The 106,102-nt window shown below is 57.0% G+C and carries 106 protein-coding genes, 1 tRNA gene and 1 pseudogene; 65 read left to right on the forward strand and 43 right to left on the reverse strand.

Annotation, left to right across the window (positions count from 1 at the left end; genetic code table 11):
* Nucleotides 1-666, reverse strand: a 666-nt coding sequence (locus tag AC2FNC_RS08750) for a sulfotransferase domain-containing protein (protein WP_496715090.1), incomplete at its 3' end; no start/stop codon positions are given.
* A gap of 258 nt (nt 667-924) precedes the next feature.
* Here AC2FNC_RS08750 and ffh point away from each other — a divergent pair.
* The 11 genes from ffh to AC2FNC_RS08805 all read left to right on the forward strand — a co-directional run bounded on the left by ffh (nt 925) and on the right by AC2FNC_RS08805 (nt 7,785).
* Nucleotides 925-2,433, forward strand: coding sequence for a signal recognition particle protein (gene ffh / locus AC2FNC_RS08755; protein ID WP_496715091.1), 1,509 nt, complete (start codon nt 925-927; stop codon nt 2,431-2,433).
* Complete coding sequence (locus AC2FNC_RS08760; RefSeq protein ID WP_496715092.1) at nt 2,433-2,987, forward strand: GNAT family N-acetyltransferase; 555 nt, start codon at nt 2,433-2,435, stop codon at nt 2,985-2,987. The genes ffh and AC2FNC_RS08760 overlap by 1 nt, the downstream gene beginning before the upstream one ends.
* Nucleotides 2,984-3,526 carry a GNAT family N-acetyltransferase gene (locus AC2FNC_RS08765; RefSeq protein ID WP_496715093.1) on the forward strand — a complete coding sequence of 181 codons (543 nt, stop codon included), beginning with the start codon at nt 2,984-2,986 and terminating at the stop codon, nt 3,524-3,526. The genes AC2FNC_RS08760 and AC2FNC_RS08765 overlap by 4 nt, the downstream gene beginning before the upstream one ends.
* Nucleotides 3,523-3,819 carry a chorismate mutase gene (locus AC2FNC_RS08770; protein WP_209506121.1) on the forward strand — a complete coding sequence of 99 codons (297 nt, stop codon included), beginning with the start codon at nt 3,523-3,525 and terminating at the stop codon, nt 3,817-3,819. Before AC2FNC_RS08765 ends, AC2FNC_RS08770 begins: the two co-directional genes overlap by 4 nt.
* Before the next feature lie 95 nt (nt 3,820-3,914).
* Nucleotides 3,915-4,304: a 30S ribosomal protein S16 gene (rpsP, locus tag AC2FNC_RS08775; RefSeq protein WP_209506119.1), complete on the forward strand. Its 390-nt coding sequence runs from the start codon at nt 3,915-3,917 to the stop codon at nt 4,302-4,304.
* A gap of 12 nt (nt 4,305-4,316) precedes the next feature.
* Nucleotides 4,317-4,952 carry a 5,6-dimethylbenzimidazole synthase gene (bluB, locus tag AC2FNC_RS08780; RefSeq protein WP_480473929.1) on the forward strand — a complete coding sequence of 212 codons (636 nt, stop codon included), beginning with the start codon at nt 4,317-4,319 and terminating at the stop codon, nt 4,950-4,952.
* A gap of 6 nt (nt 4,953-4,958) precedes the next feature.
* On the forward strand, nt 4,959-5,108 hold the full coding sequence (locus AC2FNC_RS08785; RefSeq protein WP_209506115.1) for a hypothetical protein: 150 nt from the start codon (nt 4,959-4,961) through the stop codon (nt 5,106-5,108).
* Nucleotides 5,101-5,604: a ribosome maturation factor RimM gene (gene rimM, locus AC2FNC_RS08790; protein WP_496715097.1), complete on the forward strand. Its 504-nt coding sequence runs from the start codon at nt 5,101-5,103 to the stop codon at nt 5,602-5,604. The genes AC2FNC_RS08785 and rimM overlap by 8 nt, the downstream gene beginning before the upstream one ends.
* Nucleotides 5,604-6,419, forward strand: a complete 816-nt coding sequence (locus AC2FNC_RS08795) for a hypothetical protein (protein WP_480519413.1) — start codon at nt 5,604-5,606, stop codon at nt 6,417-6,419. Before rimM ends, AC2FNC_RS08795 begins: the two co-directional genes overlap by 1 nt.
* A complete protein-coding gene (trmD, locus tag AC2FNC_RS08800) occupies nt 6,416-7,225 on the forward strand; it encodes a tRNA (guanosine(37)-N1)-methyltransferase TrmD (protein ID WP_496715098.1) in 810 nt (269 codons plus the stop codon). The genes AC2FNC_RS08795 and trmD overlap by 4 nt, the downstream gene beginning before the upstream one ends.
* 134 nt (nt 7,226-7,359) lie before the next feature.
* Nucleotides 7,360-7,785, forward strand: a complete 426-nt coding sequence (locus AC2FNC_RS08805) for a hypothetical protein (protein WP_480473933.1) — start codon at nt 7,360-7,362, stop codon at nt 7,783-7,785.
* On the opposite strand, the gene AC2FNC_RS08810 is transcribed toward AC2FNC_RS08805, so the two are convergent.
* Nucleotides 7,782-8,582, reverse strand: coding sequence for a glycoside hydrolase family 25 protein (locus tag AC2FNC_RS08810; RefSeq protein WP_480473934.1), 801 nt, complete (start codon nt 8,580-8,582; stop codon nt 7,782-7,784). The genes AC2FNC_RS08805 and AC2FNC_RS08810 overlap by 4 nt on opposite strands.
* Nucleotides 8,583-8,961: 379 nt before the next feature.
* Between AC2FNC_RS08810 and rplS the strand changes: the two genes are divergently transcribed.
* Both rplS and rpmE read left to right on the forward strand, forming a co-directional pair.
* Entirely contained in the window at nt 8,962-9,345 is a 384-nt protein-coding gene (gene rplS / locus AC2FNC_RS08815; protein WP_480473935.1) for a 50S ribosomal protein L19, read from the forward strand.
* Nucleotides 9,346-9,356: 11 nt separating this feature from the next.
* Complete coding sequence (gene rpmE, locus AC2FNC_RS08820) at nt 9,357-9,578, forward strand: 50S ribosomal protein L31 (RefSeq protein ID WP_480473936.1); 222 nt, start codon at nt 9,357-9,359, stop codon at nt 9,576-9,578.
* Between the two features lie 54 nt (nt 9,579-9,632).
* On the opposite strand, the gene AC2FNC_RS08825 is transcribed toward rpmE, so the two are convergent.
* Nucleotides 9,633-11,243: an MFS transporter gene (locus AC2FNC_RS08825; RefSeq protein ID WP_496715099.1), complete on the reverse strand. Its 1,611-nt coding sequence runs from the start codon at nt 11,241-11,243 to the stop codon at nt 9,633-9,635.
* Between the two features lie 486 nt (nt 11,244-11,729).
* Here AC2FNC_RS08825 and AC2FNC_RS08830 point away from each other — a divergent pair, with 486 nt between their 5' ends.
* Nucleotides 11,730-12,539: a division plane positioning ATPase MipZ gene (locus AC2FNC_RS08830; RefSeq protein ID WP_480624162.1), complete on the forward strand. Its 810-nt coding sequence runs from the start codon at nt 11,730-11,732 to the stop codon at nt 12,537-12,539.
* A 70-nt stretch (nt 12,540-12,609) separates the two neighbouring features.
* Here AC2FNC_RS08830 and AC2FNC_RS08835 read toward each other — a convergent pair whose 3' ends face one another.
* From AC2FNC_RS08835 to AC2FNC_RS08845, 3 genes are all read right to left on the reverse strand, one after another.
* Complete coding sequence (locus AC2FNC_RS08835; protein WP_496715101.1) at nt 12,610-13,395, reverse strand: ATP-grasp domain-containing protein; 786 nt, start codon at nt 13,393-13,395, stop codon at nt 12,610-12,612.
* 239 nt (nt 13,396-13,634) lie between these two features.
* Nucleotides 13,635-14,906 carry an adenylate/guanylate cyclase domain-containing protein gene (locus AC2FNC_RS08840; protein WP_496715102.1) on the reverse strand — a complete coding sequence of 424 codons (1,272 nt, stop codon included), beginning with the start codon at nt 14,904-14,906 and terminating at the stop codon, nt 13,635-13,637.
* A gap of 39 nt (nt 14,907-14,945) precedes the next feature.
* On the reverse strand, nt 14,946-15,398 hold the full coding sequence (locus AC2FNC_RS08845) for a MarR family winged helix-turn-helix transcriptional regulator (RefSeq protein ID WP_480554755.1): 453 nt from the start codon (nt 15,396-15,398) through the stop codon (nt 14,946-14,948).
* Nucleotides 15,399-15,455: 57 nt separating this feature from the next.
* Between AC2FNC_RS08845 and hmgA the strand changes: the two genes are divergently transcribed.
* The 8 genes from hmgA to AC2FNC_RS08885 all read left to right on the forward strand — a co-directional run bounded on the left by hmgA (nt 15,456) and on the right by AC2FNC_RS08885 (nt 22,341).
* Nucleotides 15,456-16,811: a homogentisate 1,2-dioxygenase gene (gene hmgA / locus AC2FNC_RS08850; protein WP_267365046.1), complete on the forward strand. Its 1,356-nt coding sequence runs from the start codon at nt 15,456-15,458 to the stop codon at nt 16,809-16,811.
* Between the two features lie 36 nt (nt 16,812-16,847).
* Nucleotides 16,848-16,982, forward strand: a complete 135-nt coding sequence (locus AC2FNC_RS08855) for a hypothetical protein (protein WP_480473942.1) — start codon at nt 16,848-16,850, stop codon at nt 16,980-16,982.
* 44 nt (nt 16,983-17,026) lie between these two features.
* The gene (gene fahA / locus AC2FNC_RS08860; protein ID WP_496715104.1) at nt 17,027-18,283 is read left to right on the forward strand and encodes a fumarylacetoacetase; all 1,257 of its coding nucleotides are present in this window, start codon (nt 17,027-17,029) and stop codon (nt 18,281-18,283) included.
* Between the two features lie 87 nt (nt 18,284-18,370).
* On the forward strand, nt 18,371-19,321 hold the full coding sequence (locus AC2FNC_RS08865) for an MBL fold metallo-hydrolase (RefSeq protein WP_209598814.1): 951 nt from the start codon (nt 18,371-18,373) through the stop codon (nt 19,319-19,321).
* 134 nt (nt 19,322-19,455) lie between these two features.
* Nucleotides 19,456-21,066, forward strand: a complete 1,611-nt coding sequence (locus AC2FNC_RS08870; protein ID WP_496715106.1) for an FAD-dependent oxidoreductase — start codon at nt 19,456-19,458, stop codon at nt 21,064-21,066.
* A 5-nt stretch (nt 21,067-21,071) separates the two neighbouring features.
* Nucleotides 21,072-21,269, forward strand: a complete 198-nt coding sequence (locus tag AC2FNC_RS08875) for a DUF2783 domain-containing protein (protein ID WP_480519396.1) — start codon at nt 21,072-21,074, stop codon at nt 21,267-21,269.
* Between the two features lie 11 nt (nt 21,270-21,280).
* Entirely contained in the window at nt 21,281-21,919 is a 639-nt protein-coding gene (maiA, locus tag AC2FNC_RS08880; RefSeq protein WP_480519394.1) for a maleylacetoacetate isomerase, read from the forward strand.
* Between the two features lie 86 nt (nt 21,920-22,005).
* Nucleotides 22,006-22,341 carry a DOPA 4,5-dioxygenase family protein gene (locus tag AC2FNC_RS08885; protein WP_480519392.1) on the forward strand — a complete coding sequence of 112 codons (336 nt, stop codon included), beginning with the start codon at nt 22,006-22,008 and terminating at the stop codon, nt 22,339-22,341.
* Here the strand turns inward: AC2FNC_RS08885 and AC2FNC_RS08890 are convergent.
* Nucleotides 22,338-23,966 carry an acyl-CoA synthetase gene (locus tag AC2FNC_RS08890; protein WP_480546173.1) on the reverse strand — a complete coding sequence of 543 codons (1,629 nt, stop codon included), beginning with the start codon at nt 23,964-23,966 and terminating at the stop codon, nt 22,338-22,340. The two genes, AC2FNC_RS08885 and AC2FNC_RS08890, sit on opposite strands and share 4 nt — an antisense overlap.
* A 221-nt stretch (nt 23,967-24,187) precedes the next feature.
* Between AC2FNC_RS08890 and AC2FNC_RS08895 the strand changes: the two genes are divergently transcribed.
* Entirely contained in the window at nt 24,188-25,579 is a 1,392-nt protein-coding gene (locus AC2FNC_RS08895) for an aminotransferase family protein (RefSeq protein ID WP_209506068.1), read from the forward strand.
* 89 nt (nt 25,580-25,668) lie between these two features.
* Here AC2FNC_RS08895 and AC2FNC_RS08900 read toward each other — a convergent pair whose 3' ends face one another.
* From AC2FNC_RS08900 to AC2FNC_RS08920, 5 genes are all read right to left on the reverse strand, one after another.
* On the reverse strand, nt 25,669-26,478 hold the full coding sequence (locus AC2FNC_RS08900) for a hypothetical protein (RefSeq protein ID WP_496715108.1): 810 nt from the start codon (nt 26,476-26,478) through the stop codon (nt 25,669-25,671).
* A 68-nt stretch (nt 26,479-26,546) separates the two neighbouring features.
* The gene (rplT, locus tag AC2FNC_RS08905; RefSeq protein ID WP_039523695.1) at nt 26,547-26,912 is read right to left on the reverse strand and encodes a 50S ribosomal protein L20; all 366 of its coding nucleotides are present in this window, start codon (nt 26,910-26,912) and stop codon (nt 26,547-26,549) included.
* A gap of 15 nt (nt 26,913-26,927) precedes the next feature.
* Nucleotides 26,928-27,128, reverse strand: a complete 201-nt coding sequence (gene rpmI, locus AC2FNC_RS08910) for a 50S ribosomal protein L35 (protein WP_010443552.1) — start codon at nt 27,126-27,128, stop codon at nt 26,928-26,930.
* 183 nt (nt 27,129-27,311) lie between these two features.
* Nucleotides 27,312-28,862 carry an alanine/glycine:cation symporter family protein gene (locus tag AC2FNC_RS08915; protein ID WP_480519384.1) on the reverse strand — a complete coding sequence of 517 codons (1,551 nt, stop codon included), beginning with the start codon at nt 28,860-28,862 and terminating at the stop codon, nt 27,312-27,314.
* Between the two features lie 14 nt (nt 28,863-28,876).
* Nucleotides 28,877-29,314, reverse strand: coding sequence for a universal stress protein (locus AC2FNC_RS08920; protein WP_480473950.1), 438 nt, complete (start codon nt 29,312-29,314; stop codon nt 28,877-28,879).
* A gap of 208 nt (nt 29,315-29,522) precedes the next feature.
* Between AC2FNC_RS08920 and AC2FNC_RS08925 the strand changes: the two genes are divergently transcribed.
* The gene (locus tag AC2FNC_RS08925) at nt 29,523-29,957 is read left to right on the forward strand and encodes an Lrp/AsnC ligand binding domain-containing protein (protein ID WP_480624234.1); all 435 of its coding nucleotides are present in this window, start codon (nt 29,523-29,525) and stop codon (nt 29,955-29,957) included.
* A gap of 32 nt (nt 29,958-29,989) precedes the next feature.
* Here AC2FNC_RS08925 and pyk read toward each other — a convergent pair whose 3' ends face one another.
* On the reverse strand, nt 29,990-31,435 hold the full coding sequence (gene pyk, locus AC2FNC_RS08930; protein ID WP_480623530.1) for a pyruvate kinase: 1,446 nt from the start codon (nt 31,433-31,435) through the stop codon (nt 29,990-29,992).
* Between the two features lie 143 nt (nt 31,436-31,578).
* Between pyk and AC2FNC_RS08935 the strand changes: the two genes are divergently transcribed.
* From AC2FNC_RS08935 to AC2FNC_RS08945, 3 genes are all read left to right on the forward strand, one after another.
* Nucleotides 31,579-32,316 carry an N-formylglutamate amidohydrolase gene (locus AC2FNC_RS08935; protein WP_480554762.1) on the forward strand — a complete coding sequence of 246 codons (738 nt, stop codon included), beginning with the start codon at nt 31,579-31,581 and terminating at the stop codon, nt 32,314-32,316.
* 86 nt (nt 32,317-32,402) lie between these two features.
* Nucleotides 32,403-32,642: a DUF6868 family protein gene (locus AC2FNC_RS08940; protein ID WP_480554763.1), complete on the forward strand. Its 240-nt coding sequence runs from the start codon at nt 32,403-32,405 to the stop codon at nt 32,640-32,642.
* A gap of 88 nt (nt 32,643-32,730) precedes the next feature.
* Entirely contained in the window at nt 32,731-33,045 is a 315-nt protein-coding gene (locus AC2FNC_RS08945; RefSeq protein ID WP_267365127.1) for a DUF1244 domain-containing protein, read from the forward strand.
* Between the two features lie 43 nt (nt 33,046-33,088).
* Here AC2FNC_RS08945 and AC2FNC_RS08950 read toward each other — a convergent pair whose 3' ends face one another.
* The 3 genes from AC2FNC_RS08950 to dgcN form a co-directional block, all read right to left on the reverse strand.
* Nucleotides 33,089-33,949 (reverse strand): D-amino-acid transaminase, encoded by an 861-nt coding sequence (locus AC2FNC_RS08950; RefSeq protein ID WP_480559591.1) that lies wholly within the window; start codon nt 33,947-33,949, stop codon nt 33,089-33,091.
* Nucleotides 33,950-33,959: 10 nt separating this feature from the next.
* Entirely contained in the window at nt 33,960-34,925 is a 966-nt protein-coding gene (gene dgcA, locus AC2FNC_RS08955; protein ID WP_496715110.1) for an N-acetyl-D-Glu racemase DgcA, read from the reverse strand.
* A 74-nt stretch (nt 34,926-34,999) separates the two neighbouring features.
* Complete coding sequence (gene dgcN / locus AC2FNC_RS08960; RefSeq protein WP_496715111.1) at nt 35,000-36,001, reverse strand: N-acetyltransferase DgcN; 1,002 nt, start codon at nt 35,999-36,001, stop codon at nt 35,000-35,002.
* A 295-nt stretch (nt 36,002-36,296) separates the two neighbouring features.
* Between dgcN and AC2FNC_RS08965 the strand changes: the two genes are divergently transcribed.
* Entirely contained in the window at nt 36,297-37,259 is a 963-nt protein-coding gene (locus AC2FNC_RS08965) for an L-malyl-CoA/beta-methylmalyl-CoA lyase (RefSeq protein WP_496715112.1), read from the forward strand.
* Between the two features lie 54 nt (nt 37,260-37,313).
* Here AC2FNC_RS08965 and AC2FNC_RS08970 read toward each other — a convergent pair whose 3' ends face one another.
* On the reverse strand, nt 37,314-37,892 hold the full coding sequence (locus tag AC2FNC_RS08970; protein WP_480473959.1) for a PA14 domain-containing protein: 579 nt from the start codon (nt 37,890-37,892) through the stop codon (nt 37,314-37,316).
* A 119-nt stretch (nt 37,893-38,011) separates the two neighbouring features.
* Nucleotides 38,012-38,464: an Lrp/AsnC family transcriptional regulator gene (locus tag AC2FNC_RS08975; RefSeq protein ID WP_480473960.1), complete on the reverse strand. Its 453-nt coding sequence runs from the start codon at nt 38,462-38,464 to the stop codon at nt 38,012-38,014.
* 73 nt (nt 38,465-38,537) lie between these two features.
* On the opposite strand from AC2FNC_RS08975, the gene AC2FNC_RS08980 reads away from it, so the two are divergent.
* Entirely contained in the window at nt 38,538-39,134 is a 597-nt protein-coding gene (locus AC2FNC_RS08980; protein WP_480519374.1) for a LysE family translocator, read from the forward strand.
* Between the two features lie 185 nt (nt 39,135-39,319).
* Nucleotides 39,320-40,282: an acetyl-CoA carboxylase carboxyltransferase subunit alpha gene (locus AC2FNC_RS08985; RefSeq protein WP_480473962.1), complete on the forward strand. Its 963-nt coding sequence runs from the start codon at nt 39,320-39,322 to the stop codon at nt 40,280-40,282.
* 3 nt (nt 40,283-40,285) lie between these two features.
* Here AC2FNC_RS08985 and AC2FNC_RS08990 read toward each other — a convergent pair whose 3' ends face one another.
* The 3 genes from AC2FNC_RS08990 to AC2FNC_RS09000 all read right to left on the reverse strand — a co-directional run bounded on the left by AC2FNC_RS08990 (nt 40,286) and on the right by AC2FNC_RS09000 (nt 42,903).
* Nucleotides 40,286-41,416 (reverse strand): lytic murein transglycosylase, encoded by a 1,131-nt coding sequence (locus AC2FNC_RS08990; protein WP_480554774.1) that lies wholly within the window; start codon nt 41,414-41,416, stop codon nt 40,286-40,288.
* A gap of 113 nt (nt 41,417-41,529) precedes the next feature.
* A complete protein-coding gene (locus AC2FNC_RS08995) occupies nt 41,530-42,177 on the reverse strand; it encodes a GntR family transcriptional regulator (RefSeq protein WP_480473964.1) in 648 nt (215 codons plus the stop codon).
* 30 nt (nt 42,178-42,207) lie between these two features.
* Entirely contained in the window at nt 42,208-42,903 is a 696-nt protein-coding gene (locus tag AC2FNC_RS09000) for a M48 family metallopeptidase (protein WP_480554776.1), read from the reverse strand.
* A gap of 100 nt (nt 42,904-43,003) precedes the next feature.
* Here AC2FNC_RS09000 and AC2FNC_RS09005 point away from each other — a divergent pair, with 100 nt between their 5' ends.
* From AC2FNC_RS09005 to AC2FNC_RS09035, 7 genes are all read left to right on the forward strand, one after another.
* Nucleotides 43,004-43,330, forward strand: coding sequence for a TIGR02300 family protein (locus AC2FNC_RS09005; RefSeq protein WP_480473966.1), 327 nt, complete (start codon nt 43,004-43,006; stop codon nt 43,328-43,330).
* Nucleotides 43,331-43,474: 144 nt separating this feature from the next.
* A tRNA-Ala gene (locus AC2FNC_RS09010) sits at nt 43,475-43,550 on the forward strand.
* 797 nt (nt 43,551-44,347) lie between these two features.
* The gene (locus AC2FNC_RS09015) at nt 44,348-44,689 is read left to right on the forward strand and encodes a hypothetical protein (RefSeq protein WP_480473967.1); all 342 of its coding nucleotides are present in this window, start codon (nt 44,348-44,350) and stop codon (nt 44,687-44,689) included.
* Nucleotides 44,690-44,785: 96 nt separating this feature from the next.
* Nucleotides 44,786-45,217 (forward strand): c-type cytochrome, encoded by a 432-nt coding sequence (locus AC2FNC_RS09020; RefSeq protein WP_480473968.1) that lies wholly within the window; start codon nt 44,786-44,788, stop codon nt 45,215-45,217.
* 10 nt (nt 45,218-45,227) lie between these two features.
* Nucleotides 45,228-45,569 carry a copper resistance CopC family protein gene (locus AC2FNC_RS09025; protein ID WP_480494746.1) on the forward strand — a complete coding sequence of 114 codons (342 nt, stop codon included), beginning with the start codon at nt 45,228-45,230 and terminating at the stop codon, nt 45,567-45,569.
* A 2-nt stretch (nt 45,570-45,571) separates the two neighbouring features.
* Nucleotides 45,572-46,438, forward strand: a complete 867-nt coding sequence (locus AC2FNC_RS09030; protein ID WP_496715113.1) for a CopD family protein — start codon at nt 45,572-45,574, stop codon at nt 46,436-46,438.
* Nucleotides 46,439-46,449: 11 nt separating this feature from the next.
* On the forward strand, nt 46,450-46,884 hold the full coding sequence (locus AC2FNC_RS09035) for a c-type cytochrome (protein WP_480473972.1): 435 nt from the start codon (nt 46,450-46,452) through the stop codon (nt 46,882-46,884).
* 671 nt (nt 46,885-47,555) lie between these two features.
* Here the strand turns inward: AC2FNC_RS09035 and AC2FNC_RS09040 are convergent.
* Entirely contained in the window at nt 47,556-49,292 is a 1,737-nt protein-coding gene (locus AC2FNC_RS09040) for a caspase family protein (RefSeq protein WP_496715115.1), read from the reverse strand.
* Between the two features lie 290 nt (nt 49,293-49,582).
* Between AC2FNC_RS09040 and AC2FNC_RS09045 the strand changes: the two genes are divergently transcribed.
* Nucleotides 49,583-50,080: a hypothetical protein gene (locus tag AC2FNC_RS09045; protein ID WP_496715117.1), complete on the forward strand. Its 498-nt coding sequence runs from the start codon at nt 49,583-49,585 to the stop codon at nt 50,078-50,080.
* A 114-nt stretch (nt 50,081-50,194) separates the two neighbouring features.
* On the opposite strand, the gene AC2FNC_RS09050 is transcribed toward AC2FNC_RS09045, so the two are convergent.
* The 4 genes from AC2FNC_RS09050 to AC2FNC_RS09065 are packed head-to-tail and all read right to left on the reverse strand — an operon-like array spanning nt 50,195 to nt 54,537.
* Complete coding sequence (locus AC2FNC_RS09050) at nt 50,195-50,746, reverse strand: VOC family protein (RefSeq protein ID WP_209505961.1); 552 nt, start codon at nt 50,744-50,746, stop codon at nt 50,195-50,197.
* 41 nt (nt 50,747-50,787) lie between these two features.
* Nucleotides 50,788-52,320, reverse strand: a complete 1,533-nt coding sequence (locus AC2FNC_RS09055; protein ID WP_496715119.1) for a sensor histidine kinase — start codon at nt 52,318-52,320, stop codon at nt 50,788-50,790.
* The gene (locus tag AC2FNC_RS09060; RefSeq protein WP_496715120.1) at nt 52,305-52,997 is read right to left on the reverse strand and encodes a response regulator; all 693 of its coding nucleotides are present in this window, start codon (nt 52,995-52,997) and stop codon (nt 52,305-52,307) included. The genes AC2FNC_RS09055 and AC2FNC_RS09060 overlap by 16 nt, the downstream gene beginning before the upstream one ends.
* 13 nt (nt 52,998-53,010) lie before the next feature.
* Nucleotides 53,011-54,537: a DUF4153 domain-containing protein gene (locus AC2FNC_RS09065; RefSeq protein ID WP_496715121.1), complete on the reverse strand. Its 1,527-nt coding sequence runs from the start codon at nt 54,535-54,537 to the stop codon at nt 53,011-53,013.
* 280 nt (nt 54,538-54,817) lie between these two features.
* On the opposite strand from AC2FNC_RS09065, the gene AC2FNC_RS09070 reads away from it, so the two are divergent.
* Both AC2FNC_RS09070 and AC2FNC_RS09075 read left to right on the forward strand, forming a co-directional pair.
* Nucleotides 54,818-56,344, forward strand: a complete 1,527-nt coding sequence (locus tag AC2FNC_RS09070; RefSeq protein ID WP_496715122.1) for a malonate--CoA ligase — start codon at nt 54,818-54,820, stop codon at nt 56,342-56,344.
* 65 nt (nt 56,345-56,409) lie between these two features.
* Nucleotides 56,410-58,095: a tryptophan halogenase family protein gene (locus AC2FNC_RS09075; protein ID WP_496715123.1), complete on the forward strand. Its 1,686-nt coding sequence runs from the start codon at nt 56,410-56,412 to the stop codon at nt 58,093-58,095.
* Nucleotides 58,096-58,168: 73 nt separating this feature from the next.
* On the opposite strand, the gene AC2FNC_RS09080 is transcribed toward AC2FNC_RS09075, so the two are convergent.
* From AC2FNC_RS09080 to ugpB, 5 genes are all read right to left on the reverse strand, one after another.
* The gene (locus tag AC2FNC_RS09080; protein WP_480554787.1) at nt 58,169-59,104 is read right to left on the reverse strand and encodes a glycerophosphodiester phosphodiesterase family protein; all 936 of its coding nucleotides are present in this window, start codon (nt 59,102-59,104) and stop codon (nt 58,169-58,171) included.
* Entirely contained in the window at nt 59,104-60,159 is a 1,056-nt protein-coding gene (gene ugpC, locus AC2FNC_RS09085) for a sn-glycerol-3-phosphate ABC transporter ATP-binding protein UgpC (protein ID WP_480624180.1), read from the reverse strand. The genes AC2FNC_RS09080 and ugpC overlap by 1 nt, the downstream gene beginning before the upstream one ends.
* A 3-nt stretch (nt 60,160-60,162) precedes the next feature.
* Nucleotides 60,163-60,999: a sn-glycerol-3-phosphate ABC transporter permease UgpE gene (gene ugpE, locus AC2FNC_RS09090; RefSeq protein WP_267365578.1), complete on the reverse strand. Its 837-nt coding sequence runs from the start codon at nt 60,997-60,999 to the stop codon at nt 60,163-60,165.
* A 20-nt stretch (nt 61,000-61,019) separates the two neighbouring features.
* On the reverse strand, nt 61,020-61,901 hold the full coding sequence (gene ugpA, locus AC2FNC_RS09095) for a sn-glycerol-3-phosphate ABC transporter permease UgpA (RefSeq protein ID WP_209505975.1): 882 nt from the start codon (nt 61,899-61,901) through the stop codon (nt 61,020-61,022).
* A 63-nt stretch (nt 61,902-61,964) separates the two neighbouring features.
* Nucleotides 61,965-63,275, reverse strand: coding sequence for a sn-glycerol-3-phosphate ABC transporter substrate-binding protein UgpB (gene ugpB / locus AC2FNC_RS09100; RefSeq protein WP_496715124.1), 1,311 nt, complete (start codon nt 63,273-63,275; stop codon nt 61,965-61,967).
* A gap of 178 nt (nt 63,276-63,453) precedes the next feature.
* Between ugpB and AC2FNC_RS09105 the strand changes: the two genes are divergently transcribed.
* Complete coding sequence (locus AC2FNC_RS09105) at nt 63,454-64,359, forward strand: LysR substrate-binding domain-containing protein (RefSeq protein WP_480473983.1); 906 nt, start codon at nt 63,454-63,456, stop codon at nt 64,357-64,359.
* Between the two features lie 99 nt (nt 64,360-64,458).
* Here the strand turns inward: AC2FNC_RS09105 and AC2FNC_RS09110 are convergent, their stop codons facing one another.
* Nucleotides 64,459-66,699, reverse strand: a complete 2,241-nt coding sequence (locus AC2FNC_RS09110) for an adenylate/guanylate cyclase domain-containing protein (protein WP_480920981.1) — start codon at nt 66,697-66,699, stop codon at nt 64,459-64,461.
* Nucleotides 66,700-66,909: 210 nt separating this feature from the next.
* Here AC2FNC_RS09110 and AC2FNC_RS09115 point away from each other — a divergent pair, with 210 nt between their 5' ends.
* The 6 genes from AC2FNC_RS09115 (at nt 66,910) to AC2FNC_RS09140 (ending at nt 70,237) form a co-directional block, all read left to right on the forward strand.
* Nucleotides 66,910-67,281 (forward strand): YciI family protein, encoded by a 372-nt coding sequence (locus AC2FNC_RS09115; protein ID WP_480519345.1) that lies wholly within the window; start codon nt 66,910-66,912, stop codon nt 67,279-67,281.
* 3 nt (nt 67,282-67,284) lie between these two features.
* A complete protein-coding gene (locus AC2FNC_RS09120) occupies nt 67,285-68,520 on the forward strand; it encodes an RNA polymerase sigma factor (protein ID WP_480554794.1) in 1,236 nt (411 codons plus the stop codon).
* A gap of 68 nt (nt 68,521-68,588) precedes the next feature.
* Nucleotides 68,589-68,975, forward strand: a complete 387-nt coding sequence (locus tag AC2FNC_RS09125; RefSeq protein ID WP_480554796.1) for a VOC family protein — start codon at nt 68,589-68,591, stop codon at nt 68,973-68,975.
* Between the two features lie 24 nt (nt 68,976-68,999).
* A complete protein-coding gene (locus AC2FNC_RS09130; RefSeq protein ID WP_496715125.1) occupies nt 69,000-69,221 on the forward strand; it encodes an MAPEG family protein in 222 nt (73 codons plus the stop codon).
* Nucleotides 69,222-69,226: 5 nt separating this feature from the next.
* Nucleotides 69,227-69,565, forward strand: a complete 339-nt coding sequence (locus tag AC2FNC_RS09135) for a TfoX/Sxy family protein (protein WP_480623469.1) — start codon at nt 69,227-69,229, stop codon at nt 69,563-69,565.
* A 12-nt stretch (nt 69,566-69,577) separates the two neighbouring features.
* On the forward strand, nt 69,578-70,237 hold the full coding sequence (locus tag AC2FNC_RS09140; protein WP_480554799.1) for a DUF2461 domain-containing protein: 660 nt from the start codon (nt 69,578-69,580) through the stop codon (nt 70,235-70,237).
* A 150-nt stretch (nt 70,238-70,387) separates the two neighbouring features.
* On the opposite strand, the gene AC2FNC_RS09145 is transcribed toward AC2FNC_RS09140, so the two are convergent.
* The 6 genes from AC2FNC_RS09145 to AC2FNC_RS09170 all read right to left on the reverse strand — a co-directional run bounded on the left by AC2FNC_RS09145 (nt 70,388) and on the right by AC2FNC_RS09170 (nt 74,866).
* On the reverse strand, nt 70,388-71,734 hold the full coding sequence (locus AC2FNC_RS09145; protein WP_480519333.1) for an adenylate/guanylate cyclase domain-containing protein: 1,347 nt from the start codon (nt 71,732-71,734) through the stop codon (nt 70,388-70,390).
* Nucleotides 71,735-71,964: 230 nt separating this feature from the next.
* The gene (locus tag AC2FNC_RS09150) at nt 71,965-73,335 is read right to left on the reverse strand and encodes a N,N-dimethylformamidase beta subunit family domain-containing protein (RefSeq protein ID WP_496715127.1); all 1,371 of its coding nucleotides are present in this window, start codon (nt 73,333-73,335) and stop codon (nt 71,965-71,967) included.
* A gap of 6 nt (nt 73,336-73,341) precedes the next feature.
* A complete protein-coding gene (locus tag AC2FNC_RS09155) occupies nt 73,342-73,593 on the reverse strand; it encodes a hypothetical protein (protein WP_496715128.1) in 252 nt (83 codons plus the stop codon).
* Between the two features lie 4 nt (nt 73,594-73,597).
* Nucleotides 73,598-73,918 carry a hypothetical protein gene (locus AC2FNC_RS09160; RefSeq protein WP_496715129.1) on the reverse strand — a complete coding sequence of 107 codons (321 nt, stop codon included), beginning with the start codon at nt 73,916-73,918 and terminating at the stop codon, nt 73,598-73,600.
* A complete protein-coding gene (locus AC2FNC_RS09165) occupies nt 73,915-74,172 on the reverse strand; it encodes a hypothetical protein (RefSeq protein WP_496715130.1) in 258 nt (85 codons plus the stop codon). The genes AC2FNC_RS09160 and AC2FNC_RS09165 overlap by 4 nt, the downstream gene beginning before the upstream one ends.
* On the reverse strand, nt 74,147-74,866 hold the full coding sequence (locus AC2FNC_RS09170) for a CoA transferase (protein ID WP_496715131.1): 720 nt from the start codon (nt 74,864-74,866) through the stop codon (nt 74,147-74,149). The genes AC2FNC_RS09165 and AC2FNC_RS09170 overlap by 26 nt, the downstream gene beginning before the upstream one ends.
* Nucleotides 74,867-74,989: 123 nt before the next feature.
* On the opposite strand from AC2FNC_RS09170, the gene AC2FNC_RS09175 reads away from it, so the two are divergent.
* Nucleotides 74,990-75,706 carry a GlxA family transcriptional regulator gene (locus tag AC2FNC_RS09175; RefSeq protein ID WP_496715132.1) on the forward strand — a complete coding sequence of 239 codons (717 nt, stop codon included), beginning with the start codon at nt 74,990-74,992 and terminating at the stop codon, nt 75,704-75,706.
* Nucleotides 75,707-75,870: 164 nt separating this feature from the next.
* Here AC2FNC_RS09175 and AC2FNC_RS09180 read toward each other — a convergent pair whose 3' ends face one another.
* Genes AC2FNC_RS09180 through AC2FNC_RS09190 form a run of 3 tightly spaced genes read right to left on the reverse strand, consistent with a single transcriptional unit; the run spans nt 75,871 to nt 80,672 of the window.
* Nucleotides 75,871-76,986, reverse strand: coding sequence for an ABC transporter permease (locus AC2FNC_RS09180; protein WP_480473994.1), 1,116 nt, complete (start codon nt 76,984-76,986; stop codon nt 75,871-75,873).
* Nucleotides 76,987-79,680 (reverse strand): ribosome-associated ATPase/putative transporter RbbA, encoded by a 2,694-nt coding sequence (gene rbbA, locus AC2FNC_RS09185; RefSeq protein ID WP_480494776.1) that lies wholly within the window; start codon nt 79,678-79,680, stop codon nt 76,987-76,989.
* The gene (locus tag AC2FNC_RS09190) at nt 79,677-80,672 is read right to left on the reverse strand and encodes an HlyD family secretion protein (protein WP_496715134.1); all 996 of its coding nucleotides are present in this window, start codon (nt 80,670-80,672) and stop codon (nt 79,677-79,679) included. The genes rbbA and AC2FNC_RS09190 overlap by 4 nt, the downstream gene beginning before the upstream one ends.
* A gap of 441 nt (nt 80,673-81,113) precedes the next feature.
* On the opposite strand from AC2FNC_RS09190, the gene AC2FNC_RS09195 reads away from it, so the two are divergent.
* The 4 genes and pseudogenes from AC2FNC_RS09195 to AC2FNC_RS09210 form a co-directional block, all read left to right on the forward strand.
* Nucleotides 81,114-83,024, forward strand: a complete 1,911-nt coding sequence (locus tag AC2FNC_RS09195) for a CHASE2 domain-containing protein (RefSeq protein WP_480519321.1) — start codon at nt 81,114-81,116, stop codon at nt 83,022-83,024.
* The gene (locus AC2FNC_RS09200) at nt 83,021-83,701 is read left to right on the forward strand and encodes a DUF928 domain-containing protein (RefSeq protein WP_480494782.1); all 681 of its coding nucleotides are present in this window, start codon (nt 83,021-83,023) and stop codon (nt 83,699-83,701) included. Before AC2FNC_RS09195 ends, AC2FNC_RS09200 begins: the two co-directional genes overlap by 4 nt.
* Nucleotides 83,702-83,739: 38 nt before the next feature.
* Nucleotides 83,740-85,569 carry a caspase family protein gene (locus tag AC2FNC_RS09205; RefSeq protein WP_496715136.1) on the forward strand — a complete coding sequence of 610 codons (1,830 nt, stop codon included), beginning with the start codon at nt 83,740-83,742 and terminating at the stop codon, nt 85,567-85,569.
* 241 nt (nt 85,570-85,810) lie between these two features.
* Nucleotides 85,811-86,427: pseudogene (locus AC2FNC_RS09210) on the forward strand (transposase family protein); the annotation flags it as partial.
* Between the two features lie 866 nt (nt 86,428-87,293).
* Here the strand turns inward: AC2FNC_RS09210 and AC2FNC_RS09215 are convergent.
* Nucleotides 87,294-89,210: an adenylate/guanylate cyclase domain-containing protein gene (locus tag AC2FNC_RS09215; protein WP_480496567.1), complete on the reverse strand. Its 1,917-nt coding sequence runs from the start codon at nt 89,208-89,210 to the stop codon at nt 87,294-87,296.
* A gap of 437 nt (nt 89,211-89,647) precedes the next feature.
* Nucleotides 89,648-90,301, reverse strand: coding sequence for a GntR family transcriptional regulator (locus AC2FNC_RS09220; protein WP_170328650.1), 654 nt, complete (start codon nt 90,299-90,301; stop codon nt 89,648-89,650).
* Between AC2FNC_RS09220 and AC2FNC_RS09225 the strand changes: the two genes are divergently transcribed.
* From AC2FNC_RS09225 to AC2FNC_RS09285, 13 genes are all read left to right on the forward strand, one after another.
* Nucleotides 90,300-91,592 (forward strand): Gfo/Idh/MocA family protein, encoded by a 1,293-nt coding sequence (locus AC2FNC_RS09225; protein ID WP_496715137.1) that lies wholly within the window; start codon nt 90,300-90,302, stop codon nt 91,590-91,592. The genes AC2FNC_RS09220 and AC2FNC_RS09225 overlap by 2 nt on opposite strands.
* Nucleotides 91,593-91,692: 100 nt before the next feature.
* Nucleotides 91,693-92,703: a sialic acid TRAP transporter substrate-binding protein SiaP gene (locus tag AC2FNC_RS09230; RefSeq protein ID WP_480483577.1), complete on the forward strand. Its 1,011-nt coding sequence runs from the start codon at nt 91,693-91,695 to the stop codon at nt 92,701-92,703.
* A gap of 30 nt (nt 92,704-92,733) precedes the next feature.
* Complete coding sequence (locus AC2FNC_RS09235; RefSeq protein WP_480520424.1) at nt 92,734-93,309, forward strand: TRAP transporter small permease; 576 nt, start codon at nt 92,734-92,736, stop codon at nt 93,307-93,309.
* Nucleotides 93,306-94,601: a TRAP transporter large permease gene (locus tag AC2FNC_RS09240; protein WP_170753386.1), complete on the forward strand. Its 1,296-nt coding sequence runs from the start codon at nt 93,306-93,308 to the stop codon at nt 94,599-94,601. Before AC2FNC_RS09235 ends, AC2FNC_RS09240 begins: the two co-directional genes overlap by 4 nt.
* Nucleotides 94,601-96,487: a bifunctional sugar phosphate isomerase/epimerase/4-hydroxyphenylpyruvate dioxygenase family protein gene (locus AC2FNC_RS09245; RefSeq protein ID WP_480607549.1), complete on the forward strand. Its 1,887-nt coding sequence runs from the start codon at nt 94,601-94,603 to the stop codon at nt 96,485-96,487. The genes AC2FNC_RS09240 and AC2FNC_RS09245 overlap by 1 nt, the downstream gene beginning before the upstream one ends.
* Nucleotides 96,429-97,361, forward strand: a complete 933-nt coding sequence (locus AC2FNC_RS09250) for a shikimate dehydrogenase (RefSeq protein WP_496715138.1) — start codon at nt 96,429-96,431, stop codon at nt 97,359-97,361. The genes AC2FNC_RS09245 and AC2FNC_RS09250 overlap by 59 nt, the downstream gene beginning before the upstream one ends.
* Nucleotides 97,358-98,173, forward strand: coding sequence for a citryl-CoA lyase (locus AC2FNC_RS09255; RefSeq protein WP_480520418.1), 816 nt, complete (start codon nt 97,358-97,360; stop codon nt 98,171-98,173). The genes AC2FNC_RS09250 and AC2FNC_RS09255 overlap by 4 nt, the downstream gene beginning before the upstream one ends.
* On the forward strand, nt 98,163-99,350 hold the full coding sequence (locus AC2FNC_RS09260; protein ID WP_480520416.1) for a Gfo/Idh/MocA family protein: 1,188 nt from the start codon (nt 98,163-98,165) through the stop codon (nt 99,348-99,350). The genes AC2FNC_RS09255 and AC2FNC_RS09260 overlap by 11 nt, the downstream gene beginning before the upstream one ends.
* On the forward strand, nt 99,340-100,011 hold the full coding sequence (locus tag AC2FNC_RS09265; protein ID WP_480520414.1) for a hypothetical protein: 672 nt from the start codon (nt 99,340-99,342) through the stop codon (nt 100,009-100,011). Before AC2FNC_RS09260 ends, AC2FNC_RS09265 begins: the two co-directional genes overlap by 11 nt.
* Complete coding sequence (locus AC2FNC_RS09270) at nt 100,004-101,194, forward strand: Gfo/Idh/MocA family protein (protein WP_496715139.1); 1,191 nt, start codon at nt 100,004-100,006, stop codon at nt 101,192-101,194. The genes AC2FNC_RS09265 and AC2FNC_RS09270 overlap by 8 nt, the downstream gene beginning before the upstream one ends.
* A 153-nt stretch (nt 101,195-101,347) precedes the next feature.
* Nucleotides 101,348-102,262 carry a sugar phosphate isomerase/epimerase family protein gene (locus AC2FNC_RS09275; protein WP_480520410.1) on the forward strand — a complete coding sequence of 305 codons (915 nt, stop codon included), beginning with the start codon at nt 101,348-101,350 and terminating at the stop codon, nt 102,260-102,262.
* Nucleotides 102,243-103,652, forward strand: a complete 1,410-nt coding sequence (locus tag AC2FNC_RS09280; RefSeq protein ID WP_480554963.1) for an aldehyde dehydrogenase family protein — start codon at nt 102,243-102,245, stop codon at nt 103,650-103,652. The genes AC2FNC_RS09275 and AC2FNC_RS09280 overlap by 20 nt, the downstream gene beginning before the upstream one ends.
* Nucleotides 103,652-105,433 (forward strand): thiamine pyrophosphate-binding protein, encoded by a 1,782-nt coding sequence (locus AC2FNC_RS09285; RefSeq protein WP_480520406.1) that lies wholly within the window; start codon nt 103,652-103,654, stop codon nt 105,431-105,433. The genes AC2FNC_RS09280 and AC2FNC_RS09285 overlap by 1 nt, the downstream gene beginning before the upstream one ends.
* The last annotated feature ends 669 nt before the right edge of the window (nt 105,434-106,102 follow it).

Genomic DNA, 106,102 nt, shown 5'->3' on the forward strand with positions numbered 1-106,102 from the left:
CTCAGCGATTTCGTCGATCATTTCTGGCGCGATCTCGGTCCCCAAGATGTTTGCGATCCGCGCCACCTGTCCCGGCAAATCGCGGCTGAGTTCGGCGTAATGCAGGAAATGGATGTTTGGCAGATGCCGGAACGCGCAGAATGAACGGTAATGGTGGACGTATGAGGCCAGCGTCAGATCGTCGGTGCCCTTTGACGAGGCGGGCCGGTCGAGGAACATCGCGAAGGCTTCGGACAGATCATCGGGAAACAGGTAGTCCAGCCAGTCGTCTTTCATGTTTTCCACATGGCGGCGCAGCGAGAAATGCACGTCAACCGGATGACGATGCACCACCAGATAGGTCGCATCCGGGGAATAGGTGATCCCGTCCAAAGGTGTGTGGGTCTTGATGCACCGTCTGTGCGTCTGTGCGGCAAGTATTCTGTCCTGCTCCTCACGATCTCTGAACCCGCAATCCAGCCAGGGAGAGACCGCGTTGTTGTACACGGCTGGATCCGCGGTTTTGGTGATCAGCATTCGTACCAGCGTCTGCGTCCACGTGGTGCCGCATTTGGGAGGCGTGCAGACAAAGATGTCGTCGGGACGGATTACGAAGTCGGACCAGATATCGGTATTCGTGACTTCACCGACATAATCCTTGGTGCGCTGCGGCAATGGTTGACTCATGACCAAACTCCAAAACTGACCCCGACCTTTGGACGCTACACCAAGTGGCCAGATGCTCAAAGCGTTTGCCTTGACTCGCAGCGCCCAGAGGCGTAGATGACCGCCAAACATCCGGAAGCGTCTTGATCTTCCGGTCCCTTGAGTCGTTCAGGGATCGCCCCCCACCAGCGAGTTTCGCCCGTGGGGGCGTTTGTGCATTTAACCGACGCATCCTATCTAGGACGCGCCATCAGATAACCGGCTAAGGAGGCCGAAGGCATGTTTGAAAATCTATCCGAACGCCTTTCCGGCGTCTTTGACCGGCTGACCAAACAGGGTGCCCTGTCTGAAGAAGACGTCAAGACCGCCCTGCGCGAGGTCCGCGTTGCCCTGCTTGAGGCCGACGTCTCGCTGCCGGTGGCGCGTGAATTCGTCAAGAAGGTGCAGGACCAGGCGACCGGTCAGGCGGTGACCAAGTCGATCACCCCCGGTCAGCAGGTCGTCAAGATCGTGCATGACGCGCTGGTCGATACCCTGCGCGGCAAGGAAGACCCCGGAAAGCTGAAGATCGACAACCCGCCTGCCCCGATCCTGATGGTCGGTCTGCAGGGTTCGGGTAAGACCACCACCACCGGTAAACTGGCCAAGCGCCTGAAAGAGAAAGAGGGCAAGAAGGTCCTGATGGCCTCGCTCGACGTTTATCGCCCGGCGGCGATGGACCAGCTGGCGGTTCTGGGCGCGCAGGTCGGCGTTGACACGCTGCCGATTGTACCGGGCCAGAAACCCGTCGACATCGCCAAGCGCGCCAAGCAGCAAGCCACATTGGGCGGCTATGACGTCTACATGCTGGATACCGCCGGTCGCCTGCATATCGACGAAGTGCTGATGGACGAGGTCGAACAGGTCCGCAACGCGGTTGACCCGCGCGAGACCCTGCTGGTGGTTGACGGCCTGACCGGTCAGGTCGCCGTTGAGGTGGCCGAAGAATTCGACGCCAAGGTCGGTATCTCGGGCGTGGTCCTGACCCGGATGGACGGGGACGGGCGCGGTGGTGCGGCGCTGTCTATGCGCGCGGTGACTGGCAAGCCTATTCGCTTTGTCGGTCTGGGCGAGAAGATGGACGCGCTGGAGACCTTCGAGCCGGACCGGATCGCCGGTCGTATTCTGGGCATGGGCGACATCGTTGCCCTGGTCGAAAAGGCCCAGGAAACGATGGAGATGGAACAGACCGAGCGCATGATGAAGCGCATGGTCAAAGGTCAGTTCAACATGAACGACCTGAAGATGCAGCTGGAACAGATGATCCAGATGGGCGGCATGCAGGGCATGATGGGCATGATGCCGGGCATGGGCAAAATGGCCAAGCAGATGGATCAGGCGGGTCTGGACGACAAGATCCTGCGCCAGCAGATCGCCTTGATCCAGTCCATGACCAAACGCGAACGCGCCAACCCGCAGCTGCTACAAGCCAGCCGCAAGAAACGGATTGCAGCCGGTTCGGGGATGGAGGTCAGCGACCTCAACAAGCTGCTCAAGATGCACCGGCAGATGTCGGACATGATGAAAAAGATGGGCAAGATGGGCAAAGGCAAGATGCTGAAACAGGCCATGAAGGGCATGTTCGGCAAAGGTGGCCCCAGCCACGAAGACTTGGCTGCCGGCATGGACCCCAAGGCACTGGAACAGGCGGCCAAAGCGATGGGCGGCAAGATGCCCGGCGGTCTGCCTGGTCTGGGCGGCGGCATGGGGCTACCTCAGGGCCTGAGCGGGTTTGGCAAGAAGAAGTAATGAACGCCATCGCCCAACATATCCCCCGACTTGAAACCGAGCGCCTGATCCTGCGCGCGCCGTCCGAGGCTGATCTGGACGCCGATACCGCGTTTTTTGCCAGCGATGCGGCGAAGTTCGTCGGTGGACCACTGCGCCGGGATGAGGTTTGGCGACTGATCGCTTCGCTGCTGGGCCACTGGTCCCTGCGCGGTTACGGGTTCTGGAGTGCCGAGGAAAAAGCCTCGGGCACTTATGTCGGGCGGATCGGGCTTTGGTGCCCCGAAGGCTGGCCCGAACCCGAAATCGGCTGGACGCTGATGAACCATGCCACCGGCAAGGGTTACGCGACCGAGGCGGCACTGGCCGCGCGGTCTTATGCGTATGATGTTCTGGGGTGGGAGACGGCGATCTCGCTGATTGATCTGGACAATCATGCCAGCAAGGCCGTGGCGAAACGGCTGGGCGCGCAGTTCGAGTATCACTATGACCACCCCAAATTCGGCAGGTCCGAAATCTGGCGGCACCCCGCGCCTGCGGATCTGGTGAATGGCGGGATGGAGGCCTACGTATGACCGCGTTCACCATCCCCACCGTTGAAACCGAACGTCTGATCCTGCGCGCGCCGCATCTGGATGATCTGCCTGCGCTGACCGCATTCTTTGCGACCGAGCGCAGCCATTTGGTGGGCGGACCCCGGGACGCGCTGGAAAGCTGGGGCATGTTGGCCAGACGCCTTGGGCACTGGGCGTTGAAAGGATTTGGCCTCTGGCACCTGACCGATAAATCCAGCGGTCGGTTCGCTGGCGGCGTCGGCCTGATTGACGCCCCCGGCTGGGACGAGCCTGAACTGGGCTGGACCGTGATGGAAGATTTCGAAGGTAAAGGTTTTGCCTATGAGGCGGCGCTTGCCGCACGGTCCTATGCGGCGCGGCATCAGGGCCTGAACGGGGTGACTTCGTATATCGCCCACGAAAACGATCGCTCGCGCGCTTTGGCCGAACGGTTGGGCGCAACGCTGGAGCGTGACAATGCCGAACTGCTGGGCCAGCCCTGCCAGGTGTGGCGGCACCCCAAGATTGACGTTTCGACACCCGAAAGGACCGGCCAATGAACAACCCCGTGACACGCGCGGCTGCATTGCTGAAAGAGCATCGCGAAAGCATCGACCGGCTGGATGCGATCCTTGTCTATACGCTGGGCGAGCGGTTCAAACACACACAGGCCGTTGGCAAGCTCAAGGCCGAACACAACCTTCCCCCGTCCGATCCCTCGCGTGAGGCCACGCAGATCGCACGGCTTGAAGACCTGGCGAAAGAGGCCGATCTGGACCCCGATTTCGCCAAGGCTTTTCTGAATTTCATCATTCAGGAAGTCATCCGACACCACAGGAAACACCAAGGATGAACCAGAGGTTCAGCAACCATCAGAATTAACCGGAAAACACACCGGCCAATCAAATACACGCCTCCGGCGTGATGCCATTCAAAGGAGATACCACCATGGCAATGAAAATTCGTCTCGCCCGCGCAGGCTCGAAAAAACGTCCTTTTTACCGCATCGTGGCGGCTGACAGCCGGATGCCGCGCGACGGCCGTTTCATCGAGAAACTGGGCACCTACAACCCGCTGCTGCCGAAAGACAGCGAAGAGCGTGTGAAAATGGACATGGAACGCGTTCAGCACTGGCTGGATCAGGGCGCCCAGCCCACCGACCGTATCGCGCGTATGCTGGAAGCTGCCGGCACCCGTGACAAGGCCGAGCGCAACAACCCCAACAAGGGCACACCGGGCAAGAAAGCTCAGGAACGCGCGGAAGAGAAAGCTGCAAAGGCTGCGGAAGCTGCCGAAGCGGCTGCTGCACCGGCTGAAGAAGCGGCTGCAGAAGAATAAGCAGGCCGAAGCGTGCGGGATCAGACCTTTACTGACGCATTTCGCACGCAGTTCGATCTGTTGTTGCGGCTCCGGCGCGATGTGCGCCGGTTCCGCGGCGACGCGGTAGACGAGGCAGTGCTTGCGCGCTGCCTCGACGCGTTTCGGCTGGCCCCGTCGGTGGGGTTGAGCGAGCCGTGGCGCGTGATCCGCGTCGAAAGCGCAGCGGCCCGGGCTGCGGCGCTAAGGAATTTCCAAACCGCCAATGATGATGCCCTGGCGGGCTATTCCGGTGACAGGGCGCAGCTTTACAGCCGCCTGAAACTGTCGGGAATGCAGGAAGCGCCGGTGCAACTGGCCGTCTTCTGCGACGACAGCACTGACAAGGGATTGGGTCTTGGCGCGGGCTCGATGCCTGAGATGCGGCGCTATTCCGTGGTCTCTGCCATCACCCTGTTCTGGCTGGCCCTGCGGGCCGAGGGGCTGGGGCTGGGCTGGGTATCCATTCTGGACCCCGAACAGATGGCGCGCGATTTGGATGTACCGGACAACTGGCGTCTGATCGGGTATTTCTGTGTCGGATGGCCGGAACAGATATCTGACACCCCCGAACTTGAACAGGTTGGCTGGGAAAACCGGGCCGACAGCCTGAAGATCGAAACAAGGTAGCGCCATATGTTCGGATTGATACGCCTTCCCATTCTGCTGCTGATCGCCTTTATTGTGGGCGTGTTCTTTGAGCGCAACAATCAGCGCGAAGCCTGCGAAGGGCTTGGCGAATGGAGAAACGGGATCTGTTTGACGACGGGGGCTGCCAATGAGTGATCTGATCTGCGTCGGCAGCGTCTCTGGGTCTTATGGTGTACGCGGTGAAGTGCGCCTGAAAAGCTTCTGCGCCGTTCCCGAAGATATCGAGGCGTATTCGCCACTGACGGATGAAACCGGCAAGGAACGCTATCCGGTGGTTCTGACGCGTACGATCAAGAACGGTTTTGCCGCCCGTCTTGGCGGGGTTGAAACCAAAGAACAGGCGGATGCGCTGAACGGTTTGCGCCTGTTTGCGCGGCGCGATCAGTTGCCCTCGTTGCCCGACGACGAATTCTATCACACAGACCTGATCGGGCTTGAGGTCTATGACACCGGCGGCACCCTGCTGGGCAAGGTCAAATCCGTGCAGAACCACGGGGCCACGGACCTGCTGGAACTACACGGGCCGGGCCTGAAGGCGACGGTTCTGCTGCCGTTCACGATGCAGGTGGTGCCAACCGTCGATCTGGAACAGGGCCGCATCGTGGCCGACCCGCCCGAAGGCCTGATCTGATGCGACGTGTTCTGCTGCATCTGGGTTTTCACAAGACCGGCATGACGGCAGCACAGTCCTTTCTGCACGAAAACCGCGAGCTGATCTGGCCGCATTTCGCGCTGGTCCTTCCGTATAAGACCCGCAAGGCCGGGTTGAACGAAGCGGCCACGCGCCATTCGATCTATCGTCTGGATGACACGCTGGCAGGGTTTGGCGGTCAGCTGCACACGTTTTTCGACGGTCTGGATTTCGGAGCACGCCGGGGATTGATCCTGAGCGAAGAGAATTTTCTGGGCCTGCGCCCCAGCAGGAACAAAAGCGAAGGATACGGAGCCGCACCCGAACTGGCGGAAACGGTCGTCAGCGTGCTGCGCCGCCGTCTGGTGGGCGAAGAAACCGACATCACCGTCTACCTGTCGTTGCGCAATCGCGATGCGTGGTTGCGCAGCCTTTGGGCCCACGATCTTCACCTGTCGCGCATGGTTCAGGACCTGGACGGCTTTTGCGCCGATCTTGCGCATCTGCCATCGCTACAGGACACGGCGGACCGGATTATGGACCGGTTGCCAACTGTCACGGTACGGACCGCGTGGATGGAAGCGCTGAAAGGTCACCACCTTGGACTGGGCGCACCGTTTGCCGAATTTCTTGGCCTGCCACACGCGAAATCGGCGCGGCTAGTGAAGCCCGCGCATGAAAGCCCTCAGCTTTCCGACGACGTTCTGAGGGAACTGCTGGCCCTGAACCGATCATCGCTGGACGAAACGGCGTTGATCACTCAGAAAAAGGCCCTGATTCGAACCGCCCAATATGAACTGGCCCGCCAGAAATGACTGACAAACCCGGCAAATCCCATGGTCGCAAGGCGATCCGGCCCACGCTGAAACCGCGTGAGTTGATAACACCCACCCCGGACTTGCACGGCGTCTGGAAAGCCAAGATCATCACCCTGTTTCCAACCGCCTTTCCAGGCGTTCTGGGAGAAAGCCTGACCGGCAAGGCCCTGCAAGAGGGGTTGTGGCAGCTGGAAACCGTGGACTTGCGGCAGTTCGGTGTCGGCAGGCATCGCAACGTGGATGACACGCCTGCCGGGGGCGGCGCGGGTATGGTTTTGCGGCCCGATGTGTTGGGCGAAGCCATCGAGCACACCATGGCGGGCATTCAGGGCAACTGGCCACTGATTTACCTCAGCCCGCGCGGGCGGCGCATGGACCAGCGCATGATGCAGACCCTTGCGCGCTGCGATGGCATGACCCTGTTGTGTGGCCGGTTCGAAGGCGTGGATGAGCGCGTGCTGGAGCATTACGGTGTGCAGGAGGTCTCGTTGGGGGATTTCGTGATGACCGGCGGTGAGATTGCGGCGCAGGCCCTGATCGATGCCACGGTGCGCCTGATCCCCGGCGTTCTGGGCAATCAGGCCTCGACCGAAGAGGAAAGCTTTTCCTCGGGCCTGCTGGAACATCCGCAATACACCCGCCCGGCAGATTGGAAAGGCCGCCCGATACCCGAGGTTCTGATGTCGGGCCACCACGGCCGCATCGCCGAATGGCGTCACAAGATGGCTAAGGATATAACCCGCGAGCGGCGCCCGGATATCTGGGCCGACTATGCAAAATCCCGGTCGGATTCGTCTGAGTGACAGACCGAATTGTTGCAGACATGCCGCAGGTTCTGTGTTTGCCAGAATTCTATTTGCAGTTGATCATCTTCCAAAATATGCACGTTTGAAAGCCCTGCGTTTTCAGGGCCTTAAAACGAAAGACTAATTGCATTATGAAGAAGTTATTGCTTGGCGCTTTTCTGGTTGCCTCTGCCTGTACGACCAAACCACTGGGGATGTCCGTTCCAACGCAAGCCGGTCACAATCTGCATTCGGCGCGGGTAGCGGTCGATTCCTGTTCTCTGGAAGCTGACGAAGGCGGAAACAGCGCCGTCATCGGGGGATATGCAACGAATATCCTTTTATGGGGTATCCTCATCGGCCCAGCGATTACCGCCCCGATCCAGGACGAACTGCGCACGCAGGGCGAAATCGATCAGGTGGACCGCTGCCTGCAAGAGCGCGGTTTCGAACGCCGGGAACTGAGCGCAGGTGAATCGTTCTGGGTGCGCAACGCCTTTGGGGAAGAGCGTGAGCGCCGGTTGGACCATCTGGTTAGCGGCGGCACCATTGAAACCTACGGCGCACCAAAGACCTAACCCCCGGCCTTCCATCTGGCCCAGACGTCTGGCGTGCCATTGAAAGTGTTGATGTCCACTCGGCCCTGAACGCCCGGCACCAGACCAGTGCCGGTATATTGCCAGAATCGCCAGACCGCGCGGGGATAGACAGTGCGTGGGTGGCCTGCGACCGATCTCAGCCAGAACTCGGTCTTGGGCAGGCGCCCGATATCGGTGTCTTCATAGAAATCCACCGTGGTATAGACGATCGGGCGGCGGCCATAATGTCGTTCGAGAATGTCCAGAAAATGCTGCGCCTCGGCCCGGACGGTTCTGCCATCGGGGCGCAGCGTGCAGGTCTTGGAATGCGGCGTCCATTCCATATCCAGCACATGCGGCAGGTCTGCCCCTTTGGGCACGTTCTGGATGAACCAGCGGGCCTGTTCCCGGGCCGAGCGGCAGAAATAATAATAGTGATAGGCGCCCCAAGGCACACCGGCCGACTGCGCGCCGCGGCGGTGATCGTCGAACAGGGGATCTGCCACGTCACCGCCTTCAGTGGCTTTCAGAAACACAAAGCTGACACCTGATGCCCGGGCCGTGCGCCAGTCAATCGGCCCCTGCCAGCGTGACACGTCAAGGCCATGGATCGGGTATTGTCCGGGGTGGCTCCCTTCCCAGTCATGGGGATCCGCGTCGCCAAAATCGGGGTAGATCACAAGTGGTGCTGTCCTGTCCACGCCCGGAACGGGTTCGACGGCCTGAGGTTTCGGGCCGCCTCGACCGCAAGACATCAGCGCAACGGCCGTTATGGCCAGCATGAATGCCAATCGCATCATAGGGTCCTGTCTGAAATATCTGCTCATATTATTCGCCTCAGAATGCCTGATCTGGGCCGCTTGGCAACGCCTTAGTTTCAGGCTGGCGGATTCCTACCGGCCCGTTCGGCAAGACAGGGCGTTTTTCCCTTGATCCCTGCCTGCAATACCCTTAAACGACCGCAATCCGGTGCCGCGTTCTGCGACTCCGGTGTTTTGGTTTGCACCATGGCGTGACGTCCCGTTTTCTTCGGCAGGGATGCGCCGGGTCAGGCCAGACCAAAGGAACATTCGATCTGACCTCTGGCGGGCTGTACGCAGGACCCGGTGAAGACCAAGAGCTCTCAGGCCGTGCCCAACTTCGTGGACCAACCACGAGCAGATAGGAGAAACTGCGATGGACCTGATCGCACAGCTTGAGGCGGAACAGATTGCCGCCCTGGGGAAAGACATCCCTGATTTCAAAGCCGGTGACACTATCCGTGTCGGCTATAAGGTGACCGAAGGGTCGCGCACCCGTGTGCAGAACTACGAAGGCGTCTGCATCGCGCGCAACAACGGCAGCGGCATTGCCGGTTCGTTCACCGTTCGCAAGATTTCGTTTGGCGAAGGCGTGGAGCGTGTATTCCCGCTGTATTCGACCAATATCGACAGCATCACCGTTGTCCGCCGCGGCCGCGTTCGTCGCGCCAAACTGTACTATCTGCGCACCCGTCGCGGCAAATCCGCGCGTATCGCAGAGGTTTCCAACTACAAGCCCAAAGCTGGCGCCGAAGCGTAAGGAGCGGAAAGATGAAAAAAGACATCCATCCCGATTATCACGTCATCGACGTCAAGATGACCGATGGCACCATCGTTCAGATGAAATCCACCTGGGGCAGTGAAGGCGACCAGCTGGCACTGGAGATCGACCCTTCGGTACACCCTGCATGGACCGGTGGTTCGTCGCGCCTGTTGGACGCTGGCGGCCGCGTGTCGAAGTTCAAGAAGAAATACGAAGGTCTGGGTTTCTAAACCTTTGCCAAAGTCTTTCAAAGGAAGGTCGCCAACGGGCGGCCTTCTTTCGTTTCAGGCCCCTTTTTTCCCCGGTTTCTGATCCTTTGGTTTTGTAAGTTCAGCCGCGTCGTGCAATGGCGGAACCGGACCGCGCAACAGCAGCAGCGCGATCACCAGCCCGATACTGGCGGCGATCGCGGCCATGAGCATCGCCGCATCAAAGGCATTATCCCGCAGATCACGCAGCGCCCCGGCCAGCGCTGAACCAGTTGACGGGTCAAGCCCGGCAATCAGTTGTTCCACCTGTGTTGCCGTGCCATGTGTCAGGGCGCGCGCAAGGTCGTCGCGCTGCGTCGATCCGGCGGGCAGCGCGGTGATGACTTCTGACAGGCCCGAGCGGATGGTCAGAGCTTCGGCCAGACCGCCGACAACCGATCCCATCGTGGCCCCGAAATACAGGAATGCGTTGATCACCCCAGACCCCTGTCCGACATGTTCGTCAGGCAGCAACCGAAGCCCAAGACGGGGCAGCAACGAAAAACAGATGCCGATGCCAACCCCCACAATGATCAGTTTCCACCAGATTTCAGCATAGCTGTCGATATTCGAGGTTGTTGTCAAAAGCAGGAAGCCGCAGACCATCAACCCCATTGCAGCACTCACCGGCCATTGGAAACTGTATGGCGCAAGCAGGCGCGGCGCGGTGACAGAAATGACAAACATGCTCAGGCTCAGGGGCAGGATTGCCACGCCCGCCTCAACCGGTGAATAGCCGAACGCATCCGGGGACTGGACGAACACGTTAAAGTAGACAAAGAAACAGAACAACGCAAATCCCGCAAAGAACATCCCCGTTGCCGCCATAAGATAGCGCGGGTGCCGGAAGTACCGGAACTCGACCAGCGGATCGTCGCTGCGCCGCGAGGTGTAGACCAGACCGACAACTGCCAAAGCGGCGACACCCAAAGGAACGATGGTCAGGGCATTGTCCCATCCGTGTGCCTCACCGTTGCTGAGCGCGAAAGACAATGGGCCCAGCAGCAAGACAATGGCAATCGCCCCTGCGGTATCGAATTTTGCACCCTGAAGGCGCGTATCCGGGACATAGTTTTTCCTGCTGACCTGCAGGCCGATCACAAACGCAATGGCAAGCAGCACAAGGTCTGTGGCGAATACCCCGCGCCAGCTTAGAAAGTTGGCAAAGCTTCCTCCGACTATGGGCCCGACGCCTATCGCAAGGCCCACGATTGCGCCCCACACACCGGTCACACTGGCCCGTTGTTCCTCGGGCGTTGCGGCGGTCAGCAGGGACAATGAGGTGCCGAACAGGGCCGCAGCCCCTGCCCCCTGCGCGCCACGCCCGATCAGCAGCATCGCCGCGTTCTGTGAAAACAGCACCGAAGCCGAGCCACAGGCAAACACGATCATGCCAAAGAAAAAGACACCCATCTTGCCCGTGATATCCCCAAGCCGGCTTACAATCGTCACAAGGGCCGCACTGGCCACCGTATAGATCGCCATCACCCATTGCAGACCCGAGGGCGTCAGATCGAACTCGGCCTTCAGATATGGAAGGATGGTCGCAACAGCAGTTGTGTTGAAGCCAACGACCATCATGCAAATGGCCGTCATTGCAAGAACAACGCGTGAACCGCCTGAACTGTCCGCAGCAGTGTCCGGCATGCCTATGCCCCTTTCACCTGCTTTGAAGATGAACCGAAGAGGACCCGTGCAAAGCCTGCAAGGTTATTCGGTGTAAATCTGTTTGGTATTTAACCAAATTTTCCGCCCCCCGCATAGTTTTCACGATCCGGACCAAGCGGCGTCACCGCGAAAGGACCCTTTGGGAGCGCGATCTGTACATGTGTGAATCAGGCAAACGGCGCGATTGATTCCAGTGCGGATCGTTGCAGGCAGCGGTTGTTCAAGATGTTCGGGACTAGGCGCCGACACGGCGATATCGCTGCCAAGACCGTGATCGGATAGCCGATCAAGGCAGATCACCAGACTGGTGCCTTCCCGTAACCCGCGCACTGCGCTGTGTTTTCCAAAATAGAGTCCGATAATGCCCAAAAGCGCCGCTTGAGGTTCTTTTCATCGTAGGCGACACAACATATAGTGGGTGCCAACAACGTGTAGTCAAACACGGCAAGACTTGGGAATACAAGCATGGCACATATCATTGTGGTCGGTAACGAAAAAGGCGGCGCTGGAAAATCGACCGTGTCGATGCATGTGGCAACCGCACTGGCCCGACTGGGGCACAAGGTCAGCACGCTGGATCTGGACCTGCGGCAGCGCAGCCTTGGACGGTATTTCGAGAACCGGAACAACTTTCTGAAAAGCGCGGACCTGACGCTGCCCGGCCCACGCCATCACGACCTGCCCGAGATTGATGCCAGCACGTTGAAACCGGGCGAGAACATTTATGACCACCGCCTGTCTGCTGCCGTGTCGCAACTGGAAAGCGACAGCGACTTTATACTGATCGACTGCCCCGGCTCTCATACACGCCTGAGCCAGGTGGCGCATTCGCTGGCCGACACGCTGATCACCCCTTTGAACGACAGCTTCATCGATTTTGACCTGCTGGCGCGGATTGATTCAAAGGGTGAGAAAATCCTTGGCCCGTCCGTCTATTCCGAGATGGTCTGGAACGCCCGCCAATTGCGGGCGCAGGCCGGGCTGAAGCCCATCGACTGGGTCGTTGTGCGCAACCGCGTCGGCACCCAGCGCATGGTCAACAAGGAAAAGATGCAGCGCGCGATCGAAATGCTGTCGCAGCGCATCGGCTTCCGCGTCGCTTCGGGCTTTTCCGAACGGGTGATCTTTCGCGAACTGTTTCCCCGCGGCCTGACCCTGCTGGACCTCAAGGATATTGGCGTCAAACAGCTGAATATCTCGAACATCGCAGCACGGCAGGAATTGCGCGACATGATGCGAGAGCTGAACCTGCCGGGTGTCGAAGTCGATTTCTGATCAGTTGTATTGGGGGCTGGGACGCGGACAAAGCGACAGAACTCTGCGCTCGTGCAAATGTCAGCTTTAACTATCCGACTGAAAACTCGTCGATTGAAGAAACAAGCTTCAATAAGTCGGCCTCATAAAAACCGGCAGCATTGATGCAATTCGTTTCAAGCATCTTCAGCCCGTCGTCCGTGCGACATACATCGATAACGTAGGCGGGTGCGTATTCTGGGTTTGCCTCCACCAGACTCTTGGCAAACTCTAAGGCATCGTCATTGATTTCATGCCGGTAAACGACGCGCGAGCCCTCCTTGTAGAGAGAGAAAGTCACAATCTCATCTCTGACCACCCACAGTCGCCACTCTTTTTGAATGCGAACGGGCTTCGTGAACATCATTTCTGTATCGTGACGAAGTGAGCCTCTAGGTATCTCGTGTTCTTCTAGGGCGAGTACCTTGCTTGCCAGCACAATGATTTCACCAGAAGATTTTACGTTTCCCGGCTCTTCTTTGCTGTCTTCTACTGGGCGTATGAACCAGTTGCTTCCGTCGTCGGGAAGTTGTTCGGGAACATCGCGCAGCGTTAAGAAAAGAGCATCCGCGCCATTGAGAAGAAACGGGTGCCAGGGTTCTTCATGAACAAAAGGCCTTATCTTGAAAACTCCGGGCTTTAGGTCGTTGGCCTGCGCGTATCGCCATAGCGTATAAGAACCGAACATCACCACGGCGTTCGGATCGTTGATGGTCGGAGTTGGTGTCAGTTCGCCTATAAACGGAACGACTTTGTGCCACGTGTACGGAATATCCAGCCGATCAAGTGCCACAGCCATTTTCCGAGTGTCTTCAAAATCCTGAAGTATCCATTGCATTTTATGGGCTCTAATTTGAAAGCATTGTACTGCACATAGAGAACACCATCCCGCCAAATGCTCAACAGCAGACATTTGAGCTTTGTGTGAACCCGGTCGGTTTGGGCTCAACCCAACTGCTCGTTCAAATCCTCACCATTCTCGAACACCCGCTCGAACCCGCCGCTCGTACCCAGCGAAACAAAGGTGCTCCCTCACGGCTTTCAGCTTTGGAACCGCTGAACGGAACAGCCTCGGTTTCACCCGGTAACTGATGGCCCGCCGGGACTGTATACCGTGAACAGCTCTTTGGGTTCGTTCACCCCGCGCAGCATGTAGCGCCCGACCGAGATGAGGTCTTGTGCGCAGGGGCGTGCCGCGACCGCGACGTCGTCCGAGATCAGGATTCTCTGACCCAGCGACCGGTGCATTCCCGCGATTCGGGCGGCCTGATTGACGGCGGGGCCGATCACTGTGAAATCCAGCCGTGTTTCGGACCCGATATTGCCATACAGGATTTCGCCGGAATGCAGGGCCAGCGTGAATTTCGCAACCGGCAGCCCATGCGCCTGACGTCGGGCGTTCAATTCATCCATGCGGGCTTGCAGCAAGGGCACCGCGCTGAGCGCGGCACGGGCGTCCTCGTCGATTTCGCCGACATCGAACATGGCCATCAGCCCATCGCCCATGAATTTCAGGATATTCCCACCCTTGTCGTGCACAACGCCCACGGCCACAGCCAGGTAATCATTCAGCATGTCGATGATCTCGTGGCCCGGCAGGTCTTCTGACAGGTTGGTGAACCCTTCCAGATCGAAATTCCAGATCACCGCATCGATCTGCTGCAATGATCCGCGACGAATCTCACCTGACAGGACGCGGCGCCCGGCATCACGACCCAGATAGACCCGCATCAGGTCTTCGGTCAGGTTCTGGTTCTTGGCGGATTTGAGCGCCAGCCCCAGATGCGGCAATACCGCATGAATGTGCCTGAGATCTCTGTCATCAAACCCGGACGGCGCATCGCTGGTCCAGGACATCAGGACGCCATCACTGACCTTTTTGGTACCGTTGGGGCGCATCTTTCCCGCCCCCTCATACGAGATGCCGGTGGCATAATAATCGGTCGCCCCAACCTCTCTCAGGTCGTTCAACAATGGAAAGCGGCTGGGTTCATTATGGTCGACAAGTTTGACCCGGATTTCATCCAGATCCTCGTTCAGCAGCGCATAAAGCGGGCTTTGTTGCCACATTTCGCTGGGCGTATCCGTGTTTTCAAACTTCTCGGATTCACCGCCGGTGCTTTTGTACCAGCTATATCCGGTTCCGCCATAAACCGGGTGCAAGGTTGACTGCGCCGCATGAAACCGCATCAGCGGAATGCCCATATCGACCAGACTGGTGCAGAACCCTTCCAGCAACTCTTCCTGCCCGGCACCCTCAAGCCCCTTTTGGACCAACCAGTCGATCAGGGTGTGTGTGGATACCTTGGCAGGTTCAAATGACGTCATTTCAAATTCCGTATCAAGCATGACACACATCTGGGGACGGCAGGCGCCAATTACCAGTGGTCAATCCACGCCAGCCAACCGTCGCAACATCTGGCGCAGCAAGGCGGCATCTTTTTCGCTGAACAGACCCGACAGCCTGGCGTCATAGCTTGCGGCCACCCCGTACAAGTCGCGATACACGGCTTGCCCGGCTGGTGTCAGCGTCAGCCATTCCGCCCGCCGATCAGCCTCGTCCCGTGTGCGTTTCAGGTACCGGCGCTCCTCGAGCTTGGCAACTGCACGGCTGATCTTGGTTTTGTGCATTCCGGCCCGTTCACCAATTTCCTTGGCGGTCATTTCGCCAAACAGCCCCAGATGGAACAGCACCCGCCATTCGGTTCTGAGCATTCCGTACCGTCCCTTGTAGACAGCCTGAAATTCCAACGAGGCGCGCTCGGCTGCCTGGTTCAGCAGAAACGGCAGAAAATTCTGCAGGAAAAAGTCATCATTTTTTTCAGATTCGTCGTGTGTCATGCTTGTTAGTTACAAAATCAACTATTAACCGACAAGCAGCAAACGGAGGAATACGTAATGAACCGTCCGACGGATCCGCATTCATTGACGCAAGCAGCAACGCCTGTTGGTACCCATGCCGGTTACATGCCCGGCTTTGGCAACGACTTTGAAACCGAGGCGCTGCCCGATGCGCTGCCGCAGGGGATGAACAGCCCGCAAAGGTGCAACTACGGACTTTACGGTGAACAGCTGAGCGGCACGGCCTTTACCGCCAACCCGCCTGAACGCACCTGGTGCTATCGTATTCGCCCGTCGGTAAAGCATTCGCACCGTTACGAAAAGATCGACTTGCCCTATTGGAAATCGGCCCCGTGCATCGACCCGGACGTGATCAGCCTGGGCCAGTATCGCTGGGACCCGGTGCCGCATTCCGATGAAGGTCTGAACTGGATGACCGGGATGCGGACCATGACGACGGCCGGGGATGTGAACACCCAGGTTGGCATGGCCTGCCACATTTATCTGGTTACCGAATCCATGGTCGACGACTATTTCTTCTCGGCTGATTCCGAGTTGCTGGTGGTGCCACAGGAAGGGCGACTGCGCTTTGCGACTGAACTGGGAATCATTGACCTTGAGCCCAAGGAAATCGCGATCATCCCGCGTGGACTGCTGTACCGGGTTGAAGTTCTGGAAGGCCCGGCACGTGGCTTTGTGTGCGAGAATTACGGCCAGAAGTTTGAACTGCCGGGTCGCGGCCCGATCGGGGCCAACTGCATGGCCAACCCGCGCGATTTCAAAGCTCCGGTCGCTGCCTATGAGGATCGTGAAACCCCTTCGACCGTGACGATCAAATGGTGCGGCCAGTTTCACACCACGAAAATCGGACACAGCCCGCTGGATGTGGTGGCGTGGCACGGCAATTATGCACCCTACAAATACGATCTGCGCAATTATTGCCCGGTCGGCGCCATCCTGTTTGACCATCCCGACCCGTCGATCTTTACCGTTCTGACGGCGCCTTCCGGCCAGCCTGGTACTGCAAATATTGACTTTGTCCTGTTCCGCGAACGCTGGATGGTGATGGAAGACACGTTCCGCCCACCGTGGTATCACAAGAACATCATGTCGGAACTGATGGGCAACATCTACGGTCAATATGATGCGAAACCGCAGGGCTTCGTTCCCGGTGGCACCAGTCTGCACAACATGATGATCCCGCATGGCCCCGACAGGGAAGCCTTTGACAAAGCATCCTATTCCAATCTGGGGCCGGAAAAGCTGGACCAGACGATGTCGTTCATGTTCGAAACCCGGTTCCCCCAGCACCTGACGCCGTTTGCCGCCAATGAGGCACCGTTGCAGGACGACTATATCGATTGCTGGACATCGCTAGAGAAGAAGTTCGACGGCACACCGGGCAAGAAGTGACCCTCAGACTGGGTTACCCGGACAGCACCCGTCCTGATGGCGATGAACATACCCATTCCGGTTGCAGGCGTACTGTCGCTGCAACCGGAAAACAAAGACGGGGCCTTGGCAGCCGACCTGCCGCAACCGCGCCCGTTCTGGGCTTTGGCGCCTGTCTTTCAGGGGTTATGATCGTTTCGAACTACGTACCAAGTACAACAAAATAGGGGCAAAATATGCCTTTGATGAAATCCTGGGTGGCCTCGGCCAACGACGCGGCGCATCCGTTTCCACTGAACAACCTGCCTTACGGTGTCTTCTCGACTGAAGGCGATGATCCACGCTGCGGTGTGGCCATTGGCGACATGATCCTGGACGTTACCGCCGCCGAAGCCGAAGGCCTGATCACCCTGACCGATGAACCGCTGTTCGATCTGCCGTTCTGGAACCCCCTGATGGAGGAAGGCCCCGCTGTCTGGACCGCCCTGCGTGAGCGGCTGATCAGCCTTCTGGCGGACGGCTCGGACGAACAAAGCAAGGTCGAACCGCTGCTTGTACCACAGGCCGAAGCCGAGATGCACTTGCCCTTCGCGGTCAGCGAATACACCGATTTCTATGCCGGGCGGAACCATGCCTTCAACGTGGGCACCATGTTTCGTGGCCCGGAAAACGCGCTGCCGCCGAACTGGTTGCACATTCCGATTGGATATAACGGACGGGCGTCCTCGGTCGTGGTGTCCGGCACGGATATCCGCCGCCCTTGGGGACAGCTGAAATCCCCCGATCAGGACCTGCCCGCCTTCCTGCCCAGCCGCCGCTTTGATATCGAGTTGGAGATGGGCGCGATTGTCGGCACGCCCTCGGATGGCCCGATCACGGTTCAGGAAGCTGACGACCACATCTTCGGCTACGTTCTGCTGAACGACTGGTCGGCACGTGATATACAGGCCTGGGAATACCAGCCGCTGGGTCCGTTTCAGGCCAAGGCAACCGCAACCTCGATCAGCCCCTGGATCGTGACCAAGGCAGCCCTCGAGCCGTTCCGCTGTGATACGCCAGCCCGCGAGTTCGCGCTGCTGGACCACCTCAAGGATTGCGGCCCGATGCTTTATGACATCGATCTGGCCGTCACCATGGCACCCGAAGGCAAAGACGCCACGACCATCGCGCGGACCAACTACAACCAGATGTATTATTCCGCCGCGCAACAATTGGCCCACCACACCACATCGGGATGCCCGATGAACACCGGCGACCTGCTGGGGTCAGGCACCATATCCGGACCAACCAAGCCCGAACGCGGATCGTTGCTGGAACTCAGCTGGGGTGGGAAAGAGCCGCTGACGCTGAACACAGGTGAAACCCGCAGCTTCATCGAAGACGGCGACACGATGACCCTGACCGGCGCGGCCAGGGGCGACGGCTATACGATCGGGTTCGGCGACTGCACCGGCACCGTTCTGCCTGCACTCATTTCCCCATTCGAGCGATGACGCACTGAGCTTCATCTTTTCCCAAATACTCCCGCCGGAGGCATCCAATCCCTGCCTTCCGCGCAACCGCAAAAGGACAAAACCAAGATGGCCAAAGCATTCGCGTCCCAGGGGGACATGTCGGAAAAGAAAATCTCGTTCACCGAAGTGGGCGAGGGGCTCTATGCTTTCACCGCCGAGGGCGACCCGAACTCGGGCGTGATCATCGGCGATGACAGCGTGATGATCGTCGAGGCGCAGGCGACCCCGCGCCTGGCCAACAAGGTGATCGAATGCGTGCGGTCTGTGACCGACAAGCCGATCACCCACGTGGCCCTGACCCATTATCACGCTGTACGGGTTTTAGGTGCCAGCGCTTTTGGAGCACAACAGATCCTGATGTCCGACATGGCCCGCGCCATGGTGGTTGAACGCGGTCAGGAAGACTGGGACAGCGAATTCCAGCGCTTCCCGCGCCTGTTCGAAGGGCATGAAAGCATCCCCGGCCTGACCTGGCCCACAACCACATTCAGCGACACGATGACCGTTTATCTGGGCAACCGCCGGATCGACCTGATGCATCTGGGGCGCGCCCATACCGCCGGTGATATCGTCATCCATGTGCCTGACCAGAACGTGATGTTCACCGGCGACATCGTCGAATATCACTCGGCCTGCTATTGCGGCGACGGGCATTTCAGCGACTGGGGCGACACGCTGGACGAGATCAAGTGGTTCGATGTCGACGCCATCGCACCGGGACGCGGCGACGCGCTGGTTGGCAAGGACATGGTCAATGCCGCCATCGAAAACACCCGCGATTTCGTCGAAAGCACCTACCGCCCCGCAGCCAAGGTTGCGGCGCGCGGTGGCAGCCTGAAAGAGGCATGGGACGCAGTCCGCGCCGAATGTGACCCTAAATTCGCCAGTTACGCGATCTACGAACACTGCCTGCCGTTCAACGTCGCCCGCGCCTATGACGAAGCCCGCGGTATCGACACGCCTCGCATCTGGACCGCCCAACGCGATCTTGAGATGTGGGAGGCCCTGCAGGGGTAAGGAAAAACGGCCCAGTTTGATCCAGATCGTTTTAGGCGGCGGGATTCAGTGAAACCATATGCCAAAGGCTTCGGCACGTGCTGCCGGGGCACAGGACATGCAGCACTTTGGCGCATCTGCTTGGGGGGAAGCCCATGAACAAGATCTTTGAAACTCCGCTTTACGGCTATGAACGCAGCCCCGATCAGGACAGCCCGACGCCGGTTCGGCACAAGGTTATCGTGATCGGCGCGGGTCCGGTTGGTCTGGCCGCCGCGATTGATCTGGCGCAGCAAGGGGTCGACGTCGTGGTTCTGGACGAGAATGACAAGGTCAGTTTCGGCAGCCGCGCCATCTGTTTCTCGCAACGCACGCTGGAAATTGCCGACCGGCTGGGATGCGGACGCCGACTGGTCGACAAGGGCGTCCTGTGGGATCGGGGCAAGGTGTTCTTCGATGACCGACAGGTCTATGACTTCAACCTGCAACCGGAACAAGGTTATGCCAACCCTGCCTTCATCAACCTTCAGCAATACCATTTTGAGAACTATTTCGTTGAACGGGTCCGCGAGTTGCAGGCAGAAGGCGCACCGATTGAGATACGCGGGCGCAACAAGGTCGAGGCGATTGGCACGCATGACGATCACGTGCGGCTGGAGGTCGGGACGCCCGAAGGACCTTACACAATCGAAGCCGATTGGCTGATTGCCTGTGATGGCGCGACCTCCCCCGCCCGGCGGATGTTGGGCATTGATTTCGAAGGACGGATTTTCGAAGACAACTTCCTGATTGCAGACGTGATCATGGATGCGGATTTTCCGTCTGAACGCTGGTTCTGGTTCGATCCGCCGTTCAATCGCGGGCAATCCGCATTGTTGCATAAACAGCCCGACAATGTATGGCGCATCGACTTGCAGCTGGGTTGGGATATCGACAAGGAACGCGAAAAGCGCCCCGAGAACGTGATCCCCCGCCTCAAGGCGATGCTGGGCGATGATGTCGAGTTTGAGCTAGAATGGGTCTCGATCTATACGTTCCAGTGCCGTCGCATGGAAAGCTTCCGCAAGGGCCGTGTCCTGTTTGCGGGCGACAGCGCGCATCAGGTCAGCCCCTTTGGCGCGCGCGGGGCCAATTCCGGCCTTCAGGACACCGACAACCTGTGTTGGAAACTGAAGCTGGTTCTGGACGGGAAAGCACCTGAAACTCTGCTGGACAGCTACAACGCCGAACGCGTGTACGGGGCCGACGAGAACATCCTGAATTCCAGCCGGTCGACCGATTTCATCACCCCGAAATCCCAGATGTCGCGGATCCTGCGCGATGCGGTACTGGACCTGAGCGAGCATTATGACTTCGCGCGCCCGCTGGTGAATTCTGGCCGCCTGAGCCAGCCCTGCACCTATGATGGATCTTCGCTGAATTCTGCGGACGCGCTGAACGGCCCCGCCGGAACGCGACCGGGCTCGGCCTGTCCCGACGCTCCGCTTGGTGACGAGTTTCTGCTGCCCAAGCTTGCAGGCAAGTTCACGCTTCTGACCGTCGATGCAGACGCCCCTGATGCCCTGGAAGAAGACGGGATCGAGGTCACGCGACTGGCGCTGTCGGTCAAGGATGACATGACGCTGGCCCTCAAACGCCGCTATCTGGGCGACGCGACCAGCGCAGTCTATCTGATCCGCCCGGACCAGCATGTGGCCGCCCGGCGTGACAGTTACGAAGAAAACACCTTCCGGCACGCGATCCGCAGAGCCTGCGGTAAGGAGTAAGCCCTATGTCAGACCTGATCCTAACCCCGAACATCAAAGACGCCGATGACTTCTATGCCGAACTTCTGGCCGCACATGAGGGCCTGGAAAAAGCCGACAGCGACGCGCTGAATGCGCGGCTGGTGCTGGTGCTGGCCAACCACATCGGTGACAGTGCAGTGCTGACGGACGCCCTTCGCGCTGCCGCTTTGACTGACAATTGACAGGCCCGGACGTGAGCGACGTCGTCCTTTATGACTATTGGCGGTCCTCGGCCAGTTACCGGGTGCGGATCGCCCTGAATCTGGCCGGGATCGCGTATCGCCCGGTTGTTGTCGATCTGGTCGGCGGCGCACAAAAGAGCGATGAACATATCGCTCGAAACCCGCAGGGCTTTGTGCCGGTTCTGGATATTGACGGGCTGCGGTTGACGCAATCGCTGGCCATCCTCGACTATCTGGACCGGACCCGGCAGTTGAACCTTCTGCCTGATGATCCGGCGGAACGTGCGCGTGTTCAGGCACTGGCTTATGCGATTGCGGTCGACATCCACCCAGTCTGCAACCTGTCGGTTGCGCGCTATGCTACGACCCTAAGCCATAATGCCCCCGACATGCCCGGCGACTGGATGCGGCATTTCATCAAACCCGGGTTGCAGGCGTTTGAAACCATGCTGGGGGATTTCGAACAGGCCCCCTACTGTGTTGGGTCAAAGCCCGGTCTCGCCGACCTCTGCCTGATCCCGCAGATCTATAACGCGCGCCGGTGGCAGGTTGATCTGTCGGATATGCCCCGCCTGCTGCGGGTTGAAGAGGCCTGCGCCAATCACCCGGCCTTTGTCGCGGCACATCCCGACGCACATGCGCAGGGTTAACATTGCACAGACCCTGTGTGCATGCGCAGCTAGGTTTTTTTCCTTTTAGGCCTTAGCTTTGAGCCAACAAAGCAGACGAGGTTCCTATGCCCGAGATCACCGGCTATCACGCCCATGTCTATTTCGACGCCGACACGCAGGACACCGCGCGACAGGTCTGTGAAGAGGCGGCCCGCCTGTTCCCTGTTCAAATGGGCCGGATGCACGCCCGAAACGTCGGCCCCCATTCGCGCTGGAGCTGCCAGCTGGGCTTTGCTGCCAGCGCATTCGACCAAGTCATCCCATGGCTGATGCTGAACCGGCAGGGCCTGACGGTCTTCACGCACCCGGAAACCGGTGAACATCTGGAGGATCACCGCGACCGCGCGATCTGGATGGGTGAGATGCTGGCGTTGGACCTGTCGATCTTCGACAACCTTTAACCCAGCGCCCGTGCCTGATCCCGCAGAACGAATTTCTGCACCTTGCCGGTTGATGTCTTGGGCAGGGTGCCGAACACAACCGTTTTGGGTGCCTTGAAATGGGCCATCCGGTCGCGACAGAAGGCGATAAGCTCTGCCTCGGTTGCGGCTGCGCCGGGTTTCAACTCGACAAAGGCGCAGGGCGTTTCGCCCCATTTCTCATCGGGACGGGCCACCACTGCAGCCTCCATCACCGCCGGATGCTTGTAGAGGATACCTTCGACCTCGACAGATGAGATATTCTCGCCGCCCGAGATGATGATGTCCTTTGAACGGTCCTTGAGCGCGATATAGCCATCGGGGTGCATGACGCCCAGATCACCGGACGCGAACCAGCCACCGTGAAAGGCCTTGTCGGTAGCGTCGGGATTCTTGAGGTATCCTTTCATCACCACGTTGCCCTGCATGAATATCTCACCCATGGTTTCGCCATCAGCCGGAACCGGTTCCAGCGTTTCCGGGTCGGCCACCATCAGTCCGGACAACGCTGTATAGCGCACCCCTTGCCGCACCTTGAGGGCCGCGCGGTCTTCAGGCCCTTTGCTGTTCCATTCGTCTTTCCATGCGCAGACAACCGAAGGCCCATAGGTTTCGGTCAGGCCATAGACATGCGTGACCTCGACACCCATCGCCTCCATCGCTTCGATTACGGCCGCAGGCGGCGGAGCACCTGCCGTCATCACCTTGATCTGGTGGTCAAAGTCCTTCAGCTCATCCGGAGCGTGGGCCAGCATATTCAGAACGATCGGCGCACCGCAGAAGTGGGTCACTTTCTCGTCCCGGAAAGCAGCATAGATCGGTTCGGCCCGCACCGCGCGCAAGCAAACGGAAACACCTGCATTGGCTGCCATGGCCCACGGGAAGCACCAGCCGTTGCAGTGGAACATCGGCAGAGTCCACAAATAGACCGAATGCTTGGGCATATCCCAGTCCAGCAAATCGGACTGCGCATTCAGGGTCGCGCCGCGATGGTGGTAAACCACGCCCTTGGGGTTGCCCGTGGTGCCCGAGGTATAATTCAGGGTGATCGCGTCCCATTCGTCCGCTGGCAGTGACCAGTCAAACGCGGGGTCGCCTTCGGCCAGCAGGGCATCATAGGTCAGGCGGCCCAGCTTTTCACCGCCGTCGAAGGTGGGGTCTTCGATATCGATGACCAGAATGTCATGATCGACCTGTTGCAGCGCATCTTTCACCACATCCGAAAACTCGGGGTCGACCAGCAGCGCCTTGGCTTCGGCATGGTTCAGGATGAATGCGACAATCGGCGCATCCAGCCGCGTGTTGATTGCGTTCAGAACAGCGCCCGTCATGGGCACGCCAAAATGCGCCTCGTACATTTCCGGGATGTTGGCCGCGATTATCGAAACGGTATCGCCCCGTCCAATCCCACGCGCTGTCAACGCACTCGCCAGACGCCGGCAACGGGCATAGGTTTCAGCCCAGGAATACCGGCGATCCCCATAAACCACGGATGGATAATCCGGGTAGACCTGCGCCGTCCGTTCAATGAACGTAAGGGGCGACAGGGGTGTGTAATTTGCCCGGCATTTGTCCAAATGACGCTCGTAGATATGTGTCGCTGCCATCCGCTGTCCTCCCGAAACGCAGTTTGGGCGAATTGAGCACAAAGTTCGCGTTCTGACAAACCCGTAGAAATACGGCGGCAAAACTGACTGGCGATACGGGATGATACGATCTGGCCCTATCTACATCCGGGCTTTCGCGGTGATCTGAAGCATCTTAAACACATGCCGGGATGAGGCATTTCCATATCCCGTGCACCGCTTCCTCACTGAAAGGACATGTCATGGACGGCACGTTCAACGAAAACGATCTTTCCCGCGTGGTCGAGGCCGACCGCGCCCATATCTGGCACCATCTGATCCAGCATAAACCCTTTGAAACCAATGACCCACGCATCATTGTCGAGGGCAAGGGCATGCGTGTCTGGGACCAGAAAGGCAAAGAGCATCTGGATGCGGTTTCCGGCGGCGTCTGGACCGTCAACGTCGGCTATGGCCGCGAATCGATCTGCAAGGCGGTTTACGACCAGCTGATGAAGCTGTGCTATTTCGCCAATTCGGCCGGTTCGATCCCGGGTGCGCTGTTTGCCGAGCAACTGATCGACAAGATGCCGGGCATGAGCCGCGTCTATTACACCAACTCAGGTTCCGAGGCGAACGAGAAGGCGTTCAAGATGGTGCGCCAGATCGCGCACAAGAAATACGGCGGCAAGAAAACCAAGATCCTGTACCGCGACCGGGACTATCACGGCTCGACGCTGGCGACCATGTCGGCAGGCGGTCAGGACGAGCGCACAGCGCAATACGGCCCCTTCGCCCCTGATTTCGTGCGCGTGCCGCATTGCATGGAATATCGCAAACACGAGCTAGACGGCGCACCCGAAGAGAATTTTGGCGAATGGGCCGCAGATCAGATTGAAGCCGTCATTCTGCGCGAAGGCCCCGATACAGTAGGTGCCCTGTGCCTTGAGCCTGTGACAGCAGGCGGCGGTGTGATCGAAGCGCCCGAGGGTTACTGGCAGCGCGTGCAGGAGATCTGCAAGAAATACGACGTGCTGCTGCATATCGACGAGGTTGTCTGTGGCGTGGGCCGCACCGGCACGTGGTTCGGGTACCAGCAATACGGTATCAAGCCCGATTTCGTGACCATGGCCAAGGGCGTTGCATCGGGCTATGCCGCGATTGCCTGCATGGTCACCACCGAGGAAGTCTTTGACTTGTTCAAAGACGATGCCGCGGACCCAATGAACTATTTCCGCGATATCTCGACCTTTGGTGGGTGCACCGCTGGTCCGGCAGCGGCCATCGAGAACATGCGCATCATTCAGGATGAAAACCTGTTGCAGAACTGCACGGACATGGGCGCGCGCATGACGAACAACCTTCTGGCGCTGATGGACAAGCACAAGGTCATCGGCGATGTGCGCGGCAAGGGCCTGTTCCTGGGGGCCGAACTGGTTGTGGATCGCGGCACCAAAGAGCCGGTGGACGAGAAACTGGCGCAGGCCGTTACTGCCGACTGTATGGCACAGGGCGTGATCATCGGCGTGACCAACCGCTCGATCCCCGGTCGCAACAACACGCTGTGCTTCTCGCCTGCGCTGATTGCTACGGCCGATGACATCGACCAGATCACCGACGCGGTTGACGGCGCGCTGGGGCGTGTTTTTGGATGATCCAAGCCGACTAACCGCTGATCTTAGAATCTCCAATTCTCTGAACCGGCGCGCTCTGCGCCGGTTCATTCAAGCGCAGAAGTCCAGTCTCAGTTCACCCTCTTGATTTCGACTTCGTCAAATTCAAACCTGCCGGTTCCGAATGCTGCGAGGCCAATTCCCGCGCGACCGTCCGCGCCCGAGGACGTTCGTTTTGAAAACAGCGTTTGAATGACCTTTGTTCCGTTGACATAGAAGACAACATGCGCGCCTCGCACCTTAAAGGACAACTTGTTCGGAGACTCGAGCAAAATCGCGTCATGAGTGCCCGCATGCACGACGCGCAACTGACGTCCGTCTTTTTGCAGAACGTGGAAGCGCCCCTTGCCGTCCACGGCAAATACCACATATTTTCCCGCTTTCCCGCTGCCAACCAGAATGCCAACCCCGCTTTTTCCGGAAAACTCTCCGCCCACAACGGCAGATATCACCATGTCTTGCGTACTCTCCAACGAGTCCGATCCTGGAAAATTTACCCATGCCACATCGTTGAACTGAAGACTGCGGGTATCCTGCCTATTTTCCATCACAAGCTTGCCATCGGCCACATAAAACACCCACGGCGACTTGACCGACTGAAAGTCAATCTGCCCGCCCAGCATGAGCGTCTGGTCTTCTCCGTCAAAGGTTTCAACCAACACGTCCGGAGTATCGGGCTCTGTGATAGCGTCCTGCGACCGCGCTTCATCAGAGTAACCGACTAACGTGGCAGTCAGAACAATAAGAGCTTGTATTAATTTTAGGCAAAAAGGCATTCTGGTAATTCCATTCAATCTAAAAGAGAAGTTGATTATATAATTACAGCAATTACGTGCATTATCCAGAATGGAATACCATACTTGGTTGATGCGGAAATCCACGGGTTTCTGCCAAAGAAAAAGACCGCCCCAAGGGGACGGCCTTTCTTTCACTGTCTCTTTTCAGAGGTTCAGGCAGCCAGAGCAGCCTGAGCTTTGGCGACGATCGCGCCGAACGCTTCCGGTTCGTGCACGGCCAGGTCGGCCAGAACTTTGCGGTCCACTTCGATACCGGCCAGGTTGAGACCGTTGATGAAGCGGGAATATGTCAGAGCCTCGTCATGGCTGCGCACAGCAGCGTTGATCCGCTGGATCCACAGCGCGCGGAAGTTGCGCTTGCGGTTCTTGCGGTCACGGGTCGCGTACTGGTTGGCCTTGTCGACGGCCTGAGTTGCGACTTTGAAGTTGCTCTTGCGACGACCATAATAGCCTTTTGCGGCCTTGATGATCTTCTTGTGACGGGCGTGAGTTACGGTTCCACCTTTAACGCGGGACATCTCTTACATCTCCTCTTAGCGGTCGTAGGGCATGTAGCCCTTGACGATCTTTGCGTCGGGGGCGGACAGGGTGGTGTTGCCACGGGCATCGCGGATGAATTTCTTGGTCCGCTTGATCATGCCGTGCCGTTTGCCGGCCTGGCCAGCAAGGACCTTACCGGTCGCAGTCACCTTGAAGCGCTTCTTGGCGCTTGATTTGGTCTTCATCTTAGGCATTTCCGTCTCCTTTTCCGGGTTCGGTTTCAGACGCGACTCGGCATGCCATCTCGGCCGGTCACGCGATCAGAAGCGCCGTTTACGCAAGTTCGGTCATACTGGCAAGGGGGTTTGGACCAGAATCTATGCTTTTTGCAGGCTGGTCAGGCACCGGGGCGACACAAGCCGCCCCGGTGATTGGACTTAGTGTTCAAATTTGCGGATTTCACCGCTCTTCAGCCTTGCGGAGTAGGACGCCAGTTCCTGCCGCACCACTTTCATCAGGAAGTAGAGGGCAAAGACGTTCACAACCGCCATCGCAAAGATCGCCGCATCCGAGAAGTCGATAACCGGACCGAGGTTGGCTGCAGCGCCGATCACCACGAAGACGCAGAAGATGATCTTGAAGATCAGCTCTTTTGTGTGACCTTCTCCGAACAGGTAGGTCCAGGCCTTCAGGCCATAGTAGGACCAGCTGATCATTGTCGAGAAGGCAAACAGGATCACCGCGATCGCAAGGATGTACGGGAACCAGCTGAACGCGCTGGCAAAGGCGGCAGAGGTCAGGCTGACGCCGGAATTGCCATCCACTGTTGCGATGGCGGAACCCGCCTCGTTCAGCATGTAGTTGCCGGTTTCAGGGTCGATGATCAGCTGTTGCGTGATGATGATCACCAGTGCCGTCATGGTACAGATCACGACGGTATCGATGAACGGTTCAAGCAGCGATACAAAACCCTCGGTGATCGGTTCCTTGGTCCGAACCGCCGAGTGCGCAATCGCCGCCGAGCCAACGCCCGCCTCGTTCGAGAATGCCGCGCGCTTGAAGCCCTGGATCAGCGCGCCGACCATGCCCCCTGCTACGCCCAGCCCCGTGAAGGCACCGGCAAAGATCTGACCAAAGGCCCAGCCGATCATGTCCGCATTCATCGCGATGATGACCAGTGCGGTGGCGACATACAGCACACCCATGAACGGCACGACCTTTTCAGTCACCCGAGCGATGGATTTCAGACCGCCAACAATGACCATGAACACGACCGCGGCAAAAACAATACCGGTAATCCAGCCCGGATAGTCGCCAACGATACCGGCGATCTGCTGATGCGCCTGGTTGGCCTGGAACATGTTCCCGCCGCCCAACGCGCCCAGAATACAGAAGATCGAGAACAGCACCGCCAGGATCTTACCACCGGGCAGGCCCAGCTCGTCGAAGCCCTTGGACATGTAATACATCGGGCCACCTGAAACGGTGCCGTCTTCGTATTCATTGCGGTATTTCACGCCCAGCGTACATTCGGTGAACTTCGATGCCATGCCCAGAAGACCCGCAAGGATCATCCAGAAGGTTGCGCCTGGCCCACCGATGCCAATGGCAACGGCCACGCCCGCGATGTTCCCCAGGCCCACAGTGCCGGACAGCGCCGTGGCCAATGCCTGAAAGTGGCTGACCTCGCCCGCGTCGTTGGGATCGGAATAGTCACCTTTGACAAGGCTGATCGCGTGACCAAAGAACCGCAACTGCACAAGCGCGAAATACAGCGTGAAAACCGATGCAGCGATGACCAGCCACATAACGATCCACGGAAAGCTGGTTCCGGGCAGCGGTGCAAATATGAAGCTGACAAACGGCCCGGTCAGGTTTGCAAAGGCCTGATTGATTTTTTCGTCCAGTCCCGGCGCCTCTTGCGCAAGGGCAGGGCTGGCGGCAATGGTGGCGGCCGTTACGGCGCCAAGTGTTTTTAGCGTTCTCATTTTTGGCCCTCCCCTCAGTTCACGACCGTAACCGGAACGTCGGCATGCATCACCAGATATTGCGTCGAACTGCCGAACAGGCGTTTCTTGATCCCGTCCGCAGATGCCCGGCCCACGACGATTTGCGAGCCTCCGTTTTCGACAGTGATGGCGTTCAGCGTTTCCGCCACATCGCCATGGCGCACAATGCCCTGCGCCTCGAAACCCGCAGCCCTGAGGGCCTCTACGGCTGGTGTCACGACACGCGACAACGCCAGATCAACCTCTTCTTCGCGGCGCTTGTGGCGCTGGGCGTTTTCTTCAGGTGTCTGGAATGTGTAAGGTGACCATTCGATCACATAAGCGACCAGCAAATCGCACGTTCCGATCAGCTTTGCCAAATCCTTGGCAAAGGCAATCGCACGCTCGCCGGTTTCAGTCCCGTCGAGTCCTATGACAATCTTTGTTGTCATTTCGTTCCTCCGTTTTTGTTGTTAAGGCCGGGGCCCACGCCCCCGGCAGGGCGGCCGGAACTTGGAACTTTTCAACAAGACCGCCCTTTGGTAAGTATTAGGAAATTTCACTAGGAATTGGAGATTTTTTTGGGCCATTTTCAGTGTAATTTATCGAATTGCGCCAAAAATACAGGGAATTTTACTGATTAGCAGAGATTTAGACAATATCGATCAACGCATCCTGTACGAGCTGGAGGCCAATGGCCGGCTCTCGATAGTTGAGTTGGCGGCGCGCGTAAACCTTACCAATACGCCCTGTTCCGAGCGTGTAAAACGACTTGAGAAGAATGGTTATATCAAAGGGTACAGAGCCGTCGTCGACAAGGAAAGGATGGGGCTGGCGCTGCTGACCGTGGTGCAGGTATCCCTGGTCGCAACTGCGGAACAATCCCTTGTGAAATTCAATGAGGCTGTTCGGAATGTGTCGGAAATCGAAAGCTGCCTGATGGTGGCGGGATCGTTTGATTATCTGTTGACTGTTCGAACGCGCGACATTGCACATTTCCGGCTGGTTCTGGGCGAGAAGATCAACAAGCTGCCGGGGATACATCAGACCAGCTCTTTTACAGTTATGGAGATTGTAAAAGAGCCGGTTGACTGACATGACACTCGGGCCCGAGTGTCGGAGTGCGGTTATTCCGGATCCGTGCTGTAGATCAGCCGTTCATCACAAGGGGCCACCCGCAAAATGTTGGTGGTGCCAGGAACGTTGAAGGGGACACCGGCCGTAACCACGATCTGGTCGGTTTCGGTTGCAAACCCCCCTGCCCGCGCCGCGCGGGCCGCGTTGACCACGGCGCTTTTGAACCGCTGAAGTTCGGGTGTCATGACGCAGTTGCACCCCCAGCTCAGGCAAAGCCTGCGCGCGGTCCCCATCAACGATGTCATCGCGATGATCGGAACACCGGGACGTTCGCGGGCTGTCAATGAGGCGGTCGTTCCGCTTTGCGTAAAGCAGCAGATGGCTTTGATATCGGTCTTTTCAGCAATCTCGCGGGCAGCCGCGACGATGGCATCGGCCACAGTGCTTCCTTTTGCCGTCCGGGACGCAGCGATGATCTGGGAATAGGTCGGGTCGGCCTCGACCTCGATGGCGACCTCATTCATGGTCTGCACAGCCTCAACCGGATAAGCACCTGCCGCCGATTCCGCGCTGAGCATAATGGCGTCCGTGCCCTCATAGATCGCGGTGGCCACATCCGACACTTCGGCACGGGTGGGCATCGGGCTTTCGATCATGCTTTCCAGCATCTGGGTGGCGACAATGACCGGCTTGGCGGCACTACGGCACTTGCGGACCAGCCTTTTTTGAATGGGCGGCACCGCGGATACCGGCAGTTCCACACCCAGATCGCCCCGTGCCACCATGATCCCGTCCGAGGCATCAAGGATGTCGTCGAACGCCTCGACCGCGGCGGGCTTTTCGATCTTCGACAGGATCGCGGCGCGTCCATCAGCCAGCGCGCGGGCCTCGAACACATCTTTCGCACGCTGAACAAAGCTCAACGCCAGCCAATCGACACCCAGTTGGCACACAAACTCCAGATCATCACGGTCCTTCGCCGACAAGGCCGCCAGCGGCAGCACCACATCCGGGACGTTCACGCCCTTGCGGTTCGAGATCGTACCGCCGACTTCGACCGTGCAATTGGCAAAGTCTTGGCCGCAATCCTGAACGATCAGGCGAATCTTGCCGTCATTGACCAGAAGGCGCGCGCCCGGTTCAAGGGCTGCAAAAATCTCGGGATGCGGCAGGCACACGCGGGTGATGTCGCCGGGGGCTGAATCAAGGTCCAGACGGAACGCCGCGCCCTCTTCCAGCTCCTCCGTATCATTTGCAAAAACACCAACCCGCAGCTTGGGGCCCTGAAGATCGGCCAGAATGGCAATTGGGCTGTCCAGATCCTTTTCAACCCGCCGAATGATCCTGTGGCGTTCACGTATCTCATCATGGCTGCCGTGGCTCATGTTCAGACGGAACACATCCGCCCCGGCCTCGTGCAGGGCACGAATGGTGTCATAGTCACTGGACGCCGGTCCCAGCGTCGCCACGATTTTTACATTCCTCAGGCGTCGCATTGGTCTTGACCTCCTCATGCCGGTTCAGATTGCGCAGATCAGCTTTTGCAAAATGTTACCGCAAACACTGCTGTGGCGCTTATTGCGCAATTCCCTTTTTAAAGCAACTGCCCTACACCTGCGACAAACTAGATGACAGGCTTATGACTTACACCCCGTTTTTTGTTCACGGCGCGGATCGCCCGTCCCGATGGCTGATCACATGCGACCACGCAACCAACATCGTTCCCCCCGAGGTCAATGACGGAGACCTTGGCCTGCCGCGCGAGGATATGGAGCGCCATATCGCCTATGATGTCGGCGCGTATGAGGTATCAAAGCATCTGGGCGAGATTCTGAACGCGCCGGTGATCGCCGCCAATTTCTCGCGCCTTGTAATCGACCCGAACCGAGGGGAAGATGACCCCACGCTGTTGATGAAACTGTATGACGGGTCGATCATTCCCGGCAACCGCCATGCCGATGCCGCCGAGCGCGAACGCCGCCTGAACATGTGTTATCGCCCCTACCACACAGCGTTGGCTGAGATGGCGGCACTGCCACATGCGGTAATTGTGTCGATGCATTCCTTCACGCGTCAGCTGCGTGGACGTGATCCGCGTCCGTGGCACATTGGTGTTCTGCACACGCCGGACGAGCGGTTCTCGCGTCCTTTGATCGAACGGCTGCAACAGGAAGATGACCTGTGCGTTGGTGTCAATGAACCCTATACCGGCGTTTTGCCGGGTGATGCGATTGACAAGCACTGCACCGCTTTTGGCCGTCCCAATGCATTGATCGAGCTACGCAATGATCTGATCGCCGATCATGCCGGGCAACGGCATTGGGCCGAGCAGTTGGCGATAATCCTGCAAGAAGCGTTGGACGCCAGCGACCTTTGACCGCAAGGTTTGCAGGGACGTTCCACCCCTCACGCCATTGTGAGCAATGCCTCTGATCCCCATATAATGCGGGAAAGGGGATCGTCATGACACATGAGTTTCTGACAACGTTTTTCGGTTGGATGGCCACGCTTAATATCGCGGTTTTGCTGTTCACCACCGTCATGATTCTGCTTTTGCAGGACTGGATCGCTGGCATTCACGGCAGGATGTTTCAGATGGATCGCGCCGACGTGAAACGTGCCTATTTCAGATACCTTGCCAACTACAAGATTCTGACACTGATCTTTTGCATCGTGCCCTGGCTGGCCTTGAAACTGATGTAGGTAGCGCTGACCACAAGCGCCGTTGTTGTAACGACACGGCAGGATTGTTAGGTCAAACGCAACACACACTGCCTTCCGGAGCCACATTATGGACAAGCAAACCGAAATCGAACTTCAGGCTGCCGCCTTTCGTCGGCTGCAAAAGCACCTGATGGAAGACCGCACCGATGTGCAGAACATCGACATGATGAATCTGGCCGGGTTCTGCCGAAACTGCCTGTCACGGTGGTATCAGGAAGCGGCCAATGAAAAGGGGATCGAGATGGGCAAGGACGAGGCCCGAGAACTTTTCTACGGCATGACCATGGATGAATGGAAAGCCAATTATCAAACCGAGGCCAGCGCTGAAAAACAGGCCGCCTTCAAGGTCGCGTTTGAAGAGAATGTAACGAAAAAGGGCTAGGCCCAATACGAAATAGGCCCGCCAGATTGGCGGGCCTATTTCTTTAGATCGCTGCCTTGCGGCTTTCGTCCAGATAAATCTCGCGCAAGCGTTTTGCAATCGGCCCCGGCGTACCGTCACCTAGCGCAACTCCGTCGATTTCAACCACCGGCATCACAAAGGCACTGGCCGAGGTGGTGAATGCTTCGTCCGCCTCTTTGGCTTCGTCGATGGTGAACAGACGCTCTTCGATTTCCATCTGCGCCTCAGCCGCCATGCGCAGCACGGCCTTTCGGGTGATGCCGTGCAGGATATCGTTGGACAGCGGGCGGGTGACAATCTTGCCGTTTTTGACGAAATAGGCGTTGTTGCTGGTGCCCTCGGTCACAAAGCCGTCCTCGACCAGCCATGCGTCGTCGCAACCTGCCTTCTTGGCCATCATCTTGCCCATCGACGGGTAGAGCAATTGCACCGTTTTGATGTCGCGGCGGCCCCAGCGGATGTCTTCGATCGAGATGATCTTGGCGCCTTTCCTTGCCGCCGGACTGTCAGCCAGCCCCGGCTTATTCTGCGTGAACAGAACGAGGCTGGGCTGGGTATCTGCCGACGGAAACACGAAATCCCGGTCGCCATCGCTGCCGCGCGAAACCTGCAGATAGACCAAACCTTCCTCGATACCGTTCAGCTCAATCAGCTTACGGTGGATTTCCAACAGTTCATCCTTGGTGCAGGGCTCGGCCATCTCCAGCTCGTTCAGCGAGCGCTTCAGACGGACTGAGTGACCTTCGAAGTCGATCAGCTTGCCGTCCAGCACACTGGTGACTTCGTAGACCGCGTCCGCAAACAGGAAGCCACGGTCAAAAATGGAAACCTTGGCCTCGGTCTCCGGCAGATATTCGCCATTTACGTAAACGGTGCGGGTCATATTCGTCTCCTCAACCCCAAAGTGCGGCCGCAGGCGGGTGCACTCCGGCGTCGTCAAAATCCAGCGGGGTGTCGCGGTCTTCGGCCAACAGAAGCGGGCCGTCAAGGTCCGTTACCATCGCACCCTGCGCCAGCAATGTCGCAGGTGCCATGGCAAGCGAGCTGCCGACCATGCATCCCACCATAATGTCATAACCTTCGGCAATCGCTGCCTTGCGCAACTCCAGCGCCTCGGTCAGGCCCCCGGTCTTGTCGAGCTTGATGTTGATGACATCATATTTACCCTTCAACTTGGGCAGGCTGGAACGGTCATGGCAGGATTCGTCAGCGCAGACTGGCACCGGGCGCTTCATCCCGATCAATGCATCGTCATCTCCTGCGGGCAAAGGCTGTTCCACCAATGCCACGCCCAGCCGCACCAGATGCGGGGCGAGGTCGGCGTAAACCTCGGCAGACCAGCCTTCGTTTGCATCCACAATGATCTTGGAATTCGGAGCACCAGCGCGCACCGCCTCAAGCCGGGGCATATCATCGGGCGTGCCCAGCTTGATCTTCAGAAGCGGGCGATGCGCGTTCCCGGCGGCCTGCGCCTGCATTGCCTCGGGCGTGTCCAGCGACAATGTATAGGCGGTGATCTCGGGGCCGGGCTTTGGCAGACCTGCCAGGTCCCAGGCGCGCTTGCCAACACGTTTGCACTCCAGATCCCACAAGGCACAATCCACGGCGTTCCGCGCGGCGCCTGCGGGCAGCAGATCCGTCAGCGACTGGCGGGTGACATCTGCGGGAAGACCGGCAATCTCAGCCTCAACAGACTCGAGCGTTTCGTCATAACGCGCATAAGGAACGCATTCGCCCCAGCCGTGATGGCTTCCGTCCGAAACCCGAACCGTCAGCACCTTTGCTTCGGTCCGCGACCCGCGCGAGATGGTGAAGACCTGCGCCAGCCGGAACACTTCGCGAGAAACCTCAATCTGCACGCACCCGCTCCTTCATCTTTTCCCAAATACTCACGCCGGAGGCGGAACAGTCCGCCACCGGCGCGTTGTTCAGATCATATTGCGGCCAGCGCGTCCACCAGCTTGCCAGAACCAAAACGGAACGGGTCGGTCGCAGGCAGGCCCATGTCCTCTTCGATCTTGGCCAGATAGGCGGTCGCGTCTGCCTCGGACATGTGCTGGGTGTTGACCGAAACGCCAACAACCTGACAATCCGGGTTTGCCACCTTGGCCAGCGCCAGCGCGGTGTCGCGCAGGGCTTCCAATGTTGGCAGTTGATAGGTTGGCAAGCCGCGCATATGCGCACGGGTCGGTTCATGGCTCAGGATCAGGGCGTCCGGCTGGCCGCCATGGATCAGTGCCATGGTCACGCCGGAATAGGATACGTGGAACAATGACCCCTGCCCTTCGATCAGGTCCCAGTGATCATCGTCATTGTCCGGTGTCAGCCATTCGACCGAACCCGCCATGAAGTCAGCAATGACTGCATCCAGCGGCACACCGTCACCGGTGATCAGGATGCCGGTTTGGCCGGTCGCGCGGAAGGTCGATTTCATCCCGCGCTCACGCATCTCGGCGTCCATCGCCAGCGCGGTGTACATCTTGCCAACCGAACAGTCGGTACCGACGGCCAGACACCGTTTGCCCTTGCGCTTGATCCCGTTTGCAATCGGATAATTTATTTCAGGCACCCGCACGTCGTGCAGTTTCCGTCCTGTTGCTTCGGCCACGGCCACCAGGTCCGGCTCATCCCGCAGCAGGTTATGCAACCCCGAGGCCAGGTCGAACCCCTCCTCAAGCGCCATGACCAGAACCTTTTTCCAGTCCTGGCTGATCACACCGCCGCGGTTTGCCACGCCGATCACCAGTGTCTTGGCACCGGCATCCTTCGCTTCGGTCAGGGTCATGTCAGCCAAGCCCAGATCGGCCTTGCAGCCGTCCATTCGATACTGGCCCACGGCGTTTTCCGGACGCCAGTCCTTGATCCCAACAGCCACTTTGGCCGCCAATTGGTCGGGCGCATCGCCCAGGAACAGCAGGTACGGTGTCTCGATCATTGCGGTCACTCCTTTGATTCCGGGGCAGGCTAGAGAAGCGGTAAAACGAGCGCTTCGCGTTTTGACCCGTCAACCACGGCCTATGCGCGAGTTTCTTGCGCAGTGTTCTCGATGTGCGCAAAAATCTTCGAAGTTTTTAAAGTGATTAAACTTTAATCACCCCACTCGGGCAGTTTTGAAGCTGCTTTCTGCAACCGCATTGCCGCAGGTGCACAATCGCTCTTGCGCCGCACCGCGCAATTTAATACCTCATTGAGCAGGAAAATCGTAATTTCATTACTCAGACGAGGTCCAGATGAGCTTTCGCATCCAACCTGCCGCACCGGCGCGTCCCAATCGCTGTCAGCTGTTTGGCCCGGGGTCGAACACCAAACTGTTCCCGAAGATGGCAGCATCCGCTGCGGATGTGATCAACCTCGATCTTGAAGACTCGGTTGCGCCTTCGGATAAGGATGCGGCCCGCGCCAATGTCATCGAAGCACTGAACACCGTGGACTGGGGCAACAAATACATGTCCGTTCGCATCAACGGATTGGATACCCCGTACTGGTATCGCGACGTTGTCGATGTATTGGAACTGGCGGGCGACCGTCTGGATCAGATCATGATCCCCAAAGTCGGCTGCGCGGCAGATGTCTATGCGGTGGACGCATTGGTCACCGCCATCGAACGCGCCAAAGGTCGCCCCAAACCAATCAGCTTTGAGGTTATCATCGAATCTTCCGCCGGCATCGCCCACGTCGAAGAAATCGCAGCCTCCTCGCCCCGTTTGCAGGCTATGAGCCTTGGCGCGGCTGATTTTGCCGCTTCGATGGGGATGCAAACCACCGGCATCGGCGGCACGCAGGAAAACTATTACATGCTGCACGAGGGTGCGAAACACTGGTCCGATCCATGGCACTGGGCACAGGCCGCCATCGTTGCCGCATGCCGCACCCATGGCGTGCTGCCAGTCGACGGGCCCTTCGGTGATTTCAGCGATGACGAGGGGTACATTGCGCAGGCCAAACGCTCGGCCACGCTGGGCATGGTGGGCAAATGGGCCATCCATCCCAAGCAGATCGCGCTGGCCAATCAGGTGTTCACCCCCTCGGAAGAAGCCGTGTCAGAGGCCCGCGAAATCCTCGCCGCGATGGAGCAAGCCAAAGCCAATGGCGAAGGTGCGACGGTTTACAAAGGACGTCTGGTCGACATCGCTTCGATCAAGCAGGCCGAGGTGATCGTGGCACAGGCCGAGTTGATCGCGGCCAACGGCTGATGCACAATAAAAAAGGCGCCCGACCCGGCGCCTTTTTCCAACTTTGTTCTGGTATCACCGCCCAAAAACAGCATTCGGCGTCCAGGTGAACCTTTCGCCCTTTTTACCCGACTTCATCATCAGGCAGGATGTTCCAAGCTTTTGGAAATAGATGATCTTGAGCGGGTACCACCCTGCCTTGGGCACTTCGACTTCGGTCCGCTGGTTGGCCTCACAACCCTGAATACCCGTGACATAGCCTATATTTTGGCCTCCGACGAATGCTTCTATCCCGTCATTCGACCAGGTTTCCAACTCGTAAACCCCAGGCGAGTCGAACCGCATATATCCCGTAATCTCGGCAGCAACATTGTAAGCGCCGTCGAATGTCATGACATTGTCACCCTGACTGGTGTCCCTGTAATCCAGTCCCTGCAGCGGTTGCCCAGGCTGCGCTTTGGACAGCATGCTTTTTGCCTGACTCAGATCGCGGATCTTCTTGTGTTGATTGCCTGTGCCAATGTACTTCACATTCAGCCCCGCCTTCGGAGAAGGCTGCGGGTTGGCAGGTTGCAGTTTCAGCGGGGCAGACAAGGCGGCCCCGGCAACCACTGACAAGGCAACTGCGGCCGCCACTGTTCGAACGCGTTTCATCGTAATCTCCCTGTTTGCGTGCCGTTCTGGCTGGGCGTATCCCAAGGCAACGTCATTTCCATGACTTTAGGCTGTGAGTTTTCGCCCTGCAAGAGAGTGTGCCTTCACAATTCAAGGCGTCACGCCCGCAAATTCTTGGGTGAATCCATAACCACATAGGATGTGATCGATGTGACATGCGGCAAGGTCCCCAACACCTCGGTATGGAAGGTCTTGTAAGACGGCAGGTCTGCACATTCGACCCGCAGCAGGTATTCGATTGTTCCCGTGATGTTGTGGCATTCGACAACTTCCGGGGCTAGTTGGAGCGCGCGTTCAAACCCCTCCTGCGCGGCCTTTGTATGCTCGCCCAGCCCTACACCAATATAAGCGACAAAGCCGATACCCATCGCCGCCGGGTCCAGAACTGCGCGATAGCCTGTGATCACCCCGGCCCTTTCAAGCTCTTGCACGCGGCGCAGGCAGGCCGAAGGGGAAAGGCCCACACGCTCAGCCAGATCCAGATTGCTGATCCGTCCGTCACGGGTCAGCTCCTGCAATATCTGGCGGTTTATTCTGTCATTTTTCATCATTGATTGCACAACTACAGGAAACACGCACAAAAAAGCAATTTCATTTGCCGCAGAGCGGACAATACTTCGCGCCATGACTTATGACATCCTGATGGCCCTGATCGCCTTTGCCTTCGTAACCTCGATCACGCCGGGGCCGAACAACCTGATGCTGATGGCTTCGGGGGCAAATTTCGGCTTTCGACGTTCGATTCCGCATATGCTGGGCATTGGGCTTGGCTTTACCTTCATGGTGCTGCTCGTCGGATCTGGTCTGGTGCAGGTCTTTGATCGGTATCCCGTCAGCTATTCGGTGCTGAAAATCCTGTCGGTGATTTATCTGCTCTATCTGGCCTGGAAGATTGCACATGCCGCGCCGGCAAGCAGCGCCGAGGTGACCGGAGTGCCGATGACATTCCTGCAAGCCGCTGCGTTTCAATGGGTAAACCCAAAAGCCTGGGCCATGGCCCTGACCGCCACCACGGCCTATACACCGGATCGGACGATGTATGCGATTGCCGTGGTGGCGCTTGTCTTCGGGGCCGTCAACTTACCGTCGGTCAGCACATGGACCGTGCTGGGACAGCAGATGGCACGGTTACTGACCAACCCACGCCGACTGGTTGTTTTCAACTGGACAATGGCTGTGCTGCTTGTGGTTTCGCTCTACCCCGTGCTTTGGCCGGAGTGAGTTTCCCCATAAGTCGATTTCAGCGATTGTTCTGCTGGGCATGTCGGGAATGTGCTGGCAAGAGAAAGAATCTCTTAATCTGATCAACGGCTTTTGACATGAACGATGCCGCTTCAGTGTCATCTAGTTGCATCTGAGGCCAGCCAGCGGCATATAGCTAGGAAATTTCACGCAGATGAGGCGTCATGACCCAGTATCTGGATTTCGAAAAACCGCTGGCCGAGATTGAAGGCAAAGCTGAAGAGCTGCGCGCGCTGGCCCGTGCCAACGAAGAAATGGATGTGGCCGAAGAAGCCGCCGCACTGGATGCCAAAGCCTCCAAGCTGCTGGATGAACTCTATCGCGACCTGACACCCTGGCGGAAGTGCCAGGTGGCGCGTCACCCGGAACGCCCGCATTGCAAGGATTACGTGGACGCTTTGTTCACCGAGTTCACCCCGCTGGCCGGTGACCGGAACTTTGCCGACGATCTCGCCGTTATCGGTGGTCTTGCGCGCTTTAACGATCAGCCGGTGATGGTGATCGGCCACGAAAAGGGCAGCGATACCAAGTCGCGGATCGAACGCAATTTCGGGATGGCCCGACCTGAAGGGTATCGCAAGGCAGTTCGTCTGATGGAGATGGCCGGGCGTTTTGGACTACCTGTCATTACCTTGATCGACACTGCTGGCGCCTATCCGGGCAAAGGAGCAGAGGAACGCGGCCAATCCGAGGCGATTGCCCGGTCGACCGAAATGTGTCTGAAAATCGGCGTGCCGCTGGTTTCGGTCATCATCGGCGAAGGCGGCTCGGGCGGCGCTGTGGCGTTTGCGACCGCAAACCGCGTGGCGATGCTGGAGCATTCGGTCTATTCGGTGATCTCGCCGGAAGGCTGCGCATCGATCCTGTGGAAAGATGCCGAAAAGATGCGTGAAGCGGCCGAGGCGCTGCGTTTGACCGCTCAGGATTTGCACAAGCTGGGCGTATGTGACCGGATCATCCCGGAACCCAAGGGTGGCGCACATCGCGATCGACCGGCAACGGTTGAGTCGGTGCGCGCGGCCATCACCGCCATGTTGACTGAACTGGACGGCAAGGATGGGGCGGCCCTGATAAAAGACCGCCGTCAGAAATTCCTTGATATCGGGTCGAAGGGGCTGGCGGCGTAACCGTCAGCCACCCAAACTGCGCAGCAAAGCAACCGAAGGCTCACCTGTCACGGGCAGACCGTTGGCGCTTTGATAAGCGCTGATGGCTGTGGTGGTGTTGTTTCCGATCACGCCATCTGCGCCTTGCGTGTCATACCCCGCAGATGTCAGGCGGCGCTGCAATTCCTTGCGGTCGTCCAGCGTAAGCCCACTTGCATCCGGCCCGAACGAGGCCTGAAACGGCGCCCCGCCCGCGATCCTGTCCGCCAGATGACCGACGCCGATCGCGTAGCTGTCCGAGTTGTTATAGCGTTTGATTACCTGGAAATTGCGGAACACGGCGATGCGGGGGCCCGGTATTTGCGGCTGCAACACGGCCACCGGAGTACCGGAAACACGCCCCGCCTCGCCCCCCCAGGGCTGCCCCCGCACCCAACCTGCACGCGACAGGTAAGCAGCGGTGGAAGCCAGCGAATCCGTCGGATCATCCGACCAGATGTCGCGCCGCCCGTCGCCGGTGAAATCCACGGCATAGGCTAGATACGAGGTCGGAATGAACTGCGTGTGCCCCATCGCACCGGCCCAACTGCCGGTCATGTTGGCAGGCGTGGTATCGCCGTTCTGAAGGATCTTCATCGCCGCGATCAACTGACTTTCAAAGAACTGCCCACGCCGGCCATCATAAGCAAGCGTCGACAGCGCCGATACAACGGGCACATCACCGCGGCGCGCGCCGTAACGGCTCTCCAGCCCCCAGACGGCCACGACGATTTCCTTATCCACGCCATATTGCGCCTCGATCCGCGACAGGGTGCCGTTATGTTTCCGCAGCATCTGCTGGCCGGTGCTGATCCGTTCGTCCGAGGCCGCGATGGCTAGGTAGTCTTCGAGGCTGCGCTTGAATTCGACCTGATTTCGGTCGCGTTCGATTACGTCGGGCAAATACCCGGCCCCCTGAAAGGCGCGGTCAACGGTTGTCCGGGAGATCCCCTGCGACGCTGCCCTGCCCTTGAAACCGGCAACCCAGGCATCCCACCCGGCATTAGGAACAGCCCGCATCCGGGTTGCAGGCGTGCCGGACGGAGCGGCACCGCCTGTACAGGCGGCCAAAAGCGTTGATCCGAGGCAAATGGAAAAAGTCCGGCGAGTGATCATGGTTTGGGTCTGCTCTTGTTTGTGATTTGCCGCAAGAGTAACCCAGCCGGGTTGCACAGGCCAGAACAGTGACACCTTGGACGGGCGCTTTGACGATGTCGGCAGGAAGCCGCTCAGCTGACCAGCAAACGCAGCCCCTGCGTCACATCCGAGCGCACTGCCAGCCGCAATCCCGGCTCGTCCCCGGCCTTGAGCGCCGCAATGATCAGCTTGTGATAATGTGGCGGCTCTGCGCGCCTGAGACGTCCGTAAAGCGCCCGCATCGTTGGGCCAAGTTGCAGCCAGACGGTTTCAGCAATGGCCAGCATCGCAGGGGCCTGAGCGCGCAGATACAGGGTTCTGTGAAATTCCAGATTCGAGCGGATATAGCCAACCGCATCCCGTTTGGTCACCATCTCGGCAACTGTCATGTTGATGCTCTGCAACCTATCGATCAGGGCCATGTGTGCCCTGGGCAAGGCCCGGCTTGCCAGTTCGACCTCAAGCAAGGCGCGCAAGGCAGCCAGTTCCTCAATCCGGTCATTCGTCAGCTCCGGGGTCGAAACCCGGCCCGATGTGGACAGGAACAATGCCCCTTCTGCGGCCAGGCGGCGGACCGCCTCTCGCGCCGGAGTCATTGAAACACCAAATTCCTTGCCGATGCCCCGCAGCGTCAGGGCCTGCCCCGGTGCCATCTCACCATGCATGATCCGGGATCGCAGCGCCCGGTACACCCGGTCATGTGTTGCGGTCTGGGTTTCGGAAGGGCGCGCGGTCAACATATGCTCATGTGATCACAAAAAGGCGCCACGTCAACTCGGCTCTGTGTCAAATCTGTAGCGATGCAACTCGGCCCCGTTGTCGCGCAACCAACGGCGGGGCGGCTGATACGGGCCAAAGATCTTTTCAACCTGCGCCCAGAAGGCAGGCGAGTGGTTCATCTCGGCAAGATGTGCCACCTCATGCGCCGCGACATAGTGCAACACGTCAGGAGGTGCCAGAATAAGGCGCCACGAAAACATCAACCCGCCATGCGAGCTGCACGACCCCCAACGCGACCGCGTGTCACGCAGGCTGAGTGTCGTGTACGAACGCCCCAGCATTGCTGCATAATCATCACAGGCGCCGGTCAACCGGTCTCGCGCCAGTTCCTTCAGGAACCGGCCCAACCTGCGGGCCTCGGCCCCTGTCGGCACGGCAACCTCATCTGCATTCAGCATAACCCGTCGCCCGGTGGCAGGGACGATTCGGCGTGCTTTCCCCTCGATCGGGATCACTTGCCCAAACTGCACTGAGGCCATATCGGGCCGACCCTGAAGATGCTGCCGGATCCACCCTTCCTTGGTGCGCGCAAAGCTCAAGGCCTCGGATTCCGGCACGCCATTCGGGTAAGTCAACGTGACGCGCCCATCCAGCTGGGAGATTCGCAGGCTGATACGCCGCGCCCGAGCCGATTTGCGCAATCTCAGTGGCACCGGCGGTGTCCCTGGCAATGCGTGCTCTCCCATATCGCGACCTCTCTTGCGCAAAGACTTTGACAGTGCCCTCTGCCTGTGGCAGGTGAGCTGAATCATTTAGACGACTCACCTGATATCAAGGGGATTTGACATGCCCAAGGAAGAATGGGGCGTAAAGCGTGTTTGCCCGACAACTGGTAAGCGGTTTTACGACCTGAACAAAGACCCCATCATCAGCCCCTACACTGGCGAGATTGTGGAGCTTGAAACAGTCAAAAGCCGCATGATCGCGGCGGATGCGGAAGACGCGGCTTCGGTCAAAGCACGTGAAAACACGGCGGATGACGATCTGGTTCTGGACGATGATGACAGCGTCGACGTGGATTTGGATGACGATCTGCTGGACGACGATGATGACGACAGTGATGACGTTTCACTGGACGACATCACCGACATGACGTCAGACGACGACAACTGATCAAGTAAAAGGCGATCCCCTGGGATCGCCTTTTACTTGAGAGGGACAGCCCGGACGGAAATTCGCGTCCAATTCCAATTTTGGACTTGCACTCGCAGCCGCTGTCTCCTAAACGTCCGTCCACCATACCGATGGTACAATGATGGGGCCTTAGCTCAGTTGGGAGAGCGCTTGCATGGCATGCAAGAGGTCAGGGGTTCGACTCCCCTAGGCTCCACCAAAACCTAACAGAACAACTAGATAGCAAGCATTAGAGCGGTGTGACACACAGATGTGACACAAAATGAAGCTGCATGCGTACCTCTCACTGTCTAGACACGGCATATATTACTTCCGTTGGCCCCTGCCCGACACAAGACCAAAACCCCACACTGGACCAAGCACCACACATCGGACAGTGCATTGGGCTATCGCCCACCAGCCCCGGAAACCATCATTCCAATGGATCAGAGGCCGACGATGCACTAACAATCAAACTGGACTAGTCAAATGAGGCTGTTCACTATCAACAGCGGCCTCGTGATCAACAAACATAAACTGGCTAGACTGGTTGTTTGCGAGTGCTTCCTTGCAAAGTAGCTTACTCAAACGCCCCACAACGAGCTTCGCCGATAGCGTCATGGTGAGGTCCATAGCATCCCTCTGCACCATGGCCGTGCCAGTCACCGTGGTGATGCCTGTCCGTGCATGCGGCCATAGCTATAAGTATAGCCAAAAACGCCACCGTTCTCCGGGTTGCTTTTATGCTGTTGCTCTGACCCATTTGCGAAGCACCTTACCAACAATTTGGCAACCTACGCTTTGACACAAGTCAACACTCAACTGCAACGTCGTCCACATCACTGCAGTTAGGGGTTTAGTACGAAGGACCTTCTCATGTTGCTAGCTACGAGGAGGCGGGCCCAAAAAGCTCGAAATTAAGTTGGTCACAATCCATAATTATAAACGTGATGGCGTTGTCATGCTTGGTCTGCTGCAGTAGCGTCCTGAACCATGGTCATCCGACGATACTCAATTGTGCTACTAGTCAGCGTTCTGGTCACCCTGACCGGTTTTGGCACCGTTGTTCATGCGCTATCAGATGGCTGCATCGGCCTTCACTGTGAAAGCCACATGCAATCAACAGAACACGCTTCCGTGGCTAAAAATAGCATCGATAAGTCGTCCCCAAACAGCCACCATGACCCGGACAGTTCAGGAACCGGCGAGTGTAATCCCTCTATCTGCCAAGCCATTGTTTTGCTCGCCCAGAACGGAGAAGCCGCGCAGGATCAACGTGAAATTGATCCAGAGTTTCAGATTGGAACTCAAGCCAAGCCGATTGAACCGGATAACCCATACAAGCCCCCTGACCTTTGAAGCAGCGTAAATCCTTGCGAACATCTGCGACCTGCGCGTGCCGCTGTTCGCAATGAACCGCAGCACTATAAGCTTCCAAAATGTCAGGACCAATCCATGAAAAAAAGCTACTTACTAGTCGGCGTATGCACCGTCGCTGCCGTCGCCGCTTTCATAACCCTTCGGCCCGGTTCAATCGAAGAGACTACGCCGCAGGAGGCACTTGAAGGCGATGCTATGGTCGCAATTCAGATGCCGTCAATTGAGGGCAATGCTGTAATCGGTCAGCGTGTCTTTGATGTCTCCTGCGCTACTTGCCACGGCGTCAACGCGGTCGGAGTAGAAGGCGCAGGACCGCCTCTGATCCACAAGATATACGAGCCCAGCCACCACGCTGACGAAGCCTTTCAGAGGGCGGTTTCACAAGGTGTAAGAAGCCATCATTGGCAGTTTGGTGACATGCCGCCGGTCGAAGGATTGACGCGAGGCGACGTTGCCATGGTGATCGCGTACATTCGTGAAATCCAGCGTGCTAATGGAATAAATTGAGGACAGAACCATGAAGAAGATCATAACGCTCGCAATCATGGCTGCTATTCCCAGCGGGGTACTGGCGCATTCCAAGGCCGAAGAAACGACACCTGCCAACGGGGCTACTGTAACCTCTGTGCCCGCCGAAATTGGCCTCAGCTTCACCAAGGACATCCGGTTGACACGGATTGAGATGGCCCATGAAGAGCAAGCGGCGATACGCTTGGATTTGGGGGACCAAACAAGTTTCCGTCAGGTGTTCACGATCCCATTGCCGGGCAATGGAACCGGCACCTATGTCATCGAGTGGCGTGGTTTAGGTAAAGACGGCCATGCGATGCAGGGCGAATTTTCCTTTTCCGTGGAATGAGCATGCCAGACATTTGGGGAGTTGTCGCAATCCTCGCAAAGCTGGTGCTCTACATCGGCTTTGCTGGGTCCACCGGGCTTGTCGTCGTGAAGTGCCTCTATTCCGAACTAGTCGCGCCGATAAGCCTTGCGATGAAGCGCCAAGCCATGGTCTTGGCGTGGCTTTCCCTCGCAGCAACGGTATTTGGCTTCATGCTCCGAGGAGCCGCCTTAACAGGCGGAGTTGACGGCATGGTCGATCCAGAGATGCTTGGCTTGCTTTGGCAAACATCCGTAGGCGACGTACTTGTTTATCGCCTTGCAGGCGCAGTGTTGATCCTTGTGGGACTGTCTGTTCCTCGCTTTGGCCTATGGATCGCGCTGTTGGGTGGCGCATTGGCCATGTGGTCCTTTGCACAGATCGGACATGTGCCGGAACTGGAGAGTTTTGGTGTCCAACTCTTGCTCCTGTTGCATCTTCTATGTGTAGCCTTTTGGGTGGGTATCTTTAGCCCGCTGCGGGGTATGGCTCTCATGCCTGAACACCTGACAGATGCTGCTGAACTAGGGCACAGGTTCGGACAAGCTGCTGCACTGATTGTGCCAACGCTGGTCGCGGCGGGTCTCTGGATGGCTTGGTTGTTTGTTGGCAATCTCCAAGGGCTCTTGTTCACTAGCTACGGTCAGACTCTGTTGCTCAAAGTGTTCCTTGTGGCGCTGTTGTTGATCCTCGCCGCTGCCAACAAGCTCCGATTTGTTCCGGCCTTACAAAGCGGAGAGGCTAAAGCAGCGCAACGCCTCGCCCGATCTATCGAGGTTGAGGCAATAGTCGTATTTGCGGTTCTGGCGACAACGGCGACACTCACCAGCGTACTAACGCTTCCGAGTTAAGGTAGGTAGAGATGAACAAACACCTGTATGCACTCGCTATATGCAGTATTGGTACTAGCGTCGCTGCAGATCATGAGTTGTTAGACCGGGACCTCGCGAATGGGCAAAAACTCTACGCAGAGTACTGTGCCTCGTGCCATGGAGTTAATCTGGAAGGCCAACCCGACTGGCAGACACCCGGCGATGACGGAGTGTTACCCGCCCCACCACATGACGTGACAGGGCACACATGGCACCATGATAACCAGCTACTGTTCGAGTATACCAAACTAGGTGGGGCAGACGCATTGGCAGCACGCGGTATTAAAGACTTCAACAGCGGCATGCCGGGCTTTGAGGGCACCCTGACTAACGACGACATATGGGACGTGCTGGCTTACATACGCTCCACTTGGCCTGACGATGTTCAGCAAATGCAGGCTAGTCGCAACCTTCCTCATCAGTAAAGGGCAGTAGTCTGGTGTCGGTTTGGGTATACACAGTTCAACGTAGCAGGTTGAGTGCTTCTAAGTGTGACACTAAGGTGAGACACTCTGTAAACCAGCACACTACAATAGTGTTTACTATCAGGGCATTAGGCGTTCGGCAGCGTTTCCCCCAGGCTCCGCCAAAACCTAACAATACAACCAGTTAGCAAGCAATAGAGCGGCGTGACACACAAGTGTGACGCAAAATGAAGCTGCATGCGTATCTCTCACTGTCCCGACACGGCATCTACTACTTTCGTTGGCCCCTACCCGACGCGGCACCAAAACACCGCACCAGACTAAACACCCCGCGTAGAACCTTCGTGTTTCATTGCGTACTAGATGCCCTAATGAGACTGGTACTCTGGCACGGCGTCTTGCAGTGTGCGGTGACACAATAACAAGGCACATAGAAGCATCGGGCACGAACCACGGCGAACTCCGCACAAAGGTGCATGAGCACTTCACTTCCTACATTGGCATCCAAACCCGTTGGAATGACCCTGACTTCTTTTTGTGACAATCAGCGCAGATACGCAGATCAGTTGCCGAAAGCGCCTGTTCCTGCTGATCCGCCACGTGGCGAACGCGGATGCGCTTGGGCAAGCGAGCCTGTCTGCTGGGCCGCGCTACACCCATTCCGACTTCACTCAGCGCCGTGTAATTGTCATATCAAAGAAAAATGCAGCATCAAACCGACCCTGATTGGAATGCACGGTTTTGCCACTGGTAAATTCCTTCGAAAAACTCTGAGTGACCGAGAATGGTACAACTCGGGTTTTTCCAAACAGGTATCCCACGTTTCCTGAGATCCGCAGTTTTCCGTTGTCAGACAGCGATGCGCGAAACTTTTGCGGACGCGACGCACCGGTTCCAGTATTGTCTTGAGCACTAATAAGTTGAAACCCGGCGGCCGATTTGCGGTACACCACTCGCAGCATTGTTTTAGGCTTTTCGTTGGCAAGTTCGCCGCCATTGTAACGTGGGTCCGGTCGTCTTTTGAATTCGATGACATAGTCACCATAGAAGGCGGTTTGGGCGTTCTCGTTTGGGGGCGACTTGGGTACGGCCACCAGTATCTGAGGGTCTGCTTGTTGGTCGCTTTGCGCGGATGGTTCTGGTTTTGCTACATTTTTCAGAAAGGCGTAGCTTTGTGCTGTGAGGTATCCGGTTCTTTCTGCGCCATTTTGCCTCTGAAACTCTTTCAGAGCTTCACGGGACCGAGGCCCGAAGATCCCATCCACTGATCCAACTGAAAACCCAAGCGCGTTCAGGCCGCGTTGAATGCTCCGGTATTCGTTTCGGTTCAGATTCAGACTGGCCTCGATGTCCGAATTCGAGCGTGGCAACGGTGCAGGCGCGTCTAGGCGGCTTTCGGTTCCAGGGGGTGAAATCGTCGTTTTCGGCGTGACGAGTGTGGCAATCTTCCGATTTGTGTGTCCAACCACATCCGTAACCTGTTGAGAATATTGCCCCGCGCGGGTGTCTGGATACAGCTGCGCGATCAGCTTTAAAGCGCCCTGCTTCGCGCTTTCGTCTTCCAGCTGCATGGCCTCGCCCAGAACACGTTGCGCCGACCGCTCGCGCTCATCGACAGGGCGAACGACATTGGCAGCATCTGCAGTGGCATCGTCACTATTGATTGGCTCTTTGAGTGCTGCTGGGACAAGGAAAATGTCATGACCGGGCAGAGACCCATAGGTGAATGGCTCCTGATACCCATCTGTAAGTTCGTAAACTGTATCCCGCACCTTCCGGAACATCTTCCCAAGCTCCAACCCGGGTACCTCGATATGTTCAAGAAAGGCCTCTGCATACGGGCTGTTGCGACCGTCACCATCCAGCGCCAAAGTCCCGCCTCGCGCTGAATACCCGACAAGAACCCCACTGGGATCGATGCGGCCTAACCCTTGACCAATTGATCGGGTTGCAGTGGTTCGAACCATATCGCTCACGAACGGGTTGTTCCGACACGCATCCACTATGACCAGCTTCAAGCCTTTCGCGGTCGAAACGGCGTTGAGCACCGTATCCAGACGGATTGCCTCGAATTCTACGTCCTTGTCACTCCTGAGTTCGGCATTGGTCGGTATCAGGTAGTTTGTGTTGTCGATTTCGATCCCGTGACCTGCAAAATAGACTAATACCATATCCGCATCGACTACATCCTCAGAGAAGTCTCTTAAGGTCAGGCGCATTTCGCGGTAGTCGAGGTTTTGTTTTGCTGTGACATGAAAGCCGATCCTCTTGAGGGCGGCAGAAATATCCTGGGCGTCATTGGCTGAGTTTGGGATGTTTGACACATGCTCATATCGTGCATTTCCAATTACCAAAGCCACACGTTTTGCATGAGGCGTTTCCGCAAGTGCTGCGTTCAGTCCGAACATCAAAACGAAGCTCAGATATATCCACGATCCAAAGAAGCATTGGTGCAATTGGCGCGTTAACATGGCAAAATCGTCCACTGAAACCGGACCTAATATAGCATAAATGGAGTTTATGGGCGACGTTGTTGTCAAACCAACTGCTTCACTTGGGCCTTGTGTGACGTCAGCACCCACCGGACAGATTTAGGGGTTTGAGCAACGGAGGATTTCTGGTTCTCCGCAATATCACCCGCACGATCGCGGCTTACTAACGCACGCTTGTCACGCCCGATACGCCCTATGATCGCTTTGTGAAAGGCGAGGATGCGGCGCTGTTACAAGCAGATTTGCGCGGCCTCGTGCTTTTCGACAAGATCGGCTGCCGAAACTGCCATATCGATGCCGCGCTCTCCACAGCGGGCACTGAAAAGCCACTTGGGACTTACCGAATATTCCCGGTGTTTCGGGACGGCAATCCCTATCTGGTAAAATACGATCTGCTTCTTGAGGAGCGTCCCGTCCGGTTTCGCGTGCCCTGCCTGCGCAATGTCGCGCTGACCGCGCCCTATTTCCACAATGGCTCGGTAAGCGATCTGGAAGAGGCGATCAGAGTTATGGCCGTTTCTCAGTTGGGACGCACCCTGAGCGATGATCCTTTGGCAGACATCCACATTGTGGCCGCGAGCGCTGAAGACACAGTTCCAGGGCGGAACACGGACATGCTCATCAATCGCGCAGTGAGCCGACAAGAGGTGTCTGATATTGGCGAATTCCTGCGGTCACTCACGGTGGCCACGCTTCCCGATTAGGTTTTTTGCATAAAGAAGACCCGTAAAGGGGCATTGGATCGATCAATCGACTTTGCCGGTTTCGATTTTGTTGGGGATCGCGATGCCCACCGCTCAGGTTAAACGACATGTGGGCTACATTCTTGGAGTACGCTCCGAGACGATATTCTCGATCGCATCGGCAAGGTGGACGTCGGCAATCGCAAGATCACCACGTTCAACGCGCAGCCTGTGCGCTTCGGCCAGAACGTCACCATGAGTCGCACCTTCAGGCGGCTCAAAGCGGTAACTCGCAAGCTCGATCCTCAAACCCAACGGATCGTGGAAATAGATCGAGTTCATGAAGCCCCGGTCTTTGATTGGCGTGTGCTTGATACCCCTCTCGTCAAGCCGTTCCTCGACCTGCATGAGAACCGAGCGTGACACCGCGAAGGCCAGATGATGAACCGCGCCAACCTGATCCCTGAGCAAACTGCCGGACGGTTTTCGATCTTCATTGGTGAACACCGTGATCGTCTGGCCGTTACCAGCGGCAAAGTACAAGTGACCCTGTGAATGATCGTCCAGGTTTGGTTGATCGAAGATAAGCGAAAACCCGAGAAGACCCTCCCAGAAGTCTATTGACGTTTGCCGGTCTGCACCAGTCAGGGTGATGTGGTGAATGCCCTGTGCCTGCAATTTGCGCATGTTGAGTTTCCTCCCGTTTGATGAGTTCTCACCTCGCCCGGCTAGTTGAAGGTGAGAAGAAAACAAGCGCCTTGATTGCTTGGTACAACACTGAGTTGCCCACCAATTGCTTCCATGGTCGCTTTGACAATATTCAGGCCCATACCTGTGCCACCGGCCTCTCTTTTTGTCGTAAAGAAGGGCTGCAAAACCTTGTCCTTGTTCCCTTCACTGATACCGGCGCCATTATCCGCAATTTTTAGACTGATGACACCGTCGTTCTGATAGGCTGTCAGCACGGCATTCTGCGCGCCGTGTTGCTGAGCATTCTCGAGCATATGTGTCAGTATTATGTGCAGGGTGGGTGCCGCGACGGGCAAGGGCAAGTTATCGTTTTCAGCCTTGATGGCAAGCGCCGGGAACGTCTGAACGACCTGATCAATGATGTCGTTCAGACAGCATGTACCGTTGATGGCACTCTGATCGGCCAGGCTGAAGGCGCGCATGTTGGCCAGCAGATCCTCCATCCGCTTTCCGCCCTTTTCTACAGTGTCCAGCAGGCGGTGTTTCTGCGCAGGTGGCAAATCGTCGTCGCGCAGCAGCTCTGCCGCGCCTTTCAGGGCGGTGAGGGGTGACTTCAGCTCGTGGGTGACATGGGCGGTGTACGTTTTCAATCCGTCCTGCTTGTCCTGCAAGCGTTCCGTCAGCGATTGAAAACTGTGGCTCAGATCCGCGATTTCCCGCGTGCCAAGCTGGTCTGGTGGTTCCCATGCCTGACCACCGTGGCCCGCCATCTGGCTGCGCTGGATCAACAGGTGGATCGGCCGAGTGATGAACCGCCAGAATACGTACCCGATAAGCGCCGTGGACAAAGCGACAAATGCCGCGGCCTTGGCAAGGTTGAAACGTTCGCCGTACAGAAAGCGGAAAATATGGTTCGGGGTGCGGCTCAGGTAAACCGCCCCAATCAAGGTCTGATCCACGTACACTGGCATCGCCACGAAAACGCGCACGCGGGCACCGCGGCTGAGGGTATAAAGCGCAGGCGTTGCGTCCTCGCGCACGCGGGTGCGCGCGACCGAGACGGTTTTCCCTGAAAGGGCCTCGCGAACCTCGTCAACATGGCCCAGCTTCTGCCCGATTTCCGCGGTTCCGGCAAACACGTTCCCATCGACATCCAGCATCCGGTAACCCGCAAGGGTTTGCGCTTGGGCGGCGTTGGCGATGCGGCTTAGCGGGGCGGCGATGGCCTGATAAACCGAACCGGGTCGGACGGTTGCGGGCCGCGCGTCCGGGCGCGGTGGCAGAACCGTTTCGCGATTGACCGACAGTGATGGGAACACCGCGTGCTCGGTTGAGATTGCACTCGGGCGGGGCGGCTTGATCCCGGCTGCATCTGCATAAAGCTCGGCATACGCCGCTGACATAACCGCAGCCTGTGTCAGCAGGCTTTCTTCGGTCTGTTGCACCAGTTGACTATCATAAAAGCGGAACAGGACCAGCCCGGCAAAGGGCAAGCACAGGACAATGCCCAGCACCAGCAGAACGATGGTCCACAATCTGGGGCGCCATTTACGGTTCAGCCGGGCGTGCATGCACCCATCCTGAGGCCGACACCGTGAATGGTCACGATCCCCTCGGCACAGCCGGCCTGGGCAAGTTTGGCACGGACATTGCGTATATGGCTGTCAATGGTGCGGTCCGAGACGTGGATGTTATAGCCGTAAAGCGCATCAATCAGCTGCGCCCTGGACAGAACGCGGTCGGGACGGGCCATCAGAGTTGCCAGCAGCCGAAATTCCGATCCGGTCAGCTTCACAGGGGTTGAAGCGAACCTGCACAGGTGCCGCTCTGCATCCAGGTGCAGGCTGCCTTGCGACAACACCGGGTCGGGCTGGGCAGGTGTCGGCGCGCTGCGTTTCAGGATGGCCTTGATCCGGGCCACCAATTCGCGTGGGGAAAAGGGTTTCGTCAGATAATCATCGGCGCCCAGCTCCAGCCCAACGATACGGTCGACCTCGTCATCGCGGGCGGTCAGGAACAGGATCGGCACGTCCGAGGATTTGCGGATGTCCCTGCATACTTCCAGACCATCCTTTTCGGGCAGCCCGATATCCAACACGATCAGGTCGGGGCTTTCCTGGCGGTTTGTATCAAGCGCGGTCAGGCCGTCACTGGCCAGAAGTGGCGCATAGCCTGCCTTTTCAATCGCGAACCTTGTTACCTCAAGGATATCCGGATCATCGTCGACAACAAGAATGCGTGCAGGCATCAAATGGGGTCCTTCAACTCTGCTGCCGATAATAGGCTTGGATCCGCCATCTCCGAAAGCCCCATTCGCGCCAGTTGGTGATTGCATCCTTTTTCAGGTCATATTGCATCCACGCGTCACAGACCTGCTGTCCGGTTCTGGTTTCATGATCGCGTATGGCTGGGTAAGCATCAGCACCAAGGCTGCATATGTAACCGGTATCCTGTTTCGTCAGAGCGCTGCCGTGGCTCAGATTGTAGCCGGCTAAGACTGATGCAAAATTCACAAAGTTGCAGGTATACAAGACCACCAGAAGCGCTGCAAAACAACGCCGCAGTAGCCAGGTTGTACCGAAGCCGCGATGGATTTGCACCACGGTCAGCAGCAAACCGGTGAGAACCAGCGCCATCCATATGAAGGCGGCCACCCGCAAATAGGTAAGCGCATAGGCGTCGACGTAATGATGCAGCCGGATAGCAGCTGTCAGCACCAGGAACATGTTCTGCGCCAACCACATGTAGATCAGAAAGCGCAACGTCCGGTCCGCGCCGATCATGCTGTGAGTGACCAGAGTGAATACGCCCGCCAAAAGGGCCGTCACCACCAGCGGATAAGCGCCCCGGTGGGCATAAGCGGCATAGCTCATCCCCTGAGGCAGGGATACACCGCCGGTCAGGATACCGAGGTCCATCACGGTTTGCACAAGGAACATCAGGTTGAACAGCAACAGCGAATTGCGCACCGAGATTGGATTGATCAGAAATGCGGCCCGGCTTGGGCCCGTCTTCGGCATGGCGGCGGGGCGGGCAATGCCACCCAGCGACGGATCGCTGAGGTTAAGGAACGGCCACAGCAGCGAGGCCATTACACTCCAGAACAGAAGTCGCAGCCAGTAGTACCCTTCGAACAGAAGACTTGGGTCCAGCTCGGCCAGAAGGTCTTCCAGCACTGGATTGGCGGCGGCCAGCAAAGCAAGGAAGACCGCGCCCAATAGCAACGGCAAGGCCAGCGAGGCTGCGTGGCGGCGGCTGTCGGACCCAAGATCGGCGGCCACAGCGGTGCGACATGTGTCGCGTAGCAAAAGCGTCGCGCCGATGGAAGGCAGGCGCAGGGCGGTGCGCAGCAGCAGACGTTCATTTACGGTCTGACCGAAGAGCGCCCAGGTCGCCAGACTGACCAAACCAGCAAGGCTGAACAATAAAGATAGAAGCTGCAAATCGATGACTACCGGAAGGTTGGTGATCAAGGCAAATGCGGCGGCTATGAGCCACTCCTTTGCAGTCGCACGCCGGGGTTTCATCGCCATGATCGCGGCGGACAAAACCAGCATGAAGACCGTGACTGAAATGCCTAGCGGCTGTTCCCAAAACAACCAATCAGCAAGCGCAACCAGCGATGCAAGAAGCGGGATTGCATGGCGCATTTTCAGCGTGGACATCAGAGAACCACCCTGCTGTCGTCTATTGCCTCCCCATCGGGGGGCTTTGTCCATCTTTCCCAGCCACCACGCGTCCAGCACGATGCTGTCCGGTACGCCGCGAATTGTCAGTTCCTGCCTCATGTCCTGTCTCCTGCTTGCAGGTTTGTGTTCCCGGCAGATTGCCTGTGGCGCTTGCATCTTTGGCGCGACGTATCCGCAGCCTTCATGGGGCTTTCGTGCAGAAAATGTGCAGAGGCGGTGAAAGGCTTTACCAACCACGATTTCCGAGCTGCAACTCGCGCTGCGCAGTAAATGCGACGCGTCCAGACATTGAACTGCAAGCAAAAGCGCAGTGTGACACAGTTGAACCTTCCCCTGAGAAGCGGTTCGCCGTTATGGCTGAGGAAACGGAGGATCGAACATGGCTAACCCTCTCTATGATGATCTGTTTGGCATTCACGCCGGCAAAGGTACGGCTTTCCTGCACCTGACAGACGGGACGACCATCACCTATCGAAACTTTCTGAGCACAGCCGCCCGGATCGCCCATGTGGCCACGCAACTGGGTCTAAAACCCGGGGACCGCGTTGCGGCTCAGGTCGATAAATCGCCTGAGGCGCTGGCGCTTTACGCGGCATGTGCGCAGGCCGGTCTGGTTTTCCTGCCGCTGAACACCGCCTATACCGTGGACGAACTGACGTATTTCATCGAAAACAGCGGCGCGTCACTTGTTGTCTGTGATGGCCGAAGCAAAGACCAACTGACCCCGATTGCCGCGCGTTTTGGGGGCAGGGTCGAAACGCTAAATGCGGATGGCTCGGGCTCGCTGATGGACCTGGCGGCAGCAATGCCAGACAGCTTTGCGACCGTGGATCGGGACGGTGAGGATCTGGCGGCGTTTCTTTACACGTCGGGCACCACCGGACGTTCAAAGGGGGCGATGCTGACCCAGAACAACCTGCTGTCCAATGCGCGGACACTGGTCGAAGAGTGGCGGTTTGCGTCCGAAGACGTTCTGTTGCACGCGTTGCCTATCTTTCACACACATGGTCTGTTTGTGGCCACCAATATCATTCTGGCGGTTGGCGGAAGCATGATCTGGCTGCCAAAATTCGACCCTGATCAGATCATTGACAGGATGCCCGGAGCCACGTCGATGATGGGCGTGCCAACCTTCTACACGCGCCTGCTGGCAGACGCGCGTTTTACCAGGGGGCTGACCGAACATATGCGCCTGTTCGTATCGGGCTCAGCCCCTCTGCTGGCGGATACCCATGCACAATTCCAAGAGCGTACCGGTCATCGTATCCTAGAACGCTATGGCATGACCGAAACCAATATGAACACCTCGAACCCCTATGACGGCGAACGTCGCGCGGGCACGGTCGGGTTTCCCTTGCCGGGGGTGGAACTAAAGATATGCGATGCAGACGGTAACCCTTTGCCGCAGGGTGAAATCGGCGAGATCGAAGTGCGTGGTCCGAACGTATTCAAGGGATATTGGCAGATGCCGGAAAAGACGGCTGCCGAGCTGCGTGAAAACGGGTTCTTCATCACCGGTGATCTGGGACGGGTCGACGAAGATGGGTATGTCCATATCGTCGGGCGCAACAAGGACCTGATCATCTCGGGTGGCTACAATATCTACCCCAAGGAAATTGAGCTGGTTCTGGACAGCCAGCCCGGTGTTCTGGAGAGCGCAGTGATCGGCGTGCCGCATCCCGACTTCGGTGAAACCGTGCTGGGCCTGATTGTTGCCGAACCTGGGCAATCTCCGGATCTCGACGCGTTGATGGATACAGTGCGCGACAGCCTGGCGCGGTTCAAACATCCCCGCACGCTTATTCAACTGGATGAATTGCCCCGCAATACAATGGGAAAAGTCCAAAAGAACATCTTGCGCGACCAGTTCAGGGACATGTTCAAAGCCGGGTCACAAGGCACATAATGGCAGAGCCTAGATAAGCGTCGGAAACTTGATATAGTCCTCAAAACCAATGGGGATAGAAGAATATGAACAATCGTTTGCGCAAGATCACCATCGTAGGTGGCGGCACGGCAGGCTGGATGACCGCGTTGATCCTGGACATGGTGTTTTCACGCACTTCATCAACAGCGGACCGGCCACATATCTGCCTGATCGAAAGCCCTAATATTTCGACCGTGGGTGTGGGTGAGGCTACGGTGCCGCGCATGCCGGTCACGCTCCGTCAGGCGGGCATTTCCGAACGGGATTTTTTTCGCGAGACGAACGCGTCCTTCAAACTGGGCGTGAAGTTCTGCAACTGGAACAAGGACCCCAAAGGAAAACGCATCGATTACGTGAACCCCTTTGCCCATGGCCAGATGCTGGAAGGGTTGGACGCCGCCGAGTATTTCCTGCGCTTTGGCAATGGAGAGCGGGACTTTACACAGTCCATTTCGCCCCACGATCATCTGGGCCGTCTGTGCAAAGGCGCGCGGCAGCTGGGTCAGCCCGAGTTTGAACAGCGTTTTGGCTATGCCTATCATCTGGATGCCGTGAAGTTTGCGGGCATGCTTACCACGGTCTGCACCAAGCGCGGCGTCGAGCATATCCAGGACGAGGTACAGAAAGTCGAGCTGGATGAACAGGGCAACGTCAGCCATCTGATGCTGGAGCGGGCAGGACGTCATGACATCGAAATGGTCATCGATTGCACCGGGTTCCGCGGCCTGATCATCAATCAGGCGCTGGGCGAGCCGTTCTTGGATTATTCGGACTATTTGCCCAATGATCGCGCCATGGCGTTGCAGGTTGAACACCGCAATCCTAACAAGATCGAAAGCCTCACGCGGTCGACCGCGCTGGGCGCGGGGTGGACGTGGCGGGTACCGCTCTACAATCGTGTGGGTACGGGCTATGTGTTCTCCTCGGCGCATCGAACGGATGATCAGGCGGCAGACGAATATCTTGAATGGCTGGGTGACAGCGGTAAGGGTTTGACGCCGCGGATTATCCCGATGCGCGTCGGGCGCGTGCGCAATGCCTGGGTCAAGAATTGTGTGGCAATCGGTCTGTCCGGCGGGTTTATCGAGCCGTTGGAAAGTACCGCGATCCACATGATTGACCACGCAGTACGCTGGTTTGCAGAACACTTGCCGACGCGCGACGTCGCCCCGTCGCTGCGGGCAAGATACAACCGGCAGATGGATAAGCTTTATAACGAGGTTCTGGAATTCATCTGCCTGCATTACCGATTGGGTAACCGAAAGGATGACCCGTATTGGATCGACGCGCGAACAGAGATGAAGATACCGGATCGGCTGGCCGAGAATCTGGAATTGTGGCAGCACCGTCTGCCGATGGATCACGATGTGGAATTTGCCACGCTGTTTGATCATCGCGTGTACCAGACGGTTCTGTTGGGCAAACAGGTCTATGATACGGGTTACGGTACCGGCATCCGAGATCGTTTGCGGCCGTTGAAGAAGGTGATCTGGTTCCAGGGCATGCAGCGTGCGAAAGAGGATCTTGCGCAGATCGTCAAAGTGATGCCGGATCATAAAACGCTGCTGCGCGATATCCGGGGTGAGCTGGAAAAACCGGTCTTTGGAATGGCGAACGTGGCGAAACCGACGGTTGCGATGCCGGGCACGAATCCCGCACCTGTTACGATCCAGAACATGCCGAACTTTGCTGAAATCCAAAGCGGCGCGAAGGATTTGCAACTGTTCTAGCGGTTCTCTGCCCTTACGAAGGAAATTTGATAAACTGAAGGGCGAGGCATTCAGCCCCGGCCTTCAGGGCGGTTTAACGCCAGCTCATACCCCGGTCAGACAAGTGTCTTTGAACCCGACCCGGATAATCAGAAACAATGGCATCCACACGCAGGTCGATCATCTTGGCAATGTCTACAGGGTCATTGACCGTCCAAACCGCAACGCAAAGGCCCAAATCCTTGGCCAGTTCGACGTTTTCGGCAGTTACATCTGCATAATACGGGCACCACAGTGAGCCGCCCGCTTGCTTGACCAATAGCGGAATTTCGCCTTTGCGGCCTCGAAAATCCGGGCAGACTGCTTTTGAAGAATCCTCCCCTACATCCTCGGCGTTTTCGGGAAGTTGGGTCAGATAAGAAGATGGCATATCAGGCGCTTGCCGCTGACATTCTTCCAACAGATTCCAGTCGAAACTGTGCAGCACGGCGCGCGACGACAGGGCCCTGGAACGGACCTCTTGCAGGACAAGGCGGACAAACTTCTCTCTGTAGCGCGCGTCATGAGCCAAATCGGGGTCCGACTTCAGCTCGAGCATCAGACAGGCATCGCTATGTTGGGGGTCACTCACTAGATCCAGCAGGTCAAGCAGCCTTGGAACGCGAACGCCATCCATTTGTGCCTGATCAGGAAAACGCCGACCATAGGCAGAATTCCCATCCAACCGCCCAACATCGAACTTCTGAATCTGCTCGAACGTCAGGGTTGAAACCTTCGGCTCTTCCCCGGTCAGAAACTGGCCGTCAACATCGCGAAAACTGGGGGCGTGCAGCCGGTGATTATGGGTTATGACAGGGATGTCGTCAGCCGTGAGGACAACATCAAACTCCAGAAGCGGCACGCCAATGGAGAGCGGAAAGTCGAAGCCAATCATGCTGTTTTCAGGCAACACACCTCGCGCACCCCGGTGGCCTACGATGCGGATCAGGTTGTCGCCCCCCCGGAAAGCCTCGACCTGAGGGAATGCCATCAGCCTTCCAGCCTTTCACCGGTAGATCGGTCAAACAGATGCAAATGGTTTGAGGACACAGAAAACCGCATGTTCGGATGTCGGCCTTCAATCGGATGCACACCCGGAAGGCTGATCGTGATCGGATCGCCCGAGCCGGACAGTTGACCGTGCAACAGCGTGTTTGCCCCCAATGGCTCTGCCATCTGAATCATGGCCTCAATCGGGCCATTGTCATCCAGCAATAGATGCTCGGGTCGTACCCCCAGTTTAAAGGCAGTATCAGGGCCCGGCGACGAACCAACCGCGACCTCACCAATCATGGCGGTTCCGTTTTCGCGTCGGGCTTCAAAGACATTCATCGCGGGGCTGCCGATGAACTGCGCCGCAAACAGGGTTCTTGGTGTTTCGTATACCTCTAGCGGTGTGCCAACCTGTTCGGCGATACCGCCGTTCATGACGATCATCCTGTCGGCCATTGTCATGGCTTCAACCTGATCGTGTGTTACATAAAGCGACGTGATCCCCAGTTTTTCCTGGAGCTCACGAATCTCAAGCCGCATCTGCACGCGAAGCTTGGCGTCCAGGTTCGAAAGAGGCTCGTCAAACAGGAAGACCGCAGGTTCACGGACAATCGCGCGACCCATAGCCACCCTCTGACGTTGGCCGCCTGACAATTGTCTGGGTTTGCGGTCCAGCAATGGTTCAAGCTGCAATAGCCTGGCCGCCTCGGTCACTTTTTGATCGATCTGGGCCTTGGGCAACCCTGCAATCTTCAGGCCATAGCCCATGTTCTGCCGGACCGACATATGCGGGTAGAGCGCATAGTTCTGGAACACCATGGCAATGTCGCGATCCATCGGCTCTTTTTCGTTGGCCCGTTCCTCACCAATCCGGATTTCACCCGAGGTCACGGTCTCAAGCCCTGCCACCATCCGCAGCAGCGTGGATTTCCCACAACCCGAAGGGCCGACGATGACAATGAACTCGCCATCTTCGATTTGGATGTCGATGCCATGTATGACATCTGTCGGGCCAAAGCTCTTTTTGACATTCTCCAGAGTTACTGTTGCCATTTCTTATTTCTCGCTATCGACAAGGCCGCGGACAAAAAGCTTTTGCATTGACACCACCACGATGACTGGCGGGATCATTGCCAGAATGGAGGTCGCCATGATGACCGGCCAATCTGCCACATCATCGCCAGACGGGAACATCTGCTTGATGCCCATCACAATGGTGTTCATTTCAGGGTCGGTGGTGATAAGCAGCGGCCACAGATACTGGTTCCACCCATAGATAAACAGGATGACGAACAGTGCCGCAATGTTTGTCCGGCTCATCGGAACGACGATGTCGATGAAAAACCGCATTGGCCGGGCACCATCCACACGCGCAGCTTCGGCCAGCTCGTCCGGAATTGTCAGAAAGAACTGACGGAACAGGAAGGTCGCCGTGGCCGAGGCGATCAGGGGAAAGATCAGCCCGTAGTAGCTATTGAGCATTCCGAACCCGGCCACGACCTCAAATGTCGGTACGATCCGCACTTCGACCGGCAGCATAAGGGTCAGAAAGATCAGCCAAAAGAACGTTGTTCGACCGGGAAAACGAAAATAGACGATTGCAAATGCCGACAGCAGTGAAATGACGATCTTGCCCACTGCAATCCCGATGGCCATCACAAGGCTGTTGAACAGCATCGTTGCGACGGGGACATTCACGCCGGAAAACAGGGCTGCCTTGTAGTTCTCCCAGAACTGATCACCCGGCAAAAGCGGCATGGGTGGTGATACAACTTCCGGCTGGGTAACGGTTGAGGCGACAAACGCCAGCCAGATCGGAAAGAAGATGACCAGAACGCCAAGGATCATCAGGGCATGCGTCAGCCAGATACCCGCTCCGCGCTTTTCGACCATTCCGTGCTGCTGGGCTGCCATCAGTAATGCACCCTCTTTTCCACGTATTTGAACTGAATGACGGTCAGCAGGCCGACGACAATTAGCAAAATGACCGATTGCGCCGAAGACGAGCCCAGATCCTGACCGACGAACCCGTCTGAAAAGACCTTGTAGACCAGTATGGTCGTGGCCTGCTGCGGCCCGCCGCCGGTGATTGTGTGGATTACGCCAAAAGTTTCAAAGAACGCGTAAACCACATTCACAACAAGCAGGAAGAACGCTGTAGGTGACAGCAACGGCAGGACAATCGTGAAAAACCTGCGCCAGAATCGTGCGCCATCGATCGCGGCGGCCTCGATGACCGACCTCGGAACCGACTGGAGTGCGGCGAAGAAGAACAAAAAGTTATAACTGATGCGCCCCCAGGCCGAAGCGACAACCACAAGCCCCATCGCTTCGGTGCCATTCAAGACGTGGTTCCAGTCATAGCCCAGCTGTCCAAGATACCACGACACGACACCGACGCGCGTGTTGAACATGAACAGCCAGAGTACACCCGCAACCGCCGGTGCGACTGCATAAGGCCAAATCAACAGAGTCCGATAAGCTCCGGATCCTTTGATCAGCCGATCTGCAATGACTGCCAGAAACAGGGCCGGGATCATGGAGCAGAGCGTAACAAGCGTCGAAAACACCGCCGTGGTTACAAAGGATGCGCGATAAAACTTGTCGCTCAGCAGAAATTCAAAATTGCCCAGACCGACGAACTTGGACGACAACCCGAACGGATCTGGGATGAACAGCGACTGCCATACAGCTTGTGCAGCGGGATAGAAGAAGAATACGGCTGAAATGACGACCTGTGGGGCGATCAGCGCCAATGGCAACAGCCAGCCGCGAAAAGTGACGCGTTTTTCCATCCTGATGACCCGCCGAGAAAAGTGGATGCGGGCTCTGCCGAGCCCGCACCGGATTTCAGAGGTTTATTGATTTGCCGATTCGAACCTGCGCAGAAGCGCGTCACCGCGTTCTTTTGCGCTGTCCATGGCTTCCTGGGCGGTTTTCTCACCGGACCAGATGGCCTCAAGCTCCTCATCGATGATACCGCGGATTTGATCGAACGACCCCAGACGCAGACCTTTCGAGTTTGCTGTCGGCTCTTTCGCGGTCATCTGGATCACAGCGATATCGGTGCCCGGGTTTTCATCATAGAAACCGGCCGCACTGGTCGCTTCACCGGCTTCCGCGGTAATCGGAAGATACCCGGTATTCTGGTGCCATGCCGCCTGAACGTCAGACGAAGACAAGAAGCTCAAGAACTCGCCAACGCCTTTATATTCTTCCGGATCATGACCTTCCATCACCCAAAGGGATGCACCGCCGATGATGGTATTCTGCGGCTCGCTTGTGACCGCTTCCCAATACGGCAGCGGGCGCACATCAAAGTCGAACTCGGCCTCGGCTTTTATCCCGGCATACCCGGCCGAGCTTTCGGTGAACAAGGCACACTCACCGGCCCGGAAGTTTGCGCCGCCTTCATTTCTACGACCGGTATAGATGAATTCCCCATCCTTTGCCCAGTCGCCCATGGCGCTCAGGTGCGCGACCTGTACCGGGCCGTTCAGCATCAGTTCTGTATCCAGACCGGCAAAACCATTGTCCTGCGATGCAAACGGAACGTTGTGATAGGCAGACAGGTTTTCCAGGTGGATCCAGCTTTGCCACGCCGTCACCAGCGGGCAGTCCTCGCCTCCGGCTTTGAGTTGCTCCAGCACATCACCAACTTTTTCCCAAGTCGACAGGTCAGTGTCAGGATCAACACCCGCCGCCTGCATGGCATCGCGGTTGACCCACAAGACCGGCGTGGAAGAGTTGAACGGAAGCGACAACATATCTCCGTCGGTGGTGGTGTAATAACCTTTCACCGCACCGATATAGGCATCGGGATCAAAAGACGCGCCACTTTCGGCCATGACTTTGTAGACCGGCTTGATCGCGCCTTTTGCCGACATCATCGTTGCGGTACCGACTTCGAAAACCATCAGGATATGTGGCTGTTCACCTGCGCGGAAAGCGGCAATACCAGCGTTCAGGGTTTCCGAGTAGTTGCCCTTGTGGCTTTCGACCACGACAAACTCATCCTGACTGGCGTTGAACTCTTCAACCTGCGCTTTGACAAGTTCGCCAAGGCGGCCGGTGAAGGCATGCCAGAATTGAACTTCGGTTTGTGCCATTGCCGCCAAGGGGGACAAGGCAGTTGTAACGGCAAGAGCGCCAAGCAAATTCTTTTTCATGATTCCTCCCATGCATCAGGTTCGATGCTTCGTTGAGTACCGACTTCAACGCGTATTCGACACACATGACGATTTCACGACGTTACCGCTAAAGAAATATAATTCAAGCCCTATTTTTTGGCAAAAATCATAATACGGTGTTATACACATTGAATGTACAAGCAGCACCGGGTCTGGAATGAGACAAACTTTGAGAATTCGGCAACTGGAAGCGCTCATGGCGGTGACCACCAATGGTTCGGTCACAGCAGCTGCCGCCGATTTGGGGATAAGCCAACCAGCTGTTAGCAGGTTGCTTTCGGATCTTGAAAAATCGTTTGGATTTCAACTTTTTGATCGCCGCAAAGGGCGATTGGTGCCAACCCAGGAAGTTCGCTATCTGCAACCCAGCGTGGATCGTGTTCTGGAATTGATGAAGCAGATATCAGACGCCAGTCAGAATATCACACAGCGAAAAGCCGGGCATATCCGCGTCGCCTGCCTTCCCGGTTTTGCCACCAGCCATCTGCCGGATGTTGTGGCAAGTTTTCTGAAAGACCGGCCAGGTGTTACTATGACGATCGAACCGGACAGGCCGGAACGGATTTTGGAATGGATGGTCGGCGAACAATATGACTTTGGAATCACCGATGGCTTTAACGGTCATCCTGGAGTCGAAAGCAGAAATGTCGATGTGCGCACGGTTTGCGTGTTCCCGAAAAATCACGCACTTGAGAACCTCTCGGAGGTGACGCCTTCCGATCTTGCAGATGAGAGCATCATACATACGCGGCGCGATAGCGACTTTTTCGGACGGCTTTCGAAGGCATTTCAGCAGGCCAATGTTACACTCAACTCGCATATCGAGGTCCGGCAATTCACGGCGGCATGTGAATTGGCGATAAAAGGCGTCGGTGTTTCAATTGTCAGCGAGCTGGACGCTGTCCATTACACAGACCGGGGGCTAAGCTACAGGCCATTCAAGCCGTTCTTGCCGCATACGCTTTCGCTGGTACGCCCGGTTTTGAAGCAGCCGTCTTTGATAACACTGGAGTTCATCGAGCATTTCAGCGAAAGCCTGAATGCGTTCAGAACACTTGCGTGAGGCTGCGGTCACCGGGACGAAGGATACCTGCCCGCGTTTCCAGCCAACACTCTCCAGAAAAAGCAGGAGCCAAGGGATCGAATACGCCCAAAGTCGTCGTTATTGTGAGGCTCCGCGTATCTGTTCAATGGCTCGGGCGGCAAATCTACCCGACAAAGACCCGTCTGCGGCTGCTTCCAATGCAGGCAAAGCGGGGAATGCTTTCCCGCCGATTTCACCCAATGCGTTGGCGGCTTCTTTTCTGACAAAAACCGAAGGGCTGCCCAACAGCATGATCAGTTCCGGAACGGCTGGGGCTGCGTCAGCTCCAAAGAGCGCCAAAGACTGAGCCGCGTCACGTTGTTCCTTGGCATCTCCGCGCATCAGATCAGCTTTGAGGCTCGCAACTGTCGTGCTCGGCGGAAGCGCGGCCAATTGAAGGCCGTTTTTCAAGCGATTGTTCAAATGCTGATGCTCGCCGATCCATCGCACGATAAAGAAGTAATCGCGCACCGCTTCGCCCAGAACCTTCTCGTTTTTTCCATTCTGCCATTGTTCGATCATTGCACGCGCGCTGCTTCGATCGCCATTCAAGGCCAGAACCGACGCTGCAAATGGCATCAACTCAACTGCCTGCGGGTTTCGGTCCAACTCGGACCTAATAACGGCCTCTGCACCTTTCAGATCATTCATCGCAAACAGCGCAGCACCTTGAAATAGCGCGTAGTGGCTGGGGTATTCCGGGTCGAGGCGCATTGCAGCCTGTACAAATGCCAGCCCTTCTTCTGGCTCGCCACCCGCGATCAAGGCCCATCCCATTGTCACATGCGCTTCGGGGTCGCTTGGTTGCAGGGCAATGGCTTTCGCGGCTTCTTGTCTCGCTTCTTCTGTTCCCCGACTTACACCCTCGGCGCTGTCCCAGTCCGGAAGGTTGAGAGCGACAATTGCCCTGATGACGTGGATAAGCGAGGTGTCCTGATGCGTCAGTTCACGGTAGTATTTATAGAACAGCCCGATATGCATCTGTTCTTCAGCATTCGCAAAGCCTGACCAGTGGTGGAAGATGTGCGGTCGCAAATGTACCATAGCTAACATCGCCCAGGCGCGCGCATAATTCGGGTCCAGCTCGACAGCCCGCTCAAAATGCGGAATTGCGGCCAGATTGTCCTGTTCATTGAAGCGTGAATAAAGCGCCCATCCGCGCTGGAACGCTTCGCGCGCCTCAATCTTTTCAGTCTCTATGCTTTCGATAGCAATCCGGCTTTGCGTGTCGAGCGGGACATCCAACTCGCGCGCAATCGCCAGTACAATGTTGTTTTGCAGGTCGAAGATCTCATCGATTTCACCGTCGAAACGTTCCGCCCAGATCAATCTGCCGTTCAACGTGTCCGTCAGGCGGATGTTGACCCGAAAACCCTCTCGGCTGCGTCTAAGGCTTCCATCAACGACATAGCGAACGCCCAGTTTCTCGGCAAAACCTGCCACATCAATGTCGCGGTCCTGAAATGCAAAGGATGTGTTTCCGGCGATGACAAATAACCCTGATATGCGGGACAAGTCCGTTATCAGATCCTCGGAAACGCCATCTATCAACATCTTGTTGGACGCGTCGCTGGTGAAATTCGTCAAGGGAAGCACGGCGATCGAGGGCAGGTCCGGCAGAGGGTAAGCCATCTGTGCTTCAGAAGCGCGCAACTGACCCTTTTCCCATGTCTTTGTCCCGATATACCCGGTCGCGCCCAACACGATCAGGATTGCAGCTAGCTTCATTAAACGCGGCGCTTTCTTCGTTTTTTGCTTTACCGCCGGGGTCAACGCATCTGTTTCGACGCGGAACGCCTCAATGGGGTCCGCGATATTCTTGACGGATTGCGGGCCAATTGGCGTAAAGGCGAAGGGCACCTTGTTGCGCGCGTATCCGACAATCGCCTGCGAGGCGATAATCCCCCCAGGTTCTGCCAGCGCCTCAAGCCGTGCGGCCACGTTGACACCATCACCCAGGATGTCGTCGGCGTTCGAGACGACATCGCCGACATTCAAACCGATCCGAAAAACAATTGCGCGGTCGGGTTCGGTATCCGAGTTTCTTTTCGACAGTTCGGCCTGTATCTCGACTGCCGCGCGAACCGCATCGACTGCGCTGGGGAATTCGATCAGAAAACTATCACCGGCTGTGTTCGCAATGCGCCCTGAATACCCGGCGATCAAGGGCTCGATGACTTCAGCGCGGATCCGGCGCAGCTTGTCGATGGTGCCTTCTTCATCCAAGCCAACCAATCTTGAATAGCCTGCGATATCGGCGGCTAAGATGGCTGCTAATCGACGATTTGGCCGGCTTTCCATAGTCTCGCAGCCTACCATTTGGACATTTTTCTGGGAACCGGTTTTCAAGGTACCGGTTTTGCTCCGGTTATTGAAAACCCCCGACCTGTTATCTGGATGGAAATGGAAGCCCGGGCCGCTGGGATTTCAGACAAAAGCGGCCTGGGCAATTTTGTCGGTTCTGGTCGTTGTCGGATTTGCATGGCGTCGCGCGTCCTTGCACTATGCGACCAACGCAAGGAGGCGAGAATGATTTACGCAATCACAATTTATGGGGAACCGGGCGTGTTCGAGGCATTGCCGAAAGATCGCCAGGACGAAGTGATGTCAGGCCATCGCGCCCTGCAAGCAGTATTGTCGGAACGCGGAGAGTTCGTGTCGATAAAACTGATGCCGCCAACGTCAGCGGTAATGGTCGAACCGGCCACGTCTGAGCGCGCTGCCCCCCTGATCACCGATGGCCCGTTTTCCGAGACCAAGGAAAACTTCCTTGGGTTTTACGCCGCTGACTTCAAAGACCTTGAGGAAGCGTTGGAACATGCAAAACTGATCTCTTCACCGGTCGCTCGGCTGGAAGTTCGGCCTGTGGCCTGGGCCGGGGGTGCCATATCGTCGGAATAGATCATGTCAGATTGGCTCGAGGCCACATTTGCTGAACAACGCCCGCGCGCCATTGCTGCCCTGACGCGGGTTTTTCGGGATTTGGACACCGCAGAGGAGGCCTTTGCCGACGCCTGCCTGAAAGCCTTGGCAGTTTGGCCCCAGGACGGGGCGCCTCGTGATCCATTGGCATGGCTTCTGGCCACGGCCCGGAATGCGGGTCTGGACGAATTACGCAAATCCCGGCGGCGCACGGCAATCTTGTCGCGCCACGCAGAGGAGTTTCAACCGATGCCGGCGGACACACCCGACCCAGACGAGATGCGGGACGATGTCCTGCGCTTGCTGTTCATCTGCTGTCATCCGGAACTGGATCGGCGGGATCAGATCGCCATTGCTTTGCGGGTGGTCGTGGGGCTGAGTGTCGATGAGATCGCCAGCGGATTTCTGGTCAAATCCAAAACCATGGAGCAGCGCATTACCCGCGCCAAAAAGAAGATCGCAAATAACCCGGTCGCCTTTGAAACGCCAAGCCCGGCAGAGAGGCAAGCCCGGTTGGGCGAAGTCTCGACAATGGTTTATCTGATGTTCAGCGAAGGGTGGTCGACCTCGGCCGGGCCACAGCAAATCAAGCTCACGCTGTGTAAAGAAGCCATCCGGCTTGCCCGCCTTCTTGTCGCATTGTTCCCTGCAATGGGCGAGCAGGCCGCATTGCTGGCGCTATTGTTGTTTCAACACGCCCGGCGCCGGGCCCGGATTGACGTGGAAGGCAAGCTTGTCGCACTCGACGATCAGAACCGCGATCTTTGGGATCGCTCGAATATCGCTGAGGCTACATCGCTGTTGCAAAAAGCCCAGCGGACTGGCCACCGCGGGGTATATATCATCCAGGCTGCAATCGCAGCGGCACATGCCTGTTCCGCCTCATCGAAAGAAACCAACTGGGCGTTGATCGAAAGTCACTATGCTGCCCTTTACGCATTACAACCGACACCGGTGATCCGGCTCAACCAGATTGCCGCAAAGGCCAAGCTATACGGCCCACACTATGCATTGAAAGCAATGAATCCGCTGTCACAGGAGTTGTCCAACTATCGTTGGTTTCACGCGATGCGAGGTGGCCTTTTGCAAGAAGCGGGGGATCATAACGACGCCATTTCCGCCTTTGAAACCGTGTTGGCGCTTTCCCCCACCGCGTTGGAATGTGACGTGATCAAAGAAAAAATCAAAATCAGTCAAAAAGAATTGGAGGGCCTGTAGGAACACACACTCCTCATACGTCCTTGGGTCAGACCCGCATGTGGCGGGCGTAACCAACGGAGGTACCCATGAGTATACTTGAGATGACGGCTGTCGGAAATTCAGGATGGATCGGGCATTCCGGGCCGGATCAGAGCAAAGCCAAGTCCTTTTACCAGGATGTGCTGGGCTGGACGATCAGCGATATGCCAATGCAGGATGGGTCCAGTTATTCAGCTGCAGTTGTGGGCGAGACCGCTATCGGAGGCTTTTCACCAATGCCAGAGGCGCGTGGAAGCTGGACGGTCTTCTTCACAGTGGCCGATGTGGATGCGAGTGTTGCAAAGGCCGAAGCCAAAGGCGCCACCGTTCTTCAACCCGCGATGGATATGCCGGGTGTCGGGCGCATGGCCACGCTGAACGACCCCCAAGGTGCCCGCTTTGCATTGATCACGTATGAAAGCATGAGACCCTGAGAACTGTCTGAAAGGAGGGCGCAGATGGAACAAAATTCGCACATTGTGCAGGTTGTTGCAGCGTTATTAGACTGGGTAACCGTTCCACTGGCGATTGCTGTTGACCTGCGTCGATTCAGGACGGTTGCCCATCCGCTATGGGATGGGGGCGACAGGTTCGTGCGCGTAATGCGGTCACATGGAAACTTCGTCGATTATATTCCGTTCACGCCATCAATCCACCGGCAGCTTGAGGCATCCAGCTGATGCCGGTGGATGAATCCCTCAACGCACGCATTCGTGACGCTTTGGCCGCGCATGTGGGCATTTCAGAAAAGCGTATGATGGGTGGCAATTGCTTTTTCTTGAACGGCAACATGCTGTGCGGGGCGCGGCGGCATAACGACGGGCTGGGCCGTTTCATGTTCCGGGTGGGCAAGGACAACGAAAGCATTGCGCTGGCGGACCCTGCGGCTCAAGAAGTGATTCACGGTGCACGCAAGCTGGGTGGTTTTATCCGCGTGGATGAGAGTGATTGCGATGACGCCGCTTTGCTGCGCTGGTTACACCTTTGTCTCGAACACGCCGCGGCCCTTCCCGCGAAAGACTGAACGGAGAAAGCAATGGCTCAGTTTGAAAGTTTCTCACCCGAAGCGCTTGGTTTTCTCAGGGATTTGCGGGCCAATAACACGAAGGAATGGTTTGCAGCCAACAAATCAACTTACGAGACCCATTTGAAGCAGGCAGGCACGCAGTTCGCGAATGACATGGCGGATGCCTTGCGTGATCTGACCGGCCAGACCCATAGCAGCAAGATTTTTCGTATTCATCGGGATGTCCGATTTTCCAAGGACAAAACACCTTACAACGCACACCTGCATATTGCGTTTATTCCAGACGGGAGTGCGGATCAGCCGCCGATGTGGTTCTTCGGTCTCTCACCCGATGATCTGGCGCTTGGCTGCGGGGTGTTTCAGTACGAAAAGGAAGCGTTGGATGCCTTCCGAACAGAGATGGCAGGCCCCAATGGGGCAGAGGTGATACAGCTTGCCGCTGAGATGCGAAAGCGTGGTTTCCGGGTCGGGGATCCTGAATTGAAACGTGTTCCCTCCGGTTTCGACAAAGATCATCCAAATGAAGAGGCATTGCGCCGCAAAGGCTTTACCGTCTGGACAGATTTGAGCAATCCTGCCTTAGCTATCGAACCAAACCTCATTGAACGAACGAAAGGTGTTTTTGGGCAACTCTTGCCGGTTTTCCAATTGCTTTCTCGGATCGAGTAACCCCTGCCTGGTTTACGGGGGGGCGGAGGTTTGACAGGCCTCACTGCCGTGCCGGTCTCAATCGCCCAATGCCTTGATAGGATCACCGTCTACAAGTGAGCTCGGAAATAAATGCGAGCTCAACTGTCGCGATGCTGTCGCGCTGAGATGTCATCGGCTTGCCGGATAAACCCAAACCTTAACCAGAGCGGCGCGCCCCCGGATTTTTTGTTCTCCGGCGTCAGTCAACCGGCTTAAGTTTGGGATTGCATCGTTGTGCCCGATGGCCTGCACCAAATCGTGGCTCACGACCAATTGCGTGTTCAGTTCTCTGGTCAGGTGCTCGATCCTGCTTGCGACATTCACATTGTCCCCAATCACGCCGTATTCCAGTCGCCGCTCGTTGCCTATGTCGCCAGCTACAACCGATCCCCAATGCAGCCCGATTCCCACACGCACCGGTTCCTTCCCGGACAACTCTCTTTCTGCGTTCCATTTGTCCAACGCTTCTATCATCTCGAATGCGCAGTTCAACGCATTGGCAGGGTCGTGTGCACTGGGCGTTGGAGTGCCAAACGTGGCCATAAGACCGTCGCCGATATACTTGTCCAAAGTGCCAGAGTTATCGAATACCGATTTACCCAACCGATCATGGTAGTCTCGTAAAAGTTCGATCACCTCGTCGGCAGTCGCGTTCTCGCAAAGCTTCGCAAACCCCATTATGTCCGCGAATAACACGGCAACGTTTTGTTGCCTACCAGCCGCAATTCCGGCTTCCAGACTGCTCAATTCGTCAAGCACGTTGGGTGAAAAATACCTCGCCAGGCTGGCTCGCTTTCTTTCGGTCGAAATGAAATTCTGAACCAGCCTGCGAGAGCGCGCGACGACGATTGCAAGCCCGGCAGACACGATCAGCACGACCATCAATTCTATGGCTGCATAGCCAAGAAACAGAAAGTTCAAGTCTCTTGCCCCGGCAAGCCAGGCTTCAACGGATTGCTCGGTCAACTCCAAGTTACTGCGTACGTCAGGCTGACTCAGAAACCATGCCCACATCCCGAGGCGGGACACAATGATGCTGACACCGCACCAAACCACAAGGGAAGGCCGAAAACTGAAAGATGTCTGCATCAGAAATAGGAAGAAAAACAAAAACCGCGCCGTGTCCATCGCTATGGCGGGTGGCAAGGGGCTGTCGATATATGGTGATCCCAAGGTAAAAACGGCTGCAAGCGAAACACAATCTAACGTAACGAACACATACGGAAGACCACGCCCGCCGCGACGCGTGTAGGCAGCGACAAACTGCAAACCTCCCAGTAAAATAAAGAAAAAAATTTCCAGAAGATTGAAGTAATAAGCCGGTCCTGTTTCCGGGCTGTCGATCGCCTGCCAAAGAAGAACAACGGCCAATGCAAGTGTTCGGACTTTAGCTGCCAGCAATGTCCCTTGACGCTCTTCTTCGGCGAACGCCACATTGCTGCGCGATTGTATTCTGGTTTGTACGGTATCGGACATTTGCCGGATATCTTAAACGGCCTTTGCTAATTCGCTAAGCCATTCCTGTTGTGTGGTGAAACCTGAAAAAACCAGTTCGGCTTGGGCTTAAATTTGCTGATCGTCTCTCGTCTGATCGAGTTGTTAGTCACCGCATCACTTGCCGGTAGTAAACGTGAAGGTCATGTATCCGCGAAACAAGTAATTCTTTGGAAAGGCAATACGCCCCAACCTTCATTTGAGCACTTAACCTAACCCTTTCCCAACCTGTCGAGCACATTGCGGGTGATCTGTTCTACCTGCTCGTCCCGGCGGATCAGCCCGGCAACCCATTCGCAGGTTGCGGCTGTAAAGATCTGACCCTTGCCGCGACGCCACGAGATGATCATCCCATTGCCACGTTTACAGGTGTCGAGCGTCTCGGGCGTGACTTCGCCGAACAGCACCTGCGCCTTGAACCGCGCATCGTCGGCACCGATGTAGAGCGTTTCACCCCAGACCCCGTGATCTGCCTCGATATTGGTGGCAAGCCCCATGGCAAGTATCTCGATCTCTGGAACAGCGCCGTCGGTACAGGTGGGAAATGGCAGACCGTCTTCGAAACGGTAATCCAGACCATCGACCTCATAGCCAAAAATCCGGGCGTGCGCGCCTAAAATGTCGCCATAGCCGACCCCGACTCCGTCAAATGCCCAATGGTCGGGGCGGTAGACCGTAAAGCCGCCTGCGCCGCCGCCAACGCAATTCCCAAGACCGGCGTAAACACCGCGCAGAGCGTTAACTCCGAATGTCAAGGCACCCGGGCGGTCAACTGGTGCGACCTCGAAGGCACCCGAGACGAGGTGCTCTTGTTCGGTGCCCATAAGCGGGTCCTGATCCGCGATATACTTGTAACAGATCTGCGTGTGACCCTCGTCTTCGATCCGGGTCTGCCACAGGAAGTTTCCGGCAAACCGTGCAACGTTGCCACCGCCATCGACATAGGCGTCAACAGCATCACGCATAATCGCGCTCCAGTTTTCGTCATGGCCGACAAACACGGCACAGGCATACTGGCCAAGCAGCTTCGGGTCGTGCTCAAGATCATGCAGCGCGATCACGTCGAAATCATAGCCTTCCCCCTCGGCCCAACGGGCGAAATGGCGTTCATAGCTGGCCCACCCAGCCGAGGCGTATTTCTTGGAATAGCCATAAGCGTAAGCCCATTCCATATAGGGGTAGCGCACCATTTCGCCCGGTCTGGTCAGCTTTTCCCGCAGCGCCCGCGGGGCGCCTTCAGGCAGCCTGCAAAACCCGCGCGACCAGGGTCGCTGGGTCGAAAGAACCGGGGAAAAGGCGTTACCTTCGGGACCGGTGATGCCTTCGTAATGGTTCGAGCCGCCCCAGCAGTTATAAGCCAGCCATGTGCCGGTGGCACAAACCAGAACATAGAGTGATGGCGTGGCATCAGGGGCGCTTCTTACAAGGATGATGTGATGCTCTTCGACCATCTCGTCGCCACTGCGGGCGCGGAAGGTGACAAGGTAGCCGCCAGGCGCCCAGTCTTCGGGAATGCAAAAACCATAGGCCTCGGGCCAGCCACAACCCTTGACCGAGCAATCCTCCGGCGTGGGGTGATACACCCCCGGCTAGCCCGTCTCGGTCAGGAGTGGTTGATAGACCAGCCCGTCGCGACCGATCTCAAGATCCCATTCACGCGCCGTGGTCGACACATGAAGTACCACGCGATCTCCGGGGGCATAGCTCATCTTTGGGGTATATCCCCAGATCTCGAGAACCGCAGCATTTCGGGACGGGCCGATGTAATAATGATCTAGGATATGGCGCGCCTTGGCGCGGGTGCGTGGCGTGATTGCCGGTCCGAACTTGTTTTGGGTCATGTGTCTATTCCGGCAGATATTTTTCCGACCAGCTCTCAGCTGCCACGGCTTTTTCGATCATACTATGTATCTCGGTGTCACCATAACCCAGACGCGCAAGGATTTCGCGCTTGTCTTGTCCGTATTTTGGCGCCGGGCCGGGCAAGGTTATCCTGGCATTCTGCGGTCGCACCGCATTGGGGGCAACCAGATCAACCCAGCGCCCCATCGGGTGCCGGTCATGTCGCACGGCGCGGAAGGTTGCATTGCGGATGTCGATAGCGCCTGCGCTTTCAGCTTGAAGGCCCGCGTCGCGGGTGTCGTGCAGCGAACCGAGGCGGGTCACACCCACCGAGCTCCCAGCGAAAGCCTGAGCACTGGTTTTTGCGCGAAACGCTCGGACAGAGCAGAGTCCAGATCAGTATCGTCCAAGCCGGCAAGTTCGGACAGGTCAGGCACGCGTGCCAAGGCGGCGTGACGCTCGGTCGGTGCGGCTAAGAACATCCAGCCGTCGGACGCGGCATAGCAGCGATAGAACGGCCCCCAACCAAGCGTTTTACGCCCCGAAGGTTCGTCAAACGGCGCGCGTGTCGAAATCATACATGAACTGCGCTTGAATCAACTCTCTTGCGGCGGCTAGCGACGCGCGGGCGATGCCACCCTTGCCTGTCATTCTAAGCCGCTCCAGCGCGGCGCCCAGCGCCACGCAGGCGCAATGCCCCGTCAATGCATCAATCGTGCCAAAATGGGCGTGTTCCTCGGGCGTTTCCGGCCCGCCGCCAAAGCGGGTCATCGCGCCGGTCGCGGCCTGTGCGAGATCGTCATAACCCAGATGATCCGATTTTGGTCCCCGACGCGGCCCGCCCCAGGCATCAAGCTGCACAACGATGAGACGCGGGTTAACCTCGGTCAGCCGGGCTTCACTCAGCCCCAAGCTTTCTCGTTGCTGGTCTGTTCCGTTCATTGTGATTACGTCTGCTTCAGCGACCATTTGCCAAAAAACGTGCTGCCCGCCCTCCGAACGCAGATCGAGCAAGATGCTCTTCTTGCCGCGCTGAGCATGCAGGCCAAAAAACACCGCGTTCCACGGATCGACCGAAGGTCGTACCGGCTGTACCAGTGTGACCTGCGCCCCAAAACGGGCCAATGTCGACCCGATGGTCGGCCCGGCGATGACGTTGGTCAGATCCAGAACCTTGAGCCCATCAAGCCAATCGCCTTGCCCTTCTCCAACGCTGAAATTTCGGGTTGGTTCCGCGAAAACACGGGCAAGCTCGCTGCGATATCCATCCACTTAAGGGCCAGCGGTTTTGGTCATCACACCCGGATCGTCGGCCAGCCAAGCCACATTGCCCATCTGACGCATCCGCCCGTGGCGGGGGTCATCAAGTACGGCCACCAGCCCCGAAGTGACTGCATGGTCGTCGGCCAGCCATTCGGCAGTGCTGCGCTGCGCCGTGGCCGGAGCCTTGGCCCGCTGATGCAGGGCGCAACCGTGATTGCAGCGGATACAGGAGCATCGGTGCTGGCGCGGGGCGGGTTTCTGAACCACCGGAAGGCGACGTTACACCGGCAGCTTCTTGAGGAGTTTGCAGAGGAGTTTCCCGAAACCCATGTCCTCTTTGACCGTTATGTTCAGGATGGCCGTTTCTGGACATGCAGCAGCGCCGCAGCGGCCCTAGACCTGATGCCGCACTTTATCCGGAGCAGGTTTGGCCCATCAGTTGCCTTTGACGCCGCGGCGATGTTCCTGCATGACAATTCCAGGCGGCATGGTGCCTCTTATCCAGATCAGGCGCTGTCGTCAGCGGTGACGCCAAAACTCAAACGGATTGTCGCATTGGTGTCCGGAGCACTCGAAACACCGCAGCCGGTCTCTGCCCTTGCAAAACAGGTTCATATGTCCGAACGCTCCTTGCGCCGTCTGTTCTGGACGGAGCTTCAGACAACACCGGGGCGGTATTATCTGCTTATACGACTGGCACGCGCCCGCGAAATGTTTCTCTACAGCGATCTTGCGCCTGGGGAAATCGCTCTGCGTTGCGGTTTTGCGAATACGACCACTCTTATCCGCAGCCTGCGGAAAAAAAACTCCCCACACGATCCAAAGATGTGGCCCGGAAGAGGTGGATGATTGAAGGTTCTGCCAAACGACGCGTGCAAGTTTTCGAAGCGGGAGAAGGGGATTCTAACAGCTGATCGGCGGCCGGGGTATTCGGTCACATATGAATAAATCAATCGTCCCAGAGGCATTATGACATCGCCCCTTGAACATTATCCCAAACCGGTTTGGCTCAATTACTCAACAGATCTCCGAAAGAGGGCCAGACTTGTTGCCAGCAGGACAGCGCCCAGCAAAGCCATCCAGATGAACTCTGGCCAAACTGTTTCGAGACCGGCACCCTTGAACACAATTGCCTGACTGGCGGCCATATAGTGACGAGACGGCAATAGCAGCGTCCCGACCTGCAACCAGTCTGGCTGCCCTTCAACCGGCGTCTCTCCTCCGGACAGCATCAGCATGGGAAGGACGATCAGCATGACCAAAAGCGCAAACTGCGCCATCGAACGCGCAATCGTAGCGAGAAAAACCCCGAGTGCGGTTGCGGTGAACAGAAACAGGGCAGTGCCAAACAGGAACAGTCCTTTTGACCCCGAGATTTCAATTCCCAGCGCACCCTGCATGACAAAGGTCAGCGACAGGCTGGCCGCGATCAGGACAATTGCAGCATTGGCCCAGATTTTGGCTGCTGCAATGTCAAACGGGGTCAGCGGCATTGCCAGCAGATGCTCGATCGTCCCGTGCTCCCTCTCTCGGATCATGGCAGCGCCGGTCAGAATGGTGGTAAGCCACATGATCTGTCCGATCAGGGCAACGATCCCGGCAAAACGCACGGTATCACGGTTGGGGTTGAAAGCGCTTCTTAGGATGACATCGACCAGCGGTGGATCTACAAGATCGACACCGATCGCAAAGCGGCGAATTTCGGCACCCAAAATATTGGTGATATAGCTGGCACCGATCCCGGCCTGCTCCATCGCCGTGGCGTCGATCAGAACTTGGATTTCAGGCTTGCGCCTTGCCCTTAGGTCTTTCTCGAATCCCGGTGGAACAACAACTATGAAGATGAATTCTCCGGCGTCCATTTGCGCTGGACCGCTACCTGGTTCGATTTGTACGACCGGCTGGAACTCGGGTGGAAAATATGCTGTGGCAAGCGCTCGGGACAGTGGAGAATTGTCCTCATCAGAAAATGCAATCGACGCGTTGTTGACCGAGGTCGCTACGCCGGTTGCCTCCATCATGGGTGCCAGCGTGAAAGACCAGACCAACAGCGCCATCATCACCCAGTCCCGACGCAGGCTCATCACTTCTTTCAGGCCAAGCCAGAATATGCAGGACAATCGCTGCATTCACTTCTCCTGCGCGCGAAGGCAAAGCGCGGCGATCAGTGTCAACGCCGGTCCAAAGCAGGCCAGTGCCAAAATGTCCGGTGCGAGCGCCTCCCATCCAAGCCCTTTGGTGAAGGCCCCGACATTGAGGTGCAGAAAGTAGGATGAGGGCCAGAGAGAGCCGATAAGCTGCGCACCATCCTCAAGCGTTGATACGGGCTGCAAAAGACCCGAGAACTGGATGGTAGGCACGACCGAAGCGATAGCAGTGGCAAAAGTCGCTGCCACCTGGCTGGATGTCATGGTTGCGATCAGCAATCCATAAGACGTCGTCGCCCAAACATACAAAAACGCACCCAATGCCAAAGGCAGGGGATCGCCCTTAAGCGGCACATCGAAGACAAAAATAATCATTGCGGCCAGCAACAGGAAATTCACGTAGGCAATCATGATATAGGGTATCTGTTTGCCGATCAGGAACTCGAGCCGGGTTGTCGGTGTGACGTAGAAATTGACGACCGAGCCCAGTTCGCGCTCTCGCGCGACGCTGACCGCAGCCAACACGGCAGGCAGCATGATCAGCAGGATGGCGGGCATGGCCGGGGCCATCGCGGCAATGCTCTCAAAGCTCTGGTTATAGCGAAACCGGGGTTCAATACGGGCGATCTCAACCGCGTGTTCGCCTGTGGTCCTCGCCTGCCCGTCAAGAAACGACTGGTGCAGCCCAGCGACATACCCCTCGACTGTTTCCCCTTTGAAGGGGATCGCGCCATCAACGGTTGCCAGCACTTGGGTAGGTTCACCTGTGCGCAACTTGCGCCCGAAATCAGGTGGCAACTCGATCACCATTGAAACGTCCCCTGCCTGCAACCGTCTGCGCCCTTCTGTGGCGCTGATCAAAGGCGGCGTTTGCTTGAAATAAGGCGATCCCGAAATTTCTTCCGTGTAGGCCCTGCTTTCCGGGCTCTGAGACAAGTCCAGAACGGCAAACTCAAGATCTTCTATGTCGAGTGATATGCCAAAGCAGAACACCAGCATCAAAATCGCCGAGCCAAGAAATGCAAATGCCAGACGAACGGGATCACGGACCACTTCAACCGCTTCGCGTCGTGTGTAAGTCAGGGCACGACCGATACCTTGTCCGGTGACCTTGGTCTTGGTGACAAAGTCAACTTTGGGTGCCACGACAGGTGCAGGTTTTTCTGCGGCCTCCAAAACTGAAATGAAAGCTTCCTCAAGGCTGCCGGTGCCTTCTGCGGCGATCAGGTCCGCGGGCGTACCTTCCGCCAGAACACGGCCCGCATGCATGAATGATACGCGGTCGCAGCGCTCTGCCTCGGCCATGAAATGGGTGGAGACAAAGATCGTCACCAAGTCCTTGCGCGAAAGTTCGACTAGCAAAGCCCAAAAGACATCGCGTGCTTCGGGGTCCACACCCGAGGTTGGTTCATCAAGAATGAGAACTCGGGGACGATGGATAACCGCCACCGCCAATGACAAACGTTGTTTGATTCCAAGAGGCAGCGCGGCAGCTAGTGTGTCGCGATGGGCCGTCAGACCAAAACGTTCGGTCAATTCCGATATGCGCTCCTCTCGATCAGGGATTGCAAATATCCGGGCATGAAGCTGTAGGTTCTGATGAACTGACAACTCGCCATAGAGCGAAAAAGCCTGGCTCATGTATCCGATGTCGCGACGCATCTTGCGATCACGTGCATCAACCGGGTTGCCAAACAACAATGCCTCTCCGGAACTGACTGGCAACAGGCCGGTCAACATCTTCATCGTGGTGGATTTGCCACAACCGTTTGACCCAAGAAAACCGAATATCTCTCCGCGATGGATCGAGAAATCGACACTGTCGACAGCGGTGAAATCCCCGAACCGACGTGTCAGGCCTCGGGCAGAAATCACAGGGTTCGGGTTGACCTGCCGAACAGGTGTTTGTTCCGACGCCAATCCAAAACCATCGTGTGACCGCAAGCGCCGGTATGCGGTTTCGAGATCCCGGTCCTGCCCTTTCAGTTCAGCAGGTTTGCCTTGAAAGATGACGCGACCTCCGTCCATTGCAACAATTCGGTCAAAGCTTTCCGCCTCCTCCATGTAAGCAGTGGACACAAGGACGGACAGTCTGGGATGCTCTGCCCGAATGGCATTAATCAATGCCCAGAATTGACGGCGTGAGAGTGGATCGACACCGGTTGTCGGTTCATCCAAAACCAGCAACTTCGGATCATGTATCAGAGCACAGCACAGGCCGAGCTTTTGCTTCATCCCGCCCGAAAGCTTGCCCATAAGCCGGTCTTCAAACGGCGCCAGCCCTGTCGCAGACAACAGCGCATTGATCCGGATGTCACATTCTTCTTGCCCTTGGCCAAAAAGCCCCGAAAAGAACTCAAGGTTCTCGCGTACTGACAACTCAGAATAAAGGTTTCGACCCAAGCCCTGTGGCATGAAGGCAATGGCCGGGCAGATAAGGCGTCGGTGCGCGGCGTCGTCGATCAAGCCACCTAGAACATTGATTGATCCGGTTTGCAGTTTTTTTGCACCGGTGATCAACCCCAGCAGGGTCGACTTTCCCACCCCATCCGGTCCGATGAAGCCGACCAGCTGGCCCCTGGGAAGATCAAGCGAAACCGACTGCAACGCGACATCGCTGCGATACCGGTGCGTGACACCCGTGATGCGAATCTCAATGTCGGCCTCTGGCGTCATTCGAACAGCTCGGGCGGGATACCCTGTTCCAACGCCTCTGGCCACGCAAGGTTTGGATCGATCCGGATCACGGCAACACCGCGAAGCCCGGTTTTGACGTGCTCAATCCGGCGTTGGACCAGAATCTCGGGGATGCGCACACGGACGCGGAACACCAGTTGTTCGCGTTCATCCAAAGTCTCGACCTGCTTGGGTGTGAATTGTGCTTCAGGAGAGACAAAGGTTACAAAGGCTGGAATGGAATAGTCCGGCAGGGCGTCAAGAATGATGCGAGCTTCGGCACCAATAGGCAGCAATCCGGCTTCGCGCGCAGGCAGGAACACCTCCATATATACATTCTCAAGGCTGAGCAGAGTCAGGATTGGTTCACCCGCGGCAACGACCTCGCCGGGTTCCGCCAGCCGATAAAGCACACGCCCGCGTGTCGGAGCCAAAAGCGAGCTGTCTTCGATCAGCGCCTCGATACGGCGCACTTCGGCCTCGGCGGCCGCAATCTGGCTTTCTGCAGTGGCCACGCGCGCCTGTGCGGCACCCAGAACCGCCGCGGCAACCTGATGTATGGTTTCGCGTTCTTCGAAAACCGTTTCAGAGATATTCTGCCCAGTCAGAAGAGCCGTTGCGCGCTGAAGCTCCTGCGCGGCCCGGCGCAGTTCGCTTTTCCGCTGCACAACAAGTGCCTCTGCTTCCACTTTGGTCTGATGCGCCAGCGCCACTTCGGCCTTGGCACGATCTAGCGTGGCGGACAACTCATCACTGTCCATTTCGGCCAGCACGTCACCGGTGGCGACCATACCGCCTTCAACCGCCATGACGCTTTCGACACGTCCGGCTAAGGTCGGCGCAATTTCAATCTGCTCGGCCTCGATCCGACCATTCCCCCGGGCAAATCCATCAGGCAACTGGCTTCCATTTTCAGAGACCAGGGAATAGAGCACCACGCCCACCATCGCGAGCGCAGCCAAAGCAAAAAAAATCAATGAGTTTTTCTTCATTATCCACCGCCTGAAAACTCGCTGCGGGTATTCCTCTATACTGCTGCTGAACCGTGGGCTTTGCTTTGGATCAAGCCAACGACGTCAGGGCAAAGAAAGACTCTGCGACCCTGTCCCGGACATGTTCAGCCTTTGTGACCTGAAACTTTACCACAAAAGAGAAACAACATGGCATGCAAACCAACCCTGGCTTCGCACACTAAGGCAATGCGCACCGCGTTGACAGCCAAGCTGAAGTGAAAACGAGTGGTGGCCGATATCGGAGTCAATTTCTCGACCCTGAACCGATAGCTTTAGCAGGTTCCTCAAAAGACCGCCATGTACAGTTCACCCTCAAAGACACGGTTTGAGCGGCGTTCAGCCCCGCAAACTCCCCGATGGTCTTGAGAAAACAACGAACGTAAGTTGCTATTTACCTTCGAACAACTGCAAACTTGTAAGATGAACAGAAGGCTTCTTAGTCCGGTGCAGGCGCTTTTCGTGGCGGGTCTTGCCGCGCTTGGAGTTTTCACGATCCTCGCAGGCCTTCGTTCTGAAGGTTACCTGCAGCGGCCCGAGCTTGCACATTACGATTGGGTTTTGGACCGCAGGGCCAGCGATGCGTTGGCACAGGATGTTGTCGTGGTCGCGGTCGATGACGAGGATTTGCGCACCTGGGGCTGGCCCCTCTCAGATGGTCAGATTGCGAATATTATCGACGCACTGTCGTCGGCAGGTGCCGCTGTAATCGGTATCGATATCTATCGCGACAATGAGGTGATCGAGGGGCGGCAGCAACTCGAAGCGGCGTTCCTGAAGACCAATGCGATCTGGGTTGTGAAACTGAACGACAGCGGCGGGCTGAGCATCGAGGCGCCGGATTTTGCGCAGAACGACGGCAGCGTGGGGTTTGCTGATATCCCCGTCGACGCGGATGGTGTCGCCCGGCGCAGTATTCTGCTGGTCAGCGGCACCGATCGCATTTCTTTGGCGTTCAGCACACAGTTGGCCCTGCGCGCCACGGGTCAAAACAGCCTGAAAGCCTGGCCGGACGATCCCCGGACCCTGTTGTTTGGTCAGACGCCGGTGCGACGACTGGAAGACAGGTTCGGCAGCTATCGCGGGCTAGATGATACGGGCTATCAGGTGCTGCTGGATTACACCAACGCATTGCCGATGGCCCCGATCATACTGGCCCGCGACTTGCTCGCCGGACAAGCAGACGCGGACATGATCGAAGGAAAAGTCGCCCTGATCGGGGTTACCAGCAAGTCGATCAAAGACGATTTCCGCACACCGCTGAACAACCCGCCACAGACGCCATTCAGCTATGGCGTATTGGTGCATGCAGCCACCACCCAGCAATTAATCGATTATGCCGCGGGCCGCAGCCAACCGATGCGCAGCCCCGGGCAAAGTGCGCACTTGGCGATAATCTTCGCCAGCGCATTGTTCGGGGCATTAGCTGGGGTTCTGTCGCGCACTGTGCTGACCGTCATACTACTTGGACCAGGCCTTGCCATCGCTATTGGAGTGGCGCTTTCGAACCTTTTGTCTCGTGGCATATGGTTGCCGGTCGTTCCGACATCGGTTGCTTGGTTTACCGCCTTTCTTTTAGCGCTCCTCACTGTCGGGATCATCTCGCGTCGGCAACGCCAGGCCATCGCCAGACTGTTCTCGGATCATCTGTCCCCGGAACTCACAGCCGAGATATGGAACGCGCGTGATATCCTTTTTGCTGGCGGAAAGCCGCGCCCCCGCCGCTTGCGCGTCAGTGTCCTTCTTGCTGATCTGGAAGGCTCGACGACCGTCGGCGGCTCGGCCGAACCGGGTGCCTTCATGGACTGGACAAGCCGGATTTTGGATGAAATGAGCCAGGTCGCTCGCGAAAATGGCGGGTTCATTGAGAAGTTCACCGGTGACGGAATCCTGGTGGTGTTCGGTGCGCCGCTGCCTCGAACGACCGAGGAGGACATCCAGAAGGACGCTGTCGCGGCCTGCCGGACGGCACTGCAAATTTCTGACCGGATTGACAGACTGAATGCAGAAGGTGGTCTGTTGGCACCTTATGGTCTGCGGATCGGGCTCCATAGTGGCGTGGTTTTGGGCGGCACGTTGGGCAGCGCGGGCAGCCTTCAATACAACATCATGGGCGACACGGTGAACATCGCAGCCCGTATCGAGGCATTCGGAAAAGCGTTGCAAGTTAGGCGCGCGTCGGCAACCACGATCTGTGCCAGCGCTGATCTTCGAGAACTCGTTGGACGCTATTTCACGTTTCAGTTGGTCGGGCACCTTATCCACGACGACAAGTCGCGGGAAATTGCGTTATTCTTGCTGACAGGATCGGCACAGAGGGGGGCATCGCAATGATGACACCGGCATGTTCGGGAAACACTCTTGGCGCTTTGATAACCGGTCTGCTGCTGCTTCTGGGCTCGACCATTTCCCTGTCGGCGCAAGAAAGCGAAGGCAGTCAGCAGGCTGATCCAGACGAGGTCATTTTCATTCCGCCCACCATCGGTGCCCCGGCGGACCGCGTCGGCGCTGCCACGCGCGATGTCGGGCAAGAGGCTGGAGCACTGGCCGTGCTCGCACCGGCTGGCGGCGGCGTGACCACATTGGGCAAACCCCCGCTGATCTGGCACTTGGCTGATAATTTTTCAGGCCAGATGTCCGCGCAGTTGGCCCCGGTCGGGTCGCAGCAGAACGGAGTCGGTATTTCCGGCAACGGTCGGTTCCGAAAAGGGTTCTACGCGCTCGACCTGTCGCGCTCGGAACTCGTGCTGGAGCCGGGGCGTATTTATGTCTGGACAGTGGTTCTAGCGGAACCTGAGGCGGGGGCCGTCATCGCGACGGTGACGACTTACGTGGAACGGGTCACCGCCCCAGAGCCCGCCGCAGAGGATGTGCCGGCCTTGGCCGCCAAGGGATTATGGTTCGATGCCCTGCACCCCTTTGTCGAAATCGAGTTATCGGGTAAAGTTCGGGTCAACCGGAATGCGGGGTTTGCGAGCCTTGTCCGGTCTGCTGGCATTTCGCTGCCATAGGACACGCTCCAACCCCTCGGCAAACAGGCGGGGGACGCATGATGATATACCGGTCTTTTTCGGGTCTGGCTCTACGCTGCGCTCTGCTGGCCGTTGCACTGATCTGCACCATTTCAGCAGCGGCCTTTGCGGCGACGGAAAAACGCGTGGCTCTAGTCATTGGCAATTCCGCTTATCAGCATGTCTCGAGTCTGGAGAACCCGATCAATGATGCTCAGGACATCTCGAAATCGCTGGCACGTATAGGGTTCGAGGTCACCACGGGTCTGGACCTGGATTACAACGGTATGCGCATCGCGCTTCGGGACTTTACCGAAACTGCCGCGGGTGCCGATGTGGCGCTTGTCTATTTCGCGGGCCACGGAATTGAGATCGAGAATACCAACTACCTGATCCCGGTGAACGCAGCACTGAAAAGCGACCGCGACGTCGACTTCGAGGCCATTCGTCTGGATGCAATCGTGAATTCGATTGCCGATACGCCGGGGCTGAAACTGGTTCTGGTCGATGCCTGCCGCAACAATCCTTTCGTTGCGCAGATGTCGCGCGCGTCGGCCACTCGGTCGATCGGGCGTGGGCTGGCCGCAGTGGAACCTGGTGGGGTTGTCGTGGGCTATGCCGCGCGTGGTGGAACGCTGGCGCAGGACGGGGGCGGCCGGAACAGCCCCTATGCGACGGCACTTTTGGAACATATCGAACAGCCGGGGTTGGAGCTTGGGAAAATGTTTCGCCGGGTGCGCGATCGGGTGGTGGAGCTTACGGATGGATTTCAGGAGCCATTTACATATGGCTCACTGCCTGGCGAAGACATCTACCTTGTGCCACAGGTCGAACAGGTGGCAATGCTGGCACCTGCAGACCAGACGACCCAGCCCGTCGCCGTGCGCCCCCTTGCGACCCGCGACACTGCAATCAGCACCGCGATGAAAGTGAACACCATGCGTGGCTGGTCGCTGGTCGCCGGCAAGTACCGGGCGGCCACCATCGTCGAGCCCGAGATTCTGGGGCGCATGGCCGAGATTACGCCGGATTGGCTGAAGAAACAGGGCCACCTGTCCACAATGGAGGATTTCCTTTTACCGGACCGCGAACGGAAACAGCGTCTGCAAGAGGCGCTCAATACCGCCGGTTTCGAGGTCGGCGTGCCGGATGGCGCGTTCGGACTGAAGACGCGGGCGGGAATAAAGGCTTTGCAGGAGGCCCGAGGGCTTGATCCGACGGGCCATGTCGATGCGGCCGTTCTGGCAAGCTTGCGAATGGAATGGCAGGATGGGTCTGACGGTAGTTTTGTCAGCAATCCATTTGCTGTGCGTCAAATGCCGGATGACCTTGAAATGCTGGGTGAAAACGAAGAGATCATAACAGTGCTCAAGTGCCTTGGCTTGCGGAAAAGCATCTATGGCAAGTACCGGGGCAGCTTCTACATCGCCATGATTTATTCCGGCTCGATCGACGACGCGCGCCGCCTCGCCGAGAGCTGTGGCATCGATCTTGCATCCCTGACATCGGCTGACGAGAACGCATTCGTGGTGCGCATGATCGCCCATGATCCGGCCTTGTTTGAACAAGGCTATGACAGTCGAACCAACACCAGTTACAAGGCTGGCCCCTATTTCGGCTTCCGGAAGGACCCAAAGGAAGAAAATGCCGTGACAGGCTGGCGGTGGTACACCGGAGAGCCGGTCAATTTCACAAATTGGTTACCATCGAAACCGAACAAGACCCATGGGAAAGGCAACAAGGCTTTCGCTCAGTTTCAGTATGAACGAAACGGACGCCGAGACCTGAGTGAGATCGTGCCGACACAATGGTTCGACGGGTCGGGACGCTTTGCACGTTCAGTCGTTCTGGAAGGCAGGTTGCCCTAACCGGGATAAGTTCAAATGGATTGCAGCCCAGGTGCATTGCTCAGCTCTACAAAAGATTCAGACAGGGGCTATCCCGGCTAGTAATACTTGCAATGCAATCGAAATCCGATCGCTCTCAAGCCCGATCTGGACGTGTCGCGGTTTGATGCCGCTCCTTTGATGGCACTTATTGCAGCAAAGGAGACGGACTTTGGGACTGAAACGGACGGACGATTTCCGTGCTGATGCAGTGTAGACTCCGCTGACGAGCGGGCTGACACGTCGGCGGGTTGCTTTAGACTTAGGTATTGGCCTTTCGACGCTGAACAAGTGGGTACCGGCGCATCGTAACGCCGGCGTTGTGTCGGACAAGGATCTGGACCTCGCCCGTGAAAACGAGCGACTTCGACGGGAGAACCGGGTTCTCAATGAGGAGAGGGGTATTCTAAAAAAGGCCACAACCTACTTCGCGAGCCAGAAGCCATGAGGTTTAGTTTCATCTAAGAGCATGGAAGCGAATTCCCAGTTAACCGCCTTTGCCAAGTTCTGAATGTCAGCTCATGTATCCTGCGCGCTTATTGCAGCCGCCCAGCCAGCCAAAGGCAGCGGACCAACGCGGTCGTGCTGACTCATGTCCAGGAGCGATCTCGTCTCAGCCTGAGCAGCCACGACCGTCCACAAATGACTGGCGAGTTGAAGGAACTTGGTCTGAGCGTCGGGCGTCGTCGTGTTGGTCGGCTGATGCGTGAAAATAGCATACGAGTCGAGAGATCGAAGTAATACAAAGTGACGACCGACTGCAATAACGCCTTCAATATCGCGCCGAACCTGTTGAACCGGGACTTCACAGCATACGAGCCCAACTGGAAATGGGGAGGCTCGCCCCATCCGCGTTCGTCACGTGGCAGATCAGCAGGAACAGGCGCCGTCGGCGTCTGATCTGCAAATCAGCCCTGATTTTACCAAAAGGAAGTCAGGATCAATGAAATCGGTCTAGGTGCTGGATGAAGGAAGTGAGGCAAAAAAGTCAAGGTTCTGTCGCTGGTGGCAGAACTATGTGTCGCCTGACAAATTACTGTGGAACGTCACTGATATTTGACTCAATCGACAGCCAAAACCTCAATAAATCTACAAATCGCGTCATTCAATTCTGACCCAAACGTCAAGCATTTCTGACCCAATCTGAGTAAAGGTCCTTCGTCGACGCTGCGGCTAAGGTCTTAATAGAGCCCATCTTGACCAATGCTGCGCGACGCACGAACGGGAGCGAACCACCTGATACCGCCATTGGTTACGGTTAGTACGGTCCGAAAGAGCCATTTGGCACCCGCCCACAATGTTGCAGCGGCCCGCATTGCGGACATTCACCGCGCATGCAGAAAAGGGCCGCTGTATTTGTGCCTGCCATTTTTCTGACTGAGGGAAAATGGCAGGTCCAGAGTCAGAACCAGTTTGAAACCGAAACTCAGAGACCAGTAGACGGTTCAAAGCTGTGCAGCTCGAAAGTTCTCTTTCCATCGGCGCTGAACTTCTGGATTGAGTCCCCGAGGCTGTCAAAGATGCGCTTGAGATCAACCCGAAACTGTCAATTTCCGCGATGCGCAGGCAATTCGCAGGATCAAAAACCATCCCGAAAACCGGCGGATCTGGCTGGCAAGCCTACAAAGGGCGGGAGTGCCCGAGTAAGGCTGAGTTCTTTGTGAGCAATCTTATCCGCACCATCTCCATACCGATGGCTACGTACGTTAACCCCCGCTCTCCACATCAAAAGGGGCATACTGTCCTTCCGGCATTCCTACAGTTCGATAAGCTTCAACAAAAGGAAGAATAAGCTCATCGGGTCGCGCAAAGCGCCGATACACCCATACAATGTCTGCAATTTTTATGCCTGGCCGGATTCTGTAGAGCCGGTCTCTCGCCGCAACAGCGGCACTGTGCGGACCAAGCTCGGCCATAATCGCGACCTCGATGGAAACCGACCACCACAGGTCAGGCTGCGCCCCTTTGCGGTAGATTTCCAACGCCGTCTCGTAATTTCCATTCAAGAAATGATACTCGGCAAGCGCCTGATACCAGTTTGGGTCGGCTGCGTTGGGATCAAGTGCAATGGCGTTTTCAACAAGTGCGGCACCCAAATCCAAACGCCCTGACCAAATGAATTCATAGCCGATCTGCCCCTGCAGATACCGGTCCGTCCCCAGTGAAAGCGCGGTCTCGGCTGATGAGAAAAACCCGTCGAGATTGCGTTGAAGCTGCAGGGCAAGCGCCAACAGAAAATGACTGCGCGCAGAATAGGGATTGAGTGAAACGGCCTTACGAGCGGCGTCCTCGGCCCGGGCAATTTTTTCTTCCTGCGTTCCTTCGTACAAGCCGGTGAAAAACTTGACGTCAGTCTGAAGCGCCTCGGACAACTGCGCCCAACCGCGCCAGTAATTGGGTTCCTCTTCCACGACCCGCTCGATACAGGCGCGAACACGCTCTTGCATGTCACGCCGGTTCATAAATCCGACACGCAAAAGCGAACATTCGTAAGACGACAGGTTTTCGGGAGGTTTCGCGCGCGCGTGTCCTGCGTGAATCCGCTTGATAGCCCCGCCTGCATCACCCACGGCAGAGGCGACCTTTTCCGTAATGTGCAACTGAACGTCGAGAATATTGGAGGTTGTGAGGTTTTCGTCATACGCATCCGACCAGACCTGAAGGCCCGTTGAAGTATCAATCAGCCGCGCAGTCACACGCAGGCGATCTGCAACCTGCCGAACCGAACCTTCCAGCACATAGTCCGCTCCGAATTTCTGCCGGATACTGCGCGGGTTACTTTCGTCCGATCCAACGGAATGGGTGGATTGGCGGGACAGCACATTGAGGTCCTGGTAGCTCCCCAGCTCAACGATGATGTCTTCGCCAATGCCAACGGCCAATAAATCGCGAGCGTCCGTATTGCTAAGGTTTTGAAACGGCAGAACCGCAACGGTCGGACCCGTTGGCTCTGTTAACAGAGCGGCTTCATCAAAGGTCATTGCCTCGGGCGGCTCGTGATCAAAGCCGATCCACCATGTTAACAAGCCTACAGCCCCCAGACCAACCAGTACCAATGCACCGGTCATCAATGGAAGCTTGTTTGATCGCCGTTTGGATGCGGGCGATCTAACAGGCATTACGCGGAAAACCCGAACCGGTTCAGCGATGTTCTTCAGGTTTTTCAGACCGAGATCCTCAAATTCGGCATCTACCTTGCCCATTGCCTGGTGCGCGACACTCTCAGAAACTGCGACACCGCCTGGGTCAGCCAGACCTTCAATGCGGGAGGCAACATTCACCCCGTCACCATAGAGGTCCCCATCAGCGATCATGACATCACCGAGGTTTATTCCGATCCGAAGTTGCAACCGCCACCCGTTGGCGAGGCTCGGAGCAGCCTCAGCCATTGTCCGCTGGATTTCGACGCCACAAGTTACGGCATCGACAACCGAAGCAAATTCGACAAGAGCACCGTCCCCCATCAACTTGACGAGACGCCCGTGATGTCTTGCAATTGCGGGATCAAAAATCTCAGAACGCAGCGTTTTGAGAGCGGACAATACCCCTGCTTCGTCGCTGCCCATCAACGACGAATATCCAACGACATCGGCAGCCATGATCGCGGCGAGTCGGCGCAGCATAGAACCCTCCTGCTCGCAGTCTAACTGATGTCACGAAATATCGACAATGCGCGGCCTTTGAGTAGTCCAGTTAAATTTGGCTTTCATAACCAAGGCTGAACGTCCGCTTCGCCTCGAAGGCATCACCTGCTTGCACCCGCAGTGGAGGTCAGCTCTTCGCCCTTGGTGCAGGAGATCGAGGTCGCGATGCGCAGATTACAGAAGTCGGGGTTTGCGACGTGAATTCACGCTACGTCCGCAGACTGTGAGTTCGTGCACCCTGAAAATTTGCGCCTGCAGCGAACGGCCGGTTCGACGGGCCGCACCGCAGCGGCGACATGTGTCGATGAACGTCCGCTTCGGGCCGCTCACAAACTTCTCGATCTAGATGTGGAATATTGAGATATTCCCTGCCAAATCGACCTGAAGACGTCGAAGCACACAATCAGCATGTCGCATTACATAGCCTCCAACGTGTGGGTGAGGCCGTTTCGGATGTGATCTTCCAACAGTTTCTTGGCCGTGTCAGCGTCTCTGGCCAGCGCGGCATCGAACATGCCCTTGTGTTCCTTGACGGCCTCTTCGCCGCGATATGTCAGCACCAGCATCTGATACCGCAGATACTTGTCGTAGATGATCGAGTGCAGAGACAGAAGGTTCTTGGAGTTGCAGGCCGCGATCATCGCTTGGTGAAACTCCCAATCATATCGTTTCCAGGTTTCTTTCTCGGACTCGTCGCCCTTGAGAAGCTGCTGTTCCATCAGGTGCAGTTTGTGGTGTGCGGCAACGAGGTTGCCTTCCCAGTCCGTGTCGCCATTCGCAATGGACAACTCTAACGCGTGGCATTCCAACAGAACGCGCAGCTCTGAAATCTCGGTCAGGTCTTCTCGTGAAACTGGCGTGACCAGAAAACCCCGTTGCTCGGGAGCTTCGACAAATCCATCGCTGGCGAGCCGGTTCAGCGTTTCACGAAGTGTCGAAAGGCTTGCCGAGTAGCGTTCCTTCAGGGCGTCCAGCTTCAGTTTGGAGCCGGGCTGCAACTCCCCGAAGATGATGTCCCGCTTGATGCGCTGATAGGTACTTGCACCTATCGTAGACGGCTGTTTCGCCATGCGTTTCACCCGATATTATCAGTTTTCTCGTTCAATTAGCATTTTTCAGAGACATCAGCAATCCAAACTGATGTATGGTAAAAATAAAAATATCATACATTATTGCGGAATCGCGAAAACCCCAATACGGTCGTGGCCAAGTTGGGCAAAGCAGCCCGATCGCAATCATCGGTTTCGGGATTTTCCGGACCCTCCGGAAGGAAGCAAAGTGTCTAAGAACTTTCGCATTGCCATTGTCGGCATTGGCCTTGTTGGACGCCGCCACGCAGACGCTATACGAGCGTTGCGCCATGTTGATCTCGTCGCGGTGGTCGACCCCAGCGATGAAGGCCGTGCTTACGCCGTTGAGCACGGGGTCGCATGTTACGAAACCCTCGAGGAAATGTTTGCAATTCAGACGCCGGACGGAGCTGTTCTTGCGACCCCGACCACGCTTCATGTTGAACAAGGCCTCACGTGTGTTCGACATGGTTGTCCCGTTCTTGTCGAAAAACCGATCGCCGTGGAAGCCACCACTGCACTGGAGCTTGTCCAAGCAGCGGAGAAGGCCAATGTGCCAATGATGGTCGGACATCATCGCAGACACAATCCTCTGATCAGGGCGGCTAAGGAAGCCATTGTCGATGGGAAGATTGGAGATGTGCGCGCTGTCCATGCGAATTGCTGGTTTTATAAGCCAGACGAATATTTTGATGCTGCGCCCTGGCGAAAGAAACCCGGCGCAGGGCCCATCTCGGTCAATCTTGTCCACGATGTGGATCTGCTGCGGTACCTGGCCGGAGAAGTCATGACCGTACAGGCGCGGTCGGCTGCATCGCAGCGGGGTTACGACAACGAAGATGTTGCCGGTGCTCTGTTGACGTTCGAAAGCGGAGCGATAGGAACCATAAGTGTGTCCGACAGCATCGTTGCTCCATGGAGCTGGGAGATGACGTCTCAGGAATATCCAATCTATCCTTCGACCACAGAGAGTAGCTATATGATCGGTGGCTCTCATGGTTCGTTGTCCGTTCCCGATCTTCGCCTGTGGAGTTACCAGAGTGAGCAACGGGACTGGTGGACGCCTATCTCATCGACCGCGCTGAAGAAGGGTGCGTCTGACCCTTTGGTCAATCAGCTCAGGCACTTTATTGAAGTAGCTCGGCACGAAGCAGTGCCGATTGTGTCTGGATGGGAAGGTTTTAAAACACTCCAAGTTATTGAAGCTATTCAGAATTCTTGCAGAACAGGTGAAACGGTCAGAATCAAAAACTTACAAAAAACACCAATGGTAGATATGACGGCAGTATAAAATATCTGATATTTTGCAAAAAATCTTGCAAAATTTCCAAAATAGGTCAAAACTCTGAATCGCAAAAAAGAAGCATCATGATGTCTCAGGGAGGAGCAAAGTGATTACCAAACTTACCCGCCGGGCTGCTGTATCAGCCCTTGTTGCAACCGGTGTTCTGTTTGGCGCGACAAGCGGTGCGCTGGCGGAAGACAAAGTGCAACTTCGCCTCGCAACATCAGGATCGGAGACCGACCAGCGCTCGGTCGCTATGGCCGAGGTTTTCGCGCCCATGGTCGCTGATTTCGCAAGCTACGAGCCCAGCTATAATGGAACCATCTTTGCCCAAGGCACCGAGTTGGACGCCATCAGCCGGGGTAACCTGGAAATGTCGATCACCTCGGCGCAGGAACTGGCACAGTTCTTCCCCGAGTTTTCGATCTTTACCGCAGGCTATGTCCACCAGGACGCCGCGCATCAGGTAGCTGTCTTCAACGATCCCTTGATGGATGCCTTTAAGCAGAAGGCCGAAGAAGAACTAGGCGTCAAACTGCTGTCGGTCATGTATCTGGGCCGTCGTCAGGTGAACCTGCGCCAGCCCAAGGATGAGCTGACAGTCACGACGCCCGCAGACTTGGAAGGCGTGAATCTGCGGATGCCGGGCACCGACGCATGGCAGTTCCTTGGCAAGGCGCTGGGTGCCGCGCCGACACCGATGGCCTTCTCCGAAGTCTATACCGCGCTGTCGACCGGTGCCGTTGACGGGCAGGATAACCCGTTGCCGACCGTCGTTGACGCCAAGTTCTATGAAGTGACCAATCAGATCGTCCTGACATCGCATCTGGTCGACCTGAACTATATAGCCATCGGCAAAGAAGTTTGGGACGGGCTGACACCGGAACAGCAAGCTAAGGTTCAGGAAGCTGCGGACGCAGCAGCTGAATCAGGCCGCCAGAAGCAGCTTCAGAAAGAAGAGGATCTTGTCAGCTTCCTGAAAGAGCAGGGCATGGAGATTTACGAACCCGATCTCGCTGCGTTCCGCGATCAGGTACAGTCTATGTATCTGGACAGCGAATTCGCTGGCTCATGGCCCGAAGGCGTTCTGGATCAGATCAACGCTCTGGGCAACTGAACCCAGTAAGACAGGGGAGGGAGAACCATAATGAAGGCCATTATGAAGGGGTTCTCCCGACTGACCGAAGCGATTGCCGGCGGGATGCTGGCGGCAATCTTCCTTATCTTCCTTCTCCAAATTCTACTACGGTACTTCTTCACCCCAGCAGGCTGGACGCTGGAATTGATCGGCATTCTTTGGGTCTGGGTGATTTTCTTCAGCTGCGCTTTCATCGTGCGCGAACGGGATCACGTGAAGTTCGACATCATCTATCTTTCGGTGCCGATGCGCGTACGGCAGGTCTTTGCGATGCTGGCGGCCGCAGCGATCGTAGTCGGTATGCTCTACAGCTTCCTTCCGACGTGGGACTACATCGACTGGATGAAAATCCGCAAGACATCGACTGTCCGCAATCCGTTCTCCGGTGAGAAGATACCGCTGCGCACAGTATTCTCGATTTACGCGGTATTCATGCTGGTCGTCGCAGCGCGCTACGCGTGGCTATTCTTCGACGTCATGCGCAATGGCCCACCAAAGACAGAGTTGGAACTGGTCGTTGGGTACAACGTGGTTGACGATCATCCCCGTGTCGACGTCGAAAAGGATGAGGAAGTTAAAAAATGAGTTTTGAACTTCTTTCCTGCCTGCTCGCTCTCTTTCTTCTGGCAGGCATCGGGACACCTATCGGCTATTCCATCCTCCTGGCCTCATTAGTGTACCTGGGCACGGCCGGACTGGACGTCGCCCTCGCGGGCGAGAAGATCCTGCAAGGCTTTTACAAAAGCACGATCCTGCTTGCCGTGCCTTTGTTCATCGTCGCCGCGAATATCATGAACGCTGGATCGATCACGGACCGTCTTTTGAACTTCTGCGTCGCTGCTGTCGGTCGTTTCAAGGGCGGCCTCGGGCACGTAAACGTGGTAGCGTCACTGATCTTTTCGGGTATGTCCGGCTCGGCCGTCGCGGATGCTGCGGGGATCGGGAAGATCATCATTGAAATGATGACCAAGGATGGCCGCTACAGCCGAGGCTACGCAGCTGCAATCACGGCAGCGTCGGCAACGATCGGCCCTATTATTCCGCCCTCTATCCCGATGGTTTTGTACGCGCTCGTTTCCAAGGCCTCCATCGGGTCGCTGTTTCTCGCCGGTATTCTGCCGGGCCTGATCATGGGCGTCGTCCTCATGGCGATGAACTATTATCTGGCCGGAAAGCGGAACTTTGCATTGGAAGAACCTGTTCCACTGCGCGAGTTGCCGGCTAAAACCGCCAACGCATTTCCGGCACTGCTGATGCCCGCAATCCTGCTATACGGCATATATGGGGGCGTCACCACTCCGACCGAAGCTGCCGCCGTAGCTGCATTCTACGCCCTGCTACTGGCAGCGTTGTTCTACCGAGCGCTGACCTTTCGCGGCCTTTATCAGGTGTTCGTCGACAGTGCGCGCTCTTCCGCAGCCGTCGGGGTTGTCATTGGTGGCGCGTTCATTCTGAACTTCATCGTCATTCAGGAGCAAATTCCTCAGTCTATCTCGGCGCTGCTGGAGGGTTCCGATGTTAGCCCGATTGTGTTCCTGATCCTCGTAAACCTGCTGATCCTCGCGCTGGGATGCGTGTTAGACGCAACAACGATCATCCTGGTGATTGTGCCCCTGTTCATTCCAACCTGCGAAGCGCTTGGGATTGATCTGGTGCATTTCGGGGTGCTGGTCGTCGTGAACTCGATGATCGGTCTGATCACGCCGCCCTATGGCATTCTGCTCTTTGTGATCAACGCCGTGACGGACATTCCGCTACGCGAAATCATCTCGGAAATCTGGGCCTTCCTCGCGGTTCTCATCTTCGCCCTGGTGATCATGATACTGATGCCTGATTTGGTCCTGTGGTTGCCGCGTATGTTTGGATATCAGGGATAATGTGCCTCTCGGTTTCGACAACGTCGATCCCCGGTGATCTGGCCGAAAAGCTGAGTGCTATCGCTGACGCGGGATTCGGGGGTGTCGAATTACACGAACCGGACTTGACCGCTTTTGACGGGCCGCCATCGCAAATTCGGAACATAGCATCAGATCTCGGCCTGAAGATTTGCCTGCTGCAACCTTTCCATAACCTTGAAGGCCAGTCTGGCGGCGGACGGGAGCGCGCCTTTGATCGACTGAAGCGCAAACTCGACCTGATGAGCGAGTTGGGTACGGATCTGCTGCTAATTGGGTCCGCATTCGAGGTCGATGCCGCTGCGACCGAAGAACAGGTAATCGCAGATCTTGGCGAGGCGGCCGAAATAGCAAAGGCAATGGGGTTGCGTCTGGCCTATATGGGCTTGCCATGGTCGGATCTTATTCACTCGGATGAACAGGCGTTAGGCGTCGTTGAAGCTATCGACAGCCCTTATTTGGGGTTGGCCTTGAATTCCTTCTTCTCGCTTGCCGACGGGTCCAAACCAGCCCGCCTTCGGGACATTCCTGGAGATCGGCTGTTCCATGTGCAGCTATCCGATGCACCCCGACTTGAGATGGATATTCGCAGGCTCAAACGGCACTTTGGGCTTCTGCCGGGGCTTGGGTCACTGAACCTTGCGGGCTTTGTGCGGGTGTTGTCCCGCGCTGGGTACAAGGGGCCTTGGTCCATTGCGCGTGTCAATGAAGCAGCTCCTCAACCCGGTGGCCTGACACTGGCCCGAGACAGCTACAGGTCGCTGGTGAACCTGTTAGATGAGGTTTCCCGGACCGAACCGGGAACAGATTTCGGCATCCCGGACCTGCCGGAACGCGTCTATGCGTCAGGCTTCGAATTCGTCGAATTTACAGCCGACGAAACAAGCGGCGCGCAGCTGGCAGATATGCTGTCAGCAATGTGTTTTCGAATGGAGCGAAAACACGTAACCAAGTCCGTCGAGCTGTGGCGGCAGGGCGCGATAAACATCGTTGTGAATACCGAAAAGGAAGGTTTCGCCCATTCGGCGTTCCTGGGTCACGGCCCCTCCGTGTGTGACATGGGGTTGCGTGTCAAAGATGCGGATCAGACGGTTCAGCGAGCGACCGCGTTGGGCGCGCCGAATTTCTCACAACCGGTAGGGACTGGGGAACTGGACATCCCGGCCATTCGAGGTGTTGGTGGCAATGTTGTCCATTTCATAGATGAGAAATCCGATCTGCATCGGGTTTGGGACATCGAGTTCGAGCCAGTCGCCAAGACCAAAGCGATCCAGCCTGCCGGTCTGCGCCGCATCGACCATCTGGCGCAGACGATGCGTAACGATGAGATGCAAAGCTGGCTGCTCTATTACATTTCGACTTTTGAGATGGCAAAGTCCCCGATCGTAAACGTTGCCGACCCATCAGGTGTTGTGCAAAGCCAAGCCATCGAGAGCCCCGAGGGCGAAGTGCGTTTAAACCTGAATGGTGCAGTTGGGCGTCGAACACTGGCGGCTTCATTCCTTGAAGACGGTTTTGGTGCCGGTGTTCAGCACATAGCCTTCCAGTCGGACGACATATTTGAAACCTCAGCCCAATTGCGGAAGTCCGGCTTTCCCAGCCTGTCCATCCCAGAAAACTACTACGCTGATCTGCAAGCGACATTCGGGTTAAGTGAAGACCTGATCGCCCAAATGCGCAGGGATAACATTCTCTACGACCGCGCAGCGGGTTCCGAGTATTTTCAGATCTACAGCCGACCTATCTTTAACGGCTTCTTCTTTGAAATTGTTGAGCGCCGATCTGGCTACTCCGGCTACGGCGCGCGCAATGCTGCGTTCCGATTGGCGGCCCAAGCGCGACACCACATGGCGGAAGGAACAACCTGATATGAAGGCGGCACTAATCGGCCAAGGTATTGCTGGCTCCATGACGCCTGAGATGCACGAGGCAGAAGGTCGGGCGCAGGGTATCGATCTGAGCTACGGTAGGATCGACACTGCAAAAGAGCCATTTCGTGGAATGTCGGTCGCTGATTTACTGCATTATTCCGTTGAATTAGGCTGCGCGGCGGTCAACGTGACGCATCCCTACAAAGCATCAGTCATTGATCATCTTGATGAGCTTTCCAAGACTGCTGAGGAGCTTCAAGCTGTCAACGCGGTGGTTTTTTGTGACGACCGAATGGTTGGCCACAACACCGACTACATAGGTTTCCACAGTGCCTTCGGAGATTTTTTGGGATCATCGAAGACTGAAACGGTTCTCATGTTTGGAGCTGGTGGCGCGGGCAGTGCAGTCTCTTTGGCTTTGCTTGATTCAGGTGTTCGAGACCTGGAGATAATCGATCCTGACTTCCACCGAGCGCAGGCGCTGGTCAGTCGACTAGAGGTCTTGCGCCCTTATGCAAAGATTCAGGGTTCCCCTTCGATTTCGTTGGATCGGATCGAACTTGTGGACGGAGTGGTCAACGCAACACCACTTGGAATGGGCAAGTACCCCGGAACAGTCATTGAACCATCCCTGTTGCGGCCCGATGCATGGGTGGCAGACATCGTATATTTCCCGCTTGAGACACACCTACTGAGCAGGGGCCGCGCAACTGGGTTGAAAGTGATGAATGGTGCTGGAATGGCGGTTCATCAGGCTGCAGCGTCTTTTGAAATCTTCACCGGCTGCACCGCCTCAATCAGTCGCCTTCAAAACGTTTTCGATTCACTTCGTCAGCAGCGCATGCGCGAGTTTAGAGGTGCAACGGTATGACAAACGACGAACAAGCAATCCGCCAATGGTGGCGCACATCCATCATTGACATGAAACCCGGTAAGATCGCGTTTCGTGGCAACGCAATAGAGGATCTGATCGGGAACGTTTCTTTTCCGCAAATGATCTGGCTGATGGTGCGGGGTGATCTGCCCAGCGACGCACAAGCGCGTCTGTTCGAAGCCGCTTTGGTCGCAGGCGTGGATCACGGCCCACAGGCCCCCTCAATCGCGGCGGCGCGCATGGCTGCCACCTGCGGGGTAGGTCTCAATAATGCGATGGCGACTGCGGTGAACATGCTGGGCGATGTGCATGGCGGGGCAGGGGAGCAATGCGCCGAGCTGTATTATGATATCTCGGAACGCATGAATGCTGGGGCATCGCTGATTAATGCTGTTCAGGACGGTCTGGACAGCTGGCGCGAGACGTACGGCAAGATCGTCTCGGGCTTTGGCCACCGTTTTCACAAGCCCGTCGACCCGCGCGCGCCCAGGCTGATGCAACTTGTTCGTGATGCAGCGACAGAAGGTACAGTTTCTGGCCGCTTTGCCGATATCGGAGAAGAGGTTCAGTCCGAACTCGGTCGTCAACGCGGCGGTCGGCCGATTGCCATGAATATCGATGGTGCAACAGCCGTGATCTTCTGCGAACTTGGCTTTCCTGCGCCCTTGTCGCGAGGGCTGTTCTGCCTGTCCCGCTCGGTCGGAATACTTGCCCATGCGTGGGAGCAGATGGGTCAGGGCGGTCGGAACAAAGGGCCCATGCCCCCGAATTACTTACCCCACTACGAAGACAGGAATGATGACACGTGAGACATCGAAATCCTTCCGGGTCGGCCTTATCGGCTGTGGTCGTATCAGCGATATTTATCTAAAAACACTCTCCAATTTCTCAAACGTCGAGGTCGTCGCCTGCGCCAGCCTCGATCCTTTGGAAAGCCGCGCCAAGGCGGATCAATACGGCATCTCCAAGGCCTGCACACCGGATGAGGTGTTCGATGACCCGACGATTGACTGCGTTCTGAACCTGACGATCCCGGCAGCCCATGCCGACATCAGCCTGCGCGCCTTGGAGGCGGGCAAGCACGTCTATTCGGAAAAACCACTGGTCATGAACCGGACGGATGGCAAGGCGATTCTGTACGCGGCCGCCGAAAAGGGGCTGCTGGTCGGTTGCGCGCCCGACACGTTTCTGGGCGGTCGCTGGCAAACCGTTCGGCGCTTGATAGACGAAGGCGCAATCGGGAAACCAACTGGGGTATTTGCCCATGTCGGAACCCACGGGACGGAACGCCATCATCCCAATCCGGATTTCTACTATCAGGCGGGTGGTGGGCCATTGCTGGACCTTGGGCCTTACTACCTGACCGCCATGATCTGCTGTCTTGGTCCCGTTGATCGGGTCGCCGGAATGGCACGACGCACATTCGACAAGCGGATGATCGAGAATGGTCCCCGAAACGGGGAATGGATGGATGTCGAGGTCGACACGCATTCGCTTAGCCTGTTGCAGTTCTCATCCGGCGCCATCGGGTCGATGACAATGAGTTTCGACGTCTGGGACAGCGAAACCCCGCGCTTCGAGATCTATGGTGAAAACGGAACCATCAGCATTCCGGATCCTGACCCGGTGCATGGTGCCAATATCTTTCAAGGCGATGTTTGGCTGAAGACGCGCGAAACCTCGCGCTGGTCACATCAGCCCCGTCCAACAGGTCGCGAAGACTGGCCGGTGGTCGAGAACAAACACGGGTTCAACGAAGACAGCCGCGGCTTAGGCCTTTTGGACCTTGCTCTGGCCACACAGGAAGGGCGTCAGCCCCGTGCCAGTGGCGCGCTTGCCTACCATGTGTTCGAGGTCATGGACGCGATTGAACGGGCACCGAAATTCGGAGCCTATCAGACCATAGAAAGCCGGTGCGAGGCACCGAAGCCTCTGCCGGTCAATTTCCTGCAAGATGAGCGGAAGGAGCTGGCTCATGCCGGTTAAAAAACTCGACTTTGCGCTACCTTTCTTTGACGTCCAGCACATCACTGATGAACAGATTTCCGTCGAGGGCCGTGCAATCGTTCTTAACCTTGGCGAACGGGGCCTCTTGATCGAGGATCAAGCCGTTGCGCCACTTTCGTCCGTGATTGTACAAAATAGCGTTTTGCACGGTGTGGAGCGCGCGGTGATCGTCCATGGCTTTGATGCCCACGGCGATGACGGCCAGCTGTTTGCAAAGGTGAAAAACACGTGGCCGTCTGCTTTTGACGTCCGGCAAGAGGAGCGTTTGCGCGGTGTCAGCCATTACATGTCGCCAAAGGTCTTCGTCGGTAACGTCGGGCTGACCATGTATCACTCGGGTTCGGTTCCGCTGAATGTCGGATTGCACATGGATCATCCGTTCTGCCCCGTACCGGGGTTTCGCGAAGTGCATACGCAAATCGTTGGCTTTGGCAAAATGCAGCAATGCCGGGAACGGGACGTTGAAACCCTTTATCTCGAAGAGTTCATGGCCCCGGGCACGACGCACAAGCCGATGTATGACACCGAAGGCAACTATCCCTGGCATCAATACGAGACGATTACCCCCAGCATCTTCATGGCGGTGGAAATCCTGCCCGAGGGCGCACGGGTCCCGGAAATGGAGGTTCAGAATGGCTGAGAGACTTCTGCCCGAAAACCTGAATTTTGACGGTCCTTTCCCCCGGTTGTCGCGCCGTTTGCGCCTGGGCGTTGTTGGCGGAGGGCGGATATCTGTCACGCAAGCAACGGCCGCGCGGATGACCGACCGGTGGGAGGTCGCCGCAGGTGCGCTCAGTTCTGACGCCGCGCGCAGCAAGGCGCGCGGGGCCGAGTGGTTTCTGCCGGCAGACCGGTGCTATGCGTCGTTCGAGGAGATGGCGCAGGCTGAGGCAGCGCGTCCGGATGGCGTGGATGCCGTGATGATCACCACTCCGAACGACGTTCATTTCGACGCGGCCAAAGCGTTTCTGGAGGCGGGCATTGACGTGCTGTGCGACAAGCCCCTGACCAATGAAGTCGCCGAGGCCGAGGGGCTTGAGGAGATCACCGCGCGCACCGGGCAGGTCTTTGCCGTCGGCTATGCGATGTCGTGCTTTCCGGTAATCCGGCAGGCGAAACAGATCGTGGCCGATGGCGGTATCGGCAAGATCAACCAGATCCATGTTGAGTTCATGCAAGACTGGATGACGCCCGAAGATGTGGCCGATGCGCCTCATGTAAAGTGGCGGCTGGATCCCAAGATTTCAGGCCCGACCAGTTGTGTCGGCGATATCGGCACCCATGCCGCGCATCTCGCCAGTTTTGTCTCGGGCCTGCCGATGACCGACCTGCGGGCCGAGTTCCACGTCTGCGGCGCGTCAAAGCCTTTGGAAGACACGGTATTCATGTTCACCAGCTATCAAAACGAGGTTCCGGGAACCCTGATGGCAACGCGCCTTGCCCCCGGAAACCGGGGCGGGTTGCGGTTGCGCATATTCGGGAGCGAAGGAGGTCTCGAGTGGGATTTGGAGAAGTCCGAGCAGCTGAAGTTCAATCGGTTTGGTGAACCGGATCGTATTATCAGCCGAGGTCACGGGCATGGCATCGGCCCCGGTGCAGAACGACTGATCCGTACCGCACGGGGTTTTCCGGAGGGGATTATCGAAGCCTGGGCCAACTTATATACGGAATTTGCCATGGGGGTGGCTGCCCGCCGGGATGGTGTCCCGGTTCCGGCTGATTGGCTTACTTATCCCAGTGTCGATCAAGGTGCAGACGGCGTGCGTTTCATTGGTGCCTCGGTCCGGTCACACCAATCCGGCGGTGATTGGGTCACAGTTTAAAACATAAATCCGAGCAGTTGGAAAACGCCCGTGGCATCGCCCGGGCGTTTCTATTTTCAGAGCAGCATTCAGAGTTGATATTTTAAAAAATATCAGATATTTTTTACTACGTGTGATGAATTTGAGATTCGCAGACACGTGGAGCTGTCGTTCATGGTGAAACCCGATGAGGCTGGCGCAAGCCCCTCTCTTTATTCCTTGGCGCATCTGACGCTGATCGGCTGCACGCCGCCCGAGTTGGTTTATATCGCCGCCCGGGCCGGTTACGATGCCGTCAGCCCGCGGTTCATTCCGATGCACGTGCCCGGTGAATTTACTCAGTCTCCAATCGACAAGGCGCAGGTGCAGGCCACAAAAACGGCTCTCTCTACCACCGGGGTGAAAGTCCTCGATGTCGAGCTTGCGCGCATCACGGAAGATGTCGATCCGCGCAGTTTTGAGCCCTCGTTGGAGATCGGAGGGGAACTCGGCGCCAAACGCATGATCATGAGCGCATGGACCAACGCCCGCGATGATCGTGACTTTCTGATCGACGTCTATTCCGAAACCTGCGAACTGGCAGCGCCCTACGGGTTAACGGTGGACTTGGAGTTTCCGAGCTTCTCCCGCTTGCGCACGCTGGATGAAGCACTGGACATTGTCCGCGCCTCTGATCAGCCCAACGGCGGTATTCTGGTTGATACGCTCTACCTGCACCTCAGCCGCGTAGATCTTGGTGAGCTGTTGCACGTTCCCTCGGACCTGTTTCACTTCCTGCATATCTCTGATTGCCTGCCCGGCATCGCCGATACGCGTGAGGGCATGATCCAACTGGCCCGCGATGCGCGGCTATATCCCGGTGAGGGATGGATCGATTTCACCGGCATCATCGAACGGATGCCACCCGTCGACTATTCCATCGAACTGCCCAACCAAAGCCGCGTGGCCGAGTTGGGATATGAAGAACACGCGCGTCGCTGTCTCAGCCACGCCAAGCGAACATTCGGCGAGGCGCGGTCACAGCGTCGTATGCACGATGCAGCAATTCCAAAACACCAAGAGGATCACCATGGGCAAAGAGCTCACTGAAAACGATCGCAACATGGCGGCCGATATGCTGGAACGCGCCCGCGCCGCCATGGCCGAGATTGAGGATTGGGATCAGGACAGGCTGAACCGCCTGTCCCAAGCAATCGCGTGGTATGCGGGGAACGAGAAAACTTTCACGCGCCTGGCCCAGCAAGGCGTGGACGAAAGCGGCATCGGAGATCGCGAAGGGCGTCCAGCGAAACGGTTCAAAATCCACATGGTACTGCGTGATGTCTTGCGCACGCCCTCGACGGGGATCGTCGAAGTCGACGAAGAAAAGGGGCTCGTGAAATACGCCAAACCTGCCGGTGTGATCGCGTCTCTGATCCCCATGACCAATCCAGCAATGACACCGCCAGTGACCGGCGTGTCCGCCGCAAATGCCCGGAATGCGGTCATCTTCAGCCCGCACCCGCGAACCGCTCACACGACCTTTGAAATGGTCGAAGTCATGCGTGCAGCTTGTCGTGCTGCCGGTGCTCCCGAGGACTTGTTTCAGTCCATTCGCAAACCGTCGATACCATTGACGCAACATCTGATGGAGATCTGCGACCTGACTTTGGCGACGGGAGGCAAGCCCATGGTCAAAGCAGCGTACAGTTCAGGGCGTCCAGCCTATGGTGTCGGCGCGGGCAATTCATCCATCGTCATCGATGAGACAGCCGACTTGGACATCGCCGCTCAGAACACCCGAATTTCCAAGACGTCTGACTTTGGTTCGGGTTGTTCGGCCGACGGTAACATCATCATCCAGCGCTCGGTTTACGACGATATGGTCAAGGCGCTTGAGGCCGAAGGTGGATACCTGTGTTCGGACGAAGAGAAGGCCATGCTCGAAGAGGCCATGTGGGACGAAAAGGGCAACCGCACGTTTCCGACCATCGCCTGTCCGCCTCAGCAAACGGCCAAGGTCGCCGGGTTCTCGATCCCAGAAGATCGCAAATTCCTGATGGTTGAAAATCAGGGGCAAATCGGGCCGCAGCACAAGTTTTCGAAGGAAAAACTGACAACGCTGATGGCGCTATATCACTTCGACACATTCGATGACGCGCTGGAAACGGTTAGCCAGATTTACAACACCGGGGGCAAGGGCCATTCCTGCGGCATCTACAGCCACAATGACGATCACATCGATCGGTTGGCGCGCCTGGCTCCGGTCAGCCGTATGATGGTGCGACAGCCTCAGTCCAAGGCCAACGCGGGTGCCTGGACCAATGGCATGCCAATGACCAGCAGCCTTGGTTGCGGCATCTGGGGCGGAAACATCACGAATGAAAATGTCACCATGAAACACATGATGAACTACACCTGGGTCAGCCGTCCGATCCCCGAGGATCGCCCCTCGGAGCCGGACCTGTTCGGTGAGTTCTACGGACAGGAGGTCGCGTGATGGACGGAGCGAAACTGGACGGCAAAACCGTTGCCGAGCACATCGTAGACTTTCTCGAACGCCGTGAGGTCAAGCATGTGTTCGGGCTTTGTGGCCATACGAATATCGCGGTTCTGGCCGCTCTGGCCGAAAGCCCGATTGATTTCGTTACCGTGCGGCACGAACAAATCGCCAGTCACGCGGCGGACGCTTATGCCCGCGTGACGGGCAAGGCCTCGGTGGTGTTGTCCCATCTCTCCCCGGGGCTTACCAATTGCGCCACCGGGGTCGCCAACGCGGCACTGGACTGTATCCCGATGGTGGTGATCGCAGGCGATATTCCCACGCATTACTACGGCAAACATCCGCATCAAGAGGTGAACCTGCACGCGGACGCCGCCCAGTGGGAAATCTATCGCCCCTTTGTCAAACGTGCATGGCGGGTAGATCGGGCTGACCTGATGGCCGAGATCCTGGAAAAGGCGTTTCATCTGGCCGAAAGCGGACAGCCCGGCCCGGTGCTGGTCAACGTGCCGATGGACATCTTCTCGGAAGTCATCCCCTCGGACAGCTTCGACCGTATTCTCGACAACACGCGCGCGCTCAAGAAACCGTCGATTGACGATGAAACGGCACGCGAGATTGTCGAAGCCTTGGCAAGGGCCGAAAACCCGGTCGCTTATGTCGGCGGCGGTATCCTTCTGGCTCAGGCCAGCGAGGAGTTGCGCGACTTCGTTGAACATATGGGCCTGCCGGTCGCGCATTCCCTGATGGGCAAGGGCGCATTGCGGGACGACCATCCGCTGGTGTTGGGCATGACCGGGTTTTGGGGCACCGAGCTGGTCAACCAGTCCTGCCTGAATGCGGATTACATCTTTGCCGTCGGCACTCGGTTCAAAGAGGCCGATTGCTCCAGCTGGTATCCCGGCTACACGTTTAACATCCCCGGTTCCAAGGTCATTCATATCGACATCGAACCGCAAGAGATTGGACGGAACTATCCCACCGAGATCGGAGTCGTTGCTGACGCCAAGGCCGCTTTGCGAGTCGTCAACCGGGTTGCCCGCGAGATGTATCCTGAGGGCTTCAAACGCCCCGCGCTGGAACAGAAGATCACCGACTTCCGAACGAACTTCAAAGCGCGCAACGTGGACATGGCGACCTCGTCGTCCTTTCCGATGATGCCCGAACGTATTTTGGCAGATACCCGCAAGGCACTGCCCGAGGATGCCATTATCACTACGGACGTGGGATGGAACAAGAACGGCGTCGGACAACAATTCGATATCCTGGCACCCGGTTCAATCCTGACCCCGGGTGGATTCGCGACGATGGGCTTTGGCCCTCCGGGAGCGATCGGCGCAAAACTGGCAGCCCCTGACCGTGTGGTGATAAGTCTTGTTGGCGATGGGGGGTTCGGTCAGAACCCGTCGATGCTGGCAACCGCGGTCGAGCTTGATCTGGGCATCATCTGGCTGGTTATGAACAACAACGCCTTCGGCACTATCGCGGGCCTTCAAAAGGCGCATTACGGTCTGACATACGGGACCACGTTCCCTGGATCAGCCGCAGCTCCAGCAAACGGACCGGGTTATGCAGATATTGCAAGAGCTTATGGTGCAGAAGGGCACAGGCTCAGTGCTGCTGATGAATTGTTGCCCGCATTGGAAGCGGCAATCGCCAGCGGCAAACCAACCGTTCTTGATGTCCCAATGATCAACAACCCAACACCAACGACCGGACATTGGAACATCTTGGACATATACTCACCGGACAAAGAGGTATCTCACGTCGCGACTTGACGAAACTGGGCGCGTTCAGACGCGCCCAGTTTCTTGTGTCAATGCTCATCCGTGTTCGAGCAAATATCAACAGCTCCGTCGCGGCGCGGTCATCGTTGTTGTGTGTCTGAACTTTTTTGTTGGTTAGTTATTCTCAACGAAGCACGTGAGATAATGTCAAATTGCAATAACGCTGAAGTATGTGCGTTCTTAGCGTCCAAGTTTTCTCTCTCGCAGCGAATGGCAGATTCGACGGGATGCGTCGCAGCATCACCAACAGGCGGCCAACGGCATCTGTGGGTGGCTCCTGCATTGCAAGAGTTTTTTGGCGATTTCTGCGGTCGATTTCGTCAGTACTGTCGTCTGTCCGGCCTGTTCGTGCGGTGGTGTTCCGCTGGCCCTGATGAATTCCGCGAGCGAGGTTCCAATCGGCTTATCGGCCTCGGAAGAGGGCCGCTGCCATTCCCGGAGTGTCCTTGCTCTTGGTTGACTTACTTCCGCATCATCACTTCAACGTCTTGCATCTCGTGGGCAGTCGGTGTGGTTAGAACGCCGGCTGCCGTGAGCAGCCTCATCTGACTGGTCCGATTTGATTGTTAGTGCATCATCGGCCTGTGATCCATCGGGATGATGGTTTCAGGTGCTGGCGGGCGATAGCCCAGTGCACTGTGGGGGCGTTTTGTGTTGTAG

It is taken from the genome of Ruegeria sp. BHSA123, assembly GCF_059613425.1.

What these genes read in the sequence shown, in the direction of transcription:
- ffh (WP_496715091.1), top strand. Translation starts at nt 925, where the DNA reads ATGTTTGAAAATCTATCCGAACGCCTTTCCGGCGTCTTTGACCGGCTG.
- AC2FNC_RS08760 (WP_496715092.1), top strand. Translation starts at nt 2,433, where the DNA reads ATGAACGCCATCGCCCAACATATCCCCCGACTTGAAACCGAGCGCCTG.
- AC2FNC_RS08765 (WP_496715093.1), top strand. Translation starts at nt 2,984, where the DNA reads ATGACCGCGTTCACCATCCCCACCGTTGAAACCGAACGTCTGATCCTG.
- AC2FNC_RS08770 (WP_209506121.1), top strand. Translation starts at nt 3,523, where the DNA reads ATGAACAACCCCGTGACACGCGCGGCTGCATTGCTGAAAGAGCATCGC.
- rpsP (WP_209506119.1), top strand. Translation starts at nt 3,915, where the DNA reads ATGGCAATGAAAATTCGTCTCGCCCGCGCAGGCTCGAAAAAACGTCCT.
- AC2FNC_RS08785 (WP_209506115.1), top strand. Translation starts at nt 4,959, where the DNA reads ATGTTCGGATTGATACGCCTTCCCATTCTGCTGCTGATCGCCTTTATT.
- rimM (WP_496715097.1), top strand. Translation starts at nt 5,101, where the DNA reads ATGAGTGATCTGATCTGCGTCGGCAGCGTCTCTGGGTCTTATGGTGTA.
- AC2FNC_RS08795 (WP_480519413.1), top strand. Translation starts at nt 5,604, where the DNA reads ATGCGACGTGTTCTGCTGCATCTGGGTTTTCACAAGACCGGCATGACG.
- trmD (WP_496715098.1), top strand. Translation starts at nt 6,416, where the DNA reads ATGACTGACAAACCCGGCAAATCCCATGGTCGCAAGGCGATCCGGCCC.
- AC2FNC_RS08805 (WP_480473933.1), top strand. Translation starts at nt 7,360, where the DNA reads ATGAAGAAGTTATTGCTTGGCGCTTTTCTGGTTGCCTCTGCCTGTACG.
- AC2FNC_RS08810 (WP_480473934.1), bottom strand. Translation starts at nt 8,582, where the DNA reads ATGCGATTGGCATTCATGCTGGCCATAACGGCCGTTGCGCTGATGTCT.
- rplS (WP_480473935.1), top strand. Translation starts at nt 8,962, where the DNA reads ATGGACCTGATCGCACAGCTTGAGGCGGAACAGATTGCCGCCCTGGGG.
- rpmE (WP_480473936.1), top strand. Translation starts at nt 9,357, where the DNA reads ATGAAAAAAGACATCCATCCCGATTATCACGTCATCGACGTCAAGATG.
- AC2FNC_RS08825 (WP_496715099.1), bottom strand. Translation starts at nt 11,243, where the DNA reads ATGCCGGACACTGCTGCGGACAGTTCAGGCGGTTCACGCGTTGTTCTT.
- AC2FNC_RS08830 (WP_480624162.1), top strand. Translation starts at nt 11,730, where the DNA reads ATGGCACATATCATTGTGGTCGGTAACGAAAAAGGCGGCGCTGGAAAA.
- AC2FNC_RS08835 (WP_496715101.1), bottom strand. Translation starts at nt 13,395, where the DNA reads ATGCAATGGATACTTCAGGATTTTGAAGACACTCGGAAAATGGCTGTG.
- AC2FNC_RS08840 (WP_496715102.1), bottom strand. Translation starts at nt 14,906, where the DNA reads ATGCTTGATACGGAATTTGAAATGACGTCATTTGAACCTGCCAAGGTA.
- AC2FNC_RS08845 (WP_480554755.1), bottom strand. Translation starts at nt 15,398, where the DNA reads ATGACACACGACGAATCTGAAAAAAATGATGACTTTTTCCTGCAGAAT.
- hmgA (WP_267365046.1), top strand. Translation starts at nt 15,456, where the DNA reads ATGAACCGTCCGACGGATCCGCATTCATTGACGCAAGCAGCAACGCCT.
- AC2FNC_RS08855 (WP_480473942.1), top strand. Translation starts at nt 16,848, where the DNA reads ATGGCGATGAACATACCCATTCCGGTTGCAGGCGTACTGTCGCTGCAA.
- fahA (WP_496715104.1), top strand. Translation starts at nt 17,027, where the DNA reads ATGCCTTTGATGAAATCCTGGGTGGCCTCGGCCAACGACGCGGCGCAT.
- AC2FNC_RS08865 (WP_209598814.1), top strand. Translation starts at nt 18,371, where the DNA reads ATGGCCAAAGCATTCGCGTCCCAGGGGGACATGTCGGAAAAGAAAATC.
- AC2FNC_RS08870 (WP_496715106.1), top strand. Translation starts at nt 19,456, where the DNA reads ATGAACAAGATCTTTGAAACTCCGCTTTACGGCTATGAACGCAGCCCC.
- AC2FNC_RS08875 (WP_480519396.1), top strand. Translation starts at nt 21,072, where the DNA reads ATGTCAGACCTGATCCTAACCCCGAACATCAAAGACGCCGATGACTTC.
- AC2FNC_RS08885 (WP_480519392.1), top strand. Translation starts at nt 22,006, where the DNA reads ATGCCCGAGATCACCGGCTATCACGCCCATGTCTATTTCGACGCCGAC.
- AC2FNC_RS08890 (WP_480546173.1), bottom strand. Translation starts at nt 23,966, where the DNA reads ATGGCAGCGACACATATCTACGAGCGTCATTTGGACAAATGCCGGGCA.
- AC2FNC_RS08895 (WP_209506068.1), top strand. Translation starts at nt 24,188, where the DNA reads ATGGACGGCACGTTCAACGAAAACGATCTTTCCCGCGTGGTCGAGGCC.
- rplT (WP_039523695.1), bottom strand. Translation starts at nt 26,912, where the DNA reads ATGTCCCGCGTTAAAGGTGGAACCGTAACTCACGCCCGTCACAAGAAG.
- rpmI (WP_010443552.1), bottom strand. Translation starts at nt 27,128, where the DNA reads ATGCCTAAGATGAAGACCAAATCAAGCGCCAAGAAGCGCTTCAAGGTG.
- AC2FNC_RS08915 (WP_480519384.1), bottom strand. Translation starts at nt 28,862, where the DNA reads ATGAGAACGCTAAAAACACTTGGCGCCGTAACGGCCGCCACCATTGCC.
- AC2FNC_RS08920 (WP_480473950.1), bottom strand. Translation starts at nt 29,314, where the DNA reads ATGACAACAAAGATTGTCATAGGACTCGACGGGACTGAAACCGGCGAG.
- pyk (WP_480623530.1), bottom strand. Translation starts at nt 31,435, where the DNA reads ATGCGACGCCTGAGGAATGTAAAAATCGTGGCGACGCTGGGACCGGCG.
- AC2FNC_RS08935 (WP_480554762.1), top strand. Translation starts at nt 31,579, where the DNA reads ATGACTTACACCCCGTTTTTTGTTCACGGCGCGGATCGCCCGTCCCGA.
- AC2FNC_RS08940 (WP_480554763.1), top strand. Translation starts at nt 32,403, where the DNA reads ATGACACATGAGTTTCTGACAACGTTTTTCGGTTGGATGGCCACGCTT.
- AC2FNC_RS08945 (WP_267365127.1), top strand. Translation starts at nt 32,731, where the DNA reads ATGGACAAGCAAACCGAAATCGAACTTCAGGCTGCCGCCTTTCGTCGG.
- AC2FNC_RS08950 (WP_480559591.1), bottom strand. Translation starts at nt 33,949, where the DNA reads ATGACCCGCACCGTTTACGTAAATGGCGAATATCTGCCGGAGACCGAG.
- dgcN (WP_496715111.1), bottom strand. Translation starts at nt 36,001, where the DNA reads ATGATCGAGACACCGTACCTGCTGTTCCTGGGCGATGCGCCCGACCAA.
- AC2FNC_RS08965 (WP_496715112.1), top strand. Translation starts at nt 36,297, where the DNA reads ATGAGCTTTCGCATCCAACCTGCCGCACCGGCGCGTCCCAATCGCTGT.
- AC2FNC_RS08970 (WP_480473959.1), bottom strand. Translation starts at nt 37,892, where the DNA reads ATGAAACGCGTTCGAACAGTGGCGGCCGCAGTTGCCTTGTCAGTGGTT.
- AC2FNC_RS08975 (WP_480473960.1), bottom strand. Translation starts at nt 38,464, where the DNA reads ATGATGAAAAATGACAGAATAAACCGCCAGATATTGCAGGAGCTGACC.
- AC2FNC_RS08980 (WP_480519374.1), top strand. Translation starts at nt 38,538, where the DNA reads ATGACTTATGACATCCTGATGGCCCTGATCGCCTTTGCCTTCGTAACC.
- AC2FNC_RS08985 (WP_480473962.1), top strand. Translation starts at nt 39,320, where the DNA reads ATGACCCAGTATCTGGATTTCGAAAAACCGCTGGCCGAGATTGAAGGC.
- AC2FNC_RS08990 (WP_480554774.1), bottom strand. Translation starts at nt 41,416, where the DNA reads ATGATCACTCGCCGGACTTTTTCCATTTGCCTCGGATCAACGCTTTTG.
- AC2FNC_RS08995 (WP_480473964.1), bottom strand. Translation starts at nt 42,177, where the DNA reads ATGTTGACCGCGCGCCCTTCCGAAACCCAGACCGCAACACATGACCGG.
- AC2FNC_RS09000 (WP_480554776.1), bottom strand. Translation starts at nt 42,903, where the DNA reads ATGGGAGAGCACGCATTGCCAGGGACACCGCCGGTGCCACTGAGATTG.
- AC2FNC_RS09005 (WP_480473966.1), top strand. Translation starts at nt 43,004, where the DNA reads ATGCCCAAGGAAGAATGGGGCGTAAAGCGTGTTTGCCCGACAACTGGT.
- AC2FNC_RS09020 (WP_480473968.1), top strand. Translation starts at nt 44,786, where the DNA reads ATGAAAAAAAGCTACTTACTAGTCGGCGTATGCACCGTCGCTGCCGTC.
- AC2FNC_RS09025 (WP_480494746.1), top strand. Translation starts at nt 45,228, where the DNA reads ATGAAGAAGATCATAACGCTCGCAATCATGGCTGCTATTCCCAGCGGG.
- AC2FNC_RS09030 (WP_496715113.1), top strand. Translation starts at nt 45,572, where the DNA reads ATGCCAGACATTTGGGGAGTTGTCGCAATCCTCGCAAAGCTGGTGCTC.
- AC2FNC_RS09035 (WP_480473972.1), top strand. Translation starts at nt 46,450, where the DNA reads ATGAACAAACACCTGTATGCACTCGCTATATGCAGTATTGGTACTAGC.
- AC2FNC_RS09040 (WP_496715115.1), bottom strand. Translation starts at nt 49,292, where the DNA reads ATGTTCGGACTGAACGCAGCACTTGCGGAAACGCCTCATGCAAAACGT.
- AC2FNC_RS09050 (WP_209505961.1), bottom strand. Translation starts at nt 50,746, where the DNA reads ATGCGCAAATTGCAGGCACAGGGCATTCACCACATCACCCTGACTGGT.
- AC2FNC_RS09055 (WP_496715119.1), bottom strand. Translation starts at nt 52,320, where the DNA reads ATGCACGCCCGGCTGAACCGTAAATGGCGCCCCAGATTGTGGACCATC.
- AC2FNC_RS09060 (WP_496715120.1), bottom strand. Translation starts at nt 52,997, where the DNA reads ATGCCTGCACGCATTCTTGTTGTCGACGATGATCCGGATATCCTTGAG.
- AC2FNC_RS09065 (WP_496715121.1), bottom strand. Translation starts at nt 54,537, where the DNA reads ATGAGGCAGGAACTGACAATTCGCGGCGTACCGGACAGCATCGTGCTG.
- AC2FNC_RS09070 (WP_496715122.1), top strand. Translation starts at nt 54,818, where the DNA reads ATGGCTAACCCTCTCTATGATGATCTGTTTGGCATTCACGCCGGCAAA.
- AC2FNC_RS09075 (WP_496715123.1), top strand. Translation starts at nt 56,410, where the DNA reads ATGAACAATCGTTTGCGCAAGATCACCATCGTAGGTGGCGGCACGGCA.
- AC2FNC_RS09080 (WP_480554787.1), bottom strand. Translation starts at nt 59,104, where the DNA reads ATGGCATTCCCTCAGGTCGAGGCTTTCCGGGGGGGCGACAACCTGATC.
- ugpC (WP_480624180.1), bottom strand. Translation starts at nt 60,159, where the DNA reads ATGGCAACAGTAACTCTGGAGAATGTCAAAAAGAGCTTTGGCCCGACA.
- ugpE (WP_267365578.1), bottom strand. Translation starts at nt 60,999, where the DNA reads ATGGTCGAAAAGCGCGGAGCGGGTATCTGGCTGACGCATGCCCTGATG.
- ugpA (WP_209505975.1), bottom strand. Translation starts at nt 61,901, where the DNA reads ATGGAAAAACGCGTCACTTTTCGCGGCTGGCTGTTGCCATTGGCGCTG.
- ugpB (WP_496715124.1), bottom strand. Translation starts at nt 63,275, where the DNA reads ATGAAAAAGAATTTGCTTGGCGCTCTTGCCGTTACAACTGCCTTGTCC.
- AC2FNC_RS09105 (WP_480473983.1), top strand. Translation starts at nt 63,454, where the DNA reads ATGAGACAAACTTTGAGAATTCGGCAACTGGAAGCGCTCATGGCGGTG.
- AC2FNC_RS09110 (WP_480920981.1), bottom strand. Translation starts at nt 66,699, where the DNA reads ATGGTAGGCTGCGAGACTATGGAAAGCCGGCCAAATCGTCGATTAGCA.
- AC2FNC_RS09115 (WP_480519345.1), top strand. Translation starts at nt 66,910, where the DNA reads ATGATTTACGCAATCACAATTTATGGGGAACCGGGCGTGTTCGAGGCA.
- AC2FNC_RS09120 (WP_480554794.1), top strand. Translation starts at nt 67,285, where the DNA reads ATGTCAGATTGGCTCGAGGCCACATTTGCTGAACAACGCCCGCGCGCC.
- AC2FNC_RS09125 (WP_480554796.1), top strand. Translation starts at nt 68,589, where the DNA reads ATGAGTATACTTGAGATGACGGCTGTCGGAAATTCAGGATGGATCGGG.
- AC2FNC_RS09130 (WP_496715125.1), top strand. Translation starts at nt 69,000, where the DNA reads ATGGAACAAAATTCGCACATTGTGCAGGTTGTTGCAGCGTTATTAGAC.
- AC2FNC_RS09140 (WP_480554799.1), top strand. Translation starts at nt 69,578, where the DNA reads ATGGCTCAGTTTGAAAGTTTCTCACCCGAAGCGCTTGGTTTTCTCAGG.
- AC2FNC_RS09145 (WP_480519333.1), bottom strand. Translation starts at nt 71,734, where the DNA reads ATGTCCGATACCGTACAAACCAGAATACAATCGCGCAGCAATGTGGCG.
- AC2FNC_RS09155 (WP_496715128.1), bottom strand. Translation starts at nt 73,593, where the DNA reads ATGACCCAAAACAAGTTCGGACCGGCAATCACGCCACGCACCCGCGCC.
- AC2FNC_RS09165 (WP_496715130.1), bottom strand. Translation starts at nt 74,172, where the DNA reads ATGATTTCGACACGCGCGCCGTTTGACGAACCTTCGGGGCGTAAAACG.
- AC2FNC_RS09175 (WP_496715132.1), top strand. Translation starts at nt 74,990, where the DNA reads ATGGTCGTCGGCCAGCCATTCGGCAGTGCTGCGCTGCGCCGTGGCCGG.
- AC2FNC_RS09180 (WP_480473994.1), bottom strand. Translation starts at nt 76,986, where the DNA reads ATGCAGCGATTGTCCTGCATATTCTGGCTTGGCCTGAAAGAAGTGATG.
- rbbA (WP_480494776.1), bottom strand. Translation starts at nt 79,680, where the DNA reads ATGACGCCAGAGGCCGACATTGAGATTCGCATCACGGGTGTCACGCAC.
- AC2FNC_RS09190 (WP_496715134.1), bottom strand. Translation starts at nt 80,672, where the DNA reads ATGAAGAAAAACTCATTGATTTTTTTTGCTTTGGCTGCGCTCGCGATG.
- AC2FNC_RS09195 (WP_480519321.1), top strand. Translation starts at nt 81,114, where the DNA reads ATGAACAGAAGGCTTCTTAGTCCGGTGCAGGCGCTTTTCGTGGCGGGT.
- AC2FNC_RS09200 (WP_480494782.1), top strand. Translation starts at nt 83,021, where the DNA reads ATGATGACACCGGCATGTTCGGGAAACACTCTTGGCGCTTTGATAACC.
- AC2FNC_RS09205 (WP_496715136.1), top strand. Translation starts at nt 83,740, where the DNA reads ATGATGATATACCGGTCTTTTTCGGGTCTGGCTCTACGCTGCGCTCTG.
- AC2FNC_RS09215 (WP_480496567.1), bottom strand. Translation starts at nt 89,210, where the DNA reads ATGCTGCGCCGACTCGCCGCGATCATGGCTGCCGATGTCGTTGGATAT.
- AC2FNC_RS09225 (WP_496715137.1), top strand. Translation starts at nt 90,300, where the DNA reads ATGCGTTTCACCCGATATTATCAGTTTTCTCGTTCAATTAGCATTTTT.
- AC2FNC_RS09220 (WP_170328650.1), bottom strand. Translation starts at nt 90,301, where the DNA reads ATGGCGAAACAGCCGTCTACGATAGGTGCAAGTACCTATCAGCGCATC.
- AC2FNC_RS09235 (WP_480520424.1), top strand. Translation starts at nt 92,734, where the DNA reads ATGAAGGCCATTATGAAGGGGTTCTCCCGACTGACCGAAGCGATTGCC.
- AC2FNC_RS09240 (WP_170753386.1), top strand. Translation starts at nt 93,306, where the DNA reads ATGAGTTTTGAACTTCTTTCCTGCCTGCTCGCTCTCTTTCTTCTGGCA.
- AC2FNC_RS09245 (WP_480607549.1), top strand. Translation starts at nt 94,601, where the DNA reads ATGTGCCTCTCGGTTTCGACAACGTCGATCCCCGGTGATCTGGCCGAA.
- AC2FNC_RS09250 (WP_496715138.1), top strand. Translation starts at nt 96,429, where the DNA reads ATGCTGCGTTCCGATTGGCGGCCCAAGCGCGACACCACATGGCGGAAG.
- AC2FNC_RS09255 (WP_480520418.1), top strand. Translation starts at nt 97,358, where the DNA reads ATGACAAACGACGAACAAGCAATCCGCCAATGGTGGCGCACATCCATC.
- AC2FNC_RS09260 (WP_480520416.1), top strand. Translation starts at nt 98,163, where the DNA reads ATGACACGTGAGACATCGAAATCCTTCCGGGTCGGCCTTATCGGCTGT.
- AC2FNC_RS09265 (WP_480520414.1), top strand. Translation starts at nt 99,340, where the DNA reads ATGCCGGTTAAAAAACTCGACTTTGCGCTACCTTTCTTTGACGTCCAG.
- AC2FNC_RS09270 (WP_496715139.1), top strand. Translation starts at nt 100,004, where the DNA reads ATGGCTGAGAGACTTCTGCCCGAAAACCTGAATTTTGACGGTCCTTTC.
- AC2FNC_RS09275 (WP_480520410.1), top strand. Translation starts at nt 101,348, where the DNA reads ATGGTGAAACCCGATGAGGCTGGCGCAAGCCCCTCTCTTTATTCCTTG.
- AC2FNC_RS09280 (WP_480554963.1), top strand. Translation starts at nt 102,243, where the DNA reads ATGGGCAAAGAGCTCACTGAAAACGATCGCAACATGGCGGCCGATATG.
- AC2FNC_RS09285 (WP_480520406.1), top strand. Translation starts at nt 103,652, where the DNA reads ATGGACGGAGCGAAACTGGACGGCAAAACCGTTGCCGAGCACATCGTA.